This is a genomic window from Kitasatospora sp. CM 4170, from assembly GCF_032110285.1.
Taxonomy (GTDB): Bacteria; Actinomycetota; Actinomycetes; order Streptomycetales; family Streptomycetaceae; genus Kitasatospora; species Kitasatospora aburaviensis.
This window is the reverse complement of record NZ_CP134877.1, coordinates 5,025,498-5,138,667: the sequence shown is the minus strand read 5'-3', so window position 1 is coordinate 5,138,667 and position 113,170 is coordinate 5,025,498. Positions and strand designations below refer to the sequence as shown.

101 protein-coding genes, 3 tRNA genes, 3 rRNA genes, 1 pseudogene and 1 riboswitch (2 of these 109 only partly in view) are annotated in these 113,170 nt (G+C 73.2%); of the genes and pseudogenes, 43 read left to right on the top strand and 65 right to left on the bottom strand.

Translation table 11 applies throughout. The features are described from left to right. Both RMN57_RS21970 and RMN57_RS21965 read right to left on the bottom strand, forming a co-directional pair. Positions 1-369, bottom strand: the start of a protein-coding gene (locus RMN57_RS21970; protein ID WP_313765053.1) for an asparaginase. It extends 591 nt beyond the left edge of the window; the window shows 369 of its 960 coding nt (coding positions 1-369); its start codon is at positions 367-369; the stop codon falls past the left edge of the window. Positions 370-444: 75 nt separating this feature from the next. Then, a complete protein-coding gene (locus RMN57_RS21965) occupies positions 445-1,146 on the bottom strand; it encodes an AmfC protein (protein ID WP_313765052.1) in 702 nt (233 codons plus the stop codon). Positions 1,147-1,772: 626 nt separating this feature from the next. Between RMN57_RS21965 and dtd the strand changes: the two genes are divergently transcribed. After that, complete coding sequence (dtd, locus tag RMN57_RS21960; protein ID WP_313765051.1) at positions 1,773-2,213, top strand: D-aminoacyl-tRNA deacylase; 441 nt, start codon at positions 1,773-1,775, stop codon at positions 2,211-2,213. 80 nt (positions 2,214-2,293) lie between these two features. On the opposite strand, the gene RMN57_RS21955 is transcribed toward dtd, so the two are convergent. The 3 genes from RMN57_RS21955 to RMN57_RS21945 form a co-directional block, all read right to left on the bottom strand. After that, positions 2,294-3,256 (bottom strand): glycine cleavage T C-terminal barrel domain-containing protein, encoded by a 963-nt coding sequence (locus RMN57_RS21955; protein WP_313765050.1) that lies wholly within the window; start codon positions 3,254-3,256, stop codon positions 2,294-2,296. Positions 3,257-3,266: 10 nt separating this feature from the next. Further along, a complete protein-coding gene (locus tag RMN57_RS21950; protein WP_238861151.1) occupies positions 3,267-3,731 on the bottom strand; it encodes a Fur family transcriptional regulator in 465 nt (154 codons plus the stop codon). A 104-nt stretch (positions 3,732-3,835) separates the two neighbouring features. Further along, the gene (locus tag RMN57_RS21945; RefSeq protein ID WP_313765049.1) at positions 3,836-4,438 is read right to left on the bottom strand and encodes an FABP family protein; all 603 of its coding nucleotides are present in this window, start codon (positions 4,436-4,438) and stop codon (positions 3,836-3,838) included. 296 nt (positions 4,439-4,734) lie between these two features. On the opposite strand from RMN57_RS21945, the gene RMN57_RS21940 reads away from it, so the two are divergent. Further along, a complete protein-coding gene (locus tag RMN57_RS21940) occupies positions 4,735-5,103 on the top strand; it encodes a DsrE family protein (RefSeq protein WP_313765048.1) in 369 nt (122 codons plus the stop codon). A 98-nt stretch (positions 5,104-5,201) separates the two neighbouring features. Here the strand turns inward: RMN57_RS21940 and RMN57_RS21935 are convergent, their stop codons facing one another. The 7 genes from RMN57_RS21935 to RMN57_RS21910 form a co-directional block, all read right to left on the bottom strand. After that, positions 5,202-5,477 (bottom strand): DUF3099 domain-containing protein, encoded by a 276-nt coding sequence (locus RMN57_RS21935; RefSeq protein WP_238861145.1) that lies wholly within the window; start codon positions 5,475-5,477, stop codon positions 5,202-5,204. Positions 5,478-5,551: 74 nt separating this feature from the next. Further along, positions 5,552-5,842 (bottom strand): DUF1416 domain-containing protein, encoded by a 291-nt coding sequence (locus tag RMN57_RS21930; protein ID WP_093861460.1) that lies wholly within the window; start codon positions 5,840-5,842, stop codon positions 5,552-5,554. Between the two features lie 40 nt (positions 5,843-5,882). Beyond that, positions 5,883-6,716 carry a sulfurtransferase gene (locus tag RMN57_RS21925; protein ID WP_313765047.1) on the bottom strand — a complete coding sequence of 278 codons (834 nt, stop codon included), beginning with the start codon at positions 6,714-6,716 and terminating at the stop codon, positions 5,883-5,885. Between the two features lie 257 nt (positions 6,717-6,973). Beyond that, positions 6,974-7,054: an Ms5788A family Cys-rich leader peptide gene (locus RMN57_RS37090; RefSeq protein ID WP_350517234.1), complete on the bottom strand. Its 81-nt coding sequence runs from the start codon at positions 7,052-7,054 to the stop codon at positions 6,974-6,976. A 271-nt stretch (positions 7,055-7,325) separates the two neighbouring features. After that, complete coding sequence (locus RMN57_RS21920; RefSeq protein WP_313765046.1) at positions 7,326-8,042, bottom strand: DUF2993 domain-containing protein; 717 nt, start codon at positions 8,040-8,042, stop codon at positions 7,326-7,328. 232 nt (positions 8,043-8,274) lie between these two features. Next, the gene (locus tag RMN57_RS21915; protein WP_313765045.1) at positions 8,275-9,582 is read right to left on the bottom strand and encodes a hypothetical protein; all 1,308 of its coding nucleotides are present in this window, start codon (positions 9,580-9,582) and stop codon (positions 8,275-8,277) included. A gap of 5 nt (positions 9,583-9,587) precedes the next feature. Further along, on the bottom strand, positions 9,588-9,881 hold the full coding sequence (locus RMN57_RS21910) for a MoaD/ThiS family protein (RefSeq protein WP_238861137.1): 294 nt from the start codon (positions 9,879-9,881) through the stop codon (positions 9,588-9,590). 677 nt (positions 9,882-10,558) lie between these two features. On the opposite strand from RMN57_RS21910, the gene RMN57_RS21905 reads away from it, so the two are divergent. From RMN57_RS21905 to RMN57_RS21885, 5 genes are all read left to right on the top strand, one after another. Then, positions 10,559-11,293: a response regulator transcription factor gene (locus tag RMN57_RS21905; RefSeq protein ID WP_313765044.1), complete on the top strand. Its 735-nt coding sequence runs from the start codon at positions 10,559-10,561 to the stop codon at positions 11,291-11,293. 143 nt (positions 11,294-11,436) lie between these two features. Continuing rightward, the gene (locus tag RMN57_RS21900; protein ID WP_313765043.1) at positions 11,437-12,489 is read left to right on the top strand and encodes a LacI family DNA-binding transcriptional regulator; all 1,053 of its coding nucleotides are present in this window, start codon (positions 11,437-11,439) and stop codon (positions 12,487-12,489) included. Positions 12,490-12,578: 89 nt separating this feature from the next. Beyond that, on the top strand, positions 12,579-13,859 hold the full coding sequence (locus RMN57_RS21895) for a trypsin-like peptidase domain-containing protein (protein WP_313765042.1): 1,281 nt from the start codon (positions 12,579-12,581) through the stop codon (positions 13,857-13,859). A 98-nt stretch (positions 13,860-13,957) separates the two neighbouring features. Next, entirely contained in the window at positions 13,958-14,731 is a 774-nt protein-coding gene (locus RMN57_RS21890) for a response regulator transcription factor (protein WP_313765041.1), read from the top strand. Next, the gene (locus RMN57_RS21885; protein ID WP_313765040.1) at positions 14,728-16,224 is read left to right on the top strand and encodes a HAMP domain-containing sensor histidine kinase; all 1,497 of its coding nucleotides are present in this window, start codon (positions 14,728-14,730) and stop codon (positions 16,222-16,224) included. The genes RMN57_RS21890 and RMN57_RS21885 overlap by 4 nt, the downstream gene beginning before the upstream one ends. A gap of 85 nt (positions 16,225-16,309) precedes the next feature. Here RMN57_RS21885 and RMN57_RS21880 read toward each other — a convergent pair whose 3' ends face one another. The 6 genes from RMN57_RS21880 to RMN57_RS21855 all read right to left on the bottom strand — a co-directional run bounded on the left by RMN57_RS21880 (position 16,310) and on the right by RMN57_RS21855 (position 23,876). Continuing rightward, entirely contained in the window at positions 16,310-18,103 is a 1,794-nt protein-coding gene (locus RMN57_RS21880; protein ID WP_313765039.1) for a bifunctional metallophosphatase/5'-nucleotidase, read from the bottom strand. Positions 18,104-18,341: 238 nt separating this feature from the next. Continuing rightward, complete coding sequence (locus RMN57_RS21875) at positions 18,342-19,691, bottom strand: ATP-binding protein (RefSeq protein WP_313765038.1); 1,350 nt, start codon at positions 19,689-19,691, stop codon at positions 18,342-18,344. An 18-nt stretch (positions 19,692-19,709) separates the two neighbouring features. Beyond that, complete coding sequence (locus tag RMN57_RS21870) at positions 19,710-21,284, bottom strand: SCO6880 family protein (RefSeq protein ID WP_313765037.1); 1,575 nt, start codon at positions 21,282-21,284, stop codon at positions 19,710-19,712. A 7-nt stretch (positions 21,285-21,291) separates the two neighbouring features. Further along, the gene (locus RMN57_RS21865) at positions 21,292-22,578 is read right to left on the bottom strand and encodes a hypothetical protein (RefSeq protein WP_313765036.1); all 1,287 of its coding nucleotides are present in this window, start codon (positions 22,576-22,578) and stop codon (positions 21,292-21,294) included. Then, positions 22,568-23,389 (bottom strand): hypothetical protein, encoded by an 822-nt coding sequence (locus tag RMN57_RS21860; RefSeq protein WP_313765035.1) that lies wholly within the window; start codon positions 23,387-23,389, stop codon positions 22,568-22,570. Before RMN57_RS21860 ends, RMN57_RS21865 begins: the two co-directional genes overlap by 11 nt. A gap of 136 nt (positions 23,390-23,525) precedes the next feature. After that, the gene (locus tag RMN57_RS21855) at positions 23,526-23,876 is read right to left on the bottom strand and encodes a hypothetical protein (RefSeq protein ID WP_238861116.1); all 351 of its coding nucleotides are present in this window, start codon (positions 23,874-23,876) and stop codon (positions 23,526-23,528) included. Between the two features lie 248 nt (positions 23,877-24,124). On the opposite strand from RMN57_RS21855, the gene RMN57_RS21850 reads away from it, so the two are divergent. Together RMN57_RS21850 and RMN57_RS21845 are read left to right on the top strand one after the other, a co-directional pair. Beyond that, positions 24,125-25,294, top strand: coding sequence for a bifunctional lytic transglycosylase/C40 family peptidase (locus RMN57_RS21850; RefSeq protein WP_313767908.1), 1,170 nt, complete (start codon positions 24,125-24,127; stop codon positions 25,292-25,294). 194 nt (positions 25,295-25,488) lie between these two features. Next, complete coding sequence (locus RMN57_RS21845) at positions 25,489-26,202, top strand: phosphatase PAP2 family protein (RefSeq protein ID WP_313765034.1); 714 nt, start codon at positions 25,489-25,491, stop codon at positions 26,200-26,202. A gap of 161 nt (positions 26,203-26,363) precedes the next feature. Here RMN57_RS21845 and RMN57_RS21840 read toward each other — a convergent pair whose 3' ends face one another. Beyond that, a complete protein-coding gene (locus RMN57_RS21840; RefSeq protein ID WP_313765033.1) occupies positions 26,364-26,552 on the bottom strand; it encodes a hypothetical protein in 189 nt (62 codons plus the stop codon). Positions 26,553-26,716: 164 nt separating this feature from the next. On the opposite strand from RMN57_RS21840, the gene RMN57_RS21835 reads away from it, so the two are divergent. Continuing rightward, entirely contained in the window at positions 26,717-27,619 is a 903-nt protein-coding gene (locus RMN57_RS21835) for a hypothetical protein (RefSeq protein WP_313765032.1), read from the top strand. A 172-nt stretch (positions 27,620-27,791) separates the two neighbouring features. Beyond that, on the top strand, positions 27,792-27,989 hold the full coding sequence (locus RMN57_RS21830; RefSeq protein WP_313765031.1) for a hypothetical protein: 198 nt from the start codon (positions 27,792-27,794) through the stop codon (positions 27,987-27,989). 3 nt (positions 27,990-27,992) lie between these two features. On the opposite strand, the gene RMN57_RS21825 is transcribed toward RMN57_RS21830, so the two are convergent. Then, positions 27,993-28,364, bottom strand: a complete 372-nt coding sequence (locus RMN57_RS21825) for a metal-sensitive transcriptional regulator (protein ID WP_313765030.1) — start codon at positions 28,362-28,364, stop codon at positions 27,993-27,995. A 306-nt stretch (positions 28,365-28,670) separates the two neighbouring features. On the opposite strand from RMN57_RS21825, the gene RMN57_RS21820 reads away from it, so the two are divergent. Next, complete coding sequence (locus RMN57_RS21820; RefSeq protein WP_313765029.1) at positions 28,671-29,291, top strand: DUF47 family protein; 621 nt, start codon at positions 28,671-28,673, stop codon at positions 29,289-29,291. Between the two features lie 5 nt (positions 29,292-29,296). Next, complete coding sequence (locus RMN57_RS21815) at positions 29,297-30,292, top strand: inorganic phosphate transporter (protein ID WP_313765028.1); 996 nt, start codon at positions 29,297-29,299, stop codon at positions 30,290-30,292. A gap of 264 nt (positions 30,293-30,556) precedes the next feature. Here RMN57_RS21815 and pstB read toward each other — a convergent pair whose 3' ends face one another. The 13 genes and pseudogenes from pstB to RMN57_RS21750 all read right to left on the bottom strand — a co-directional run bounded on the left by pstB (position 30,557) and on the right by RMN57_RS21750 (position 49,206). Then, a complete protein-coding gene (gene pstB / locus RMN57_RS21810; RefSeq protein WP_313765027.1) occupies positions 30,557-31,333 on the bottom strand; it encodes a phosphate ABC transporter ATP-binding protein PstB in 777 nt (258 codons plus the stop codon). Between the two features lie 42 nt (positions 31,334-31,375). After that, entirely contained in the window at positions 31,376-32,452 is a 1,077-nt protein-coding gene (gene pstA / locus RMN57_RS21805) for a phosphate ABC transporter permease PstA (RefSeq protein WP_313765026.1), read from the bottom strand. Continuing rightward, positions 32,449-33,429 (bottom strand): phosphate ABC transporter permease subunit PstC, encoded by a 981-nt coding sequence (pstC, locus tag RMN57_RS21800; protein WP_313765025.1) that lies wholly within the window; start codon positions 33,427-33,429, stop codon positions 32,449-32,451. Before pstC ends, pstA begins: the two co-directional genes overlap by 4 nt. A gap of 148 nt (positions 33,430-33,577) precedes the next feature. Then, on the bottom strand, positions 33,578-34,711 hold the full coding sequence (gene pstS, locus RMN57_RS21795; protein WP_313765024.1) for a phosphate ABC transporter substrate-binding protein PstS: 1,134 nt from the start codon (positions 34,709-34,711) through the stop codon (positions 33,578-33,580). Positions 34,712-35,169: 458 nt separating this feature from the next. Beyond that, positions 35,170-35,595, bottom strand: coding sequence for an NUDIX hydrolase (locus RMN57_RS21790; protein WP_380237734.1), 426 nt, complete (start codon positions 35,593-35,595; stop codon positions 35,170-35,172). A gap of 97 nt (positions 35,596-35,692) precedes the next feature. Continuing rightward, positions 35,693-36,778 (bottom strand): CHAD domain-containing protein, encoded by a 1,086-nt coding sequence (locus RMN57_RS21785; protein WP_313765023.1) that lies wholly within the window; start codon positions 36,776-36,778, stop codon positions 35,693-35,695. Between the two features lie 160 nt (positions 36,779-36,938). Further along, a complete protein-coding gene (locus RMN57_RS21780) occupies positions 36,939-39,116 on the bottom strand; it encodes an RNA degradosome polyphosphate kinase (RefSeq protein ID WP_313765022.1) in 2,178 nt (725 codons plus the stop codon). Between the two features lie 417 nt (positions 39,117-39,533). After that, positions 39,534-40,532, bottom strand: a complete 999-nt coding sequence (gene mshD / locus RMN57_RS21775) for a mycothiol synthase (RefSeq protein ID WP_313765021.1) — start codon at positions 40,530-40,532, stop codon at positions 39,534-39,536. A gap of 74 nt (positions 40,533-40,606) precedes the next feature. Then, positions 40,607-40,723 (bottom strand): 5S ribosomal RNA (gene rrf / locus RMN57_RS21770). 80 nt (positions 40,724-40,803) lie between these two features. Next, positions 40,804-43,922, bottom strand: a 23S ribosomal RNA gene (locus RMN57_RS21765). Between the two features lie 270 nt (positions 43,923-44,192). Beyond that, positions 44,193-45,716, bottom strand: a 16S ribosomal RNA gene (locus RMN57_RS21760). Together the 16S, 23S and 5S rRNA genes form the textbook arrangement of a ribosomal RNA operon. 618 nt (positions 45,717-46,334) lie before the next feature. Next, positions 46,335-47,648 (bottom strand): annotated as a pseudogene (locus tag RMN57_RS21755) (PP2C family protein-serine/threonine phosphatase); the annotation flags it as partial. 172 nt (positions 47,649-47,820) lie between these two features. Next, a complete protein-coding gene (locus RMN57_RS21750; protein WP_380237481.1) occupies positions 47,821-49,206 on the bottom strand; it encodes an NAD(P)/FAD-dependent oxidoreductase in 1,386 nt (461 codons plus the stop codon). A 612-nt stretch (positions 49,207-49,818) separates the two neighbouring features. Between RMN57_RS21750 and RMN57_RS21745 the strand changes: the two genes are divergently transcribed. Next, positions 49,819-50,760: a helix-turn-helix domain-containing protein gene (locus tag RMN57_RS21745; protein WP_313765020.1), complete on the top strand. Its 942-nt coding sequence runs from the start codon at positions 49,819-49,821 to the stop codon at positions 50,758-50,760. A 350-nt stretch (positions 50,761-51,110) separates the two neighbouring features. Continuing rightward, entirely contained in the window at positions 51,111-53,363 is a 2,253-nt protein-coding gene (locus tag RMN57_RS21740) for a sigma-70 family RNA polymerase sigma factor (protein WP_313765019.1), read from the top strand. 75 nt (positions 53,364-53,438) lie between these two features. On the opposite strand, the gene RMN57_RS21735 is transcribed toward RMN57_RS21740, so the two are convergent. The 3 genes from RMN57_RS21735 to RMN57_RS21725 form a co-directional block, all read right to left on the bottom strand. Continuing rightward, on the bottom strand, positions 53,439-54,203 hold the full coding sequence (locus tag RMN57_RS21735; RefSeq protein ID WP_313765018.1) for a DsbA family oxidoreductase: 765 nt from the start codon (positions 54,201-54,203) through the stop codon (positions 53,439-53,441). Between the two features lie 76 nt (positions 54,204-54,279). Further along, positions 54,280-54,816: a universal stress protein gene (locus RMN57_RS21730; RefSeq protein WP_313765017.1), complete on the bottom strand. Its 537-nt coding sequence runs from the start codon at positions 54,814-54,816 to the stop codon at positions 54,280-54,282. 134 nt (positions 54,817-54,950) lie between these two features. Further along, positions 54,951-57,134, bottom strand: coding sequence for an asparagine synthase-related protein (locus tag RMN57_RS21725; protein WP_313765016.1), 2,184 nt, complete (start codon positions 57,132-57,134; stop codon positions 54,951-54,953). An 839-nt stretch (positions 57,135-57,973) separates the two neighbouring features. On the opposite strand from RMN57_RS21725, the gene RMN57_RS21720 reads away from it, so the two are divergent. From RMN57_RS21720 to RMN57_RS21685, 8 genes are all read left to right on the top strand, one after another. Then, positions 57,974-59,398, top strand: coding sequence for an MFS transporter (locus tag RMN57_RS21720; protein WP_313765015.1), 1,425 nt, complete (start codon positions 57,974-57,976; stop codon positions 59,396-59,398). 610 nt (positions 59,399-60,008) lie between these two features. Continuing rightward, a complete protein-coding gene (locus tag RMN57_RS21715) occupies positions 60,009-61,601 on the top strand; it encodes a TROVE domain-containing protein (RefSeq protein WP_313765014.1) in 1,593 nt (530 codons plus the stop codon). Between the two features lie 157 nt (positions 61,602-61,758). Further along, complete coding sequence (gene lhgO / locus RMN57_RS21710) at positions 61,759-62,994, top strand: L-2-hydroxyglutarate oxidase (RefSeq protein ID WP_313765013.1); 1,236 nt, start codon at positions 61,759-61,761, stop codon at positions 62,992-62,994. Between the two features lie 157 nt (positions 62,995-63,151). Continuing rightward, complete coding sequence (gene trmB / locus RMN57_RS21705) at positions 63,152-63,982, top strand: tRNA (guanosine(46)-N7)-methyltransferase TrmB (RefSeq protein WP_313765012.1); 831 nt, start codon at positions 63,152-63,154, stop codon at positions 63,980-63,982. 126 nt (positions 63,983-64,108) lie between these two features. Next, complete coding sequence (locus RMN57_RS21700) at positions 64,109-65,539, top strand: PrsW family intramembrane metalloprotease (protein ID WP_313765011.1); 1,431 nt, start codon at positions 64,109-64,111, stop codon at positions 65,537-65,539. 87 nt (positions 65,540-65,626) lie between these two features. Further along, positions 65,627-65,700, top strand: a tRNA-Met gene (locus RMN57_RS21695). Positions 65,701-65,900: 200 nt separating this feature from the next. Further along, the gene (locus RMN57_RS21690) at positions 65,901-66,674 is read left to right on the top strand and encodes a hypothetical protein (protein WP_313765010.1); all 774 of its coding nucleotides are present in this window, start codon (positions 65,901-65,903) and stop codon (positions 66,672-66,674) included. 511 nt (positions 66,675-67,185) lie between these two features. Beyond that, positions 67,186-68,367 (top strand): hypothetical protein, encoded by a 1,182-nt coding sequence (locus RMN57_RS21685; protein WP_313765009.1) that lies wholly within the window; start codon positions 67,186-67,188, stop codon positions 68,365-68,367. A 3-nt stretch (positions 68,368-68,370) separates the two neighbouring features. Here RMN57_RS21685 and RMN57_RS21680 read toward each other — a convergent pair whose 3' ends face one another. From RMN57_RS21680 to RMN57_RS21670, 3 genes are all read right to left on the bottom strand, one after another. Continuing rightward, entirely contained in the window at positions 68,371-69,171 is an 801-nt protein-coding gene (locus RMN57_RS21680) for a class I SAM-dependent methyltransferase (protein WP_313765008.1), read from the bottom strand. Between the two features lie 140 nt (positions 69,172-69,311). Continuing rightward, positions 69,312-70,025, bottom strand: coding sequence for a sensor domain-containing protein (locus RMN57_RS21675; RefSeq protein ID WP_313765007.1), 714 nt, complete (start codon positions 70,023-70,025; stop codon positions 69,312-69,314). A gap of 109 nt (positions 70,026-70,134) precedes the next feature. Continuing rightward, entirely contained in the window at positions 70,135-70,725 is a 591-nt protein-coding gene (locus RMN57_RS21670; RefSeq protein WP_313765006.1) for a GNAT family protein, read from the bottom strand. 42 nt (positions 70,726-70,767) lie between these two features. Between RMN57_RS21670 and RMN57_RS21665 the strand changes: the two genes are divergently transcribed. Next, on the top strand, positions 70,768-71,700 hold the full coding sequence (locus tag RMN57_RS21665; protein ID WP_313765005.1) for a hypothetical protein: 933 nt from the start codon (positions 70,768-70,770) through the stop codon (positions 71,698-71,700). 89 nt (positions 71,701-71,789) lie between these two features. Here the strand turns inward: RMN57_RS21665 and RMN57_RS21660 are convergent, their stop codons facing one another. Next, positions 71,790-72,650 carry a M23 family metallopeptidase gene (locus tag RMN57_RS21660; protein WP_313765004.1) on the bottom strand — a complete coding sequence of 287 codons (861 nt, stop codon included), beginning with the start codon at positions 72,648-72,650 and terminating at the stop codon, positions 71,790-71,792. 12 nt (positions 72,651-72,662) lie between these two features. Next, positions 72,663-72,821, bottom strand: a riboswitch (cyclic di-AMP (ydaO/yuaA leader). Positions 72,822-73,066: 245 nt separating this feature from the next. On the opposite strand from RMN57_RS21660, the gene RMN57_RS21655 reads away from it, so the two are divergent. From RMN57_RS21655 to RMN57_RS21645, 3 genes are all read left to right on the top strand, one after another. Next, the gene (locus RMN57_RS21655; protein WP_313765003.1) at positions 73,067-73,357 is read left to right on the top strand and encodes a YiaA/YiaB family inner membrane protein; all 291 of its coding nucleotides are present in this window, start codon (positions 73,067-73,069) and stop codon (positions 73,355-73,357) included. Positions 73,358-73,503: 146 nt separating this feature from the next. Further along, a complete protein-coding gene (locus RMN57_RS21650) occupies positions 73,504-74,331 on the top strand; it encodes an alpha/beta hydrolase (RefSeq protein ID WP_313765002.1) in 828 nt (275 codons plus the stop codon). Between the two features lie 153 nt (positions 74,332-74,484). Continuing rightward, positions 74,485-75,054: a TetR-like C-terminal domain-containing protein gene (locus RMN57_RS21645; protein ID WP_313765001.1), complete on the top strand. Its 570-nt coding sequence runs from the start codon at positions 74,485-74,487 to the stop codon at positions 75,052-75,054. 103 nt (positions 75,055-75,157) lie between these two features. On the opposite strand, the gene RMN57_RS21640 is transcribed toward RMN57_RS21645, so the two are convergent. Next, positions 75,158-75,234: transfer RNA gene (locus RMN57_RS21640), tRNA-Ile, on the bottom strand. Positions 75,235-75,411: 177 nt separating this feature from the next. On the opposite strand from RMN57_RS21640, the gene RMN57_RS21635 reads away from it, so the two are divergent. From RMN57_RS21635 to RMN57_RS21600, 8 genes are all read left to right on the top strand, one after another. Next, complete coding sequence (locus RMN57_RS21635) at positions 75,412-77,703, top strand: SpoIIE family protein phosphatase (protein ID WP_313765000.1); 2,292 nt, start codon at positions 75,412-75,414, stop codon at positions 77,701-77,703. Positions 77,704-77,852: 149 nt separating this feature from the next. Further along, the gene (locus RMN57_RS21630; RefSeq protein WP_313767905.1) at positions 77,853-79,181 is read left to right on the top strand and encodes a sensor histidine kinase; all 1,329 of its coding nucleotides are present in this window, start codon (positions 77,853-77,855) and stop codon (positions 79,179-79,181) included. After that, a complete protein-coding gene (locus RMN57_RS21625; protein ID WP_313764999.1) occupies positions 79,165-79,578 on the top strand; it encodes a roadblock/LC7 domain-containing protein in 414 nt (137 codons plus the stop codon). The genes RMN57_RS21630 and RMN57_RS21625 overlap by 17 nt, the downstream gene beginning before the upstream one ends. Beyond that, positions 79,575-79,922 carry a DUF742 domain-containing protein gene (locus tag RMN57_RS21620; protein ID WP_313764998.1) on the top strand — a complete coding sequence of 116 codons (348 nt, stop codon included), beginning with the start codon at positions 79,575-79,577 and terminating at the stop codon, positions 79,920-79,922. The genes RMN57_RS21625 and RMN57_RS21620 overlap by 4 nt, the downstream gene beginning before the upstream one ends. Further along, complete coding sequence (locus RMN57_RS21615; protein WP_313764997.1) at positions 79,900-80,526, top strand: ATP/GTP-binding protein; 627 nt, start codon at positions 79,900-79,902, stop codon at positions 80,524-80,526. The genes RMN57_RS21620 and RMN57_RS21615 overlap by 23 nt, the downstream gene beginning before the upstream one ends. After that, positions 80,523-82,028, top strand: coding sequence for a cytochrome P450 (locus tag RMN57_RS21610; protein WP_313764996.1), 1,506 nt, complete (start codon positions 80,523-80,525; stop codon positions 82,026-82,028). Before RMN57_RS21615 ends, RMN57_RS21610 begins: the two co-directional genes overlap by 4 nt. Next, positions 81,992-83,110: a cytochrome P450 gene (locus tag RMN57_RS21605; RefSeq protein WP_313764995.1), complete on the top strand. Its 1,119-nt coding sequence runs from the start codon at positions 81,992-81,994 to the stop codon at positions 83,108-83,110. Before RMN57_RS21610 ends, RMN57_RS21605 begins: the two co-directional genes overlap by 37 nt. A 30-nt stretch (positions 83,111-83,140) precedes the next feature. Then, complete coding sequence (locus RMN57_RS21600; RefSeq protein WP_313764994.1) at positions 83,141-83,401, top strand: hypothetical protein; 261 nt, start codon at positions 83,141-83,143, stop codon at positions 83,399-83,401. Positions 83,402-83,582: 181 nt separating this feature from the next. Here the strand turns inward: RMN57_RS21600 and RMN57_RS21595 are convergent, their stop codons facing one another. The 7 genes from RMN57_RS21595 to RMN57_RS21565 all read right to left on the bottom strand — a co-directional run bounded on the left by RMN57_RS21595 (position 83,583) and on the right by RMN57_RS21565 (position 89,510). Beyond that, complete coding sequence (locus RMN57_RS21595) at positions 83,583-84,395, bottom strand: isocitrate lyase/phosphoenolpyruvate mutase family protein (RefSeq protein ID WP_313764993.1); 813 nt, start codon at positions 84,393-84,395, stop codon at positions 83,583-83,585. Between the two features lie 10 nt (positions 84,396-84,405). Continuing rightward, positions 84,406-84,882, bottom strand: a complete 477-nt coding sequence (locus RMN57_RS21590; protein ID WP_313764992.1) for a carboxymuconolactone decarboxylase family protein — start codon at positions 84,880-84,882, stop codon at positions 84,406-84,408. A 196-nt stretch (positions 84,883-85,078) separates the two neighbouring features. After that, positions 85,079-85,969, bottom strand: a complete 891-nt coding sequence (locus tag RMN57_RS21585; RefSeq protein WP_313764991.1) for a GNAT family N-acetyltransferase — start codon at positions 85,967-85,969, stop codon at positions 85,079-85,081. A gap of 292 nt (positions 85,970-86,261) precedes the next feature. After that, positions 86,262-87,836, bottom strand: a complete 1,575-nt coding sequence (locus RMN57_RS21580; protein WP_313767715.1) for an IS1182 family transposase — start codon at positions 87,834-87,836, stop codon at positions 86,262-86,264. Between the two features lie 69 nt (positions 87,837-87,905). After that, entirely contained in the window at positions 87,906-88,550 is a 645-nt protein-coding gene (locus RMN57_RS21575; protein WP_313764990.1) for a glyoxalase, read from the bottom strand. Next, positions 88,550-89,071 (bottom strand): helix-turn-helix transcriptional regulator, encoded by a 522-nt coding sequence (locus RMN57_RS21570; RefSeq protein WP_313764989.1) that lies wholly within the window; start codon positions 89,069-89,071, stop codon positions 88,550-88,552. Before RMN57_RS21570 ends, RMN57_RS21575 begins: the two co-directional genes overlap by 1 nt. Before the next feature lie 28 nt (positions 89,072-89,099). Beyond that, positions 89,100-89,510 (bottom strand): VOC family protein, encoded by a 411-nt coding sequence (locus tag RMN57_RS21565; RefSeq protein ID WP_313764988.1) that lies wholly within the window; start codon positions 89,508-89,510, stop codon positions 89,100-89,102. A gap of 229 nt (positions 89,511-89,739) precedes the next feature. Here RMN57_RS21565 and RMN57_RS21560 point away from each other — a divergent pair, with 229 nt between their 5' ends. Both RMN57_RS21560 and RMN57_RS21555 read left to right on the top strand, forming a co-directional pair. Then, positions 89,740-90,528 (top strand): NRDE family protein, encoded by a 789-nt coding sequence (locus RMN57_RS21560; RefSeq protein WP_313764987.1) that lies wholly within the window; start codon positions 89,740-89,742, stop codon positions 90,526-90,528. Between the two features lie 56 nt (positions 90,529-90,584). Beyond that, the gene (locus tag RMN57_RS21555) at positions 90,585-91,370 is read left to right on the top strand and encodes an alpha/beta hydrolase (protein WP_313764986.1); all 786 of its coding nucleotides are present in this window, start codon (positions 90,585-90,587) and stop codon (positions 91,368-91,370) included. Positions 91,371-91,431: 61 nt separating this feature from the next. Here RMN57_RS21555 and RMN57_RS21550 read toward each other — a convergent pair whose 3' ends face one another. Further along, on the bottom strand, positions 91,432-92,079 hold the full coding sequence (locus RMN57_RS21550) for a class I SAM-dependent methyltransferase (RefSeq protein ID WP_313764985.1): 648 nt from the start codon (positions 92,077-92,079) through the stop codon (positions 91,432-91,434). 150 nt (positions 92,080-92,229) lie between these two features. Between RMN57_RS21550 and RMN57_RS21545 the strand changes: the two genes are divergently transcribed. Further along, a complete protein-coding gene (locus RMN57_RS21545; protein ID WP_313764984.1) occupies positions 92,230-92,841 on the top strand; it encodes a dihydrofolate reductase family protein in 612 nt (203 codons plus the stop codon). 213 nt (positions 92,842-93,054) lie between these two features. Here RMN57_RS21545 and RMN57_RS21540 read toward each other — a convergent pair whose 3' ends face one another. Both RMN57_RS21540 and RMN57_RS21535 read right to left on the bottom strand, forming a co-directional pair. Beyond that, positions 93,055-93,261, bottom strand: coding sequence for a hypothetical protein (locus RMN57_RS21540; protein WP_313764983.1), 207 nt, complete (start codon positions 93,259-93,261; stop codon positions 93,055-93,057). Between the two features lie 32 nt (positions 93,262-93,293). Further along, positions 93,294-93,662, bottom strand: coding sequence for a hypothetical protein (locus RMN57_RS21535; protein WP_313764982.1), 369 nt, complete (start codon positions 93,660-93,662; stop codon positions 93,294-93,296). 116 nt (positions 93,663-93,778) lie between these two features. On the opposite strand from RMN57_RS21535, the gene RMN57_RS21530 reads away from it, so the two are divergent. Next, on the top strand, positions 93,779-94,654 hold the full coding sequence (locus RMN57_RS21530) for a helix-turn-helix transcriptional regulator (RefSeq protein WP_313764981.1): 876 nt from the start codon (positions 93,779-93,781) through the stop codon (positions 94,652-94,654). A 34-nt stretch (positions 94,655-94,688) separates the two neighbouring features. Then, positions 94,689-94,811 carry a DUF397 domain-containing protein gene (locus tag RMN57_RS21525; protein ID WP_313764980.1) on the top strand — a complete coding sequence of 41 codons (123 nt, stop codon included), beginning with the start codon at positions 94,689-94,691 and terminating at the stop codon, positions 94,809-94,811. A 6-nt stretch (positions 94,812-94,817) separates the two neighbouring features. On the opposite strand, the gene RMN57_RS21520 is transcribed toward RMN57_RS21525, so the two are convergent. The 4 genes from RMN57_RS21520 to RMN57_RS21505 form a co-directional block, all read right to left on the bottom strand. Further along, positions 94,818-95,606: an alpha/beta hydrolase gene (locus RMN57_RS21520; protein WP_313764979.1), complete on the bottom strand. Its 789-nt coding sequence runs from the start codon at positions 95,604-95,606 to the stop codon at positions 94,818-94,820. Then, positions 95,603-96,841, bottom strand: coding sequence for a DUF6596 domain-containing protein (locus tag RMN57_RS21515; protein ID WP_313767904.1), 1,239 nt, complete (start codon positions 96,839-96,841; stop codon positions 95,603-95,605). Before RMN57_RS21515 ends, RMN57_RS21520 begins: the two co-directional genes overlap by 4 nt. Before the next feature lie 5 nt (positions 96,842-96,846). Next, positions 96,847-97,209, bottom strand: a complete 363-nt coding sequence (locus RMN57_RS21510) for a YciI family protein (RefSeq protein WP_313764978.1) — start codon at positions 97,207-97,209, stop codon at positions 96,847-96,849. Positions 97,210-97,464: 255 nt separating this feature from the next. Next, complete coding sequence (locus RMN57_RS21505; RefSeq protein ID WP_313764977.1) at positions 97,465-98,361, bottom strand: sigma-70 family RNA polymerase sigma factor; 897 nt, start codon at positions 98,359-98,361, stop codon at positions 97,465-97,467. Between the two features lie 296 nt (positions 98,362-98,657). Between RMN57_RS21505 and RMN57_RS21500 the strand changes: the two genes are divergently transcribed. Beyond that, positions 98,658-100,148, top strand: coding sequence for a PLP-dependent aminotransferase family protein (locus RMN57_RS21500; protein WP_313764976.1), 1,491 nt, complete (start codon positions 98,658-98,660; stop codon positions 100,146-100,148). Positions 100,149-100,185: 37 nt separating this feature from the next. Here RMN57_RS21500 and RMN57_RS21495 read toward each other — a convergent pair whose 3' ends face one another. The 10 genes from RMN57_RS21495 to RMN57_RS21450 all read right to left on the bottom strand — a co-directional run bounded on the left by RMN57_RS21495 (position 100,186) and on the right by RMN57_RS21450 (position 110,942). Further along, positions 100,186-100,389, bottom strand: a complete 204-nt coding sequence (locus RMN57_RS21495) for a DUF6126 family protein (protein ID WP_313764975.1) — start codon at positions 100,387-100,389, stop codon at positions 100,186-100,188. 33 nt (positions 100,390-100,422) lie between these two features. Continuing rightward, on the bottom strand, positions 100,423-101,103 hold the full coding sequence (locus RMN57_RS21490) for an XRE family transcriptional regulator (protein ID WP_313764974.1): 681 nt from the start codon (positions 101,101-101,103) through the stop codon (positions 100,423-100,425). 128 nt (positions 101,104-101,231) lie between these two features. Continuing rightward, on the bottom strand, positions 101,232-102,944 hold the full coding sequence (locus tag RMN57_RS21485; protein WP_380235303.1) for a pyruvate dehydrogenase: 1,713 nt from the start codon (positions 102,942-102,944) through the stop codon (positions 101,232-101,234). Positions 102,945-103,034: 90 nt separating this feature from the next. Further along, entirely contained in the window at positions 103,035-105,443 is a 2,409-nt protein-coding gene (locus RMN57_RS21480; RefSeq protein ID WP_313764972.1) for a glycosyl hydrolase family 65 protein, read from the bottom strand. After that, complete coding sequence (locus RMN57_RS21475) at positions 105,440-106,189, bottom strand: beta-phosphoglucomutase family hydrolase (protein ID WP_313764971.1); 750 nt, start codon at positions 106,187-106,189, stop codon at positions 105,440-105,442. Before RMN57_RS21475 ends, RMN57_RS21480 begins: the two co-directional genes overlap by 4 nt. 99 nt (positions 106,190-106,288) lie before the next feature. After that, complete coding sequence (locus tag RMN57_RS21470; protein ID WP_313764970.1) at positions 106,289-107,086, bottom strand: VOC family protein; 798 nt, start codon at positions 107,084-107,086, stop codon at positions 106,289-106,291. A 191-nt stretch (positions 107,087-107,277) separates the two neighbouring features. Continuing rightward, entirely contained in the window at positions 107,278-107,727 is a 450-nt protein-coding gene (locus RMN57_RS21465) for an SRPBCC domain-containing protein (protein ID WP_313764969.1), read from the bottom strand. Positions 107,728-107,871: 144 nt separating this feature from the next. Further along, complete coding sequence (locus RMN57_RS21460) at positions 107,872-109,674, bottom strand: LCP family protein (protein WP_313764968.1); 1,803 nt, start codon at positions 109,672-109,674, stop codon at positions 107,872-107,874. 355 nt (positions 109,675-110,029) lie between these two features. After that, positions 110,030-110,102, bottom strand: a tRNA-Lys gene (locus tag RMN57_RS21455). A gap of 87 nt (positions 110,103-110,189) precedes the next feature. Further along, positions 110,190-110,942 carry a DNA polymerase beta superfamily protein gene (locus RMN57_RS21450; RefSeq protein WP_313764967.1) on the bottom strand — a complete coding sequence of 251 codons (753 nt, stop codon included), beginning with the start codon at positions 110,940-110,942 and terminating at the stop codon, positions 110,190-110,192. A 209-nt stretch (positions 110,943-111,151) separates the two neighbouring features. On the opposite strand from RMN57_RS21450, the gene RMN57_RS21445 reads away from it, so the two are divergent. Together RMN57_RS21445 and RMN57_RS21440 are read left to right on the top strand one after the other, a co-directional pair. Further along, positions 111,152-112,468 carry a DNA glycosylase AlkZ-like family protein gene (locus RMN57_RS21445; RefSeq protein WP_313764966.1) on the top strand — a complete coding sequence of 439 codons (1,317 nt, stop codon included), beginning with the start codon at positions 111,152-111,154 and terminating at the stop codon, positions 112,466-112,468. An 80-nt stretch (positions 112,469-112,548) separates the two neighbouring features. Beyond that, positions 112,549-113,170 carry the 5' portion of an SDR family oxidoreductase gene (locus RMN57_RS21440; protein ID WP_313764965.1) on the top strand. The gene runs 149 nt beyond the window's last position, so only the first 622 of its 771 coding nucleotides appear in the window; its start codon is at positions 112,549-112,551; its stop codon lies off the right edge, out of view.

The window sequence follows — 113,170 nt, the reverse complement described above, 5'->3', positions numbered from 1 at the left end:
GGAGCGCAGGTGCCGCTCGGCCTCGGCCTCGTCCAGCGGAAGGTCGGCCGGGGTCCGCAGGGCGGACTCGTCCAGCCCGGCGGCGGCCAGGATCCGCCGGACGCCGTCCTGGTGGAACGTTTCCGCAGAGTGGCTGGAGGCCGCCAGTGCCAGCAGCTCGCCCTCGATCTGCAGCCCCGCCCGCAGGGTGGCCACCGCCTGGAACGGCTTCGCGCACGAGCGCGGGAAGACCGGCGCGTCCGGCGAACCGAGCGCGAACTCCACCGAGCCGTCGGCGGCGAGCAGCACCAGCGAACCGTGGTGCCGGCCCTCGGTGAAGCCCGACCGTATGACCTCGGCGAGGACGGGCAGGGCGGCGGGGTCGGTCATGGCGGAGGCCTTCCGGGGTGAGGGTGGACCGGGGGCGAGCCGAGCCCGCCCCCGCCCCCAGGGTGCCTCACCCGGTCAGAGCGGGCCGCCTGCGAGCAGGTCGTCGACCCGTGCTTCCCCATCACGGTACCTGCGGGTGATTTCCGCACTGCAGCCGTCCGCCGTGCGCAGCAGCAGCTGCCGCCGGCCGGACACCTCGCGCTCGTGCGCCCGGAGCCGGTCCAGCGCCGCGAGCAGCTCCTCCGCCGGGTGCGCGGCCAGGTCGGCCAGCTGGACGTCGCCCATCAGCGCGTCCGCCTCCACCTGCGACTGGAGGCCGCGCGGCGGCCCCAGGGTGACGTGCCGGGCGGAGCGCCGAACGGTGGAGGGGGCGTCGGTGAGGATGGCCGGCAGCCGGTCCAGCAGCGCCCCGGCGGCGCCCTCGGCCCCCGCCGGCACCAGGACCGAGGCGCCGGGACGGCGGTCCAGCTCGGCCCGGAGGATGTCCATCCGCCCGTGCAGCAGGCGCCGCAGGTAGGAGAGGTCGGCCTCCTGCTCCAGGGTCTCCCGGCGCAGGGTCCGCAGCTGGTCCAGGCCGAGCCCCCCCAGATCGGGCTCCCCCGCACGCTCCGCCGCCGGGCCGTCCGCCACGGGGTCCGTCGGTGTCCGGCCTGGTGTCCGGCCGACGGGCGGGCCGGGGACGCCTCCCGGCCGGACCGGGGCGCAGGGGCCCGCCGCCGGCTCCGCGCCCTCGGGGGCCCGCCCGTCCCGGTCCTGTGCCGCGCTGCTCGCGTCCATCAACCAACCACCTGCCGTCGTCCGATCCCGCCCGCTCGCGGCACCTCGTCGCCTGCCGCCGGTCCGGCCCGTTCCCGGGCGGCCGTCGCGCGCCCGTCGCGGCCGCCCGTCGATGGACGGGTCGTCCGATGGCACGCCCGGGCGCCCCCGATGGTTCCCGCCCCCGGCCGGTGCCACCCGCCGGGGCGACACCGCCCGAACACCCGATCCACCGACTCGGCCGCCCGGCCGAACCGGGCCCGGCGCGGCGGACCTTGACGCCCCGGACCCCTGGTACGGCCCCAGGGTGCCACCCCGCCGGGCGCCCGTGCACCGCCCGTGCACCCGAACGGCCCCCTGGCGAACGAGGGTGGCTGATATGACCGGGGCATTCCGCAGCGGGACCGGCGCCAGGCCGAGCGCGGGCGCACACCGTCCGGCGCACGCCTCACCGTTGCGCGCCCCCTGGGGAGCACTCACGGTGCCGGGCGGGAAGCGCGGCGGACGGCCGCACGCGGCTGCCACACAACCGCCGGCGGCCGCGCGGCAGCGGGCCGGGGGCCGCATGGCGGGCGGGCCGGGGGGCTGCGTGGCGGGCGGGCCGGGGGGCTGCGTGGCGGGGATGCCGGCTCCGGCACAATGGCCGCATGCGAGCAGTGGTGCAGCGAGTGACCGAGGCCCGGGTGACGGTGGCCGGCGAGACCGTCGGTGCGATCGAGGGGCCCGGGCTCTGCGTCCTGGTCGGCGTCACGCACGAGGACACGCCCGCCAAGGCGGCCCAGCTGGCCCGCAAGCTCTGGACCCTGCGGCTGCTGGAGGCCGACGAGAACGGCGTCGAGCAGTCCTGCTCCGACCTGGCCGCGCCGTTGCTGGTGATCAGCCAGTTCACGCTCTACGGCGACGCCCGCAAGGGCCGCCGCCCCACCTGGAACGCCGCCGCCCCCGGCCCGGTCGCCGAACCGCTGGTCGACGAGGTCGTCGCCCAGCTGCGCGCGCTCGGCGCCAAGGTGGAGACCGGCCGGTTCGGCGCGGACATGCAGGTGGCCCTGGTGAACGACGGCCCGTTCACCGTGCTCGTCGAGGTCTGAGGCCCCGTCGGCCGGGGCTCCGGGGTGCCCGGTCGACCGTCCACGGTCGGCCGCGGACGGTCGGCCGGGGGCCGGGCCGGCTACTGCGGGACGATCACGTCCTGCGTCCCCGGCACGGTGCCAGCCAGCAGCACCGCGTCCACCGGCACGTTCCGCTTGACGATCGCCAGCGCGATCGGCCCCAGCTCGTGGTGGCGCGCCGAGGACGTCACGAAGCCCAGCGACCGGCCCTCCGGGTCCGAGGCGAGCCGCACCTCCGTCCCGTGCGGGGGCAGCACCTCCTCGGTGCCGTCCAGGTGCAGGAAGACCAGCCGGCGCGGCGGGCGGCCCAGGTTGTGCACCCGGGCGACCGTCTCCTGGCCCCGGTAGCAGCCCTTCTGCAGGTGAACGGCGGTCGTCAGCCAGTCCACCTCGTGCGGAATCGTCCGGTGGTCGGTCTCGAAGCCCAGCCGCGGCCGGTGGCCCTCGATCCGCAGCGCCTCGTACGCCCAGACCCCGGCCGCCGGGCCGTAGCCCGCGGTCAGCTCCTCCAGCTCGGCGCGCGGCAGGAAGAAGTCCCGCCCGTACGGCAGCTCGCGCACCGCCGCCGCGCCGTCCGCCGGGGCGGTGGAGCCGGCCGGCAGGTGCACCACCGCGTAGTCGGCGGTCGCGTCCGCGACCTCGACCCGGTAGAAGAACTTCATGCTCTCCAGGTAGCCGACCAGGGCCTGCTCGGTGCCCGGCTCGACGTGCGCCCAGGTGGTGGTGCCGTCGTCGACGAGGTACAGCGCGTGCTCGACGTGCCCGTTCGGGGAGAGCACCAGCGCCTCGGTGGCCTGCTGCGGGGGCAGCGCGCTGACGTGCTGGGTGACCAGCAGGTGCAGCCAGCTCAGCCGGTCCTCGCCGGTGACGGTGACGACGCCGCGGTGCGAGAGGTCCACGAAGCCCGCGCCCTGCGCGAGGTTGCGCTGCTCGCGGAAGATGTCGCCGTAGTGGGCGGCCACGCCCTCGTCGGTTCCCTCGGCGGGGACGGCACCGGGCAGCGCAAGCAGCGGGCTCTTCATACCGGCCAGCTTACGACCCGCCCTCCGCGCGCTTGGCGGTGCAGTCGGCACAGCGGCCGAAGATGGCGAAATGCTTCAGGTCGGTGTCGAAGCCGTGCTGCTCGCGCAGACTGTCGATCAGCGGCCGGGCGATCTCGGTACCGGTCTCGGTGACCTTCTCGCAGTCCCGGCAGACCAGGTGCAGGTGGTGGTGGCGGCCGGCCAGGTGGTACGTCGGGGCGCCGTGGCCGAGGTGGGCGTGCGAGACCAGGCCGAGCTCCTCCAGCAGCTCCAGCGTCCGGTAGACGGTGGAGATGTTGATGCCGCTGGCGGTCTTGCGGACGTGGCCGAGGATGTCGTCCGGGGTCGCGTGGTCGAGCACGTCGACCGCCTCCAGGACGAGCTGGCGCTGGGGCGTGAGGCGGTAGCCGCGCTCGCGCAGATCCGCCTTCCAGTCGCCGGAGAGCTGCCAGTCGGTGGTGCCGGTGTCCGCCACGGTGCTGTCCCTGCCAAGGTCGGGGGTCCTGAGGCAAGTGTAGGGACCGGCCGGCGGCCGGTCCCTACCTCCTGCGCGCTTCGCGGGCTCCGGGCGGAGCCGGCTCAGCGGAAGAACGCGATGCCGTCGTCCGGCAGGTCGTTGATGTCCTTGATCAGCTGCGCCGGGCTGAGCACCTTCTTCAGCTGCGCGGACATGTACGGGCGCAGCTCCACCTCGGGCGCCGACTTCTCGCCGACCCAGAGCAGCTCCTCGTTGACGAAGCCGTACAGGCGCTTGCCGCCGGAGTACGGCGCCGAGCCCTCGATCCGGGCCACGGCGTCGGTGGCGACCTCGACCTGCGGCTTGCCGTCGGCCAGCTCGCCGTACCAGACCTCGACGGTGCCGTCGTCGCGGACGGAGGAGATCTCGATCCCCCGGGCGCCGCTGGTGCCGTGGGCGTTGCTGGTGATGCGCCAGAAGGCGTGCTCGTTCTCCAGCGGGCGGACCTTCTCGCCCTCCTCGTTCAGCACCCAGGTGCGGGAGCGGAACTCGAGGAAGGGGCGACCGTCGTGCCGGAAGACGACCTCCTGGCCGAAGTTGCACTTCTCCGCACCCAGGCCCTCTTCACCGGGCAGCGGGGCGTAGACGCCCGCGCCCTCCCAGGTGCCGAGGAGGAAGGCGAGCGGGACGACGTCCTTGTGGAGGTCAGAGGGGATCTCGATCATGTTCCTGGTCGCTGTCGTCGGTGTGGGACTGCTTCAACCGTACGGCAGCGGGTCAGCGCTGGCCCTGGTACAGCTTCATCACGGAGAAGATGGCGAACCAGGTGATCAGCACGGCCATGAGGGCCAGCAGACCGTCGAAGAACATTTCCAGACCGGACACGGGGTGCTCCCAGGCGGCGACAGTGTGGTGGATTTTGCTGGCGCTCACTCTATCCGCCGGGTGTCGGCGGGTCGCGGTGAGCCCCACCACGTCGCGCGCCCGGCAAGATCCGAACGAGAGGCCCTAGGGTGACGTCATGTCGTCGAAGAAGCTTGTAGTCAAGGTCACGGCCGGGGCCGACGCGCCGGAGCGCTGCTCCCAGGCCTTCACGGTGGCGGCGGTCGCCGCGGCCAGTGGGGTCGAGGTCTCGCTCTGGCTGACCGGGGAGTCCTCCTGGTTCGCCCTCCCGGGCCGCGCGGCGGAGTTCGAGCTGCCGCACGCGGCGCCGCTGCCGGACCTGATCGAGTCGATCCTGGCGGGGGGCGGCGGCATCACGCTCTGCACCCAGTGCGCCGCCCGGCGCGGGATCGAGGAGAAGGACACCGTCGAGGGCGTCCGGATCGCGGGCGCGCAGGTCTTCGTCAGCGAGATCATGGCCGACGGCGTGCAGGCGCTCGTCTACTAGTACTGCCGCTACTGCTGGTACGGCCGGTGCTGCGCAGTGCCGCCGGTGCTGCGCAGTGCCGCCGGTGCTGCACCGGTGCGGGTCCGCCCGGCCGGGCGTCACCGGTCGCGCGGTTCGTGGTCGGGCCGGTTCCGGTCGTGGCCGGGATCGTCCCACTTCGGATCGTCCCAGCGCGGGTCGTTCCACCAGTCGTCCTCCGGGTCCCGCCGGTTGGCGAAGACCGCGGCGGCGGGCGGGATGACCATCGCGACCAGGCACATGCCGATCGCGGCCGGTACGGACCAGAACCGCACCACGCCCCAGGCCAGGACGAACAGCCCGAGGCAGACGCCCATCATGGCGAAGTAGTAGCGGTGTCGCCGGCGTGCCTGCACCCCTCCACGGTATGCCTGAGGGCCCCTGCTCGGCAGGGGCCCTCAGTGCGTGTCCGTGGGCGGACCGGCGGTCGTCAGACCGCGATCGCGACCTCGGTCAGGTTGCCCTGGGAGGCGACCACCTGGCGGTCCACGGTCTGGCCCGGCACCAGCGCGCGCAGGGTCCACTTGCCCGGGCGGGCGAAGAACCGGAACTGGCCGGTCGCCGAGGTGGGCACCTCGGCCGTGAACTCGCCGCCCTCGTCGAGCAGCCGGACGTAGCCGTTGACCGGCTCGCCGTCTCGGGTCACGGAACCCTGGATGATCGTCTCGTTCGCCACGTCAACTCCTGCCAGGTCCGGGCCACCGGCCTTCGCACCGCACATGTCTTGTCTTCCCTTCTGACTTACGCGTGGAGCCGGCGGCTCAGTTGCCGAGCTCGATCGGCACGCCGACGAGGCTGCCGTACTCGGTCCACGAGCCGTCGTAGTTCTTCACGTTCTGCTGGCCGAGCAGCTCGTGCAGCACGAACCAGGTGAGCGCGGAGCGCTCGCCGATGCGGCAGTAGGCGATGGTGTCCTTCGCCAGGTCGATGCCCTCGGCCTCGTACAGCGCCGTGAGCTCCGCGTCGCTCTTGAAGGTGCCGTCGTCGTTGGCGTTCTTGGCCCACGGGATGTTCCGGGCGCTCGGCACGTGGCCGGGGCGCTGCGACTGCTCCTGCGGCAGGTGGGCCGGGGCGAGCAGCTTGCCGGAGAACTCGTCGGGCGAGCGGACGTCGACCAGGTTCAGGGTGCCGATGGCGGCGACCACGTCGTCGCGGAAGGCGCGGATCGAGGAGTCGGCGGCCTGCGCCTTGTACTCGGTCGCGGCGCGCTGCGGCACCTCGGAGACCAGGTCGCGGGAGTCGAGCTCCCACTTCTTGCGGCCGCCGTCCAGCAGGCGGACGTCGCCGTGGCCGTACAGCTTGAAGTACCAGTAGGCGTACGAGGCGAACCAGTTGTTGTTGCCGCCGTAGAGCACGACGGTGTCGTCGTTGGCGATGCCCTTGGCACTGAGCAGCGCCTCGAAGCCGGCCTGGTCGATGAAGTCGCGGCGCACCGGGTCCTGGAGGTCCTTCTTCCAGTCGATCCGGACGGCGTTGCGGATGTGGTTCTTGTCGTAGGCGGAGGTGTCCTCGTCGACCTCGACGATGACGACCTTCGGGTCGTCCAGGTGGGCCTGGACCCAGTCGGCGTCGACCAGGACGTCGCTGCGGCTCATGGTGGTGTCTCCATCCGGGGGCGGTTGGCGGAAGGTGGTGCTGCTACGGGGGTCCCCCGGCCGGGGGCCGAGGAGGTCGTGCGGGTCGCCCGGTGGCGGCCGGTCCGAATCCCTGTCCGAATACTGGGACGACGGAGGGTGCGCGGTACGGCCGGGCGGTGCTCTGCGGGGTACAGCCGGGACGGGCGGCCGGGACGCCGGCCCTGGTCACCGGGGAATTCGGCGGCGGGCGGCAACTGCCCTGCCATTACGCCGAGTTAGCGCATTCGACACAGACAGGCGGCCACGCGGCACAGGTCTACCGCCCGCCGCTTCGTGAGGTCCGTCTGTCGCTTCATGCCGACGATGCTAGGGACACCGGACGCCCGCTGTCATCAGCGTATCGAATAGCGAGACCAGAACATTCGCATGTTGGGATTTGGCCATTCTGCGGGCGGCGGGCACCGGCCGGGGGCCGCCCCGAGGGCCGTACGGAGGTGGGAACGACACCGCTCCGCGGCCGGCGCTGGACAGCGCGTCTCGCGGAGCGGAACGGTCGGGTGGGCTGGGCCACGCCGGCCCGGGGGCCCGGGGGCCCGGGGGCCCGGGGACGGCGTCATCGGCCCGCGGTCAGCCGATGAGCTTGACGCCCTTGCCGTCGAAGCTCAGCCGGAGACCGTCCTCCTGCGGCGACACCCCGGCCAGGTTGAGCCCGGCCGGCAGCGCGGAGAGCGTGAAGCTGATCGGCTCGATCTGCTGGTTGGACAGGCCCGCCAGCATCCCGGCCATCCCGCTGAGCTTGAAACCGTCCGCCGTGACGGTGTTGCCCTGGCTGTGCAGCACGCCCTCGCCCACCGGGAGCGGGCCGAGCGAGGCCTTGATCTTGCCTGGGCCGCCGTAGGAGAGGCTCAACCGGGTGCTGCCCCCGATCGGGAGCTTGCCCGCGCTCGGCACCAGCTGGGACGCCGGCGGCAGCAGCTGGGACAGGTCCGCGTACGTGATCAGGCCGGTGCCGCTGCCGTGGTCCACGGTGGCGCTCGTCATGCTGCCGCTCACCTCGACCCCGGACAGCTCGGCCTTGAAGGAGTGCAGGGCCACCTGGCGGCTGCCGTCGCCCACGGTGAGCCCGTCCGCCGAGATCCGGACGTCGTCCAGCTTCATCGACAGGGCCTGGGTGAGGAACGGGAAGCCCTCGATCGACACGTCGGGGCGCTTGCTCATCCGGCCGCTCTTCAGCAGCTGGTCGGCGGCCTCGTCCTCGGCCACGCCGACGGCGATCCGATCGGCGCCCGCCAGCAGACCGCAGAGCACCCCCACCACGATCGTCGCTTTCAGCCAACCGCGCATCGCTCTCCCCCGTCGTCGCCCGTCGTCGTCCTGAAGGTGTCGTCCTGCCGTGCTGTCGTGCCGGTCGTCGCCCCCGCCCGGTCGCGGCCATCCGGTACGGCCGCTTCCGCACGACCGTACGACGTCCCGCCCCGGAGCATGGTTCCGGGGCGGGACGTCGTACGGGTGCGGCGCCGCGGGCGGGCACCGGGCCGGGCCGGTGCCCGTGCCCGTGCCCGGTGTGGCGCCGGGGTCAGCCGGCCAGCAGGCGGGTCGCGATCCAGACCAGCGGCGCGGCCACCGCCAGCGGCAGCGCCACGCCCGCCGTCATGTGCACGAAGCGGGACGGGAAGTCGTACCCGGCCACCCGGCGGCCGACCAGCGCACCGAGGCCCGCGAGGGCGCCCAGCGCCGGCGGCGCGCCCACGGCCAGACCGAGCACCACCGCCGCGACCAGGCCGAGCACCGGCCCCAACTGCTTCGGGCCGGGCAGCGGCGCCGCGGCCAGCACGGTGGCCAGCGCGACCGCGCCGACCGCCGCCGGCACCCAGTCGGCCAGCAGCAGCGCGGTGCAGAGCACCGTCACCACGGTGGCCGAACCGAGCACGGTCAGCGCGTAGAACCGCTCCTTCGGGTCCGCCGGCCGGAACGTCTGCAGCACCATCACCAGCAGGAAGAACCCGCCGAGGGTGCCGACCACGGCCGCCGCGCCGCCGTTCGCGTCGGCCAGCAGCACCGCCGCGTCGGCGGTCAGACCGGCCAGCGCGGCGAGCGCGATGCCCTGGCGGGCCGGCCACATTCCGTTCAGCCGGAACCAGCCGGCCGCCGTCAGTGCCTGGAGCGGCGCCAGGGCCAGTGCGAGCCCGACCTGCCCGAGCGCGGCACCGCCGGCGAGCAGGGCGGCGGCGCCGGCGGTGATCAGGGCCGGCTGCAGCCCCGGGTCGATGATCGGCGAGCCGGTCCGGGCCGCCGGTGCGGGCGAGGCGACCGGGCCGGGCTGCGCCGGGACGGCGCCGGGCGGCGGCACGGCCGGGTACGGCGCGGCCGGGGCCTGCGGCGCGTGGCCGCCCGCGGGCACCGGGCGCTTGAGCGTCATGGTCGGCGGGTCGAAGGCCTGGGCCGGGGCCTGGCCGGGGGCGGGCGCCGGGGCGCCGCCGGGCGCCGGGCCCGACACCACGACCGGCGGCAGCAGCGTGGTGGCCCCGGCGTCGTCCATCGCCGGGACCGGCGGCAGCAGCGTGGTCGCCGCGGCGTCGTCGACCGGCGGAAGCGGCTGCTGGCCGTACGGGGCCGGCGCGTGGCCCGGCCCGGGGGCGTACGGGTGCGCCGCGTGCCCCTGCAGTGCTTCCGGCTCCGGCGCGTACGCCTGCTGGGGGTCGTACGCCTGCTGCGCCTGGTACGGGTGCCGGGCGTCGTACGACTGCGGCTGCGGGGTCTGCGGGTACTCGGCCTGCGGCTGCGGGGTCTGCGGGTAATGGGCCACCTGCGGCGGCGGGGTCTGCGGGTACTGCGGCTGCGGCCAGCCGCCCTGGGCGCCGTGCACCTGGTTCGGATCGGTCACGCCGCTCACCCTCCCGCGAACGGCGGGAGGACCTCGACCGTCCCGCCCTCGGTGAGGGCCACGGTCGCGTGGTCGCGGCCGCCGACCGGCGAGCCGTCCACCAGGTACGAGCAGTGTCCGAGCAGCCGGACGAGCTTCGGCCGGTCCGCGTGCCGTTCCTTGGCCCCGGCCAGCGCCTCCGCCAGGGTCGCCGCCTCGTACGGCTCCTCGGCCAGCCCGGCCTCCGACTTCGCCGCCGCCCAGTAGCGGATCGTCCCGCTCACCCGGGCGGCTTCCGCCGGCTCCGTGGTCGCGCCCATGGCAACCCCTTCTCGTCGTCCTCGCCCGCGACCGGTGCCCGGTCGGGCCGCCATCGGAGCGGCCGAACACCACCCGAAAGGGGTACGCACGCGGTGCCGCCGATGTGCGTCCCATGATGGCGTGTCCGTCACCGCGACCGGCAATCGCCCCGGTCCGGAGGCCGCCCGCGGACCGCCGGGGCTGTGGTCAGGCTCACCCCGGATGCGCCTGGTTCGCCCGATGCGCCGCTTTCGGGACCTCCCGGTGCGGGAGCCGGTCGGCTATTCTCGTGCCCTGAGGGATCCGGGCAGAGTCGCCCCCGGGTCCTTTTGTGCTTTCAGGACGCCAGTACGGACGTTCTTGCGATTCGTCGGCCCACCCCCGGCGCACCGCAGGAACCGCCCCGCCATTCGCGGCACAACGACGTGCCCGGGCCCGGCAGGGGTGTTCGGACACCCGGCGCCGGGCCGCCGCCCGGTACCGGAACAGACCGGAAGGTTCGCGGGATGAGCAGGGCAGGAGCGGTGCCCCAGGGGTTGCGGGACCCCCGGCGCGCGGGCCGTCCCGCCGTGCACGCCGGCGAATCCTCCGGAGGAGACCAGGCGCCCTCTCTCCCCCTCACCTCAGCACGAGCGCCATCCGGCTGTGGCGGCAGCCGCAACGCGACCGCGACGACCCGGAAAGGGGACTACCGGGTATGAGTTCTCTGCTCCTCCTCACCAACGCACTGCAGCCCTCCGCGGAGGTCCTGCCGGCCCTGGGCCTGCTGCTGCACAACGTCCGGGTGGCCCCGGCCGAGGGATCGGCCCTGGTCGACACCCCCAGCGCCGACGTCATCCTGGTCGACGGCCGGCGGGACCTGCCGCAGATCCGCAGCCTCTGCCAGCTGCTGCGCTCGACCGGGATCGGCTGCCCGCTGATCCTGGTGGTCACCGAGGGCGGCCTGGCGGCGGTCACCGCCGAGTGGGGCGTCGACGACGTCCTGCTGGACACCGCAGGCCCCGCCGAGGTCGAGGCCCGGCTCCGGCTCGCCCTGGGACGGCGGCTGCAGGAGGCCGTCGACGACAGCCCGATGGAGATCCGCAACGGCGACCTCTCGGTCGACGAGGCCACCTACTCCGCCAAGCTCAAGGGCCGCGTGCTCGACCTCACCTTCAAGGAGTTCGAGCTGCTCAAGTACCTCGCCCAGCACCCCGGCCGGGTCTTCACCCGGGCGCAGCTGCTGCAGGAGGTCTGGGGCTACGACTACTTCGGCGGCACCCGGACCGTCGACGTCCACGTCCGGCGGCTGCGCGCCAAGCTCGGCGTCGAGCACGAGGGGCTGATCGGCACGGTGCGCAACGTCGGCTACCGCTTCGTCGTCCCGGACAAGGCCGAGAAGGGCGAGCGCGCGGAGCCCGCCCAGCGCGCGTCGGCCCCGGTGGAGGCCTGACGAGGCCTGACGAGGCCTGACCGCAGGCCGGGCGGGCCCACCCGCCCGGCCTGTCCGGATTCGCCCCGGGCTGTCCAGGGCGATTCCGGCGGCCGGCCGAGCTCCCACTGCCCCGGCGGACGCCACACGCGTAGACTCCCCCCGTGGCCAAAGTGACGCGCGACGATGTAGCCCGACTGGCTGGTACCTCGACCGCGGTCGTCAGCTACGTCATCAACAACGGGCCGCGCCCGGTCGCGCCCGCCACCAAGGAGAAGGTGCTCGCGGCGATCGAGCAGCTCGGCTACCGGCCGAACAGCGTCGCCCAGGCGATGGCCTCCCGCCGCACCAACCTCATCGGCATGGTCGTCCCCGACGCCCGCCAGCCGTTCTTCGCCGAGATGGCGCACGCCGTCGAACGGGCCGCCTCCGAGCGCGGCAAGCTCGTGCTGATCGGCAACTCCGACTACGTGGACGACCGCGAGGTGCACTACGTCCGCGCCTTCCTCGGCATGCGGGTCTCCGGCCTGATCCTGGTCAGCCAGGGCCCCTCCCAGCGGGCCGCCGAGGAGTTCGCCGCGATGGAGGGGGCCAAGGTGGTGCTGCTGCACCGCCGGCCCGAGGCGATCGACGACGTCGCGGTGGTCACCGACGACGTGGGCGGCGCCGAGGCCGTCGTCCGCCACCTGCTGGAGGAGCACGGGCACCCGTACGTGGCCTGCTTCGGCGGCCCGGTCGACTCCCCCGCCCCCGGCGACCCGGTCATCGACCACGTCGAGGGCTGGCAGCGCGCCATGGACGCGCACGGCCTGCCCACCGAGCCGCACCTGATCGACGCGCCCTTCCACCGCTACGGCGCCTACGAGGTCGCGCTCGGCGTGCTGCGCTCGGCGGACCGCCCGTCGGCGATCTTCTGCTCCACCGACGACCAGGCGATCGGCGTCCTGCGGGCGGCCCGCGAGGTCGGCCTGCGGGTGCCGGAGGACCTCGCGGTGGCCGGCTTCGACGACGTGCCCGAGGCCGCCCTCGCCGACCCGCCGCTGACCACCGTCGCCTCCGACCGCGACGCGATGGCCCGGGCCGCGGTGGACCTGGTGCTGGACGACTCGCTGATGGTGCCCGGCTCGGACACCGAACGGGTCCGGAAGTTCCCGTCGCGCCTGGTCGTGCGGCGTTCCTGCGGCTGCCACCCGGACCGGGTGCCGACCCCGGTCTGACCAGGCTTTATGAGAAGTCAACGGGCTTCTCTGGGCCTTCTGAGCGGACTCTCACCGGATTCTCATCCGGCGGGCGGACGTTGGTCGTCATGAGCGATCACGAGCAGCACCGCAGCACGCACGGCGAGCAGTACGACGTCGGCCACCCGTACGGGTACGGCCATGGGTACGCGGGCGGCCACGGGTACGGCGGCCACGGGCAGGCCGGGTACGGGCAGGCCGGTCACGCCGAGCAGTTCGGGCAGGCCCAGGACGCCGCCCGTCCGGAGCCGGACCCGCACGGCGCCGCGGGCCGGGTCGTCCCCGGAACGGTCCTCGGCAGCACCACCGGCGGGTACCCGGCCCCCGGCAGCGCGCCGGTCGGTCCGCCGCCCCCGCCGCCCGCCATGCCGCCCGCGCCGCCGACACCGCCCGAGGCCGGCGGCCCGGCCGCCCCCGGCGGCGCCGGCGGCCACGGCGGCCACGGCGGCCCGGCGCGGCGGGGCTTCCTGCGCGGCCGGGTCGCGCTGGTCACCGCCGTCGCCGCGGTCGCCGCCGTCCTCGGCGGGGTCACCGGCGGGGTGGTCGCCGCCGACCAGCACGCCTCCGGCAGCCGCACCGGCACCGTCGCCAGCCCGGTCGCGGCCCGCTCGGACGGCAGCGCCGACGTCGCGGCCATCGCCTCCGCCGTCTCGCCCAGCGTCGTCCAGATCACCGTGCAGACCGCGAACGGCACGGCCACCGGCACCGGGGTCGTGCTCGACAAGGACGGCCGGATCCTCACCAACTACCACGTCGTCGCCGGCGCGGCCGAGGGCGGCCCGATGACCGTCACCTTCAAGGACGGCTCCACCGCCCGGGCCACCGTCACCGGCACCGACAAGGGCCTCGACGTCGCCGTGATCACCGCGAGCGGCGCAAAGAACCTCACCCCCGCCACCCTCGGCGACTCCGGCGCCGTCTCGGTCGGCGACCCGGTCGTCGCCATCGGCAACCCGGAGGGCCTGACCGGCACCGTCACCTCGGGCATCATCAGCGCCGAGAACCGCGACGTCACCGTCCAGGTCGACGAGGGCACCACCAGCGGCAACGGCGGCTTCGGCTTCCCCAACCTGCCCGGCCTGCGCGGCAGCACCCCGCAGAGCGGCGGCGAGACCACCACGTACAAGGCTTTCCAGACCGACGCCGCACTCAACCCCGGCAACTCCGGCGGCCCGCTGATCAACGCGAACGGGCAGGTCATCGGCATCAACTCGGCCATGTACTCGCCGAGCGGCGTGGGCGCCACGGCCGGCGGCAGCAGCGCCGGCAGCGTCGGTCTCGGCTTCGCCATCCCGATCAACGACATCAAGCAGGTGCTGCCGCAGCTGCAGTCCGGCCAGAACGTCTAGACGGACAATTACTCCGAGCAGGTCCCCGCGCCGGGCGCCTCCAACGGCCCGGCACACCCCCCAGCAGGCCCACCGACGACGAGAAAGGGCATCCGCCCATGACCCCGTCCGCCGACGACCGCACCCCCTTCGAGCCCGGGCAGGCCACTGCCCGGCTCCTCGTGGTCGACGACGAACCCGCCCTCCGGGACGCCCTGGAGAGCAGCCTCGCCTTCGAGGGCTACGAGGTCGCGACCGCCACCGACGGCTACGAGGCCCTGGAGGCCGTCGAACGCGACAAGCCCGACCTCGTCCTGCTGGACATCATGATGCCCCGGATGGACGGCCTCACCACCGTCCGCCGGATGCGCTCGCGCGGCGACACCGTCCCGGTGCTGATGCTCACCGCACGCGACGCCGTCGGCGACCGGGTCACCGGCCTGGACGTCGGCGCGGACGACTACCTCGCCAAGCCCTTCGAGCTGGACGAACTGCTCGCCCGGGTCCGCGCCCTGCTGCGGCGCAACGCGCTCGCCACCGAGGCCGCCGCCCGCGCCGCGGCCGCCGAGGACGACACCGAGGTGCTGGCCTTCGCCGACCTGCGGATGAACACCGCCACCCGCGAGGTCACCCGCGCCGGGCGGCCGGTCGAGCTGACCCGCACCGAGTTCATGCTGCTGGAGATGTTCCTCTCCCACCCGCGCCAGGTCCTCACCCGCGAACAGATCCTCAAGGCGGTCTGGGGCTTCGACTTCGAGCCCTCCTCCAACTCCCTGGACGTGTACGTGATGTACCTGCGCCGCAAGACCGAGCAGGGCGGCATGCCCCGGCTCATCCAGACCGTACGCGGCGTCGGCTACGCCCTCCGCCCGGCTCCCGGCACCCCGGCGTGAGCGACACCGTCCCCCCGCCCCCGCTGGTCCCGCCCACCGTGCCCCGCCGCCGGCGCCTCCTCTCCTGGTACCGCGCCCGCTCCCTGCGCAGCCGGCTCACCTTCCTCACGGCGGCGGCGGTCGCGGTGGCGATCGCCCTGTCGGCGCTGGCGTGCTGGTTCATCGTGGAGAAGCAGCTCTACGGCCAGGTGCGGAACGACCTGGCCAACACCCAGTTGCAACGGGTACGGCTCCCCCCGGTCTGTCCGACCACACTGGAGGACGCCCTGAAGCAGGCCCAGCGCGACACCCTGGGGCCGGAGCAGTCCGGCTCCGCGGTCCGGGACACCCAGTTCGTGGTGACCGACCCGCCCGGGGTCTGCCTGCCGCCCGGCACCACCCGGGCCGTCGTGATCGAGGCGGATGACGCCAAGGTCTTCCAGCTCCCGCCGAACCACTCGGTGTTCCGCAGCGGCCAGTACACCAACGGCGCGTCCGCCATGGTCCGGGTCTTCTGGACGCACGCCAACTCGCCCACCGGGCCGCCCGTCCTCGTGATGGTGGCCACTCCCACCGAGCCGGTGGAGAGCGCCCTCCAGAACCTCGCCCTCATCCTCGGCGGTGTGGCGCTCGGCGGCGTCGTCCTCGCGGGGATGGCGGGCCGGTTCGTGGCCCGCTCGGCGCTCAAGCCCGTCGACCAGCTCACCGACGTGGTCGAGCACATCGCCCGCACCGAGGAGGTCGGCACCACCATCCCGGTGCAGGGCAGCGACGAGATCGCCCGGCTCGCCACCTCGTTCAACTCCATGTCCACCGCACTGGCCAACTCCCGCGACCGGCAGACCCGGCTGATCGCCGACGCCGGGCACGAGCTGCGCACCCCGCTCACCTCCCTGCGCACCAACGTCGACCTGCTGATCCGCAGCGACGACACCGGCCGCCCGCTGCCCCCGGCCACCCGGACCAAGCTGCTCGGCAACATGAAGGCGCAGATGCAGGAGCTCACCGGCCTGATCGGCGACCTGCTGCAGCTCTCCCGGCCGGACTCCCCCCGGCCGGCCCGCACCCTGGCCGTCGTCGCCCTGCACGAGATCGCCGACCGCGCCGTCGCCCGGGCGAAGCTGCGCGGTCCGGGGCTGGTCTTCGAGACCGCCGTCGAGCCCTGGTACGTGCACGGCGACGCCGCCGCCCTGGAGCGGGCGGTGATCAACCTGCTGGACAACGCGGTGAAGTACAGCCCGCCGGGCGGCACCATCGACGTCCGCCTCGACCAGGGGGTGCTGACGGTGCGCGACCGCGGCCCCGGCATCCCGCCGGACGAGCTGCAGTACGTCTTCGACCGGTTCTGGCGCTCCCCGTCGTCGCGTCAGCTCCCGGGCTCCGGCCTCGGCCTGTCGATCGTCGCGCAGAGCGTCCGGGAGGCCGGCGGCGAGGTCTCGCTGGGCCCGGCCGCGGACGGCGGCCCGGGTGCGCTCGCCACCGTCCGGCTGCCCGGCGGGCCGGCCCCCGCCTGAGCGGGAGCGGGGGCGGGGCGGGGCGGAAAGACGGACGGGCGGGGCGCCCCGACAGCGCCCCGCCCGCCTCATGTCCGGCACACGGTCAGTCGATGTCGCTGCCCGGGCCGATGACCTTGATCCGGTCCTGCGCCGGGGCCTGCAGCGGCGCGGCCGCCGAGCTGTGGGCACCGAGGTAGGCCGTGAAGACGTCCAGGTCCGAGGCGCCGACCAGCTTGTCGGTGCCGGCCGCGAAGGCCGGGAAGCCGTCGCCGCCGCCGGCCAGGAACTCGTTGGCCGCGACCCGGTACTTGCCGGCCGGGTCGATCGGAGCGCCGTTCAGGCGGATCGAGTCCACCAGCACGCGGGCCGCGCCGGTCTTGCGCATGTCCAGCGTGTAGGCCAGGTTCTTGGAGCCCTGCAGGATCTTCGGCGCCGCGTCGTTCGGGCCGCTCACCTGCTGCTGGAGCAGCTGGACCAGCTGGGCGCCGGTCAGCGTCTTGACCTGCATCATGTTGGTGAACGGCTGGACGGTGAACGCCTCGCCGTAGGTCACCACGCCGTCGCCCTCGGCGCCGCCGGCCTTGTACACCAGGTCGGAGCGGATGCCGCCGGGGTTCATGAACGCGACCTGGGCGCCGCCCTTGTCGGCGGGGGCCAGGCCCTCCAGCTGCGCATCGGCGATCACGTCACCGAGCGGCTTCTCCAGGTCGCTGCTGCCGCGGCCGTTGATGTCCGAACCGACGTAGCCCACCGGACGGTTGGCGATCGGGGCGGCCAGCTTGGAGTAGTGCGCGATCAGCTCCGTCATGTCCGGGGCCTTCTCGACCGTCCGGCGCACGACGTGGTTCTCGGCCTTGACCGACGGGCGGACGATGCTGCCGGTGGTCTTGTCGAGCTTCAGGTTGATCTCGGTGAAGAGCCGGCCGAAGGAGGCGGCGCTGGTCACCGAGCGCGGCACGCCCTGCGGGTCCGGGATGGTGCAGGCGTACGCGTTGTGGGTGTGGCCGGTGACGATGGCGCCGATCGCCGGGTCCAGGTTCTTGGCGATGTCGACGATCGGGCCGGAGATGCCCTGGCCGGCGGTTCCGCAGTCGTAGTTGTACGTGCTGCCGGCCGGGTAACCGCCCTCGTGGACGAGCGCGACGATCGAGTTGACGCCCTGCTTCTTCAGCTCCGCGGCGTACTTGTTGATCGTGGCGACCTCGTTGCCGAACTTCAGGCCCTTGACGCCCTCGGCGGTCACGATGTTCGGCGTGCCCTCCAGGGTGGCGCCGATGAAGCCGACCTTCACGCCCTGCGACTTGGTCACCCAGTACGGGGCCAGGATCGGCTTGCCGGTCTTCTCGTTGGTGACGTTGGCGGCCAGGTAGTTGAAGTTGGCGCCCTTGAACTTGCGCCCGTCCTCGTAGCAGCCGTCGACCGGGTGGCAGCCACCCTCCTGGAGCCGGATCAGCTCCTTGGCGCCCTCGTCGAACTCGTGGTTGCCGACCGCGGTGACGTCCAGGCCGAGCTTGTCCATCGCCTCGATGGTGGGCTCGTCGTGGAAGAGCGCCGAGGTCAGCGGGGAGGCGCCGACGATGTCACCGGCCGCGACGGTGATCGAGTCGTCGGCCGGGATCCGGGCCTGGCGCAGCGCGGTGGCCAGGTACTCGATGCCGCCGGCCGGGGTGGAGACGACCTGACCGGTCGTCGGGTCGATCTCCTTGATGGTGCCGGACGAGCCGGCCGGGGGCTCCAGGTTGCCGTGGAAGTCGTTGATCGCCAGCAGCTGGAGGTTGACGGTCTTGTTTCGCTTGGCGTCCGCGGCCTGGGCGGCGGTCGGTACGACCACCGCGCCGAGCAGACCGGCGGAGGCGACGACGGCGAGCGCCGCACGTCGGGATCTGGCGGTGAGCATGAAGGTCCCCTGCACCTCGAAGAGCGCCCAGTTGTGGGAAGGTCCGGGCGTCGGCCATGAATTGCGCGAGTGCAGCCTAGAGTCAACGCGCGTAGCTGTCAGGACCCCGAACGTAACGACCGGGTTACCTACTGACGAATCGTCTTCGCCCGGCACCACCCGGACCACCCCGGGACCGGCCCCCGCCGACCCCCGGAGGCCCCGGCCGGATCCGCCCGACGAGCGGCGCGCGACGGGGTCAGACGCCCGGTTCGGCCGCCAACTGCCGCTCTGCGCGGGCCCGCTCGGCCACCGCGTCCTCCGTCATGGCACGGTCGGTATAGACCAATGGCCGCTCGGTCTCGGTGATGATGTGCTTCACCACCTGGACGTTGCCGTTCACGTCCCAGACCGCGATGCCCGGCGAAAGTGTGGGAATGATCTCCACCGCCCAGCGCGGCAGACCCAGCACCCGGCCGGTGGATCTCGCCTCCTCGGCCTTCTGCATGTAGATGGTCCGGGTGGAGGCCATCTTGAGGATCGCCGACGCCTCCTTGGCCGCCGCGCCGTCCACCACGTCCGACAGGTGGTGCACCACGGCGACGAAGGAGAGCCCGAGCCGGCGGCCGAACTTCAGCAGCCGCTGGAAGAGCTGGGCCACGAAAGGGCTGTTGATGATGTGCCAGGCCTCCTCGACCAGGAAGATCCGCTTCTTCCGGTCCGGCCTGATCCAGGTGTGCTCCAGCCAGACGCCGACGATCGCCATCAGGATCGGCATCGCGATGGAGTTGCGGTCGATGTGCGAGAGGTCGAAGACGATCAGCGGCGCGTCCAGGTCGATGCCGTCCGTGGTCGGCCCGTCGAACATGCCGCGCAGGTCGCCGTCGACCAGCCGGTCCAGCACCAGCGCCACGTCCAGGCCCCAGGACTGCACCTCGTCGACCGCGACGCCGAGCGACTCCACCGAGGACAGCTCGGGGTTGCGCAGCGTGTCGATGATGTCGTCCAGCACCGGCTGGCGGTCGGTCACCGTCGCCACCACGTGGGCGTGCGCGGCCTTCAGCGCGAAGCCGGCCCGCTCCTCCAGGCCGCGCCCCATCGCCACCTCGATGATGGTGCGCAGCAGCGAGAGCTGGCCGGTCTGGGTGATCGCCGGGTCCAGCGGGTTGAGCTTCACCCCGCCGTCCCTGGCCGCCATCGGGTCGAGCCGGATCGACTTTATGCCCAGTGCATCGGCGATCAGGTTCCACTCGCCGACGCCGTCCTCGCCCTGGGCGTCCAGCACCACCACCTGCCGGTCGCGGAAGCGCAGTTGGCGCAGCACGTAGGTCTTCTCCAGCGCCGACTTGCCGTTGCCGGACTCGCCGAGCACCAGCCAGTGCGGGGCCGGGAGCTGCTGGCCGTACAGCTGGAACGGGTCGTACACGTACCCCTTGCCGCTGTACACCTCACGCCCGATGATCACGCCCGAGTCGCCCAGCCCCGGGGCGGCGGTGGGCAGGTAGACCGCCTGCGCCTGACCGGTGGAGGTGCGCACCGGCAGCCGGGTGGTCTCCACCTTGCCGAACATCAGGCTGGTGAACGCGTCGGTGAGGTTGCCGAGCGCCATGCGGGGCCTCCAGGAGGATCAGCGGCGGATGCCGGTGGCGAACGGCAGGGTGTTGACGAACGCCCGGTGGTGCTCGCGGTCGCACCATTCGAGCTTGAGGTAGCTCTTGCCCGCCGAGGCGCGGATGGTCCGCTTGTCGCGGGCCAGCGCGTCGGGGTTGCGCGAGGAGACCGTGATGTAGCCGACCAGGTTGACCCCGGCCGCGCCGGAGGCCAGGTCGTCGCCGCGCTGGTCGACCCGGCCGGTGTGGGCCAGGTCGCGCGGGTCGACCGTGCGGTTCATCTTGGCCGCGCGGCTGGCCTCCGCCTCGTCGTTGGTCTTCTCGGTCAGCATCCGCTCGATCGCGACGTCGGTCGGCTCCAGGTCCATCGTCACCGCGACCGTGCGGATCACGTCCGGGGTGTGCACCAGGAGCGGCGCCAGGAAGTTGACGCCGACCGGGGTCAGCGGCCACTCCTTGATCCAGGCGGTGGCGTGGCACCAGGGCTCGCGGGTCACCGACTCACGGGTCTTCGCCTGCAGGAACTGCGGGTGGGTCGCGTCCAGCTCGGCCGGCCAGGCGTTGCGCCGGGACATCGCCTGGATGTGGTCGATCGGGTGGTCCGGGTCGTACATCGAGTGCAGCAGCGAGGAGAGCCGCGCCTGGCCGAGCGGCTGGCGCACCCGGATGTCCGCCTCCGCCAGCCGCGCGCAGATGTCCGTCAGCTCCCGTGCCATCACCGCGGCCAGGCCCTCGTCGTCCCGGGCCCGCCGGCCGGTGGCCGTCCGCCCCATCGCGTGCGCCTCGGCCGCCAGGTCGCGGGTGTAGTGCATGCAGGCCACCAGGTACGCCCGGTGCTGCTCGGACGAGGTCGACACCATCGACTGCAGCTGGTCGTACGAGTCCTGCAGCCAGCGCGGCGCGTCCACGTCGCCGCGCCGCTCCACGTCCTTGGCGTGCGCGTCCGGGTCGGCGGGCAGCGTCCGGGCCAGGATCTGCAGCCGGGTCACGAAGCCGTCCCCGTTGGCGACGTGCTTCAGCAGCGTGCCGAACCGGTCGACCAGCGCCTCCTGGTCCTCCGAGTCGCGCAGCCCGACGCCCGGGCCCTCGATCTCGATCGCGGCCGTGACCGTCCGCCGCTCCAGGTGCATCAGCACCCCGACCTCGTCCGGCCCGAACGGCGCCGCCAGCCAGCGCAGCCGCCCGACCCCGGGCGGCGGCCCGACCTCGACCTCGCGCCCGTCCAGCCGGGTGCCGGCGTCCATCGCGTCCGACCGCCACACCGCCCGGCCGCTGCGGACCGTCCGGCGGTAGGTGCGGTTGATCTCCACCCACTTGTAGAACGTCCGCCGCCGGTACGGCACGTAGACCGCCGCGATGGCCAGCACGGGCAGGCCGACCAGGCCCGCGATACGCAGCGGCAGGATCGGCATCATCAGGCCCCAGACCATGCCCAGGAAGGCCCCGAAGATGATCAGGACGATCTCGCCGGACTCCCGGTTGCGGCCGATCGGCGCGTTCGGGCGGGCCTTGCCGATCAGGTAGGTGCGGCGCTGGTGCACGTACGGCTGGGCGTACTGGGCACCGTACTGGCCGAGCGGTTCGCTGCTCACTTACCCGTCACCCTCCCTTCGCTGGATTGCTGTCGCGGATCGGAACCGAAGCCTGCGGCGCGGCGGCCTGCGGCGGCGGGGCGGGGGCGCGCGTGGCGTGGGCCGCGATGCCCGGCGCGACCGAGCCGCCGCCGGAGCCCGGGCTCCCGCCGCCGACGCCCTGCGGGCCGCGGTCGCCGTGCGTGCTGATGCCCTGCTTCACCAGGTTCGCGGTGCCGTTGATCATCGCCGATCCGGCGGAGACCGCGCTCGCCCGGGCGTGCCGCATGCTCATGATCTCGTCGCCGAAGCCCGGCACGAAGCGGTAGACGGAGGCGCTCGCGAAGATCGACAGGAACAGGATCGCCAGGCCCGAGAGCACCCGGGCGAAGTCGTCGCTCGCCCCGGCGCCGGTCGCCACCGCACCGGCCAGCCCGAGGATGATCACGATGATCGGCTTCGCCAGGTCCACCGCCAGCATCACCCCCGCCCAACGGCGCACGTGCTTCCACAACTGCTTGTCCACCAGCCCCGCGTACACCGCGGTCCCCAGCAGCGCGCCCACGTACAGCATCGCCGCCCGGATCAGCAGCTCGATCCAGAGCACCGCCGCGGCCAGCACGGCCACCAGCGACACGATGATCAGGATCAGCGGGCCACCGCCCATGCCGCCCTTCTCCAACGTGTCCGCGAACCCGCCCAGGTACGTCCCGGTGTCCGACTTCGTCCCCACCGCGACCGCTTTGGTCAGCCCGTCCGTCGCGCTCACCACGGTGTACAGGATCAGCGGCGTGAACGCCGAGGCCACCACGGTCAGCCAGAGGAAGCCGATCGCCTCCGAGATCGCCGTCGTCAGCGGCGCGCCGCGCACGGCCCGCTTCGTCACCGCCAGCAGCCAGAGCACCAGCGTGATGATCGTCGACGCGGCGAACACCACGGCGTACTGCTGCAGGAACGACGCATTGGTGAAGTCCACCTGCGTCGTCCCGTCGATCGCCCCCGACAGGTTCCGCACCACCCACGCCGCCGCCTGCGCACACCCCTTCGCCAACGACCCCAACGGATCGGTGACACTCCCGACGGTGCCACCGCCGGGAACGGATCCGCCTCCAGGCTTCGAAGCGCAGTAGACGCCGCTGCCGGGCAGGGGGAGGACATCACAGTCGTTGCCGGTGGGCGACGCACTTGGGCTGGGACTGGGCTCGGCAGCCGCCTCGGAAGCCAATGCCAGAACGACGATCTGAAGCACGAGCACTGCCCCGGCTACACCACCGACGCGGGCCGTCTTCCAGACGGCTGGACCATCACCGCGCATAGCGGAAACCCCCGAACTGCTGGACGGCGCCGGTGATCTCGTCGGCGGTGGCGGCCTGTTGGTCGCCCGGCATCGGGGCCGGGCCCTGCCGGCTTGCGTAGTCGGTGAGCTTCCAGTCGCTGCCCGTCCAGCGGAGGGCCAGGGTGAGCGTGTACCAGTTCGCCGTGACGGGCTGGACGGAGCGCTCGCCGGCGAGGCCGGTGAGGCCGGTGCACCAGACCTCGACCTTGGTCTCGCTGTCGCCGTAGCCGACCGACTTGGCGCCCACCGGGACGGTCCGGCTGACGAAGGTGAGGCCCTTGGGCGCGCGGCCCTGGGCGTCGAGGCCGTAGCGGGTGGCGGTGTCGCCGCCGAACCCCTGGTCCAGGCGGGTCTGGAGGGCCTGGGCGGCGGACGGGTCGGCGATGGTGGCGATGATGGTGTGGCGGCTGTCGGTGCGGAACATCTCGGCGGAGCCGATGGCCACGGCGTAGTTGGCGGCGGCCGACTGCGCGCCCTGCTCAGTGTGCGGGAAGCCGGCGGCGATGCCGTTGGCGGTGGTGGAGACGGGCTGGTCGCCGCTGGGGGCCGGGCCGGCGCCGGAGGGGGCGGTGGGGGTGGCGGCCGCCCCGTCCGCGGAGCGGCCGGCGGGGGCCGGGTCGGGCTTGCCGCGGTTGGCGATGGAGATCGCGACGACCAGCAGTGCGACGACCACGAGGACGGTCACCAGAGTGCGCAGCGGACGTGACTGACGGCCGTTCGGCTGGGAGGAGGGCTGTTCACCGACCGGCAGCCGCGTACGGGTGTGCGGCTGGTCGTCGGACAACGGCACGGCGGCCCTCCTGGTGCGGGGAGCCTGGGCGGCTCCGGGGCCCCTCCGCCCGTGGACGGGGGCGGAGGGCGGGTGGTGGATGGATTCCCGACGGGGTCGGCCACGTCCTCACGGGGACGTCACGGCTGTCCGATCGTCAGATCGCCATGCCGTAGACAATGGTGAACAGAGTGCCGAGTGATCCAATGATGAACACGCCGGTCAGACCGGCGATGATCAGTCCCTTGCCCTGCTCGGCGCCGAAGCTGTCGCGCATCGCGGTGGCGCCGATGCGCTGCTTGGCCGCGCCCCAGACGGCGATGCCGAGGCAGGCCAGGATGGCCACGGCCATCACGACCTCGACCATCACCCGGGCCTCGGAGCCGAGGCTCGCGAACGGGCCCCAGTCCGGGGCGATCCCGCCGATGATGGTGTCGATATTCGGCTTCTTAGGAGGCTCCTCGGCCAGGTGGCCGATCGCGATGCTGTCCACGCTGCTCAGGTTCATTTCCATCTCACCGCCCGATCAGGCAAATTCAAGGGCCACGACCCCGTCCGCGCGAAGGGTCCGAACCTATTCTTGGCCAGATCTGATGTCGACTTGGCTACTTCTCGCGGATTGGTCGTGAGGCATCGGACACGTACGCGAGGATGTCCACCGTACGAAGGATAGCGCTCACTCTTTGTATCTCTGATGATTGCGGTGAGCAACGCCTTCCGGGACACTTCGACTGACGATTCGTCGGGATGGTGCTGATGGTACTCCGGAAGGCCGGTACGGCCGCCGCCGCTGCGGGAGTTGTCGCGATCGGCTTCGTCGGTCTGGTGACGGTCGGGACGTATGCGGCCAGCGGTACGCCGCAGCAGTCGGCCAATCGCGCCGCCCTCTCCCGGGGAACCGTTCCGGCGGCCTACCAGGGGCCGATCGAGCAGTGGGGCTCGCTCTGTCCGGAGATCTCCCCGCCGATGCTCGCGGCACAGCTCTACCAGGAAAGCGGTTTCGACCCGGGCGCCCGATCGCCCGTGGGCGCACAGGGAATGGCGCAGTTCATGCCGGCGACCTGGGCGACATACGGCACCGACGGCAACAATGACGGCCGCAGGGACGTCTGGGACCCGTTCGACGCCATCGCCTCGGCGGCGACGTTCGACTGCGCGCTCGCCAAGGACGTCGCCGGTGTGCCGGGCGACCGCCAGGCCAACGTCCTGGCCGCGTACAACGCCGGTCCGTACGCGGTGACGAAGTACAACGGGATCCCGCCGTACCGGGAGACCCAGGGTTACGTGCGGAACATCCAGGCCATGGCCCGCAGTTTCACCGCGCCGACCGCGCCGGTGGAGGTCTCCCAGCAGTCCGCCGGCGCCATCTACTTCGCGCAGACGAAGCTCGGCACGCCGTACCTGTGGGGCGGCGAGGGGCTGCCCTCGCAGAACGGGCGGTTCGACTGCTCGGGGCTCACCCAGGCCGCGTACGCCAGCGTGGGCATCACGCTGCCCCGGGTGGCCAACGACCAGTGGTACGCCGGCCCGCACCCCTCGCGGGACCAGCTGCGCCCGGGGGACCTGGTGTTCTGGGCGACCGACCTGAGCGACCCGCGCAGCATCCACCACGTCGGCATCTACGTCGGCGGCGGCTACATGATCGACGCTCCGCACACCGGCGCGGTGATCCGCTACGACAAGATCGACACCAAGGAGTACATCGGCGCCACCCGGGTCACCACGGACGGCGCCCAGGCGCTGCCGGGCCGCAACGCGGACGGCAGCATCACCGCACCGAGCCGCCCCGGCGAGCCCGCCCCCGCCACCCCCGCCACCCCCGCCCCGGCCGCACCGGCGCCGGCCGCCCTGACCACCCCCGACCCCTCCTCCGCGGCGGCCCGACCCGCCCCGACAGGTCCAGGTCAAAACAGCGCAAAGAGCTGACCCGTCCCGGACCTCCGGGTGTGAGTGCGCTGTGGACGCTGAGTCAAGTTTCCATAACCGCCAGTTTCCGTGGAACGCTGTGCACCGGTTATGACGTTGTGTCCGGTGGTCCGCCGTCACCCGCCTGAACAGGGCGGGGCGCAGCGGACCACGGCCGGAACGACCAGGTGCAGCGGACCAGAAGGAGGTGCGGCGTGTCGACGCCGCTTGCCGACACGACCAACCCCGACCTCGGCCTGCTCTACGCCGTCAACGGCCTGGCCAAGCGCTCCCCGGAGTGGCTGGACCACCTGGTCTCCTGGATCGGCGAGTACGGCATCCTGATCGGCCTGGCCCTGCTGGGCCTGGTCGGCTGGCTGCAGGCGAGACGCCGGCCGGACGCACCGGTGGCCGTCGCCGGGCTGCTCTGGGCCCCGCTGGCCACCGCCGTCGCCGAGTTGGCCAACCTGCCGATCGCCGCCATCGTCGACCGCCCGCGCCCCTTCGTCGACCACACCGGGCTGGACGTCCTGGTCGAGGGCAAGGCGGGCACGCACTCCTTCGTCAGCGACCACTCGACCATGTCGATGGGCATCGCGGTGGGACTGTTCCTGGTCAACCGGAAGCTCGGCTGGATCGCCGGCGGCCTCGCCCTGCTGCAGGGCTTCTGCCGGATGTACATGGGCGTCCACTACCCCACCGACGTGATCGGCGGCTTCGCCCTCGCCACCGCGGTCGTGCTGCTGCTGGCGCCGATCGCGATGGCCGTGCTGGTGCCGCTCTGCCACGCGCTGAGCCGCACCGCCGTCGCCCCGCTGATCCGGGCCCCCCAGGGCGGGCCGCGACCGCGCGGTGGACGCAAGCGCGGCGGCGGGCGCGGCGCCGTCCGGGCCGACGAGCAGCCGCCGGAGTCCGACCTCGCGGCCTGAGCCACCGCGCCCGGCCCGGGCCTCCCGGCGGCTTCGCCGGAGGCCGGGCACGAAGGGGCCGGGCACGAACCGGCCCGGGCGGACCGGCCCTGACACGAACCGGCCCGGGCAGAACAGTCCCGGGCAGCACGAGCCCGGCCGCGAAGGCCGGAGCAGGGACGCTACGCCGGGTCGTGGTTCTCGGCCAGGTGGTCGGCGGCCTCGCGTCTGGCCAGGTCCCGGGAGCGGCGGGCCGGTGAGAACCAGCCGCAGACGCAGCTCGCGTGGCAGAAGGAACCGCGCTCGCTGATCGCGACACGGTGCTCGGGCATCGGGGTGGTGCCGGGTACCGCCGGCAGCTCACTGTGCACGTACCTCACCGTAACGCGCTCCGGACCCGGCGCGCGACGCCCCGGTGCGCGCCGGGTACCGCGTAACCCCCGACACCCCAACTCGTTTGCCCGGAAAGAGCTCTGCCCACCCGGTGGTGGTCGGCGGAGCAGTCGGGCCCGAGGGGGTTGTGGCGAGGATGAATGTGACCGACGAGCAGCGCGACGGCCGGCGGCCGGGCCGCCCGCTGCACCAGCTGCGCTCGGCGGCCGGAGCCGTCGTACTCGCCGCCGCATTGGCCGGGCTGGCCGGCTGCTCGGGCGGTGCCACCGGCTCCGCCGGTTCGGCCGACCGGAAGACGGGCGCCCCCGACCAGCTCTCGGCGGACCCGCTGACGGCCGTCCGCAGCGCCGCCGACATCACCGGCCGGACCGGCTCCGCCCACGCGGCCACCGAGCTGGTCACCGAGTCCGCCGAGAAGAAGGCCGTCTTCACCGGTACCGGCGGGTACGACTACGTGAAGCGGATCGGGCGGCTGGAGGTGGCGGTGCCGCCCGGCGCGGCGACCACCGGGAATATCGTCGAGGTGGTTCTGCCGGGCACCGTCTACCTGCAGAACAGCGGCGCCAAGGTGCCCGAGGGCAAGTGGGTCAAGCTGGACGTGCGCCAGCTTCCGGACGGCAACCTCGTGAGCAGCGGCGCCACCGACCCGGCCTCCGCCGCCGGGGCGCTGCGCGGGGCGCAGAAGGCCGAGCTGGTCGGCCCCGAGACGGTCGGCGGCGTGCCGCTGAAGCACTACCGGGGCACCCTGGACCTCGCCAAGGCCGCCGAGGCGACCGGCGGCCGGGGCGGGGACGGCCTGCGGATGGGGGCTCAGACCTTCACCGTACGGGACGTCCCGTACGACGTCTGGCTGGACGAGCAGGGGCGGCTGCACAAGGTGGTCGAGGTCTACACCTTCGCCGGCGTGCCCGGCTCGAAGGAGGCGAAGGACCAGGTGAAGGTGACGTCGACGACCTCGCTGGCCGACTTCGGCAAGCCGGTGGAGGCGGCCGAGCCCGCGGCTGCGGACATCTACGCGATGAAGCCCACGGAGAGCCCGAAGTAACCGGACGCAGGGGCGCCGCCGGCGCCGGTGGGTCACCCGGGATCGCCCGGCCCACCCGTTTCGGCGGCCCCGAGATGGCCCGTCCGTGCCATGTGGGCGGGCTCCGAAGTGCCTAGGCTGGAGGGCGGGTGGCTGCCGCCCGGGCTGGCGAGGCACTGAAGGGGTGGTGCAGGTGGTGTCGTCCACGGGCGGCCGCAGCGGCGGCCACGACGACGCGGCCCTCGACGAGATCGACCTGGCCGGCGAGCTGATGATCGCCGCCACGGCCAGCACCGGCGACCGGCTGCCGACCGAGCGGATCGACGAGGTGCTGCTGGACCGGCCCGACGGCGGGGCGTCCGCCGACGGGCCGTCGGAACCGGGGAGCTGAGGGTCAGCTGCGCAGCAGCCGGCCGATCGCGGCGGTGGCCTCCGCCACCTTGGCGTCCAGTTCGGCGCCGCCCTCCTCGGCGGCCGCGGCGACGCAGTGCCGCAGGTGCTCCTCCAGCAGCGAGAGCGCGAAGGACTGCAGGGCCTTGGTGCCGGCCGAGACCTGGGTCAGCACGTCGATGCAGTAGACGTCCTCGTCGACCATCCGCTGGAGCCCGCGGATCTGGCCCTCGATCCGGCGCAGCCGCTTCAGGTGGGCGTCCTTCTGGGCGCTGTAGCCGTGCTGGCCGTGCCCCTGGCCGTGCCCGCCGTGGTGGGCGTGCGGCTCGGCCCCGGGCGTGTGGTCCGGCTCGGTGCGCGCTTCCGTCGTGGTCATCGGCCCGCCTTCGTATCAGTGCCTGGTGGCTGCGTCGACCTCCAGTGTCCAACACCGGGACCCCTCGTGGTGTTCCCCCGTAAGGGCTGACACCGCGGGGTTCCGTTCGCAGGACGGGGGCAATCGGAGCGAGGTTCCGTCAGACTGGGGGCTCGCGTCTGCACCCGTAAGTGCGGGCCGGATCCACCGCTGCGGCGGCCAATCGGAAGGGGAGGTTCCGGCTCCTCCTCCACCACCCCGTTTGCGTGATCGTGCTCGGTTGCACCTAGCATCGTTCAGTCCGAACCCCGCACATCGGAGATTTCCGTGCGTTTTAGCCTGACCCCGAAGGAGACGAGCTTCTACGACATGTTCGCCGCAGCCGCGGAGAACCTCGTCGTCGGATCGAAGCTCCTGCTGGAACTGCTGGGATCAGACGTGTCGACCCGCGCGGAGATCGTCGAGCGCATGCGCGCCGCCGAGCACGCCGGGGACGACACCACCCATGCCGTCTTCCACCAGCTGAACTCCTCCTTCATCACGCCCTTCGACCGCGAGGACATCTACAGCCTCGCCTCGTCGCTGGACGACATCATGGACTTCATGGAGGAGGCCGTCGACCTGGTCGTCCTCTACGACATCCAGACCCTGCCGAAGGGCATCGAGCAGCAGATCGAGGTGCTGGCGCGCGCCGCCGAGCTCACCGCCGAGGCGATGCCCAACCTGCGCAGCATGTCGAACCTCACCGAGTACTGGATCGAGGTCAACCGACTGGAGAACCAGGCGGACCAGATCCACCGCAAGCTGCTCGCCCACCTGTTCTCCGGCCAGTACGACGCCATCGAGGTGCTCAAGCTCAAGCAGGTCGTGGACGTCCTTGAGGAGGCGGCGGACGCGTTCGAGCACGTCGCCAACACGGTGGAGACCATCGCCGTCAAGGAGTCCTGACCCCCGTGGACACGGCAGCACTCATCGCCGTCATCGGCGTTGCGTTCTTCTTCACCTATACCAACGGCTTCCACGACTCGGCGAACGCCATCGCCACCTCGGTCTCCACCCGGGCGCTGACCCCGAAGGCCGCGCTCGCGATGGCCGCGGTGATGAACCTGGCCGGCGCCTTCCTCGGCAGCGGCGTGGCGCACACCGTCTCCAGCGGCATCATCGAGACGCCCAGCGGCAACCAGGGCCTGACGATCCTCTTCGCCGCGCTGATCGGGGCGATCGCCTGGAACCTGGTCACCTGGTACTTCGGCCTCCCGTCCTCCTCCTCGCACGCCCTCTTCGGCGGCATGGTGGGCGCGGCGCTGGCCGGCGGCACCGAGGTGATCTGGAGCGGTGTGATCGACAAGATCATCATCCCGATGATCGTCTCCCCGGTGGTCGGCCTGGTCGGCGGCTACCTGGTGATGCTGGCGATCCTCTGGATCTTCCGCCGGGCCAACCCGCACCGCGCCAAGCGCAACTTCCGCGTCGCCCAGACCGCCTCGGCCGCCGCCATGGCGCTCGCGCACGGCCTGCAGGACGCCCAGAAGACCATGGGCATCGTGGTGATGGCCCTGGTCATCTCCGGCAACCAGGCCACCTACGACATCCCGGTCTGGGTGAAGATCTCCTGCGCCACGATGCTCTCGCTGGGCACCTACGCGGGCGGCTGGCGGATCATGCGGACGCTCGGTCGCAAGATCATCGAGCTGGACCCGCCGCAGGGCTTCGCCGCCGAGACCACCGCCTCGATCGTCATGTACATCACCTCGTTCGTCTACAAGGCGCCCATCTCCACCACCCACGTGATCACCTCGGCGATCATGGGTGTCGGGGCCACCAAGCGGATCCGCGCGGTCCGCTGGGGCGTCGCGAAGAACATCGTGCTCGGCTGGTTCATCACGATGCCGGCGGCCGCCGTGGTCGCAGCGCTGATCTACTGGTTCGTCCACCTGTTCTGGGGCTGAGTCCCGGGGGCCGTGCTCCGGGGCCACGCCCCGGACCGCGGCCCCGGGCCGGCGGAACGGAACGCCCGGCCGGCGGACGGCCCGGGAAAGAACAGGGCCCGCCCCCACATCTCGGGGGCGGGCCCTTCTTCATACTTCGCGGCGGCACCGCCATGCAGCACCGCGAAGCAGCCTGTGGCGCGAGGCGTACTCCTCAGTCGGATCGGCCCGGCCGGAACGGCTCAACCGAAGCGGCTCGGCCGGAACGGCTCAACCGGATTCGGCTTAGCCGAAGCGGCCGGAGATGTAGTCCTCGGTGGCCTGGACCGACGGGTTGGAGAAGATCCGCTGGGTGTCGTCCAGCTCGATCAGCTTGCCCGGCTGGCCGACACCGGCCAGGTTGAAGAAGGCGGTGCGGTCGCTGACGCGGGCCGCCTGCTGCATGTTGTGCGTCACGATGACGATCGTGAACTGCTCCTTCAGCTCGCCGATCAGGTCCTCGATGGCGAGGGTGGAGATCGGGTCGAGGGCGGAGCAGGGCTCGTCCATCAGCAGGACCTGCGGCTCGACCGCGATGGCGCGGGCGATGCAGAGGCGCTGCTGCTGACCGCCGGAGAGGCCGGCGCCCGGCTTGTTCAGCCGGTCCTTGACCTCGTTCCAGAGGTTGGCGCCCTTGAGGGACTTCTCCACCACGCCGTCCAGGACGGACTTCTTGCGCACACCCGCGAGCTTCAGCCCGGCGACCACGTTGTCGTAGATCGACATGGTCGGGAACGGGTTCGGGCGCTGGAAGACCATGCCGACCGAGCGGCGGACGGCCACCGGGTCGACGTTCGAGGCGTACAGGTTCTCGTCGTCCAGGAGGACCTTGCCCTCGACGCGGGCGCCGGGGATCACCTCGTGCATGCGGTTGAGGGTCCGCAGGAAGGTGGACTTGCCGCAGCCGGAGGGGCCGATGAAGGCCGTCACGGAGCGGGGTTCGATGCTCATCGAGATGTCCTCGATGGCCTTGGTGTTGCCGTAGAAGGCCGACAGTCCGCTGACGTCGATGCGCTTGGCCATGATCCTTCGTCTTCTCTCAGTACTCGTACGTCAGTCGATCGGTCAGTGTCCGGCCTTGGGCGAGCGCCAGCGTGCGATGCCCCGGGCGATGAGGTTGAGCCCCATCACGAAGGCGATCAGCACCAGCGCGGCACCCCAGGCACGGGCGTAGCCGTAGTCGTTGTTCACCATCGCGTACTGCTGCCAGATGTACATCGGCAGCGACTGCTGCGGGCCGTCGAACGGGTTGTTGTTGATGTAGTCGGCACCGAACACCAGCATCAGCACCGGCGCGGTCTCACCCGTGATGCGGGCGACCGCCAGCATCACACCGGTGGTGATACCGCCGATGGCGGTGGGGATGACGATCCGCAGGATGGTCTTCCACTTCGGCACACCGAGCGCGTACGACGCCTCGCGCAGCTCGTTCGGGACGAGCTTCAGCATCTCCTCGGTGGAGCGGACCACCACCGGCATCATCAGGATCGCCAGCGCGAGGCTGCCCGAGAAGCCGGAGTAGTTGAAGCCGAGCGCGAGGTTCCAGAGGGAGAGGATGAACAGACCGGCGACGATCGACGGGACACCCGTCATGACGTCGACGAAGAAGGTGACCGCCTTGGCGAGCCGGCCGCGACCGTACTCCACCAGGTAGACGGCGGTCAGCAGACCGATCGGGGCGGCGATCAGGGAGGCCAGGAGGACCTGCTCCAGGGTGCCGATCAGCGCGTGGTAGATGCCACCGCCGGGGCCCGAGTTGAGCACGCCCTTCATGGAGTGGGTCAGGAAGTTCCCGTTCACCACCTCGGCGCCCTGCTGGATCGTGTAGATCGTCAGCGCGAGCAGCGGGATGACGGCCAGGATGAAGGCGACCCAGACCATCGAGGTGGCGAGCCGGTCCTTGGCCTGACGGCGGCCCTCGACCCGGGCGGCGAGCAGGTAGCTGATCGCCAGGAAGAGGACGGCGGAGATCAGGCCCCACTGGATGTGGCTCTCCAGGCCGCCGAGCACGCCGATGCCGCAGCCGAGGGCGATCGAGCCTGCGGCCACCGCGGCCGGCGCCCACTTCGGGAGCCGGTTGGCGGTCAGCGGGCGGCCGAGCGGGCGCGCGTCAGCCGGAACGCTAGTGGTCGCGGCGCTCATGCGTTGGCCCCCGAGTACTCCTTGCGGCGGGCGACGATCAGCCGCGCGGCACCGTTCACCAGCAGGGTGATCACGAACAGGACGAGGCCGGAGGCCATCAGCGCGTCCCGGCCGAAGGGCTGGGCCTCGCTGAACTTCAGCGCGATGTTCTGCGCGAAGGTGCCGCCGCCCGGGTCGAGCAGGTGCAGCGAGAGGACGCTGTTGGAGGAGAGCACCACCGCGACCGCGATGGTCTCGCCGAGCGCGCGGCCGAGGCCGAGCATCGAGGCCGAGATGATGCCCGGGCGGCCGAACGGCAGCACCGCGGTGCGGATCATCTCCCAGCGGGTCGCGCCGAGGGCGAGCGCCGCCTCCTCGTGCATCCGCGGGACCTGCCGGAAGACCTCACGACAGACCGCGGTGATGATCGGCAGGACCATGATCGCCAGCAGGATCCCGACGGTGAACAGGTTGCGCGGCGTGGTGCCGACCCGGGACTGGTCGAAGATGTACGTCCAGCCGAGGTACTGGTCCAGCCAGCTGGTCAGCCCGTCCAGGTGCGGGACGAGGAAGAGCGCGCCCCAGAGGCCGTAGATGATGCTGGGGACGGCCGCGAGCAGGTCCACCAGGTAGGCGAACGGCTGGGCGATCCGGCGCGGCGCGTAGTGCGAGATGAACAGCGCGATGCCGATGGCCACCGGAACGGCGATCGCCATCGCGATCACCGCGCTGACGATGGTGCCGAAGGCGAGGACGGCGATGCCGAAGACCGGCTTCACGCCGTCCGGCGTCCACTCGAAGGTGGTGAGGAAGTTGCCCTCGTTCTTGCTCAGGGCGATGCCCGAGCGCCAGGTCAGGAAGCCCGCGATGGCGGCCATGACGACCAGCAGCAGGATGCCCGACCCGCGGGACAGGTTCATGAAGATCTTGTCGCCGACGCGGCTGTCGCGCTTGCGGCGTTCCCTGCCTCGCGGGGGGGCAGGGGTGGATGAAGTCATTGGTCTACTCCGGTCTGGTGGTGCTGCCCCGAGGGGGCGGCACCCTGGCGGCGGTGCCCCGGACGTGTTGCAGGGTGTCGTGCTGTCCGGTGGAGCGGCCCCGGCCCCCCTCGTTCACGGGGCCGCTCCACCGGAGGTGCTGCGTGGATCAGGCCAGCGTCGGGATGACGGCGTTGACCTTGTCCGTCAGCTCCTTCGGCAGCGGGACGTAGCCCTTCTCGCCGATGGCCTTCTGACCGGCATCGCTCGCGCCGTAGGTCAGGAACGCCTTCAGGGTGTCGAGGGTGTCGGCCTTGTTGCCCTTGTCGCAGACGACCTCGTAGGTGACCAGGACGATCGGGTACGAGCCCTCGTCCTTGGTCGCGTAGTCGAGGGTCAGCGCCAGGTCGCTGCCGGTGCCGGCGATCTTGGCCTTGGCGAAGGTGTTGGCGGCGTTCGCGGCGGTGGCCTCGACCGGCTTGGCCGCACCGGTGGCGATCGCGGCGCTCTTCAGGTTGTTGGTCTGGGCGAACGACAGCTCGGCGTAGCTGATCGAGTTCTTGACCTGCTTCACCTGGGCCGAGACGCCGGCGGAGCCGTTGGCCGACTGGCCGCCCTTGCCCGCCCAGGTCTTGCTGGCCGGGTAGGACCAGGCGCCACCGGAGGTCTTGGCGAAGTACTTGGTCAGGTTGTCGGTGGTGCCGGAGTCGTCCGAGCGGTGGAAGGCCTGGATGTCGGCGTCCGGCAGCTTGGCGCCCGGGTTCAGGGCGGCGATCGCCGGGTCGTTCCACTTGGTGATCTGCGAGTCGAAGATCTTGGCGGTGGTCGGGCCGTCCAGGACCAGGTTGTCGACGCCCTCGACGTTGTAGACGATCGAGATCAGACCCGCGACGAGCGGCAGGTTGATGCCCTGGCCGCCGGTGCAGGCCGCCTTGCTGGCGTCGACCTCGGCCGGCTTCAGCGCCGAGTCGGAGCCCGCGAACTGGACCTTGCCCTGGGTGAACTGCTGGACACCGGCGCCGGAGCCGCCACCACCGTAGTTGATGGTCGCGCCGGAGCAGGCCGCGCCGAAGTTGGTCTTCCAGACGTCGATCGCGTTGCCCTGGGCGGTCGAACCCGCGGCGACCAGCGCGCTGGGCTTGCTGCCACAGTTGATCGCGGCGGCCGGGGCGGCCGATCCGCTGCCGGAAGCGGTCGTGTTGTTGTTCTCGTCCGAACCGCAGGCGGCGAGCGACAGCGAGCTGACGAGCGCCATGGCACCGATGGCGAGGGCCTTGGAGCGGCCGTTCCGCTGGAGCTTCACAGGGGTGTCCCTTTCTGTGGCATTGCCCGGCACGCGGGCCGCGTGAACGCGGCGGAGCGCGGGTTTTGCTGTGGTCCGGGGCCCGTTCGGCCCTCCGGTGTACCCGAAGTTAGGCCGGGCAAGTGACACGTCAGCCGGTCCGAAGTGAACGGAGAGTGAACCTCGAACGGATGGCAGGAAACTACGTCAGGTAGTAACGGTTGCGTCACGGCAAGGGCGCGGGGAGATCACTACCATGATTCCTCCACAGGCCTGACCTCGTCCGACCCACCGGCCACCCGGGCCCCGTCCCGGCCGTCACCGCGGTCCCGGCACACGCAACGGCACCGGGACACCGCACCCGTCGCACCGGACACCCACCGCAACGGTGGCACAGCGCAACGACGGCACGGCGCGGCGGTGGCACGGCCGAACGACGGCACGGCCCAAGGACGGAACTGCGCAACGGCCGCACGGCGCTACCGCACCGGGCGGGCGCCCAACAGCTCCAGCAGCGCGTCCACCAGCACCCGGTCCCGCTCGTGCGTCAGCCGGGCCCGGGCCTTGCCTGCCGGCAGCCACTCCAGCCGGTCCACCTCCCGGCTCGGCCGGAACGCCCCCGCCCCCGGCACCGCCGCCCAGTACCGGACCTCCTTCGGCCGCCCCTGCGCCAGGTAGTGCTGGGTCGGCAGCTCCGCCCCCAGCACGCAGGAGAAGCCGGTCTCCTCCCACACCTCGCGCAGCGCCGCCTCGACCACGCCCTCCCCCGGGTCGAGCTTGCCCTTCGGCAGGCTCCAGTCGTCGTACTTGGGCCGGTGGATCACCGCGATCCGCGGCCGACCCAGCCGACCGCTCTTCTTCGGCCGCCCCGGCAACCAGAGCACCGCACCCGCCGCGAGGATCACCGGCGCCCGACCGGCGGACGCCGGGGTGTCCCGCGAAGCGGTGGAACGGGTCCGGGCGGGACCCTCGGCCTGCTCGGTGCTCAGGCGGTTGCGCAACTCATGCCATCCGGGGTGCGGGGGTGTGCCCCCAGCCCTCGGCCGGGGGGATCTCCAGCCAGCCGTCCAGGCCTGGCGGGAGCTCGGGCCACTGGCGGCCGAAGGCGTACCGGGCCGCCTCCACCTCCAGTCGTTGATCAGCATGCACCACCCCGAGCACGTACGCGGTCGCGGGTGTGATCCTGGGCGTCCGTGCCGCGGTGGCCGCGGTGACCGCCGCGTCCGAGGCGTCCTGGTGCCGCGCCAGCACCTCGTCCAGCTCGTCCAGCTCGGCGGCCGGCCGGCTGCACACCTCCAGCGCGTACCGGGCCCGCTTCACCAGGATCCGCACCCGGTGCCACGGGGCGTCGTCCGCCGCCAGCGCCGTGTCCGCGTCCATCGAGCCGCGGGCCGTCGGCACCGAACCGAGCCGGCGCAGCCCGTCCCCGCCGTACGGCGTGGCGGCGCGCTGCAGCGGCAGCTGCTGGGTGCTGGCGGTCAGCGCGGTGAACGCCGCCGCGGCCTGCGGCAGCAGCACCGCCCCGGCCCGGCCGGCCGCCGCGTCCAGCAGCGGCGCCTCCGCCACCAGCAGGGTCATCCGGTCCGCCAGCGCGTGCAGCCGCGCGGAGCGGAGCTCCTGCAGGACGGTCGAGTGGGCCCTGGTCCGGGCCAGGGTCAGCTGGCGGTCGAGCAGCGCCCGCGCCTTCGGCGCCCCCGCGTGCCCGGCCAGCATCCCCGGCCCGTCCGCCTCCGTGCCGGCGAGCGCGTCCAGCGCCCCCAGCAGCCGGGCCGACCGGCGGACGTACCCCGGCTCCAGCGCCAGCAGGTTCAGCAGCCAGCGCAGCTCGGTGCGCGACTCCTGCGCCCAGGACTGCTCGAACGTCGCACCGAAGGTGTGCAGCAGCCCGCCGATCCGCCGCACCGCCCGCAGCAGGTCGGCCGTCCCGGCGGACGGCACGGCCGCCGTCCCCGGTCTCGCGCCGACCTCGCCCACCGCCGTCGGCAGGGCGCGGAGGAACGCGCCCGCCTGCGCGGTGAGATGGCTGGAGAGGATGTCCCCGGCGGTCGCGGTGGAGGCCGCCTGGGCCGTCATCGGCGCATCGGTCATGGCTAGGTAGATCCCCGTTCCCCCGGGGCCGTCCCCCGGGGCTGGTGGCCGACCGCTGTGGCGGGTCCCGACCGCTCAGCGGCTCGCATCGGTGGCTCGCGTCGGCATCAGTGGCTCACGTCGGTGGGTCGCGTCCGTGCGTCGTGGCGGCGACGCACGGTCACCGGGCGGCGGCCGCCCGGCGGCGCTGGCGCGAGTCGATGAGCAGGTCCTGGACGTGCCGCAGCGGCTTGCCCTCGGTGTCCTGGGCATGACGGGTCCAGGTGCCGTCCGGCCCCAGGTGCCAGGACTCGGTCTCGTCCGACACCCCGAGGTCGATCAGCCCGGACAGCTCCGCCCGGTGTGCCTGGTCGGTGATCCGCAGCAGCGCCTCGATCCGGCGGTCCAGGTTCCGGTGCATCATGTCCGCGCTGCCGATCCAGACCTCCGGATCGCCGTTGTTGCCGAACACGAAGATCCGCGAGTGCTCCAGGAACCGCCCCAGGATGCTGCGGACCCGGACGTTCTCGCTGAGCCCCGGCACGCCCGGGCGGATCGCGCAGATCCCGCGCACCCAGACGTCCACCGGCACCCCCGCCTGGGAGGCCCGGTAGAGCGCGTCGATGACCGCCTCGTCGACGATGGAGTTGACCTTGAGCTTCACGAAGGCCGGGCGGCCCTCCTTGTGGTGGGCGATCTCGTTGTGGATCCGCGAGATCAGCCCGTCCCGCAGGCCGCGCGGCGCGGTCAGCAGGCGGCGGTAGGACTCGCGGCGCGAGTAGCCGGAGAGCCGGTTGAAGAGGTCCGAGAGGTCGGCCCCGACCTGCGGGTCCGTGGTCAGCAGGCCGAGGTCCTCGTAGAGCCGGGCCGTCTTCGGGTGGTAGTTGCCGGTGCCCACGTGCGAGTAGCGGCGCAGGGTGTCGCCCTCCTGGCGCACCACCAGCGACAGCTTGCAGTGCGTCTTCAGGCCCACCAGGCCGTAGACCACGTGGCAGCCGGCCTCCTCCAGCTTGCGGGCCCACTTGATGTTCGCCTGCTCGTCGAAGCGCGCCTTGATCTCGACCAGGACGAGCACCTGCTTGCCGGACTCCGCCGCGTCGATCAGCGCGTCCACGATCGGCGAGTCACCGGAGGTCCGGTACAGCGTCTGCTTGATCGCCAGCACGTCAGGGTCGGCCGCGGCCTGCTCCAGGAAGGCCTGCACCGAGGTGGAGAAGCTGTCGTACGGGTGGTGCAGCAGCACGTCCCGCTCGCGCATCGCGGCGAAGATGTCCGGCTGCGAGGCCGACTCGACGTCGGTCAGGCCGCGGGCCGTCCCCGCCACGAACTTCGGGTACTTCAGCTCCGGCCGGTCCAGGTCGGCGATGCCGAACAGACCGGTGAGGTCGAGCGGACCGGGCAGCGGGAAGACCTCCGCCTCGGTGATGTTCAGCTCCCGCACCAGCAGGTCCAGGATGTAGGGGTCGATCGACTCCTCGACCTCCAGGCGGACCGGCGGGCCGAAGCGCCGCCGCATCAGCTCCTTCTCCAGCGCCTTGAGGATGTTCTCGGTGTCGTCCTCCTCGACCTCCAGGTCCTCGTTGCGGGTCACCCGGAAGGCGTGGTGGGCGAGCACCTCCATCCCCGGGAACAGCTCCTCCAGGTGCGCGCCCATGACGTCCTCCAGCGGCACGTACCGCTGCGGGGAGGCCTCCAGGAAGCGCGCGAGGGACTGCGGGACCTTCACGCGGGCGAAGTGCTTGTGCCCGGACACCGGGTTGCGCACGACGACCGCGAGGTTGAGGGAGAGTCCCGATATGTACGGGAAGGGGTGGGCCGGGTCCACCGCGAGCGGGGTGAGCACCGGGAAGATCTTCTGCCGGAAGAGCGTGTGCAGGCGGGCCTGCTCCTTCTCCGCGAGCTCGGCCCAGCGGGCCACCTCGATGCCCTCGGCGGCGAGGTCCGGCAGGACCTCCTGCTGGAAGGCGGCGGCGTGCCGCGCCATCAGCTCGCGGGACCTCGTCCAGATCAGGTCGAGCACCTCGCGCGGCTGCAGGCCCGAGGCACTGCGCTGGGCCACGCCGGTGGCGATCCGGCGCTTCAGGCCGGCCACCCGGACCATGAAGAACTCGTCCAGGTTGCTGGCGAAGATCGCCAGGAACTTGGCCCGCTCCAGCAGCGGGATGGACGGGTCCTCGGCCAGCTCCAGGACGCGCTCGTTGAAGGCGAGCCAGCTGCGCTCGCGGTCCAGGAAGCGGCCCTGGGGCAGCTCCTCGAAGTCCTTGCCGTCGGCGGCCGGCAGCTCCGGCGGTATCCCCAGCGCACTCGACATCCGGGCCGGCGGGGACAGCGGGGCAGGGACGGGGCGGGGGATGCTCATGGGCTCCAGCTCCTCCAGCGGGACGGCGTCCGGTCGCGAAAGACTCAACGGGCCGTCGCCCTCGCCCGGTACCAGCGCCCACCCACCCGGCGCGGTCGCTACAGCACCGGCCGGTGAATGTCGGCCGGTGCTGCACGAGCGAGACACTACGGACTTCATCCTGTGATCTTCGCGGCAGCAATTGAATCCACGGTAAACACCGCATGGCCAGGAGGAAAGCTGAGTCGGTCGGGGCCGGGGCCGTACGACCCACCAATTGCCCGGGACCCGTTCCTCCGCTATGGCCCCGGGCGCCCGCCCGGCTGTCTCCCGGGCTGTCACCCGGGTCCTGGCACGGCCTCGGCGCGGGCTCGGACCCGGCCCCGGCCCGTGGCGGCTCTGTGGCCGGCTCGTGGCCGGCTCGTGGCCCGGTCAGGCCTACCGACCGCCTCGGTACGCGGCGCGGTACATGAGGTCCACCTCGTGGATGGCGAACCCCAGTCGTTCATATACCCGCACGGCTGCCGCATTGTCGGCGTCGACGTACAGAAGTACGGTCGCCAGACCGCGCTCGCCCGGGTCGCCGCCGGTCAGGTGACGCAGACCCGCCGCGGTGAGCGCACGGCCGAGGCCACTGCCCTGCTCCGCCGGGTCCACACCGACGACGTACACCTCGCCGAGGGCGGGCTCGGTGGCGGTCGCCGGATGCATCTTCGTCCAGTGGAAGCCGACCACCTTGTCGTCACGGGTGGCGAGGAAGAAGCCCGCCGGGTCGAACCACGGCTCGGCCAGCCGGTCGGCGAGGTCCCGCTCGGTCCAGGCCCCCTGCTCGGGGTGGTGGGCGAAGGCCAGGGCGTTCAGCCGCAGCCACTCGGCGTCGTCCTCACCGGGCCGGAAGGTCCGCAGCTCGACGCCGTCCGGCAGGGAGACCTCCTCGGTCTGCGGTCCGGTCCGCCGCATCTGCCGCAGTTCGCGGACCAGCTCGGCGCCGTACTGCTCGGCCAGGTGCCGGGCCGCGGGATGACCGCCGTGCACCCAGAAGTCCACGTGGTCGCGGCCCGCCCGGTGCGCCTCGGCCAGCACCGCGTCGACCAGGGGACGGCCGTGGCCGCGGCCGCGTGCCCCCGGAGCCACCACCAGTTCGGCGGCGGGGTTCCCCGCGGCGGCGCCCTGCGGCACCTCCAGCTGGCCGTAGCCGACATCGGCCCGCGGGCCCTGCACGAAGTGCACCACGCCGGGCCGGCCGTCCTCGGCCGAACGCAGCCTGAGCCGTCCCTGCTCGGAGACCGCCGCCCGGCCGTCCGTCTCCTGGGCGTGGGCCAGCACGCGCAGCGCACCGTCACGCTGTTCGGGCCGCAGCACCTCGTTCGCGACCACGGCCCCCTCGTCGGTCGCCGGCGTGCCGTTGTAGAACCGCTGCTCCTGCTGTTCGTCCATGTCCTGACGATACGTCACCGGAAACGCAAAGAACCCCCGATCCATGAATGGATCGGGGGTTCTTCAGAAGAATTGTTCGGCGGCGTCCTACTCTCCCACAGGGTCCCCCCTGCAGTACCATCGGCGCTGTGAGGCTTAGCTTCCGGGTTCGGAATGTAACCGGGCGTTTCCCTCACGCTATGACCACCGAAACACTATGAAACTATCTGCCGCCCACCCGCAGAGCGGTGGGGGTCGTTGTTTCAGAACAACACAGTGGACGCGAGCAACTGAGGACAAGCCCTCGGCCTATTAGTACCGGTCAACTCCACCCCTCACAGGGCTTCCATATCCGGCCTATCAACCCAGTCGTCTACTGGGAGCCTTACCCTCTCAAGGAGGTGGGAGTGCTCATCTCGAAGCAGGCTTCCCGCTTAGATGCTTTCAGCGGTTATCCCTCCCGAACGTAGCCAACCAGCCATGCCCTTGGCAGAACAACTGGCACACCAGAGGTTCGTCCGTCCCGGTCCTCTCGTACTAGGGACAGCCCTTCTCAACACTCCTACGCGCACAGCGGATAGGGACCGAACTGTCTCACGACGTTCTAAACCCAGCTCGCGTACCGCTTTAATGGGCGAACAGCCCAACCCTTGGGACCTACTCCAGCCCCAGGATGCGACGAGCCGACATCGAGGTGCCAAACCATCCCGTCGATATGGACTCTTGGGGAAGATCAGCCTGTTATCCCCGGGGTACCTTTTATCCGTTGAGCGACGGCGCTTCCACAAGCCACCGCCGGATCACTAGTCCCTACTTTCGTACCTGCTCGACCCGTCAGTCTCACAGTCAAGCTCCCTTGTGCACTTACACTCAACACCTGATTGCCAACCAGGCTGAGGGAACCTTTGGGCGCCTCCGTTACCCTTTAGGAGGCAACCGCCCCAGTTAAACTACCCACCAGACACTGTCCCTGATCCGGATCACGGACCCAGGTTAGACATCCAGCACGACCAGAGTGGTATTTCAACGACGACTCCACAACAACTGGCGTTGCTGCTTCAAAGTCTCCCACCTATCCTACACAAGCCGAACCGAACACCAATATCAAGCTATAGTAAAGGTCCCGGGGTCTTTCCGTCCTGCTGCGCGAAACGAGCATCTTTACTCGTAATGCAATTTCACCGGGCCTATGGTTGAGACAGTCGAGAAGTCGTTACGCCATTCGTGCAGGTCGGAACTTACCCGACAAGGAATTTCGCTACCTTAGGATGGTTATAGTTACCACCGCCGTTTACTGGCGCTTAAGTTCTCAGCTTCGCCCCACCGAAATGGAGCTAACCGGTCCCCTTAACGTTCCAGCACCGGGCAGGCGTCAGTCCGTATACATCGCCTTACGGCTTCGCACGGACCTGTGTTTTTAGTAAACAGTCGCTTCTCGCTGGTCTCTGCGGCCACCCCCAGCTCGGAGTGCAAGACTCGTCACCAGGAATGGCCCCCTTCTCCCGAAGTTACGGGGGCATTTTGCCGAGTTCCTTAACCATAGTTCACCCGAACGCCTCGGTATTCTCTACCTGACCACCTGAGTCGGTTTGGGGTACGGGCCGCCATGAAACTCGCTAGAGGCTTTTCTCGACAGCATAGGATCATCCACTTCACCACAATCGGCTCGGCATCAGGTCTCAGCCTTAATGTGAGGCGGATTTGCCTACCTCACGGCCTACACCCTTACCCCGGGACAACCACCGCCCGGGCTGGACTACCTTCCTGCGTCACCCCATCGCTCACCTACTACCCCGTTGGGTCACCGGCTCCACCACGTCCCTTTGTCCGAAGACTCCGGGCCGGCTTCACGGGCTTAGCATCAAGAGGTTCAGCGTTGGCGCTTCAAAGCGGGTACGGGAATATCAACCCGTTGTCCATCGACTACGCCTGTCGGCCTCGCCTTAGGTCCCGACTTACCCTGGGCAGATCAGCTTGACCCAGGAACCCTTGGTCAATCGGCGCAAGAGTTTCCCACTCTTGTATCGCTACTCATGCCTGCATTCTCACTCGTATACCGTCCACGACTGGTTTCCACCGCCGCTTCACCCGGCACACGACGCTCCCCTACCCATCACAGCAGGCGTTGGCCCTTCATGCTGCAATGACACGACTTCGGTGGTGTGCTTGAGCCCCGCTACATTGTCGGCGCGGAATCACTTGACCAGTGAGCTATTACGCACTCTTTCAAGGGTGGCTGCTTCTAAGCCAACCTCCTGGTTGTCTCTGCGACTCCACATCCTTTCCCACTTAGCACACGCTTAGGGACCTTAGTCGGTGTTCTGGGCTGTTTCCCTCTCGACCATGGAGCTTATCCCCCACAGTCTCACTGCCACGCTCTCACTTACCGGCATTCGGAGTTTGGCTAAGGTCAGTAACCCGGTGAGGCCCATCGCCTATCCAGTGCTCTACCTCCGGCAAGAAACACGTGACGCTGCACCTAAATGCATTTCGGGGAGAACCAGCTATCACGGAGTTTGATTGGCCTTTCACCCCTAACCACAGGTCATCCCCCAGGTTTTCAACCCTGGTGGGTTCGGTCCTCCACACGGTCTTACCCGCGCTTCAACCTGCCCATGGCTAGATCACTCCGCTTCGGGTCTTGGGCATGCAACTCAAACGCCCTATTCGGACTCGCTTTCGCTACGGCTACCCCACACGGGTTAACCTCGCTACACACCGCAAACTCGCAGGCTCATTCTTCAAAAGGCACGCAGTCACGGCCAGCAGGCAAGCCCACTGACGACGCTCCCACGGCTTGTAGGCACACGGTTTCAGGTACTATTTCACTCCGCTCCCGCGGTACTTTTCACCATTCCCTCACGGTACTATCCGCTATCGGTCACCAGGGAATATTTAGGCTTAGCGGGTGGTCCCGCCAGATTCACACGGGATTTCTCGGGCCCCGTGCTACTTGGGAGATGAGCAAGCAAGCCGTACAGATTTCGCCTACGGGGTCTTACCCTCTACGCCGGACCTTTCGCATGTCCTTCGACTATCCATACGGTTTCTGACTCGCCCAGCCGCCGGCAGACGACTGAAGCTCATTCCCACAACCCCCAAGCGGCAACCCCTGCCGGGTCTCACACCACTTGGGTTTAGCCTCATCCGGTTTCGCTCGCCACTACTCCCGGAATCACGGTTGTTTTCTCTTCCTGCGGGTACTGAGATGTTTCACTTCCCCGCGTTCCCTCCACACTGCCTATGTGTTCAGCAGCGGGTGACAGCCCATGACGACTGCCGGGTTTCCCCATTCGGACACCCCCGGATCAAAGCTCGGTTGACAGCTCCCCGGGGCCTATCGTGGCCTCCCACGTCCTTCATCGGTTCCTGGTGCCAAGGCATCCACCGTGCGCCCTTAAAAACTTGGCCACAGATGCTCGCGTCCACTGTGCAGTTCTCAAACAACGACCAGTCACCCACCTCCAAGACACCCGAAGGCACCTCTTCAGTGAGACCGGCATCCATGAGGCAACTTCCGTTCCCTCAGGACCCAACAACGTGCCCGACACACCAGACGGTGCTCTGTGTTCCACGCCGAAGCAGTACTAACAGGCCCTACCTGATGTGCCGAATAGTCAACGTTCCACCCATGAGCGAGCACTCCGGGACGTTCGCCCGAAGCTGCTATGTGCTCCTTAGAAAGGAGGTGATCCAGCCGCACCTTCCGGTACGGCTACCTTGTTACGACTTCGTCCCAATCGCTGGTCCCACCTTCGACGGCTCCTCCCCTTACGGGTTAGGCCACCGGCTTCGGGTGTTACCGACTTTCGTGACGTGACGGGCGGTGTGTACAAGGCCCGGGAACGTATTCACCGCAGCATGCTGATCTGCGATTACTAGCAACTCCAACTTCATGGGGTCGAGTTGCAGACCCCAATCCGAACTGAGGCCGGCTTTTTGGGATTCGCTCCGCCTCGCGGCATCGCAGCCCTTTGTACCGACCATTGTAGCACGTGTGCAGCCCAAGACATAAGGGGCATGATGATTTGACGTCGTCCCCACCTTCCTCCGAGTTGACCCCGGCAGTCTCCTGTGAGTCCCCATCACCCCGAAAGGCATGCTGGCAACACAGAACAAGGGTTGCGCTCGTTGCGGGACTTAACCCAACATCTCACGACACGAGCTGACGACAACCATGCACCACCTGTATACCGACCACAAGGGGGCGCCTATCTCTAGACGTTTCCGGCATATGTCAAGCCTTGGTAAGGTTCTTCGCGTTGCGTCGAATTAAGCCACATGCTCCGCTGCTTGTGCGGGCCCCCGTCAATTCCTTTGAGTTTTAGCCTTGCGGCCGTACTCCCCAGGCGGGGAACTTAATGCGTTAGCTGCGGCACCGACGACGTGGAATGTCGCCAACACCTAGTTCCCAACGTTTACGGCGTGGACTACCAGGGTATCTAATCCTGTTCGCTCCCCACGCTTTCGCTCCTCAGCGTCAGTAATGGCCCAGAGATCCGCCTTCGCCACCGGTGTTCCTCCTGATATCTGCGCATTTCACCGCTACACCAGGAATTCCGATCTCCCCTACCACACTCTAGCCTGCCCGTATCGAATGCAGACCCGGGGTTAAGCCCCGGGCTTTCACATCCGACGCGACAGGCCGCCTACGAGCTCTTTACGCCCAATAATTCCGGACAACGCTCGCACCCTACGTATTACCGCGGCTGCTGGCACGTAGTTAGCCGGTGCTTCTTCTGCAGGTACCGTCACTTGCGCTTCTTCCCTGCTGAAAGAGGTTTACAACCCGAAGGCCGTCATCCCTCACGCGGCGTCGCTGCATCAGGCTTTCGCCCATTGTGCAATATTCCCCACTGCTGCCTCCCGTAGGAGTCTGGGCCGTGTCTCAGTCCCAGTGTGGCCGGTCGCCCTCTCAGGCCGGCTACCCGTCGTCGCCTTGGTAGGCCATTACCCCACCAACAAGCTGATAGGCCGCGGGCTCATCCTGCACCGCCGGAGCTTTCCACCAACCCCCATGCGGAGGAAGGTCATATCCGGTATTAGACCCCGTTTCCAGGGCTTGTCCCAGAGTGCAGGGCAGATTGCCCACGTGTTACTCACCCGTTCGCCACTGATCCACCCCGAAGGGCTTCACCGTTCGACTTGCATGTGTTAAGCACGCCGCCAGCGTTCGTCCTGAGCCAGGATCAAACTCTCCGTGAATGCTTGCCCGTAATCGGGCGGCACACTCGCGTTGAGCGGCACGGCAACCACCGGAATAGGGCGGCCCCGCGCACTGCGTCCTCGCTGTGTTATTTCAAAAGGAATCTCCAACCCCAGAGAATCTGAGGCCGGGGATGTCAACATATCTGGCGTTGACTTTTGGCACGCTGTTGAGTTCTCAAGGAACGGACGCTTCCTTCAGGCGGCTTTCACACCGGCCCTCCGGGCGCTTCGTTCTTTCGTGTTTCCAGCTTATCAGATGTTTTCCGCTCCGTTTCCGGGGCTTCGTTCATCCAACTCGCCGGTGTCTTCTGGGGCTTGACGCCCTGTCCGACGTTTCAAACTCTAGCCGATCCCCGCCCCGAAAGGCGAATCCGGCCGCAACCCGATAAACGCACACACCGAATAGACCCCGACCCGAACAGGAACGCGACAAAGCGCAATCCAGCCCGAAGGGGAAGGAGTGGTGTTTCAAGGGATTGGCCGCCCCGGGACCGTCCGCGCAGATGCGTGTCCGGTGCTCCCTGTCAGGCAACTCGAAGAACACTAGACCTCTCGGGAGGGCGAGTCAACCCCCGGCCGTGGCTCGTCGGCCGGCTCCTGAGCCGGGTGTCCCTGCTCCGGGTCGGCGGCCTGCTCCCCCGGCAGCTGGAACGCGAGCACGGCGACGTCGTCGTCGTGCTCCGCGGTGACGCCCATGGCCCGCAGCAGCCGGGCGCAGACCACCTCGGGGGCGCCGACCGCTCCGGTGAGGGTGCGGGCGAGCAGGTCGAGGCCCTGGTCGATGTCCTCGTCCCGCCGCTCCACCAGGCCGTCCGTATAGAGGACGCCGGTGGTTCCGGGGAGCAGGCGCAGGGTGTGCGAGACGTGGACGCCGCCGCCGGTGCCCAGCGGCGGCCCGTTCTGCTCCTCACTGCGCAGAACGGTGCCGTCCGGGCAGCGCAGCAGCATCGGGAGGTGGCCGGCCGAGGCGTACGTGAGGGTGCGGCGCTTCGGGTCCCAGACGGCGTAGCTGCAGGTGGCGATCTGGTTGGCGTCGATCTCCATGGCGAGGCCGTCGAGCAAGCGCATCACCTCGTGCGGAGGGAGATCGAGTCGGGCGTAGGCGCGGACGGCGGTGCGGAGCTGCCCCATGACCGCGGCGGCGCGCAGTCCACGTCCCATGACGTCGCCGATGACCAGGGCGGTCCGGCCGCCGTCGATGGCGATGACGTCGTACCAGTCGCCGCCGACGGCGGCCTCGGCGCCACCGGGCTGGTAGGTGGCGGCGACCCGGAGGTCCGCGGGCTGGTCGAGCTTCTGCGGGAGCAGGCTGCGCTGCAGGGTGACGGCGGCCTCGCGCTGGCGGCGTTCGGCCTCGCGCAGGCGGGTGGCGGCGAGGACCTGGTCGGTGACCTCGGCGGCGAAGATGAGGACGCCGGCCGGGGGTGCGTCCTTGTGGTCGCCGGTGTCGTCCGGCTCGGCGCGGTGGTCGTGTCGGCTGAGCGGGACGCAGGAGACGTTGTAGTAGCGGTTCCCGGTGAGGCCGAGGATGCAGCGGGCCTTGACGCTGCGCGGACGGCCGCCGCGGATGACCTGGTCCATCAGCGGCAGCACGCCCATGGTGCCGAGCTCGGGCAGGGCGTCGCAGGCGGGCAGGCCGGCCTGGCGCTCGCCGAAGAGTTCGCGGTAGGCGCGGTTGGCGTAGCCGAGCTGGTGGAGCGGGCCGTAGGTGACGGCGACCGGGGCGGGGATGCGGTTGAGCACCTCGCGCAGCTCCTGGGGGCGCTGCGGGTCGAGCAGCTCGGTCGGGCCTGCCGGGGTGGCGGGGTCGCGGGGGCCGGGGACCACGACGTCGCCGGAGGGCACGCCCTGGTCGGTGCCGCTCCCGCCGGACGGGGCGGCACGCCAAGGGACTCCGGTGAGCCGGGCGCTCCAGCGCATGAGGTTCAAACGACGGCCGCTTCCTCGGGTTCCATGCATATCATCACTTTTTGTGTGCGCACTGACACACGGGGTAATGATTCGGTTGGGCAGATCCTGTCAGGCGAAGGCCCGATTCCGGAAGTCGCGCGCGCACGGCGCGGCCGTCGGGTGGGTCACGGTGGGGCGCCCGGGGGCGCCCTCAGGTCGGACGGTCGTCCGCGGCCCCCCGGCCGGAGCCCGCCTCCGGCCCGGCACCGCGGCCGCTCCTCGGGGACGGCCCGGTCCCGAACCCCGCTTCGAACTCCGCCCGAGGGTGCTCCAGCGTCCCGAGCGAGACCACCTCGCGGGAGAACACCCCGCCGAGCAGCCAGTCCATCAGCACCCGCACCTTCCGGTCCCCGCTCGGCAACCGGCGCAGGTGCCGGGCCCGGTGCAGCCACCAGGCGCGCCGGCCGGTGAGCCGCCCGCCGCGCCGGGTGTGGGCGACCGCGCGGCCCAGGCCGAGCGAGGTGGAGCAGGCGGCGCGCCCGGGCCGGTACTCGGCGATGCCGGCCGCCCGGGGGCCGCCGTCCAGGGAGACGAGCAGGTTGGCCGCGAGCAGCTCGGCCTGGTCGAAGGCGTGCTGCGCGTTGGGCGTGCAGGGTGCGCCGCCCGCGTGCGGGTCGGGCACGGCGGCGCCGTCCCCCGCGGCCCAGACCCCGGGCAGCGGCCGGCCGTCCGGGCCGACGGCCTGGAGGGTGGGCAGGCAGCGGATCCGGCCGAGCGTGTCCAGCGGCAGGTCGGTGTCGCGCAGGAGCGGGGACGGGCGCACCCCGGCCGTCCAGACCAGCGTGCGGGCGGCGAACCGGCTGCCGTCGGAGAGCGCCACCACCCGGCCGGCGGCCGACTCAAGGGTGGTGCGCAGTCGGACGTCGACGCTGCGTTCGCGCAGTTGGGCCAGGGTGTGCGCGGCCAGCTCGGGGGACTCCTCGGCGAGGATCCGGTCGGTGGCCTCGACCAGCACCCAGCGCAGGTCGTCCTGGCCGACGTTGTGGTAGCCGCGGACCGCGTGGCGGGCCATGTCCTCCAGCTCGGCGAGCGCGCCGACCCCCGCGTAGCCGGCGCCGACGAAGACGAAGGTCAGCGCGGCCTGGCGGAGGGCGGGGTCGCGGGTGGCGGAGGCGAGGTCGAGCTGTTCCAGGACGTGGTTGCGCAGGCCGACCGCCTCGGCGACGGTGGAGAAGCCGAGGCCGTGCTCGGCGAGGCCGGGCACGGGGTCCGTCCGGGAGACCGAGCCGGGGGCGACCACCAGGACGTCGTAGTCGAGCTCGACGGGGGCCGGCGGTTCGCCGCGCCCGGCGGCGTCGGCCCAGGCCCGGCGGGTGGCGTGCTCGATCCGGGTGATCCTGGCGGTGAGGACCCGGCAGTGCGGGAGGGCCCGGCGCAGCGGGACGACCACGTGGCGGGGGTCGATCGAGCCGGCCGCGACCTCGGCGAGCAGCGGGTGGTACGTCAGGTAGGGCTGCGGCTCGACCACGGTGATCTCCGCGTCCCCGCTGCGGATCCGCTCCCGCAGTCCGCGCTGGAGGTGCAGCGCGGCGGACATCCCGGCGCAGCCGCCCCCGACGATCAGGATCCTGATGACGCACCTCCTGCCGATGTTGGCCGTCCGCCGGCCATCGGCCGCCGGCGCACCGCCGTCGTCTAGCCCTCAATGAAGGACCGCCGGGGGCCCTCTTGTCCACAGTCCGTGCCGGGGCGGATGGGGCCGGAGTGGACGGATGGGACCGAATGTGCTTGCGGGGACGGTTTCTGACGCACTTTCGGCCTCGAACCGAGGTGAACTATGGTCGGATTGTGTTTCGGCGCGGCCACCGCCATGTCAATCGGCGGCGACGCACCGTGGAGCTGCCATTACGGCCAGTTCCAGCGTTGGCGGGAGAACCCGACTGCGGGACCGTGTTCCGGGGAAGGGTAGTCCCGGACGAGGCCCGGTCGGACGGTCCTCGTGCGTATGCGGTCAGCCGGGTCCGGTCGGACGCGGTAGGCCGGGCACGGACGGCCGGGCGTCTCCCGGGCAGGGCGAGCCGGCGGGCACGGCGCAACCGGCGCGAGTGATGGGTCATCGGGTCATTTCTGACAGGCGGAGCTGCACCGGGGGGTGCAGGGGCGGGCGACGACAGGGCCCGGGAACGGGCGCCTGCGGGGGAGAGTTGGGATGATGGAGCAGGATCGACTGTTGGGGCGGGCGGACGCTCCGCGCGCCGTCCAGGGCGTGGTTCCGGAGCAGCGCGGCCCGGCGGAGCCGTCGGCGCAGTCCGGCGTCGCGTACGCCGGGGTACCGTACCGGGCCGAGGGGTCGCAGGTCGGAGGTGCGGCGGTGCCGGGTTCCCGGTTGCGGGTGGACGCCCGGCGGAACCTGGAGAGCGTGCTGCGGGCGGCCCGCGAGGTGTTCGGCGAGTTCGGCTACGGCGCGCCGATGGAGGAGGTCGCGCGCCGGGCCGGGGTCGGGGTCGGCACGGTGTACCGGCGCTTCCCGAGCAAGGAGGTGCTGGTCCAGCGGATCGCCGCCGAGGAGGTGGCCTGGCTGACGGCGCAGGCGCGCGAGTCGCTGTACGGCGGCGACGGCGCCTGGGAGGCGCTGGCCGGGTACCTGGCGCGGGCGGTGTCGACCGGTGCCGGGCGGCTGCTGCCGCCGGAGGCGTTCCGGTACGCGGAGGAGCTGGGCCGGGTGCCCGAGCAGCGGTCGGGCGATCCGGCCGGAGCAGGTGGCATCCCGGGCGGACTCCCCGGTGCGCTCCCGGCCGGTCGGATCGAGCCACGCAGCGGTGGGCCGCAGGACGACGACCCGGCGGCGGCGGACGCGGACCCGCGGCTGCTGCTGCAGCTGCTGGCGGCGCTGGTGGCCCGCGCGGGTGCCGCCGGTGAGCTGCGGACCGGGGTGACGGTGTCGGACGTGGTGCTGGTGCTGACGGCCTCGGTGCCGGTGCACGCCGGACGGACCGCACCCGAACCGGCCGCGGCGGGTGCGACGGCCGGGGCGGGTGCGACGGGTGGCCGACTCGGTTCGGTGGGCGCGCGGCAGACGGACGGTCAACCCGTCGAGTCGCCGGCCGACCGGCTGCTGCGGATCCTGTTGGACGGGCTCCGGGCGCGCTGACTCCGGCGCGCCGTGCTCCCGTCGGCCGCTCCCTCCGGCCGCTGCCGGCGGGCGAGTTGGGCGCCTCGTCGGCATGCGCCCTTTCGGTCGTGCGTCCGGCGCGGGGCTGCGCGCCACCGGGGCGCCGGTCGGGCCGAACACATCCCCGACGGCCCCTCGGAAGAGTGGGTGACGGCGGTCCGGCTACCGCCCCACTCTGCGCTATGCCATCCTTTGCCCGTGGTTGGAGCCAATGTCCCGTTGCGCGCCGTTCGCGCGCAGTCGGCGCCGCACCGCCGGGAATCGTGCGCCTACGCACTCCCGCGCGCCCTGCCACACTACGGGGGCTGTCGTGGAATCTGGGGTCCGTTGTGAGCGCCGAGGAACAGAACGACTACGGCTACGGCCTCGACTTCGGCCGCTCCGGGCAGGGCGGGCCGGACGGCGGGCCGCAGGGTCCGGGCGCCGGTTCACCGGGCCTCGTGCCCGGCGGGCTGCCCACCCCGTCGACGCCCCCGGGGCCCACCGGGCAGGTGCCGGACCAGGCCGGGATGCCCGGGCGCGAGACCCTCTCGGCCTCCGCCGCCGCGCTCCCGCAGGGCCGCGTCCCCGGCCAGGCGCCGGCCGGCCGGGGCGGCGTCACCCCCGAGGCCTTCGTCGGCGGCCGCCGGCCCGCCCGACCCACCGTGCCCGCCCCCGCCGACCCGGTGGACGGTGAGCGCCCGCCCTCCGACGCCGAGTTGACGGCGCTGGTCCGGGCCGGCGACGACACCGCGTACGAGGAGGTCTACCGCCGGCACGCCGACTCGGTGCGCCGCTACGCGCGGACCTGCTGCCGGGACAGCTTCACCGCCGAGGACCTGGCGGGCGAGGTCTTCGCCCGTACCCTGCAGGCGCTGAAGGCCGGCAAGGGGCCGGAGTTCGCCGTCCGCGCCTACCTGCTGACCGCCGTGCGCAACGTCGCCGCGGCCTGGACCCGCAGCGAGCGGCGCGAACAACTCGTCGACGACTTCGGCTCGTTCGCACAGACCTCGGCGGCCACCGTCGACCTCGATCTGGCCGACCCGGGCGCGGACGCCTGGGCCATGGCGATGGCCGACCAGCGCATGGTGATGCAGGCCTACGCCGAACTCCCGGAGGACGACCGGGTGGTGCTCTGGCACACCGAGGTCGAGCGGGAGTCCCCCAAGACCGTCGCGGTGATGCTCGGCAAGACCGCCAACGCCACCGCCGTGCAGGCGCACCGGGCGCGCGACCGGCTGGCCGCCGGCTTCCTCCAGGCGCACGTCTCGGGCAGCCAGGAGCGGACCTGCGAGGGGTACGCCAACCGGCTCGGTGCGTACGCGCGCGGCTCGCTGCGCAAGCGGGCGTCGGCGGAGGTCGGGCGCCATCTGAAGGAGTGCGACCGGTGCACGGCCGCCTGCCTGGAGCTGTCCGAGATCAACCACGGGCTGCGGGCGCTGCTGCCCGGCGGCGTGCTGGTCTGGGTCGGCGTGGGCGGCTCCGGCGCCGCCGCGGCCGCCGTCGGCGGGGCCGCGGCGGTCGGCGGTGCGGCGGTCGGTACGGCGGCGGCCACCGCGGCCGGCGGTGCGGCGGGCTCCGCGGGCGGTGGCGGGGCCGGCGCCGCGGCGCTGGCCGGCGAAGGCCTCGGCGTGGCGGCCAAGGCCGGGATCGCCGCCGCCGTCGCGGTGGCCACGGCGGCCGTCGCCGCCTACGCGCTGACCGGCTCGCCCGACCCGAAGCCGGCGCTGGCCGCTCCCCCGGCCTCCGCCCCGGCCGTCCCGGCCCCGCCGCCGGCGGCCGTCCCGGCCCCGGTGCCGCCGAGCCCCGCGCCGAGCAGCCCCCGGCCGGAGCCCGCCGAGGAGCCCCCGCCGGGTCCGTCCCCCTCGCCGAAGCCACCGGCACCGCCGGCACCGGCAGCGGTGCCGGCAGCGGCGAGCCCGAGGGCCGAGCCGCCGAGGCCCGCGCCGAGCAGCCCGCGGCCGGCCCCGCCGGCCCCGACGCCGGCTGCCACCACCCCGCCGCCGAAGCCGGCGCCCGCACCGACGCCGACCCCGGTGCCGGTCCCGGTGGTACCGACGCCCACCGTGCCCGCGGTGCCCACCCCGGAGCCGCCGGTCGTACCGACGCCGACGGCGCCCCCGGTGCCGACGCCGACCGTGCCGCCCGCGCCGACCGACTTCTGGGCCGACGACCTGCCGGTGGTCAAGCCCGGCAGGAACCGGGTGCCACCGCCGGGTCCGAGCATCCGGCAGAAGGACAGCGACTGGTTCTGGCAGCGCGACAGCGTCCGGATCGGCGGCACCCGGTACGCCCACGGCATCACCGTGCACGCACCGGCCGCCACCGTGGTCGACCTCAACCGCGCGTGCACGTCGTTCGACGCGGTCGCCGGGGTGGACGACATCACCGCCTGGCCCGGTGGCGTGGTCTTCGCCGTGCAGGCCGCCGACGGCCGCACGCTCTGGAAGTCGCCCGTCCTGGCCGCGGGGGACGACGCGGTGCCGGTGCACGTCCCGCTGAACGGGCAGAAGTCGGTGCGGCTGGTGGTCGTCCCGGCGCACGGCGGCTGGTCGGCGCCGAACATCGCGGACTGGGCCGGGGCCCGCTTCAGGTGCGTCTGAAGCGGGCCCCGGGGGCTTCCCGAACGCCCGTCGGGGCCGTCGGGGCCGTCGGGAGGCCCCGCGGCGGGTGCGGCCTCAGATCGCGCAGGCGCCGTCCGCGCAGGCCTCGCCGGCCGGGGCGACCGGCACCGGCGCGGGGCGGCGCTCGCCGATCTCGGCGGCGACCTGCTCCAGCACCCTGCGGAAGGTCTCGGCCTCCTGGCCGCCCTGCACGGCCCACTTGCCCTCGAAGACGAAGGTCGGCACCGCGGTGATGCCCAGCTCCCGGGCCTCGGCCAGCTGCGCCCGCACCTCGGCGGTGCCCTCGTCGCCCGCCAGGTAGGCGGCCACCCGGTCGCGGTCCAGGCCGGCGGAGACGGCGACGTCGGTGAGCGCCGCGCGGTCGCCGACGTCCACACCGTCGGTGAAGTGCGCCTTGAGCAGCGCCTCCTTCAGCCGGCCCTGGGCGGCGGCGCCGTACTCGGTCTCGGCGAGGTGGAGCAGCCGGTGGCCGAGGAAGGTGTTGGCGTGCAGCGCGGCGTCGAAGTCGTAGGTGATCCCCTCGGCGCGGCCCAGCTCGGCCACCCGGGCGTCCATCGCGACGGACTGCGGGCCGTACCGCTCGGCCAGCCACGCGCGGTGCGGGCTCGCCGTGGCCGGCGCGTCCGGCACCAGCTGGTACGGCCGGTAGACCACCTCGACGCCCTCCTTGCCCGCGAAGCCGTCCAGCGCCTCCTCGAAGCGGCGCTTGCCGATGTAGCACCAGGGACAGGCGATGTCCGAGTAGATCTCGACCTTCATGGCGGGGGTTTCTCCAGGGGTGGGGCGGACGGTGTTCCGGATGGGTGAACGGTCAACCATCTCGGGACATTCCCGGCAGCCGACCGCGCGGCGTCCGGACCCCGGCCGGCGTGCGCCGGCTCAGGGGCGCGCCGCCTCAGGAAGCCACCGGCTGGGGCAAGGGCGGCGCGGGGACGACCAGGACCGGGCAGGCCGCGTGGTGGACCGCCGCCGAGCTGACCGAGCCCAGCAGCAGCCGGTCGAAGCCGCCGTTGCCCCGGGTACCGACCACCAGGGTGTGCTGCCGGGCCGAGGCGGCCAGCAGCACCTCGATCACGTTGCCGAGCACCACGTGCAGCGAGAGCGCCCCCTCGTACGGGCCGCTCCGGGCCCGCTGCACCGCGGCCACCGCCCGGCGCAGGCCGTCGGCCATGCTCTCGACCAGCGTCTCGACGCTCTCCTGGACCAGCTCCGCCATCCCCGGCGGGTAGCCGGCCGGGGCCGGGTTGACCACCGCGAGCACGTACAGCGGCAGTCCGAACCGCTCGGCCTCGGTCATCGCCCGGTCCAGCGCCCAGAGCGAGCCGTCCGAGCCGTCGCAGCCGGCCAGCACGCCCGGCGGGCGCCCCGTCGGCGGCCGGCCGAGCACCGACAGGACGACGGGGACGGACGGATCCGGGCTGGCGCTGGTCACCAAGGCCTCCACGCGGGCGGAGCGGACGGGTTGGCGCCATGATTGCCCGTCGGAACCGCCGGGGCGGCCGAGCCGCGCCGGGGCGTCGCAGCGCTCGGGCCGGGCCGGGGTGGCGCCCGGACCGCGCCGCAGCCTCAGGCGAAGCGGGCCGGGGCCAGCGCGGGGCGGTGAGCCGGCGGCAGGCCGGTCCAGCAGGCGCCGTGGCGGCGGGCCCGGACGCGGCGCAGCCAGAGCTCGGTGGCGGCCAGTTCGGCGAGGCCCGCCAGGGTGCCGGGCGGCAGCGGGGCGCCCGGGTCCGCGGAGCGGGCGAGCCCGGCCCGGACGGCGGGCAGGTCGATCAGGCCGGCCTCGGCGAGCAGCGGGGCGTCGAACAGCTCGGCGAGACCGTCGGCGGCGAGCCGCAGGCCGGCCCGGGCGGGGGCGGTGCGGTCGGGGCGCGGGCCGCGGCCCCAGTCGGGCGGGAGGTCGGTGCGGCCGGCGCCGGTGAGCACCGCGCGCAGCAGCGCGTGCCGGGCGCCGGGCTGGAGCCGGACGTCGTCGGGGAACAGCCGCGCCGCGCGGACCACCTGGTTGTCCAGGAACGGTGCGTGCAGCCGCTGGCCGGGCTGTTCGGCGGCGTGCACCAGCGTGCGGAAGCCGCGCGCGTGCCGGTACAGGGCGTACCGGGCCCGGCGCGCGCCGGGCGGCTCGACGGGCGCCGGTTCGCGCGCGGCCAGCCGCAGCCGCAGCGCGACCGCGGAGAGCGCCTCGTCGGAGAGCCAGCGGGCGGCCGGTCCGGGGACGCACCAGGCCAGGTCGTCCGCCGAGCGTGCGCCCGCCGTGCCGCCGCCGTCCGGGCCGTGGCGCAGGGTCAGGCGCACGGCTGCGTCGTCGAGCGCGTCGGCGTAGCGGATCCGGGAGAGCCGGTGGGCGGCGCGGACGACGGTGAGCGGGGTGCGCAGCGCGCCCGCGAGGACTCCGGCCGTCGCCCGGTCGGCGCCGGCCAGGGCGGCGACCGGTGGCAGCAGTTCGCGCGGGCGGCCGGCCCGGACCAGGTCGGCGAGCCGGGCGGGGTGCCCGTCGAGGACCTGGCGGGCGCCGTAGCCGGTGAGGTGGTCGGTGCCGCCGGCGCCGAAGCGGGCCTCGGCGCGGGCGGCGGCGACCAGTTCGGGGCCGGGCTCGTCGGTGAGCGGGCCGTCCTGCGGGTCGGCGCGCAGGTCCGCGTACGGGAGGGTGGCCGGGTCGGGGGCGAGCACGGTGTGCCGCAGGCGGGGGATGTCGGGGGCGAGCGTCGCGGGGGCCTCGGTCTCGCCGAGGGTGACGGCGGCCAGCTGCTCCGGTCCGGCCCGGTCGGGGGCGGCGGCGCGGGCCCAGGAGCCCTTGACCGCGCCGCTCCTGGCCGCGGTCCCGGCCGGGCCGGGGCCGGGTGCGGCGTCCCCGTCGGCCGCGGCCCGGTCGCGGACGGCCCGCGCCGGCCCGGGCGCCGGGGCGAGCGGCACGGCGGCGGCCAGCAGGGCCACGGTGGCGGAGGCGGTGCCGTACGAGAGGTCGACGCCGAGCCGGGCCCGCTCGCCGCCGGCGGGGCCCGGGGCCGGGGTGCGGACCCGGGAGCGGACCGACTCCAGCAGCGCGCGGGTGAGTTCGCGGACGGCCGGGGCCTCGCCGCGCCGCTGCCGCGCGTCGCCGGTGTCGTCGTAGGCGGCGAGGTAGGGGCGCCCGCCGCGGATCGCCAGCGCGTGGCCGGGCGGCACCTGCTGCACGCCGAGGTACGGGGTGCCGGTGCCGAGGGCCTCGGGCGACTCCGGGCAGGCGAGCCGGGCGGCCAGGTGGCCGGTGTCGATCGGCGCGCCGATCAGGTCGGCGAGCGGGAGGGCGGCGGTGGCGTACGCGGTGCCGCCGGCCCAGGGGGTGTGGAAGACCGGCCGGGCGCCGGCCAGGTCGGTGAGCAGCACGGTGGAGCGGGTGCCGGTGCGCAGCACCACGGTGTAGCTGCCGGGCCAGGCGGTGAGGTGGCGGACGGCGCCGCCGCGGGCGGCGGCGAGGCCTGCGGCCAGTTCGGCGTCGGAGGCGCCGCAGTGGCCGAGGACGGCGAGCCGGACGGTGGCGGGGGTGTCCTCGACCGGGTCGGGCGCGGCCGGGCCGGTGGTGACGGCGGCGGGGGCACCGGGGCGCAGGGTGGCCAGGCGGATCTCCTCGGGGCGCCAGTCGCCCACGGCCCAGAGCGGGTTCGGTCCGGTCCAGAGGGCGCGGGCGGCGATCGGCGCCACGGCTCCGGGCGTCTCCTGCGCCGGTGCGCCCGCCCGGGGCGCGCCCGTGCTCCAGCCCGTCAGCCACCGCATCGCGCCTCCACCGGACGAGGACCTGCCGCCGCGCGGCGCGTCCGTCGCCGGGCAGCCCCGGCCGGCCCATGGCGCACCGCGGCGGCCGCCCACGTGATCCGGCGCACCGTCAGGAGACATCGTGCCACCGGTCGGCCGTCCCGGGACCGGAGTTGTCGTTTCCGCTCGGCGGCCCGCCCCGCCCGCGGTCGGCGTCGGGGCGGTCCGGCGCGGCTCGGCAGCGGTCCGGCGCGGCTCGGCGGCGGTCCCGGCGCGGCCCGCTGCGGGCTCCGGCGCGCTGCCCTGCGGGGCCCCGGCGCACTGCCCGGCCGGCCCCGCGCGCTCCCCGGCCGGGGCGGGCCGGGCCTCCCCCTCCTCGGCCCGGACCGCCCCGGGACCGCCGCCTTGACATGGCCATCGCGAGATGGCCGAAAGGCGTCGTCCGGCCCGGGAGGGCATCCGCATGCCCTCCCGGACTCCGCCGCCGTCCGCGGGGATTGAGACGGCGGCATCCCCGGCCCGCCGGGTCCTCGACGGCGGGCCGACCCACGACCACCAGCGAATCGCCGACCGGCCGGTCGGGCCAGGGGGCACGGCCGGGCGCACATCGACACGGGACCGGAGCACGACGCTCCGGCGCGCGGCCGCCCGGCCCGACCCCGGCCGGTTCCGAGTGGTCCGGACCAACCCGCCGAGCCGCCCCGCGGACCGCCGGCGGCCCGGCGCCGGGTGCGCGATCCCGCCATCCGGAATGCGGCCTCTTAACCCTCGGAACGCGTCCGACTACTCTAGGTACAGCAGCTACGGCCCGGTGCCGCCCGGGCCCCGCGCACAAGGCCGCAGGAGGTGTCGCCGCCACCATGACCGTCAGCCCACGTGGACCGAACGAACGGCTCGGCACGCTCCTGACCCTCGCGCAGATCAGCAACGCCGGCCTGGCCCGCCGGGTCAACGACCTCGGCGCCCAGCGCGGGCTGACGCTGCGCTACGACAAGACCTCGGTGGCCCGCTGGGTCAGCAAGGGTATGGTCCCGCAGGGACCGGTCCCGCACCTGATCGCCACCGCCATCGGCGGCAAGCTCGGCCGGCCGGTGCCGCTGGAGGAGATCGGCCTCGGCGACACCGACCCCGCGCCCGAACTCGGCCTGGCCTTCCCGCGCGAGGTCTCCGAGGCGGTCCGCTCGGCCACCGACCTCTGGCGGGTCGACCTCGACCTGCGCCGCGGCTCCGGCGGCGGCCGCTGGAGCGACAGCCTGGCCGGGACGTTCTCGGTCGCGGCGTACGCGACCCCGGTCTCCCGCTGGCTGATCACCCCGGCGGACGGCTCGGTGGCCCGCGAGGCCCGGACGCCGGCCGACGCCGGCTCCTACCGGGTCGGCCACTCGGACGCCGCCAAGCTCCGCGAGGCCGCCCAGGAGGCCCGCCGCTGGGACTCCAAGTACGGCGGCGGGGACTGGCGTTCGTCGATGGTGCCGGAGTGCCTGCGGGTGGAGGCGGCGCCGCTGCTGCTGGCCTCGTACAGCGACGCGGTGGGCCGGGCGCTGTTCGGCGCCACCGCCGAACTGACCCGGCTGGCCGGGTGGATGGCCTTCGACACCGGCCAGCACGAGGCCGCCCAGCGCTACTACATCCAGGCGCTCCGGCTGGCCCGCGCCGCCGCCGACGTGCCGCTCGGCGGGTACGTCCTGGCCTCGATGAGCCTGCAGGCGGGCTACCGGGGCTTCGCCGAGGAGGCGGTCGACCTCGCCCAGGCCGCACTGGAGCGCAACCGGGGGCTGGCCACCGCCCGCACCATGAGCTTCTTCCACCTGGTCGAGGCACGGGCCCAGGCCAAGGCCCGCAATGCCGCGGCGTGCGCGACGGCGCTCGGCGCGGCGGAGAGCGCACTCGAACGGGCGCGCGCCGGGGATCCCGATCCGGCGTGGATCGACTTCTACGCCTACGACCGGCTCGCCGCCGACGCCGCCGAGTGCTTCCGGGACCTCGGGGTCCCCTCCAAGGTCCGGCAGTTCACCCGCGAGGCGCTGGCCCGGCCGACCGAGGGCTTCGTCCGCTCGCACGGGCTCCGGCTGGTCGTCTCCGCGATGGCCGAGGCCGAGGCCGGGAACCTGGACGCGGCCGTCGCCGCCGGCGAACGCGCCGTCGAGGTGGCCGGGCGGATCTCCTCCCAGCGCAGCCGCGAGTACGTGGTCGAGATGCTCCGCCGGCTCGAACCGTTCCAGGGCGAGCGCAGGGTCCGGGAGTTGACCGAGCGGGCCCGCGCGGTGATCGTCGCGCCGGCGTAGCGGGCCCGGCCCCGCACGGCTCTCCCCGGCGCAGCGGGCCCGGCTCCGCACGGCTGCCGGAAGTCGGCGGAGGGCGGCCGGATATTCGGGTGCACGGGCGGGAGGGGCCTGGCTATCGTCTCTCTCGTCCAGGTGCGCAGGCAGAGGTTACTTCCACTGTCAATGGGCGGGTCGCGGGTTCGAGTCCCGCCACCGGCTTTCGAGCCGGTGTAGCTCAGTCGGTAGAGCAGCTTGTCACCTCAGCCGCTTCAGAACTCTGGACACCCATTCCTGAATAGAATTCCGCACCTCCCGGTGCGACGGCAGCGGTTACTTCGTGGAGTGCCCCCAGCGGGGTGCGGTGAATCGGACAACAGCACCGCCGCCACCTTGATCTCGGGAGGCAGAGCGCCGGGGGTGCCCGGTGCGCAGGCGGGGGTTACTTCTCTCGAGGTTCCGGGTTCGAGTCCCGGTCGGTCCGTACGCGAGTGCGGCCGGTAGCTCAATCCGGTAGAGCACTAGGCACACCAACCTCCACCGATGCCGGCCGCCGGGCCGGCACGATCTCGGGCACCCCTTGCTCCGCCATGCCTTCCTGCACGTTCCGTTCGCTCAGCAGGGGGATTCCAGCATGTCGCGTTTCAACGTCCGCAAGGCCAAGCCGAGTCCGAGCTCGCCCGTGACCACCACCGGGCAGCGCACGGCCAACCACAACGGCGGCACCGGCCACCTCCGGGACGGGAAGTCCGAGCTGTTCCTGCTGGCCGTCGCCAACCTCGTCGGCCAGGACACCTTCTACGAGACCGGCGGCGCCCGCGACGACCGCTACACCGCACTGGTGCGCCGACTCGCCGTCACCGACCCGGAGTGGACCCTCGGCCTGCTCCGCTGGCTGCGGTCCGGCGCCCACATGCGCACGGCCGCGCTGGTCGGCGCCGCCGAGTTCACCCGGGCCCGGCTGGACGCCGGGGCGCCCGGCTTCTCCCGGCAGGCCGTCGACGCGGTGCTGCAGCGCCCGGACGAGCCCGGTGAGCTGCTCGCCTACTGGACCTCGCGCTACGGCCGCGCGCTGCCGAAGCCGGTCAAGCGCGGCGTCGCGGACGCCGTCCGCCGGCTCTACAACGGGCGCTCGCTGCTGAAGTACGACACGGCGTCCAAGGGCTACCGCTTCGGCGACGTCCTGGAGCTGACCCACCCCGCGCCCGACCCGGCCAAGCCGTGGCAGGGCGAGCTCTTCCGCTACGCGCTGGACCGCCGGCACCGGCCGGAGGAGGCCGTCCCGCCGGCCTCGGACGCGCTGCTCACCGCCAACCGCGAGCTGCTCGCGCTGCCGGTCGAGGACCGTCGGGCGGCCGTGACGGCCGAGGGCGGCGCCGAGCGGCTGGCCGCCGCCGGGCTGACCTGGGAGGCGCTCGCCGGCTGGCTGCAGGGCCCGCTGGACGCGGCCGTCTGGGCGGCGGTCATCCCCTCGATGGGGTCGATGGCGCTGGTGCGCAACCTGCGCAACTTCGACCAGGCCGGCGTCCCGGACGAGGTCGCGGCCGAGGTCGCGCGGCGGATCGCCGACCGGGGCGAGGTCCACCGCTCGCGGCAGTTCCCGTTCCGCTACCTCGCCGCGCACCGGCACGCGCCGTCGCTGCGCTGGGGGCACGCGCTGGAGACCGCGCTCTCCCACTCGCTCGCCAACGTGCCCGCGCTGCCGGGCCGGACGCTCGTCCTGGTGGACCGCTCGGGCTCGATGTTCGACCGCCCGAGCTTCCAGACCCTGCTCAACCGGGCCGACTCGGCCGCGATCTTCGGCACCGCGCTGAAGATCCGGGCCGCCGACGCCGACCTGGTCGAGTTCGGCAGCACCAGCCGGGTCGTCACGGTGGCGAAGGGCGAGCCGGTGCTGCGCGTGCTGGAGCGCTTCACCGACCTCGGCGGCACCAACACCGCCGAGGCCGTCCGCGCCCACTACCGCGGCCACGACCGGGTGGTCATCGTCACCGACGAGCAGACCGGCCCCGGTTCCTGGGGCGGCGACCCGCTGGCCGCCGTCCCGGCCGACGTGCCCGTCTACACCTGGAACCTCGCCGGCTACCGGACCGGCCACGGGCCCGCCGGCGCGGCGAACCGGCACACCTTCGGCGGCCTGAGCGACGCGGCCTTCCAGCTGATCCCGCTGCTGGAGTCGGGCCGGGACGCCCGCTGGCCGTGGGAGCAGCAGGACGGACGGCGCTGACGGCGGAGCGCCCGAGCGGGCTCCGAGGGGGTCTCCGGACGGGTCCGGAGGCCCCCTCGACCGCCACCGCGCGCCGTGGCAGCATCGGCGGGTCGGGACCCTCCCGCCCGGCGGCGGGCGCGGAGGGAGGACCGGGCGGACGCGTGGGGAGCGAGCGGTGACGTACGACTACGACGTCGTGGTGGTGGGCGGGGGCATCGTCGGGCTCTCCACGGCGTACGCGCTGACCAGGGAGCGGCCCGGACTGCGGCTGGCGGTGCTGGAGAAGGAGCCCGGCCTCGCCGCCCACCAGACCGGGCGCAACAGCGGGGTCATCCACAGCGGCGTCTACTACCGGCCGGGCTCGCTCAAGGCCCGGTACGCCGTCGCGGGCGCCGCCGAGATGGTGGAGTTCTGCCGCACCCACGACGTCCCGTACGAGGTGACCGGCAAGCTGATCGTGGCCACCGACCCGGCCGAGCTCCCGCGGCTGCACGCGCTCGCCGAGCGCGGCCGGGAGAACGGCATCCCCGTCGCCGAGCTGGACCGGGCGGGCATCGCCGAGCACGAGCCGGAGGTCACCGGCATCGCCGGGCTGCACATCGGCACCACCGGCATCTGCGACTTCCCGGCCGTCGCCGGCACCTACGCCCGGCTGGCCCGGGAGGCCGGCGCCGAGCTGCGCACCGGCACCGAGCTGCGGGCCGTGGCCCGGCGGGCCGACGGGGTGACCGTCCAGACCTCCGCCGGGGAGCTGCGCTGCCAGGTGCTGGTGAACTGCGCCGGCCTGCACAGCGACCGGATCGCCCGGCTGGCCGGCGACGACCCCGGCGTGCGGATCGTGCCCTTCCGCGGCGAGTACTACGAACTGACCAAGGAGCGCCGGGAGCTGGTCCGCGGCCTGGTCTACCCGGTGCCCGACCCGGCCTTCCCCTTCCTCGGCGTGCACCTGACCCGGGGCATCCACGGCGACGTGCACGTCGGCCCGAACGCGGTGCCCGCGCTGGCCCGCGAGGGCTACGACTGGCGCACCGTCCGCCCGCGCGACCTGGCCGACACGATCACCTTCCCCGGCACCTGGCAGATCGCCCGCCGGCACTGGCGGTACGAGATCGGCGAGCTGCACCGCTCGCTCTCCAAGCGGGCGTTCACCACCGCCGTCCAACGGCTGCTGCCGGCCGTGACCGCGGCCGACCTCGTCCCGGCCGCCGCCGGGGTGCGGGCCCAGGCGGTGGCCCGGGACGGCGCGCTGCTGGACGACTTCGCCTTCGCCGGCTTCGACCCGGCCGACCCGCGCTCCACCCGGCGCCTGGTGCACGTGCTGAACGCGCCCTCCCCGGCCGCCACCGCCTCGCTGCCGATCGGCCGCGAGGTGGCCCGCCGGGCGCTCGCCGCCCGGGAGGCCGGCGGCTGAGCAGAGGGGTGCGTGACCCGGGCTCACGCGGCGGGGCGGCGCGCAGGAAGTCGGCCCGGTCGACTTCCGGTGCTCCCGCCGCGCCCGCGTCGCGTGCGTCACAGGGCCTCGCCGGGCCTGCGGTACGCGCCGGGCGGCCCCGTAGACTCGGTTGATTGTGACTGCCACCGCCCCGATCCCCCAGCAATCGCCCTCCGCCCGGCTCTCCGCGGCGCCCGCCGCGTACCCCGCGCCGATGTACCCGCACAAGGCCACCGAGGCCCAGCACAGCGAGCGGCGCATCCGCAGCTTCCAGCCGCGCCGGGGCCGGATGACCAACGCCCAGGCGGGCGCGCTGGACCGGGGCTGGGAGAAGTACGGCATCGCGATCGACGGCACCCCGCTCGACCTGCGCGACTTCTTCGGCGACCGGCCGGTCACCCTGGAGATCGGCTTCGGCATGGGCGAGACCACCGCCGCGATGGCCGCCGCCGACCCGGCGACGGGCATCCTGGCCGCCGACGTCCACACCCCCGGCCACGGCAACCTGCTCGGCATGCTGGAGCGCGACGGCTCGGAGAACGTCCGGCTGGCCGCCGGCGACGCCGTCATCCTGCTCCGCGACATGCTGCCCGACGCCTCGCTGGCCGGCCTGCGGGTCTACTTCGCCGACCCGTGGCCCAAGCCCAAGCACCACAAGCGCCGCCTGGTCCAGGCGACCTTCCTGGACCTCGTGCTGCCCCGGCTCGCCCCGGGCGCCCTGGTGCACTGCGCCACCGACTGGGAGCCGTACGCGGAGCAGATGCTGGAGGTGCTCTCCGCCTCGCCCGAGCTGGAGAACCTGCACCCGGAGGGCGACGGCACCGGCTGGCTGGAGCCCGCCGACCACCCGGACGGCAGCATCCCCGGCTACGCGCCGCGGCCGGACTGGCGGCCGGTCACCAAGTTCGAACGGGCCGGGATCGCCAAGGGCCACGTGGTCCACGACCTGCTGTTCCGCCGCCGCTGAGCCGCCGCCGGGTGTTCGACCCGGCGGCCCCGCACCGGCCGACCGGCCCCGATCCGGCCGATCCGGCCGGGGAGATTCGTCCCGAGTCCTCCCGACGGGCCGGTGCCTTGGCCTACCCTGTGCCGGGTGAGCAGCCCGTCCGGTGGCGGGAACCGGGCCACCGCCCGCGCCGCCGACGACCGAGTGATGCCCACGCGCACCGCCGGCACCCGGACCATCCCGGGGCCCCGGGGGCGCCGGGCGCACCGGTTCGTGCCCTGGCCGGCCGCCCTCGCACCGCGGCCCGCGCCACGCCCCGGGCAGCCGCCCGCACCGCCCGCCGTTCCGCAGCCGAGCAGCCCGCCCGACGACCCGTCGGGCGGCGCACCGCGCACCCCGCCGGCCGACGCGGCCCCGAGCGCACCGCCCGCCGCGCCACCGGGCCCGGCCGCCGGGGCCGGCCCCCGGCGCCCGCGCGCCGGCCGCTCGCTGGCCATCTCCTCCGTCACCGCGGGCGCCGCCCTGGCCCTGGCCGGCTGCGGCGTGCTGATCATGCACCTGGTGCACCGCCAGACCGGCACCACCGGGCTGCTGGTCGGCCTCGGCCTGGCGACCGTCCCGCTGCCCTTCGTGCTCGGCGGCCTCGCCTGGCTCAACCAGACCGCCCGGGTGCCGCTGTGGCACACGGTGTTCTGCCTCGGCTGGGGCGCCTTCGCGGCCACCACGGTCGCGATCCTCGCCAACGGCTGGACCGCCGACTACCTGACCGCCCACCAGGGCAGCCTGGGCGAGGCGCTCGGCGCCGACCTGGTCACCCCGGTGATCGAGGAGAGCGCCAAGGGGGCGGCGCTGCTCCTCCTGCTGGTCCCGATCGGCCGGCAGCTGCCGTGCCGCGGCCACCGCACCACCGACCGCCCCTGCGCGAGCGTGCTGCGCCCGCTGCCCGGCGCCGGCCGCCCCCGCCCGTACGCCCGCCGGGCCGCCGGGCCCAACGCCCGCGGCCGGCTGCGCCCCTACCTGCGGCCGCTGCCCTACCTGCGCCCGTACCCGCTGACCCACGACCGCCCGCGGGCCCGGGCCCGCCCCCGCACCCTGGCCGCCGGCGTCGTCCTCGGCGGGGTCACCGCCTGCGGCTTCGCCTTCACCGAGAACGCGCTCTACCTGGGCCGGGCCTTCAGCGACGACGAGCAGCAACGGCTGGACAGCATCGGCCTCGGGGCGACCCCGAGCCTGCGCGACTTCGACAGCACCGTGCAGACCTTCGTCCTGCGCGGCCTGCTCTCCCCCTTCGCCCACCCGCTGTTCACCGCGCTGACCGGGCTGGGCCTGGCCGTCACCCTGACCACGGGCCGGCGCTGGCTGGCCCGGCTGGCCGCGCCGACCGGGCTGGTGCTGTCGATGGCCCTGCACGGCACCTGGAACGCCGCGGCCGACCTCGGCACCCACGGCTTCCTGGTCGTCTACGCGGTGCTGATGGTGCCCTGCTTCGCCGCGCTGGTCGGCTTCGCCGCCTGGGCCCGGGCCCGGACCGCCCGGCACTCCGCGCGCCGTCCGCGCGCCCCGGCCCCGGCCGTCTGAAACCACTCGCCCGGGACCGGCCGCAGGGGGCCTCCGGGGAACCGATTTCCCATCCGCGCGACTTCCCCGTATTGTTGTGTTCACCGACGCGGGGTGGAGCAGCTCGGTAGCTCGCTGGGCTCATAACCCAGAGGTCGCAGGTTCAAATCCTGTCCCCGCTACTCAGTAGCCGAAAGGCCCGGAGGATCCGTCCTCCGGGCCTTTCGCCGTTCCCGGAGGGGCGGCGGCGACGGCACGATTGCGTCAGGAACTGGTAACGGGACCCGGACCGAAAGATCCGGTAAAGGAACCGTCAAGCATACTGAGGGCCCACCTGTCACCCGTTCGGACGCGACCGCTCGCGTCGAGTAAGGAAGCCCTGATGCTGTCGAAGCGCCTTGTCAGTACCGCCGCGATCTGCCTGCTGCTGGCGGCGGGCACGGCCGCGTGCGGCGACTCCAAGGACAACAAGGCCTCGGCCGCGGCCGCGGTGCCGAAGCTGGACACCGACAAGCTGAGCGCCGACGAGATCCAGAAGCAGGCGAAGGACGCCCTGGCCACCGCCTCCTCGGTGAAGATCAGCGGCGAGATGAACGACGCCGACGGCAAGATGACCATGGACCTGGCGCTCGACACCAAGGGCCAGTGCACCGGCACCATGAGCATGCCCGGCACCGGCAAGTTCGAGATCATCAGCGACGGCAAGCAGTCGTTCCTGAAGCCGGACAAGGACATGTGGACCGCCGTCGGCGGCCCGAACGGCGCCAAGGCCGCCGAGCTCTTCAAGGGCCGCTACCTCACCGGCTTCGAGAGCGACGACGACTTCAAGAGCCTCTCCTCGGTCTGCAACCTCACCGTGCTGAGCAAGCAGCTCGTCGAGGACGACGACGAGAAGAGCACCTTCACCAAGGGCTCGGCCGGCACCATCAACGGCGCGAAGACCTTCAGCCTCAAGGCGAAGGACACCAAGGGCGAGGAGTCGACCATCCACGTCCTGGTCGAGGGCAAGCCCTACCCGGTGCGGATCGAGAAGGCCGGCGGCAAGGAGAGCGGCCAGCTCAACTTCGGCGACTTCGACAAGCCGCTCACCGTCCAGGCCCCGCCGGCCGACAGCGTGATCGACTTCAAGAAGTTCAAGGAGCTCCAGGGCGCCTGATCCGAGCCCCGGGCAGCGGCCGCGAATAATCCGTTGCCCTCCTCCGGGTGGGCTGCCTATGGTGGCGGCACACTGAAAGGAGGTGATCCTGAATTGAGTTCCATCAGGATGCGTGAGGTGGCTGCTCGCTAGAGCGCCCCTGCCTGCGCAGGGTGAGGCCCAGGCCTCCGGCAGGCGAAATTCCAAGCAGTCACCCGGCCCGTGGGCTCACCGGTACATCCCCGGTGCCTCGGCGCCCGGCCCCTCGCAGGGCCCGGCGCGGAGGAGCAGCCCACGGGCCGTCTGCATTCCCGGGCCCGATGGTTAACGGTTCCCCGGTGCCCCGCGGTTTCCGGGGGCCGGCGATTTCCCGGTGCCCCGCGGTTTCCGGGGGCCGGCCGTTTCCGGCGCCCCGTACCGGGCATCCGAGCTGCGGCGGGCCCGGCCGCGGCCGGGCGGCGGGCATCCGGGCACCGGCCCGCCGACTAGAGTCGGCGCGGATCCGGAGCGGGACGGGTACAGGGGGTACGCGATGGCGGGGAAGGTCCGGCGGGCGGGGAGCGCGGCTGCGGCGGTGCACGCGGCGCAGCGGGTGGCGGCCGCGGTGCTGCCCGGGGTCGGTGTGCTCGGGCTGCTGTTGTTCTCGCTCGGCAGGGAGCACGCCTGGCAGGCGCTGGGCGGCGGGCTGGTGGTGGCCGGGGCGTCGACGGTGCTCGGCGGGGCGCTGGGCTTCCTGTTCGGGGTGCCCCGGGTGCGCGGTGGAAGCGGTCCGGGCGGGGAGGCGCACGGCTCGTACGCGCCGAACACCAATCTGGAGCAGGTGTCGGACTGGCTGACCAAGGTGCTGCTGGGCGTCGGGCTCACGCAGCTCGGCTCGCTCGGCGAGCGGATGCACCAGCTCGGGTCCGCGCTGGCGCCCGCGCTGGGCGGGGCCGAGGGCGCCGTCCCGTTCGCGGCGGCGCTGGTGCTCTACTTCCTGGTCCTCGGCTTCCTGGCCGGCTGGCTGGTGACCCGGCTGGCCCTGCCCCAGGTGCTCTCCGACGCGGACGAGGCGCTGGACCTCTTCCTGGCGGGCCAGGACCGCGACCGCCGGGGCGACAAGGTGGGCGCGGACGACCTGCGGGTGCGGGCGATGCAGCAGCTGGGCCTGCTGGGCGGCGCCGCGGACCGGGCCGAGGAGCCGGCCCGCCGTCCGTCGGCGGGCGCGGTGCCCGGGCCGGCGACCGTGATGGCGGAGGTCCGCTCGGCGGCCCGGCGCTCGGCGCTCACCGCGGACCAGGTGCGCGAGCTGTTCGCGGACGGCGATGAGGGCCGCCGGCTCCAGGCGCTGGCCCTGATGCAGGGCGATCCGGCGCTGGCCGACCTGCCCGGCGTACTGGACGCGATCGAGCACCCGCGCTCCGGCTTCGAGCAGTACAACGCGCTGCTGGCGGCCCGCGGGCTGCTCAACGTCCTGCCGGCCGCCGAGGCGCAGCGGTTGCGCGACGCGCTGGCCGGGCAGCTGGTGGCGGCGGACGGCATCCCGTACGGCTCGGACCGGAGCTGGCTGGCGGAGAAGATCCTCTCCCGCCTGGAGGCGCCCGCCCTGCCGCCGCAGCAGCAGATCAGCCTCCCGCAGCAGGCCGGCCCGGCCGGGGAGGCGCCGGCGCAGGCTCAGGCAGGGCCGGAGCCGTCACAGGCTCAGGCGGAGCCGTCGCAGGCGCCTCGGCCGTAGGTCCTACCCGGAGCCGCCGGCCCGGCGGCGGTGGTCGGCGGCCCGCAGGACGAGGACGCGCCGGGACCGGCCGTCCTCCGCCCGGGCGAACACCTCGACCTCGCTGGCGATCCGGCGCTCGCCGAGGGCGTGCCGCACCCCGGCCAGGTGCGGGCAGCGCCGCCCGGAGGCGTCGTGCAGCGGGTGGACCCGGACCTCGCCGTCCGGGCGGGTGACCCGGACCAGTTCGGCCAGGGCGGCCACCTGGCGGTCGGGGTCGAACAGCTCGGGGTAGGCGAAGACCAGGTACCCGCTGAGCGTCAGCGCGAAGGTCCCGTCGGCGAACGGGAGCCGGGGCAGCGCGGCGGCCACGTACTGCTCCGGGTGGTGCTCGGTGTCGGCGGTGAAGAGCCGCCGGGCCCGGTCCCAGCTGCGCAGGTAGCGGTCGTACGGGCGGTGCTGCGGCAGCGGGTAGAGCGCCGGGCGGGCCGCCATCGCGGCGGCCATCGCGGTGCGGGCGGCCAGCGCGCGGGCCGCCACCTCGGGGACCGGCAGGGCGTAGGCCGGATCGGTGGCGATCACGTGGCAGCCCAGGGCGCGCGCCTCGGCGGCCAGGCCGGCCGCGCCGGCGGGGCAGTCGAGCACCGGCCCGGGCACGGCGGCGAGCGCGGCGCGGCTCAGGCCGAAGAGGCCGCAGTACTCGTCCAGCGGGCGGGAGGTGACCAGGACACCGGCGAGGTCCGGGGCGGGAGGGGCTGCGGGGGCGGCGGATTCTGCGAGGGCGGAAAGGGCTGCAGGAGCGGGAGGGGCTGCGGGGGCGGCCATGCGGGCATCCGAACACGGGCCGGCCCCGCCCGCATCCGCAGGCGCGGGGCGCGGGCGCGGGCGCGGGCGCGGGCGCGGGCGCGGGCGCGGGCGCGGGGGCGGGGCCTCGACCGCCCCGCCCGTTCGGGCCCGGAGCCGGCTCAGCGGCCGAGCAGTCCCCGGACGGCGAGCCGGTTGACGTTGGTCAGCCCGCGGACCAGCTGCGGGGTGAGGAAGACGATGAGCAGCCCGAGCAGCGAGACACCGGCGATCTGCAGCGGCGACTCGATGTAGTAGACGTGCCGGGTGTGGTCGCCGTCGTAGAAGTCGAACAGCTGCAATCCCGGCCAGCCGACGTACGTCGGGTAGACCCAGTGGTACAGCGGGTACGCCGCCATCACCCAGCCGACCAGCAGGAACGTCAGCGACACGGTGAAGCTGACGATCGCCCACGGGAACATCAGCACCTGGTAGAGCACGGCCTTCCAGCCGGCCGCGTCCGCCATCCGCGCGGTGATCAGGCCCCAGCTGCCGGGGCGGACGGCCTTCACCGGCTCCGGGCCGGGCACGTCGAGCGCCAGCATGCTGCGGGTCCGGGCCCGCTCCAGCCGGCCGAAGCTGCGGGAGCCGGCGGTCAGCGCGGCCAGGACCGGCAGGCCCAGGACGGTGACCAGGGTGCCGAGGCCGAGGCTGAACAGCGTGATGGCGAACGAGAAGCCCGCGACGGCCACCGGGAGGCCGGTGAGGCTGAAGCCGAGCTCGCGGTAGAAGTAGGAGGAGAAGGGCGCGCGCCAGGCGTACGGCGGCTCCTCGGTAAGGCGGGCGCCCTCGACGGGGAGGTCGTACCCGGTGCGCTGGATGCTCTGGCTGCTCATGGCCGGCCTCGGTCCTCGGTTCTCTGCTGCGGGCGTTCGGGGGATGGCTCCACCCTCCCAGGGCCCGGACGCGGCGGACATCCGGCTCCCCGGCGAACCGGGGGTGGGGTTAACCCCCCGTCGGTCCCCGCCCGCCGGGCCGCGGCCACTCGTCGGCGAGCAGCGAGTACTGCAGGGAGTCGTGCCAGGTGCCGCGCAGCCTGACGTCGTGCCGGATCCGGCCCTCCAGCTGGAAGCCGGCCCGGGTGAGCACCCTGGCGGAGGCCAGGTTGGCCGGGTCGACCCGGGCGGCCAGCCGGTGCAGGCCGAGCGGGCCGAAGGCGAAGTCGCAGAGCAGGGCGGTGATCTCGCCGGCGTAGCCGTTGCCCCAGGTGTCCCGGCGCAGCGCGTAGCCGAGGTCGGCGGAGTGGTGGTCGCCGAGGGTGAGGGCGGCGTTGCCGATCGGCGTGGCGTCGGCCGGGTCGTCGGCGTCCGCGCGCCGGGTGACGGCCAGTCGGTAGACGGTCCGCTGGTCCCGCAGGGCCTCCTCCAGGTACTGCTCGATCTGGTCGGCGCAGTCCACCAGGTCACGCGGCTCGAACGGGAGGTAGCGGGTGGCCTCCGGATCGCCGAAGACGGCGTGCAGCGCGTCGACGTCGCCGGGGGTGTGGTGGAACTCGCGGAGGGCGAGACGGGGGCCGGCGAGTCGGACGGGGACCATGGAGGCAGACCCTACCCGCGCTTTCCGGTTACCGTAAGTGACATGGAAGACGATGACCTGCGGCTCGCCCCGCACACCAGGGCCGCCGAGCTGCTCGCCTGGGCGGAGGCCGAGGGCCGCGCGCCGGTGGCCGAGGCCGCGCTGCGGGCGGTGCTGGCGCTGCTGGAGCTGGGCGAGGGCAGGATGCGCGACGGCTGGCCGGAGCTGACCTCGGACGCCGTGGAGCACCTGCTCCACGAGCGGCTCCACCTCTACGTCCAGCCCGCCCCGGAGGAGGACCCGCTGGCGTACGGCGAGGCGGTGCGGCTGCTGATCGACCACCAGCGGGCGGCGAAGCGGCTGAACGCCAAGCGGCAGGAGCGGCTGCACGCGGAGGCCGAGTGGCAGGGCGAGGTGGCGGCCGGCCTGCTCCGCCGGGCCGATCTGGTGACCTGGCCGCGGCTGTACGCGCTGCTGCTGCACGCGTACGGGGTGGACGTCGCCGACGAGGCCGCGGTGTTCGACTGGCTGGCGGGCTTCCGGGAGCTGGCCGAGGAGGACCGGCGGGCCGCGTTCGAGGCGCTCGCGGCGGCCGGCTGGCTGGACGAGGCGGACCCCGGGGGCTGGGGTCCGGGCCGGGTGCTGTCGGTCGGGATGGCCACCGACGGCGCCCGGCGGCTGCTGGAGCACGGGCTGATGCGGCGCAGCTACCGCAACCTGGCGGAGCTGACGGCGCTGGGCCGGCCGATGCCGGACGAGCTGGCCGGGGACTTCGGGGCGTTCGAGGAGGCGGCGGAGGCCGCCGCGCTGGACCTGCTCGGCTCGTGGACGGTGCCGGGGCTGCCGCGACTGCTGGTGGCGGAGTTCCCGGAGCTGGCCCCGGAACCGGGCCAGGAGGAGATCGACGCCTACCTGGCCGGACTGCCGACGGCGCAGGAGCCGTCCGAACAGGAACCGTCCGAACAGGAGCCGGCGGCGCAGGACCCCACCGAGTAGCGGCGGGGGCGCACGGAAACGGGAAGGCGCCCCGGCCGGTACGGGTGTACCGGCCGGGGCGCCTTCGTCGTGCCGTCAGGTGCGAACCGTCAGGGGGTGATGCCGCGCTGCTCGAACCAGCTCTCCGGGTCGACCGGGGCACCGCCGTTGGGGCGCACCTCCAGGTGCAGGTGCGGGCCGGTGACGTTGCCGGTGGCGCCGACCTTGCCGAGCTGCTGGCCGGGGACGACCTTGCCGGAGCCCTTGATGATCGAGGAGAGGTGGCAGTACCAGATCTCGGTGCCGTCGGGCAGCGTCTCGACGATCCGGTAGCCGTACGAGCCGGCCCAACCGGCCGAGGTGATGGTGCCCTGGCCGACCGCGTACACCGGGGTGCCGGTGTCGGCGGCGAAGTCCAGGCCGGTGTGCAGGTGGGCCCAGTAGGAGGCGCTCTGGCCGTAGTGGGCGGAGAGGCGGTAGTCGCGCACCGGCAGGTTGATCGCGGCGAGCTTGGCCTTCTCGGCGGCCTCGGCGGCGCGCTTGGCCTCCTGCTGCTGGACGGCGCGCTTGGCCTCGGCCTCCTTCGCGGCCTGCAGGCGGGCGGTCTCCTCGGCGGCGGTGCGCTGGCTGTCGGCCTGCTGCTGGATCCGGGCGGCGAGCGCGAGGCCCGGGTCCGCGGAGAGCGCGACCGGGGCCTCGTCCGGCGCCTCGACGGCGGGCGCGGCGGCCGGGGTGGCGGAGGCGAAGCCGGTGGCGCCCAGGGTGGCGGCGACGGCGGTGACGCCGAGCAGCGGGGCGGTCCCGCGGGTCTGACGCGGCATCCGGTGGCGGTTGGTCTCGGCGGGCTGCGGGGCGGCCTCGTCGTCGGCCCCGCCGTACTCGCCCAGGTGGGCGGGCGGCCACGGGTGGTCGAGCAGCTGAGTGCCGGCGGAGGAGCCGGGCAGGTGTGCCGGAGAGTGCGTCGACGCCACGGAGGCGCGCTCCTTTCCTTCCTTCGCGCCTACCGGGTTAGCTGACGGGTTCGGAGCAGGAAGGTCTCCTACGGCTGGGCCTGGGCCCGGCCGATTCACCCCAAGGAACGTGGTTCCCCGGCTCCCTGGCCTGCCCGGAGGCCGGCCGGCGGGATTAGGCGACGGCGCGCGGTGCCGTCTGGGTACGGCGTTGCGGACCGCGCTGCGTTATCAAACGTTAATCCTAGGAGCCCCCGATTCCAAGCCGTCCGCATGGGACGACAGGACACAGCTCGGACACTACGCGATCCGGTGGGCGATTTGGGGCGTTTGACGACAACTGACACTACCGAACGTGATAGGACGTCAACGAACGACCCCTTGTTTGAGTACTCCTACTCATGTGGACCTCGTTCGACGGCGCGCATCCTGGCGCCATGAACGCACCGATGCAGTCCCGCACCACGGCCGCGTACTACATCCAGGCCGTGCTCTCCTTCGCCCTCTCCGCCGGCGCCCTCGCGATCGGCATCACCTACCTCCCGGTGGGCGCCTGGACCCGCGCCTTCCTCGGGGTCGGCCTGCTCTACACCGTCACCTCCTCGTTCACCCTGGCCAAGGTCGTCCGGGACCGGCAGGAGACCAACGAGATCGTCACCCGGGTCGACCAGGCCCGGCTGGAGAAGCTGCTGGCCGAGCACGACCCGTTCAAGGTGGAGGGAGTCTGAGCCGGCGGCCCGGAGAGCGCGGGGCCCGGCGCGGATGCGCGCATCGGGCTGACGCCGATAGCTTGACGGCTAAGGCTATTAGCCTTAGCTTTGTGGGTGTCGGCAGCACCGCCGACACCCCGTCCAGGCGGACCGCGGAGGCCCCGATGACCGGCACCAGCACCCCCACCACGCTGTTCCTCGACGTCCCCGGCGGCCGGCTGGCCTACGACGACACCGTGCGGGGTGACGGCCTCCCCGTCGTCCTGCTCCCCGGGATGCTCGACAGCCGGGCCGCCTACCGACACCTGCGCCCGCTGCTCACCGCGGCCGGCCGCCGGGTGATCACCATGGACCTGCGCGGCTTCGGCGAGTCCTCGATCGCCTGGGACGACTACTCCCCGGCCGCCATCGCCACCGACGTGCTCGCCCTGCTCGACCACCTCGGCATCGAGCGGGCCGTGCTGGCCGGCAACTCCTACACCGGAGCCACCGTGGTCAAGGCCGCCGGGGACGCGCCCGAGCGGGTCGGCGGCATCGTCCTGCTGGACGCCTTCGTGGAGAACCTGCCGCCGACCGCCCTGCAGCGCGCGGTGTTCGGCGTGATGGGCGCGCTGCTGGTGCACTCGCCCGCGTTCTGGGGCCTCTACCACCGGAGGATGGCCTACCCGGGCCCCCGGCCGGCCGACCTCGACGGCTACGTGGACGGCCTGGTCGCCGCGATGCGCACGCCGGGCCGCAAGGCCGCGACCCGCGGCTACGTCCGCGGTGAGTCCGCGCCCGCCGGCTGGACCGCCGCCGTGACCTGCCCGGCGCTGGTCGTCATGGGCAGCAAGGACCCCGACTTCCCGAAGCCGGAGCTGGTCGCCGACCGGCAGGCCGCCGCGCTGAAGGCCCGCAAGGTGATGATCGAGGGGTCGGGCCACTACCCGATGGCCGACCGGCCGCAGGCCACCGCCGACGCGCTGCTGCCCTTCCTCGCCGAGCTCGGCTGACCCCGCCGCGCAGGCCCGGCCCACCCGGTCCGGGCCCCCGGCGCGCCGCGCCGACCGGGCGCCCGCGTCCGCATCCGCGTCCACCGAAGCGCCCACGCCCGCCGAAGCGCCCGCGCGCCGAACCTCACCCCGGAACCACGGAGGCCGTCCCCCATGCCCCGAGTAGGACTCACCCCCGAGCAGGTCGTCGACCACGCCCTCGCCCTCATCGACGAGCAGGGCGCCGAGGCCCTCACCCTGGCCGCGGTCGCCGCCCGCGCCAAGGTGGCCACGCCCTCGCTGTACAAGCACGTCAGCGGCGGGCTGGCCGAGCTGCGGCGGCTGGTCGCCGTCCGGGTCACCGAGGAGCTGGCCGACCGGCTCGCCGAGGCGGCCGTCGGCCGGGGCGGGGACGACGCCGTCGCGGCGGTCCTGCGCGCCTACCACGGGTACGCCACCGAGTACCCGCACCGCTACCACGCGCTCCCGCAGGCCCCGCAGCCCGACGACGACCTCGCCCGGGCGGCGGCCCGGCTGGTCGGCGTGATCGTCGCGGTGCTCCGCGGGTACGGGCTGGAGGGCTCCGAGGCGATCCACGCGGCCCGGACCGTCCGCTCGGTGGCGCACGGCTTCGCCTCGCTCTCCATCGGCGGCGGCTTCCAGCTCGCCGAGGACCTCGCCGTCACCGAGGACCGCCTGATCGCCGTCCTCACCGGGGGCCTGCGCGCCTGGCCCGCACCCTGACCCGGGCCGCACCCTGACCCGGGCCCCGGCCCGCCGAAGCGACGGGGCGTCCCGGAAACGCCGGAGGGCCCGGAGCGTGATCGCTCCGGGCCCTCGGGCGTGGTGGTGGGCCTAACAGGACTTGAACCTGTGGCCTCTTCCTTATCAGGGAAGCGCTCTAACCGTCTGAGCTATAGGCCCTCGCCGAACCGCCATCCTACTCGACCGCGACGGGTGCCCCGGCACCCGGCCGTCGGACGGCGGTCGGAACCGATCGGGACCAATCGGGCAAGACGGGATAGATTGGCCGGCAACAAGGTATGAGGAATCGAGAGCCCGATCCGGCAGAGCCCGACAGGGCGGCGGAAAGGCCATCCCATGGACCTGACCTCGCCGTGGCTTCCCCCCTCCGAGGACGAGAACCGGACGCCGCGGAGCAGCCCGACCGCGCGCAGCGCCATGCGCTGCGTCCGGTTACTGCTCGGCTGCACCAGCGCCACCGAGCTGCTCGGCACGGTCCTCGCCGAGGGCCCGGGCTGGATCACCGGCGAGGGCTCCGCGCTCTACCTGCTGGACTCCGCCGGAATGCTCCGGCTCACCGCCTCCCACGGCCTGCCCGACTGGGCCCACGAGCGCTACAGCGCGGTCGACCCGGCGAGCGACCTGCCCGCGGCGATGGCGCTGCGGCTGCGCCGCCCCTATCTGGTCAGCCCCGAGCGCACCGGCGCCGACTACCCGAACCGGAACACCGGCATGGGCACCGGCATGGTCGCCATCATCACCCTGCCGATGATCGTCGACGAGCAGCCGATCGGCGTCCTGGGCCTGGCCCTGGCCCACCGGGGCACCGTCCCGCGGCGCGATCTGGACGTCCTGGAGACCCTGGCCGACGCCTGCGGCCACCGCCTCGCCCACCTGCTCGACCACGCGCACGCCGAGGGCCGCGCGCCCGCGAGCGGCGTCCGGCCCGGCCCCGCGGCCACCGGGGGCGACGCCGACCGGGCCACCGGGCCGGCCCAGCCGATGCTGTCGCTGGCCGTCCGCTCCTCCGGGCACGGCGCCTTCGAGCGGGACCTGGTCACCGGCGAGACCTACTGGGACGACCAGGTCTACCGGGTGACGGGCCGGCCGCCGCCCGCCGAGGGCGCCCCGGCCACCGCCCCCGACCTGGACCGGATCGTCCACCCCGAGGACCTGCCGGACGTCCAGGCCGCGCTCGCCGAGGCGCTGGCCACCGGCGGCCCGTACCGGATCACGTACCGGGTGGTGCGCCGGGGCGGCGGCGTGGTGCGGATCGAGGAGACCGGCGAGGTGATGCTGGACGTGCACCGGCGGCCGGTCCGGATCGCCGGTCTGCTGGCCGACCGGGACCGCACCCGCGCCGCCGAGCCGCCGGGACCCGAACCGCCGGAGGGCGGCGCGGCGGCGGCCGCCGCCCGCTCGGCGCTGCTGCTGGCGCTCACCCGGGCGCTGTCCCGGGCGGTCACCGTCCGGGACGTCACCACCGCGGTGACCGACGTCGCCCGGCCCGCGTTCGGCGCCGCCAGCATCGTGCTGGACCTGGTGGACGAAGGCCGGCTGCTGCCCGTCTCGCACACCGTCTACGGCGGCCCGCGCCGCACCGAGCTGAACCGGCTGGCCGACCTCTCCGAGGGCGTGATGCAGCACGCGCTGGCCCGCTCCGCCCCGCTGTTCAGCGAGCCCGGGCGGACCGGGCGGGCGCCGGAGAACAGCGGCGGGCCGCTCACCCCGGCCGCCTGGGCGGTGCTGCCGCTGATCGCCTCGGGCCGGCAGGTCGGCTCCTGCCTGATCACCTTCGCCACCGAGCGGGTCTTCGGCCGCGAGGACCGCACCCTCTACTCCGCGTTCGCCGGCGTCCTGGCGCAGTCGCTGGAGCGCGCCCGTCTCTACGACACCCACCACCACCGGGCCACCGAGCTCCAGCGGGCGATGCTGCCGCGCACCCTGCCCCGGCTGCCCGGGATCGCCAGCGCCGCCCGCTACCTGCCCAGCACCGAGGGCATGCAGATCGGCGGCGACTGGTACGACCTGATGCGGCTGCCGGACGGGCGGATCGGCCTGGTGATCGGCGACGTCCAGGGCCACAACGCCGAGGCCACCGCGGTGATGGGCCAGCTGCGCAGCGCCCTGCGGGCCTACGCCACCGACGGGCACGATCCGGCCGCCACGCTGGCCCGGACCAGTCGGCTGCTCTCCGGGCTCGACACCGGCCTCTTCGCCACCTGCCTCTACCTCACCCTCGACCCGGCGGACGGCACCCTGCAGGCGGCCCGCGCCGGGCACCCCGCCCCGGTCCGGATCACCGCTGACGCCCGGGCGGTGGAGCTGGACCTGCCGGGCGGCCCGCCGCTGGGTGTGGACCCGGGGGCGCCGTACCCGCCGTCGGCCGGCCACCTGGCGCCGGGCGAGACCCTGCTGGTGTACACGGACGGCCTGGTCGAGGACCGTGAGGAGGACTACGACGAGTCGGTCCAGCGGATGCTCGGCGGCCTGGAGCTGTGGGCCCGGCAGGCCGGCCCGGTCCTGATCGGTCCGACGCCGGCCCTGGAGCGGCTGGCCGACCTGCTCACCCTCAACGTGACCGAGCGCCGCTCCCGCCCGGACGACGTCGCGCTGCTCCTGCTGCACCGGGTGGCGCCAGCCCGGTAGGGCGTGTCTTCCGGATCACGTCGGGACCGGTCGGGCCCGAAGGACGTCTGATTGCCGCCGTATTGACGGGATGTTGACGAGATCCGGTCACATGGCGAGATCCGTTCACACCTTCGTAGGATCATCACCCTAGAATTCGCCGCGTGACGATGACTCAGTGGTGCGTGACGGCAGCCGGCGTTCTCGCCGCCCTCGCCCTCGTGGCCGCCGCCCGCTACCGCGCGGTCTCCGCCACCCAACGCAGCCGGGCCGACCGGCAGCAGCACGAGATCGCCCTCCTGCGGGAGCAGCTGAACGCCGAACTGGCCCGCCGCGGCACCGAACTGGCCGCCGTCCAGCAGGAGCAGGAGCTCAACGCCTCCACCCAGCGGGCCTTCCTCAGCGTGGCCCGCCGGATCCTCGTCATGGCGCACGACCAGCAGGCCCTGCTCGACGAGATGGAACGCACCCACGACGACCCGGCGCTGCTGGAGGGCCTGCTCAAGGCCGACCACGCCGCCGCCCAACAGGCCCGCCTCGCCCAGACCCTGGCCGTCCTCTGCGGCGCCCGGGCCGGACGGCACTGGCCCGAGCCGGTCTCGCTGGAGGACGTGGTCCGCGGCGCCCAGTCGCGCATCCTGCCCTTCCAGCGGGTGGTGGTCCGCAGCCGGATCGAGACCGCCGTGGTCGGGGCCGCCGCCGAGGCGCTGATCCACGCGGTGGCCGAGCTGCTCGACAACGCCACCCGCTATTCCCCGCCCAGCACCCAGGTGTTCGTCACCCTGATGCCGGTGCACAACGGCGCCGTCATCGAGATCGACGACGGTGGCGTCGGCATGCCCGAGCAGGCCGTCGCCAAGGCCGCCTCCGCCCTGGCCGGCGGCTCCACGCTGGAGGTCTCCCGCCTCGGCGAGGTGCCGCAACTGGGCCTCGCCGCGGTCGGCCGGCTCTCCGAGCAGTACGGGTTCCGGGTCACCCTCAGCTCCGCGCCCTCGCCGTACGGCGGCGTCCGGGTCGTGGTGCTGCTGCCGAACGCGCTGCTCACCGAGCCGCTGCCGCCGACCGTCCCGGGCCTCGGCCACGAGGACCGGGCGTTCTCCCCCGGGCCGCTCCGCGCACCCGCACCCCCGTACCAGGGCTCCGCCGACCACACCCGGGCGGCGGGGCAGCACCCGCCCGGCGGCCACCCGCTGCTGGAGACCCCGCCCACCGACCGGCCCCCCGCGGCGGGCCCCGCCACTCCGCCACCGCTGCCCCGCCGGAGCCACCGGCGCGACCGCGCCAGCCGTCACGCCGCGCCGGCCACCCCGACCCCGGCCCAGGCGCCCGCCCCGCCGTACCGCTCGGCGCGGGACGCCCAGACGTTCATGGCGATGTTCCAGGCCGGTACCGCCAGCGGCCGTTCGGCCGCCCGGGCCCGGGCCGCCACCGAAGCTTCTCCTCCCCCTTCCCCCCAGCTTCCCCAGCGCTCCGGAGAGTTCCATGACCACCACCCCTGACCTCGGCTGGCTGCTCGCCGACATCGTCTCCGTCCCCGAGGTCCAGCACGCCGTCGTCGTGTCCAACGACGGCCTGGAGATCGGCCGCAGCGCGGGCATCCTGCGCGAGGACGCCGAGCGGCTCGCCGCCGCCTGCTCGGGCCTGCAGTCGCTGGCCCGCGGCGTCGCCCAGGGCTTCGGCGGCCACGGCAGCGCCACCCGCCAGATCATCATCGAGTACGGCGGCGGCTACCTCTTCATCGTCGCCGCCGGGGCCGGCGCGCACCTGGCCGTGGTAACCAACGAGGCCGTCGACGCCGGCCTGGTCGCCTACCAGATGCAGGTGCTGGTCGAGCGGATCGGAACCCACCTCACCAGCCCGCCCCGCGTGGACCACGCGGTGGGGGGCCAGCGGTGAACGGGCCGGTCCGGCCCTACGTGATCACCGGCGGGCGCAGCCGGCCCACCCGCGCCGCGCTCGCCGTCGAAAGCCTGGTCAGCGCCTTACCCGACCGGCCCGAACTGCCCGAGGACGCGCTGCTCAACCGCGAGCACCAGCGCATTCTGGACCTCTGCCGCAGCCTGCTGTCGATCGCCGAGGTGGCCGCCCACCTGGGGCTGCCGCTCGGCGTCGTCAAGGTGCTGGTCGGCGATCTCTGGGACCTCGGCGCCGTCCAGGTGCTCCCGCCCGTCCCGCAGGCCGAACGCCTGCCCACAACCCTCCTGGAAGAGGTGCTCGTTGGCCTCCGCCAACTCCGCTGAAGCCCCCGCCGGCGCGCCGGCCGAGCCGCAGTACCTGCCGGCCTCCGTCCAGGGTGCGGTGAAGATCCTGGTCACCGGCCCGTTCGGAGTCGGCAAGACCACGCTGGTCGGCTCGCTCAGCGAGATCACCCCGCTGCGCACCGAGGAGACCATGACCGCCGCCAGCAGCGGCGTCGACGACCTCACCGGGCGCGCCGGCAAGACCACCACCACGGTCGCGCTGGACTTCGGCCGGATCACGCTCAACCCGCGGCTCGCGCTCTACCTCTTCGGCACCCCGGGCCAGCAGCGGTTCTGGCCGCTCTGGGACGACCTCTCGCGCGGTGCGCTCGGCGCCATCGCCATGGTCGACCTGCGCCGCCCGGACGAGAGCTTCGACGTGCTCGGCCGGCTGGAGGAGCAGCAGATCCCGTTCGCGGTGGCCGTCAACACCTTCCCGGACACCCCGAGCTACCCGGAGGAGGAGCTGCGCTCGGCCCTCGACCTCCTGCCCGACGTGCCCATCCTGTACTGCGACGCGCGGGACCGGCGGGCCGCCTACGACCTGCTGATCGACTTCGTCAGCCACCTGCACGCCACCTCCGTTCTGGAGCTCCAGCGATGACCGCCCACGAACCCGGAACGACCGGGCCGCACCCGGCCGTCCCCCCGCCCGGCTGCCCCGCGCACGCGGGCGGCGTCCCGGCCGGCGCCGGCATGCCCACCGGTGTGCCGCTGCCGGCCCTGTACGGCTCCGCCGTCGCCGACGACCCGCACGGCCTCTACGCCGACCTGCGCGCCCAGTACGGCCCGGTCGCCCCGATCGAGCTGGAGCCCGGGGTCGAGGCCTGGCTGGTGCTCGGCTACCCGGAGCTGCTCGAACTCACCCGCAACGAGGCGCTGTTCTCCAAGGACTCGCGCCGCTGGCGGGTGCCCGCCGAGGGCCGGCTCGCCACCGACTCACGGCTGCTGCCGATGACCTCCTGGCGGCCCACCCTGCTCAACCTGGACGGCGCCGAGCACCAGCGGCTGCGCGCCGCCGTCACCGACACGCTGGCGCAGATCGACCACCGCCGGCTGCGCGGGACGACCGAGGCCGCCGCCCACTCGCTGATCGACAGCTGGGGTCCGGACGGCACCGCCGACCTGATCGCCCAGTTCGCGCGCCAGCTGCCGCTGCTGGTCTTCACCCAGCTGCTCGGCCTGCCCGCCGAGGCCGGCCCCCGGCTGGTCGAGCTGATCAACCACTTCGTCGACAGCAGCAAGTACTCGGTCAAGGCCAACGCGGAGTTCCAGGCGATCCTGGTCGACCTGGTCAGGAGCCGCCGCGCGACGCCCGGAGCCGACCTGACCTCCTGGCTGCTGGCCCACCCGGCCGGGCTGACCGACGAGGAGGCGGTGCACCACGTCGTGGTGATGATGGTCGCCGGCAACGAGACCAGCATCAACTGGATCGGCAACACGCTGCGGCTGCTGCTCACCGACCGCCGCTTCCGGGCCACCCTGACCGGCGGCCGGCTGACCGTCACCGACGCGCTGGAGGAGGTGCTCTGGCGCGACCCGCCGACGCAGAACTTCCCCGGCCGGTGGGCCACCGGTGACACCGTGCTCGGCGGCCAGTACATCAGCGCCGGCGACATGCTCGTGCTCGGCCTGGCCGCGGCCAACGCCGACCCCGCGGCCCAGGGCGCCTCGGCCGCCGCGCAGGGCACCCTCGGCGGCAACCGGGCGCACCTGGCCTGGGGCGCCGGCAAGCACGTCTGCCCGGCCCAGCACCCGGCCCGGATCATCGCCGAGACCGCGGTCGAGACCCTGCTGCACCGGCTGCCCGACCTCCAGCTCGCCGTTCCGGCCCACGACCTGGCCTGGCGGCCGTCGCCCTGGTCGCGCGCCCTGGTCAGCCTGCCGGTGCTCTACAGCGCCTTCACCCCGCCCCGCCCGCCAGCCCCCGAGAGGCCCGCATGGACACCGCCGCCCCTGGAACCGAACAGCCCGGTCGCCGGCCCGTCGAGCCCGTTCGGCTCGACCCCTTCGGGCGTGACCAGCACGGCGAGAACGCCCGACTCCGGGACGCCGGCCCGGCGGTCCTGGTGGAGCTCCCTGGCGGGGTGGTGGTCTGGGCGATAACCCACCACGACACCCTCCAGGCGTTGCTCGCCGATCCGCGCGTCGGCAAGAACCCGCAGCTGTGGACGACCTTCACCGAGGGCCGGCTGCCCAAGGGCTGGCCGCTGCTGAACTTCGTCACCGTGCCCGGCATGGTCACCGCCGACGGCGAGGACCACCGGCGGCTGCGCGGGCTGGTCACCCAGGCCTTCACCCCGCGCCGGATCGCCGAGCTGCAGCCCGCGATCGAGGCCCGGACCGCCGCCCTGCTGGACCGGGTCGAGCTGCTGGAGGGCGAGTTCGACCTGCGCCGGCACTTCGCCTACCCGCTGCCGATGCAGGTGATCGGCGAGCTGCTGGGCCTGCCGCCGAAGCAGCAGGACGAGCTGCACGAGCTCTCCGACGTCATGGTCTCCAGCTCGGCCACCCCCGAGGCGGCCGTCGCCGCCCAGCAGGGCCTGTTCGCGCTGCTCGCCTCGGTGATCGCGGCCAAGCGCGCCGAACCCGGCGACGACCTCACCACCGACCTGATCGCCGCCCGCGAGTCCGAGGACCGGCTCAGCGAGCAGGAGCTGGTCGGCACCCTGCTGCTGATGCTGGTGGCCGGCCACGAGACCACGCTCAACCTGATCACCAACGCGGTGCGCGCGCTGCTCGCCCACCCCGACCAGCTCCGGCTGGTGCTGGACGGCGCGGTGGAGTGGTCCGCGGTGGTCGAGGAGACGCTCCGCTACGACTCGCCGGTCGGGCAGTTCCCGATGCGGTACGCGATCGAGGACATCGAGGTGGGCGACGTCGTCATCCGCCGCGGCGAGGCGCTGCTCGCCTCGTACGCCGCCGCCGGCCGGGACTCCGGGCACCACCCGGACGCCGACCGGTTCGACGTCACCCGGCAGCCGAACCGGCACCTCTCGCTCGGCCACGGCCCGCACTTCTGCCTCGGCTCCGGGCTCGCCCGGCTGGAGGCGGAGACGGCGCTGCGGTCGCTGTTCGAACGGTTCCCGCGGCTGGCCCTGGCGGAGGAGCCGGGGGCGGAGCCGATCGGCTCGTTCGTCAGCAACAGCGTGCGGACGCTGCGGGTGACGGTCGGACCGCGCGGGTGACCTGAGGGCGGCCGGGTCGTTTGGCGTGTCATGACGAAACTCGCCACCCTGGCCGCCCTCACCATGGCGGGCCTCGCCCTGGCCGCCCCCACCGCGTCCGCCGCGACCTCGGTCGCCTCCCAGCCGGACGCCCTGGACGGGCTCTCCAGCGGGCTCAACCTCTCCCCCACCGACCTGGCGCTGCACGAGGCCGGCAAGCTGCCGCTGATCGGCCACGCCGCCCAGCAGGTGGAGGCCGTCGGCACGGGTCAGATGGAGCACCCGGGGATCAGCGGGCAGGTCCTGAACTGACCCGGGCCCGCGCCGGGGTCCCGCCCGCGCGCTGAGCTCCGGTCCGGTGCGGGCGCTCCCCCGAGCGTGCCCGCACCGGACCGGCGCGCCTTCCGGCCTCGGCCCCTCCTGGGCCCGGGCCTGGGCCGGGTCTAGGTCTGGGTCTGGGTCTGGGTCTGGGTGTGGACTTGGGCCGAAGCCGTCAGCCCTGGGCGAGGGCGTTCAGCTCCTGGTAGGTCAGTCCGCCGTCGAGGGCGGTGTAGGTGCCCGCGCCGTAGACCTCCTCGGCGGCCCGGCGCACCGCCGCGTACGCCGCCTTGGCCAGGCCCGGCCCGAGGCTCACCCGGGCCACGCCCAGCTTCGCCAGCTCCGGCACCGACGGCGAGCCCGGGCCCGCCAGCACGTTCAGCGGCGCCGGAACGGCCGCGACCAGGGCCGCGATCGTCTCCGGATCGGCGACGCCCGGCACGAACACGCCGTCCGCGCCCGCCTCGACGTAGGCGCGCAGGCGGGCGACGGCCTCGTCCAGCCGGTCGGCCGGCTCCCCGATCCCGTGCAGGAAGACGTCGGTGCGCCCGTTGACGAACAGGTCGACCCCGGCGTTCGAACCGGCCGCCCGGGCCGCGGCGATCCGCTCGGCCGCCTCGGCCGGGGACCGGTGGGCGTCCTCCAGGTTCACCCCGACCGCACCGGTGGCGAGCAGCCCCGCCACCGTCTCGCCGACCTCGGCGGCGGTGGCGCCGAAGCCGCTCTCCAGGTCGGCCGTCACCGGCAGCTCCACCGCGCGCACGACCAGCGCGGTCTGCGCGAGCACCTCGTCGCGGTCGGCCGCGTCCCCGTCCGCGCTCCCGAGGCTCCAGGAGACGCTGGCGCTTGCCGTGGCGACGGCCCGCGCCCCGGCGGCGGCGACCAGCCGGGCGCCGACCGCGTCCCAGACGTTGGCGAGCACCAACGGCTCGCCCGGGCGGTGGAGTTCGCGGAGGGCGCGGGCCTTCTGCTGCTGAGTGGGCGTCATGGCCGCGACCCTACTTCGCGGCCGGGCTGAGCCGGGAGGTGACGCCGATCCGGTTCCAGGAGTTGATGGTGATGATCAGCGTGATCAGCTGCGCCAGCTCGGCCTGCTCGAAGTGCTCGGCGGCCTCCCGGTAGACGGCGTCCGGGACGTGCCCCTGGGTCAGCAGGGTGATCGACTCGGTCAGCGCCAGGGCGGCCCGCTCCCTGGCGGTGAACCACGTGGTCTCGCGCCAGGCCGGCAGGGAGAGCAGGCGGTGGTTCTGCTCGCCGTTCTTCAGCGCGTCGGTGGAGTGCATGTCGATGCAGAACGCGCAGCCGTTGATCATCGAGGCGTGCACCTTGACCAGCTCGGCGAGCGTCGGGTCGACGCCCTTCCGGGCGGCCCGGTCCAGGGCGATCATCGCCTGGTAGAACTCGGGGGCGAGGTCGGGGAGGGAGATCCGCTGCTCGGGGGCGGACACGGTGGCGGTCTCGTTGGTCGTCGTCATACCGGCCAGCCTAGGCGGGCAGTGGACCGCCTGCTTGGCACAATCGGGGCCGGGGATCATGGGCCACTTCGGGCGTCGCCACGGGCGCCGGGCGCCGGCTCCCCGCGGCCCGACCGCCTCGGCCCCGCAGTCTTCGAACTCCCGTCGCCCACCCGGAGGACGGGAGTTCGAAGACGGAGCCTAGACCGGGAAGGGCCTAGCCCGCCGGGAGGAAGTTGATGCGTTCACGGATGGCGGGGAAGCCCGCCTTGGCGAAGTTCGCGGCCATGGGGAAGTTGGCCCGGTCCGTCGCTCCCGTGATGAACTCCGCGCCCTGCTCGACGAGGAAGTGGGTGCACTCCGCGAGGAGGTCGTAGGCGTAGCCGCGACCGCGGTGTTCCGGCACGACTCCGATGAAGCCGATGGTCGGGCCGGAGGGGTTGTGGGCCGGGATGTGGATGCCGGCCAGGTCGCCCTCCGGCGTGTGCGCGACCTGCCACCACTCCCGCGGGGACGGGCACCAGTGGAAGAAGTCGAGTTCCTCCCGGGCGGCCTGGTCGAGGCCGCCCTCCTCGATGGCCCTGAGCGCATGGGCGTCCAGTGTGGTGGAGTGGATGCGGCGCAACGCGTCGAAGAACACGGCGTCGTCGGGTTCTGCGCTGAAGCGCAGGCGTCCGGGCCGCTCGGGCAGGCCCCGCTCCGGGGTCCAGCGGTACAGGAAGCGTTCCACCAGGAGTTCGTACCCCGCGGCTCGGGCGGCGGCGAAGCGGGCCTCCGCGGCGGCGCGCAGGTCGGTCACCTCCCGCCAGTCACCGGGCGGGTTGATCTCGAGTTCGACCTTCCAGGGAGCGGAGCGCAGGAGTTCGGCCCCGGCCTCCTCCTCGCCCTCGGCCACGTCGAACCAGTTGATGTTGACCGGCTCCGAGTCGTCGGGGCCGCCCCACCACGCGCCGCGGGCGACGACCTCGCCGTCGCGCAGGGCGACGCGCTTCCAGTCGGGGCGGAACCGGGTACGCCGATGGCCTTCACGGGCGCCCAGGGGGTCGGGGAGTGCGTCGAAGAGATGAGCGTCGCTCGCGGAGAGCGTGCGGATGACCAGCTCGGTCATGGATTCCTCCGGGAAACAGGCTGTTTGGAGCGCTCCCGGTCAGAACTGACGAACCACGCCGGGACAGCGGAAGAGGGAGCGCTGGAAAGGTGTGAACTGCACGGCACTCGCCTCCTTCCAGCCGTCTCAGGGCGTGGTGCCCAACGCTACGTGATCTTCCGCCGGTCCGTCCACGGATCTCCGTGCCCCTCGAACCCCCGGTCGGTCACCTCGCACCGTCGCCGGGTGCTAGAAGCCTGATGAAGATCTTGCTGTTGGAGGGGTTGTCCTGTCTGGGACAGCCCCTCCAGCGCTATGTGGTTGCGGGGGCGATGGTCCAGGTGTGGCCGGTGCGGGTGAGTCCGAGGTTGATGAGGCGGCGGAGGTTGAGGGCGGCGGCGCGGTTGTGGAGCCAGGTGTTGTTCTTCAGGACGCCTCGGTAGGGGACGCGGCGGTTGCCCCGGGCGGTGAGCCATGCGATGGCGCGTTCCACCGGTGGCCGCCAGCGGCGGTATTCGGCCTGCCAGGTGGGGTCGGAGGCTTGGTCGCGGGCGGCTTTCAAACGGTCGTAGTGGGCGTGGACCTGGAGGGCGCGGCCGGTCTTGGAACGGGTGCACCGCTCGCGCAGGGGGCAGTGGGTGCAGAGCTTCTTGAACTGGGCGGTGCGGGCGCCGGCCGCGTCAGGGCGGCCGAGGGCCTTGGTGTGGCCGGCCGGGCAGGTGACGGTGGCGGCCCGGGTGTCGACGTGGAAGTCGTCACTGGTGAAGCCGCCGGGGACGGCGGGCCGCTGCGGCGGTGGCTTGACGACCGGGGTGTGGCCGTCGGTTTCGAGGGCTTCGCGCAGGTCGCCGGTGCCGTAGGCGGTGTCGCCGAGGATGGTCAGCGTCTCGCTCTCGTCGGCGAGCAGGTCCTGGGCGACGGCGGCCTCGTGGTTCTGCGCTCCGGTGCCGGCGGTGAGCTCGACTTCGGTGAGCAGGCCGGTCTCGGGCTCGAACGCGGCGTGGGCGCGGAAGCCCTCCTGGTGGCGGGTGCGGGTCTTGTGGATGTGCCGGGCCTCGGGGTCGACGGTGGACACGATGCGGTCGTGAGCGGTGCCACGGGCGATCCGCCAACGGCCGTCGCGACCGTCGGAGCCGTCGGCGACCTCCACGTCCTGACCGGCGACCAGGGCCAGCAGCCCGACCGCGTTGGCGGCCTTCTCGTCCAGCTGGCGTTCGGGCAGGCGGCCGAGCAGGTTGAGGGCATCGGTGACCAGGGCGTCGACCAGGTCGGCGCGGGCCCGCTCGTCGTTCCAGGCGATGCGGGGCTTGCCCGGGTCGGTGTAATCGTGGGCGGTGCACCAGGTGGCGGCGGTCCGCCCGGCGTCGGGGACGTCCCGGATCACCCGGCGGATCGCGGCGATCAGCTGGGTGACGGTGTCCTGGGTGGCCACCGCGTCGTCCAGCACGGTGGAGTCCAGCGCCCGCCGCTGCCTGCCCTTGAGGACGCCGGTCGCCGCCACTACCTGCCTGACCCTGGTGAACAACCGGTTCGGATCCGGCGAGCGCTGCAGCCGGCGGCGGAAGTAGGCCAGCAGCGACGGGTCGAACGCGGTGTCGTACAGGCCGAGCCCGCACGCGGCCTTCCACCGCAGGTCACACCGCAGCTGTTGGACCGTCTCGAAGTCCGACAACCCGTGCAGGCTCTGCAGGACCACGGTCGCCGCCAGGACCTGCGGCGGCATGCTCGGCCGTCCGTTCCGAGACGGGTACATGTCCGCGAACATCGAACCCGGGAACAGCGCCTCCCGGTGCTCGGCCAGGAACGCGAAGACACTCCCCGCCGGGATCAACTCCCGGCAGGTCTCCCACACATCCGGCCCGACCAGCTCCCCGGCCCATTCCCCCATCGCCACAGAGACGAGTCTGGCCCCACCACACGGACGGTGGGGCCAGAACCCAACATCTTCATCAGACTTCTAGGCGGCGGCTTCCCAGGCGAATCCGTCCAGGTCGGTGAAGGTGTCGGCGGCGCCGCCGAGGGCGATGCGGTGCGAGCCGGTGCCCTCGACGGGGACGCCGAGGTCCTTGGCCAGGGCGCGGCGCTTGTACAGCGCCAGCTTGACGCGGCCGGAGGCGCCGGGGGCGAACTCGGTGTACTTGCCGCCGAAGCTCTTGGCCACGGTCAGGCCCCGGCCGACGTAGAACTGCTTGGTCGCCTTCACGTCCTCGACGCCGAGCAGGAGGACGAGCTCGTCGATCTCGCGGGTGGCGGGGCCGGTGTCCTTCTTGGCCGAGGTCGCGATCTTCCAGATCGTCCCGTCCGGGGCCTGGACGACGCCGCTGTAGCCCCACAGCGACTTCGCGGCGGGCTTCAGCACCGTGGCGCCGGCGTCCACGGCGGCCGCGACGAAGCCGTCGACGGTGGCCGGCCCGGACACCGTCAGCGCCAGGGTGAAGCCGCGGAATCCGGTGGAGTGGGCCTCGGACGCCCGCAGGCGTACGTAGTTGTCCACGCCGAAGGCGGTGTAGAAGCGGCGGGCGGCCTCGGGGTCGGCCACCTCAAGGGTGACGGACGCGAGGGACGTGTGGGCTGCGGTGGAAGTGGTGATTGCCATGACCATCACGCTAGGGGCCGGACGGCGTCCGGGGCTTCTCGATTCCTGACCGGTCTCGCGACCTGCTTCGCCACGCACGCCGGCATCCCCTCCACCGTGACCGCCGGGCCCCCGTCACGGGCCGCACCCGTGGCACCGGGACCGACGTCCGCCGCAGCGGCCGCCTGGCGCCGGAAGGCCCCGGGCGACATGCCGACCAGCTCGGTGAAGCGGGTGGTGAACGTGCCCAGCGACGCGCAGCCGACCGTGAAGCAGACCTCGGTGACGCTGAGATCGCCCCGCCGCAGCAGCGCCGCCGCGCGCTCGATGCGACGCGTCATCAGATACGCGTACGGCGACTCACCGTAGGCTGCCCGGAACTGCCGGCTCAGGTGCCCGGCCGACATGTGCACCTCGCGGGCGAGCGCCTCCACGTTCAGCGGCTGCGCGTACTCCCTGTCGATCCGGTCGCGGACGCGGCGCAGCTGCGCGAGATCGTCCAGGCGCTGAGCCTGGGCACGGGCACGCTGCCATTCAGTCCTTGCCATGAGAACCCTCCCCCTTCGCCCGCAGGGCTCAGCGCAGTTCCTGGATGCGGACCAGGTTGCCCGCGGGGTCGCGGAAGGCGCAGTCACGGACGCCGTACGGCTGCTCGGTCGGCTCCTGGACGACCTCGGTGTCACCGGCCTGCACCTTCTCGAACGTGGCGTCGAGGTCCGGGGTGGCCAGCAGGATCCAGCCGTACGTGCCCTTGGCCATCATCTCGGTGATCATGCGCCGCTCGTCCTCGGTGATGCCGGGATCAGCCGCAGGCGGCGCCAGGAGGATCGACGTGCCGGGCTGACCGGCCGGGCCGACCGTGATCCAACGCATCCGGCCCTGCCCCACATCGCTGCGGACCTCGAAGCCGAGGACGTCGCGGTAGAAGGCGAGCGACGCGTCCGGGTCGTCGTGCGGGAGAGCAGTCGTGTGAATGGTGATGTCCATGGTCGGCAGGCTAGACGCGACTCCGGGGCTGCGCTTCTCGATTCCTGCTCGATCCGGACACGTCGGAACGTTCGCAGCCGTGTCACCCGGAGCACGGCCCGGCACGGCGGTGGCGGGGCGGCCCGGGGTCGGGCCCCTGCCGGCTGTTCCGATCGGCGAACGTGCGTGCGAGGATCGGCGGCGGGGCGGTGTCCGGCCGCCCCGCCGGGAAGACCAGGGGGCCAGGCTCGTGTGTACCGCGTTCGTCAGCATCGAGCCGTCGTCGGCGGTGCCGGTGCTGCTGCTGTCGGTACGGGACGAGTACGCGGGGCGGCAGTGGCTGCCGCCGGACCACCACTGGCCGGGGCGGCCCTCGGTCCTCGGCGGGCTCGACCTCGCCGCGGGCGGGACGTGGCTGGCGGTCGAGCCGGGCGGCCCGGGGGCCGATCCGGTCGCGGCCTGCCTGCTGAACGGCTTCGGCACGATGGCCCCCGCGCAGGCGCGGCTCTCGCGCGGCGAGCTGCCGCTGACCGCCGTCCGCGACGGCGGCATCGGCCACCTCGACCTGGAGCGCTACGACCCCTTCCACCTGGTCGTCGTCCGGCCGGACGGCGCCCGGGTGCTGAGCTGGGGCGGCGGCAGCCCCGAGGAGCGCGAACTGCCGACCGGGCTGAGCGTGGTGCTGAACGACGGGCTGGAGGGCCTGGCCGCCACCCGGACCACCTCTCAGCTGGTCCGCACGCTGATGGCCGCCCGCGCCGCGCACTTCCGCGCCCGCTTCGAGGCCGCCGTCCGGCCCGAACCGGCGGCCGGACCCGCCGAGGAGGCATGGGGCGCCTGGCTGCCGATCGTCGCCGGCGACGGCCTGCCGCTGGACGCCCCCGAGGCGCTGATCCAGCGCCGGGAGTTCGGCGACGGCCGGATCTGGGGCTCCTCCTCGATATCCCTGCTGGCCTTCGGTCCTGACGGACTTCGCTACGACTTCGGCCGCGCCCCGGTGACCGGCCCGGCCGACGACCGGTGGCGCCGGATCGTCTAGGTCCTGTGGAGCAGGCCCACTGGCGGGTGTCGATGGCGCCCGCCCAGACTGGAGCCATGGAAACCATGGTGCCCGTCCGCGGTGGTGAGGTCTGGGCCGAGGACTCGGGCGGCGACGGACTGCCGCTGGTCCTGATCCACCCGGGCGTCGGCGACTCGACGATCTGGGACCCGGTGCTCGCGGCGCTCGACGGACGGCACCGGGTGGTCCGCTACGACGCCCGCGGCTACGGACGCTCGCCCGCCCCCGCCGTCGCGTACACCCCGGCCGAAGACCTCGCCGCGGTGCTCGACCACTTCGGGCTCGACCGGGTGGTGCTGGTCGGCAACAGCATGGGCGGGGCCGCCTCGGTCAACCTGACCCTCGACGCCCCGGAGCGGGTGGCCGGGCTGGCGCTGATCGTCCCCACCATCACCGGGTACGACGGGTTCGACGAGTCCGACCTCTTCCGGGAGGTGGGGCGGCTGGCCGAGGCCGGCGACATGGAGGGCATCGTCCGGCTCGGGCTCGGGCTGTGGGGACTGGCGGGCGGCGGCACCCCCGAGGCCGATCCGGTCGCAGCCGCGCAGTTCAGGGCCGTCCTGCCCGCGTGGTTCGGCAACATCGGGTACCAGGAGACCGATCCGCCCGCCTTCGACCGGCTCGGCGAGATCGCCGTGCCTGCCCTGCTGGCACTGGGCGAGCTGGACCGGCCGGGGATCGTGCGGCTGAACGAGGAGGTCGCGGCCCGGATCCCGGACTGCCGCCTGGCCCGGCTGGCCCGGTCCGACCACTACCCGACGCTGCGCGAGCCGGAGGCCGTCGCGCGGCTGATCGAGGAGCTGTACGCCGAGGCGCGCTGAGCACGCGGACGGTCGCTGCCCAGGAAGTCGGCCCGTCCGACTTCCTGCGCAGGGGTGAGGGTCAGACGGCCCGGGCGAGCAGGCAGACGTAGGAGCGGCCGGGGCGGCCCTCGGCCGGCTGCTCCACCCGTGCGGTCACGGCGAACCCGGCCCCGGCCAGCAGTTCGGCCTGCCGGTCGGCAGGAATGAGGTACGACTCGTAGGTCACCGGGTGGCCGTAGCCCTGCGTGGGCCTCAGGTGGGCGGCCTCGCCCGCGTGGCCGCCCAGCAGCAGGCGGCCACCGGGAGCGAGGGAGCGGCGGAACTCCGCAAAGACGAGGGGGAGTTGCCCCGGCGGCGTGTGGTGGGTCGAGTACCAGGCCAGCAGACCGCCGAGCCCGGCGTCGCGGAGCGGCAGGCCGGTCATCGAGCCGACCGCGTAGTCGACCGCGGGGTGGGCCCGGCGGGCCAGCTCGATCATCCGCGCCGACAGGTCGATGCCGAAGGCGGTCACGCCCAGGCCGGCGAGGTACGCCGTCACCCGGCCCGGCCCGCAGCCCACGTCCGCGACCGAGCCGAGGCCGTCCGCCCGCACCAGCTCGGCGAAGGCGGCGAGCATCCCGCGGGACACCGGGTCCATGGCGTCCGGCGTGACCACGCGCCGGACGTAGTCCTCGGCGACGGTGTCGTACGACGCGCGGACGGCGGCCAGGTACGCGGGCTCGGTCATGGCGCCGAGCGTAGGGCCTCCATGTGCACGATTCCGGGCCTGTGCTGACTTTCTCTCAGCACACCCTTGCAACCACTACATGTGAAGTACTATAAATGGAGTGGTTCGAACGACGGACCGAGATCCAGCACCACGACACCAAGGACACGTATGCGCAAGCTCAGCTACTTCATCGGCAGCACCATCGACGGCTTCATCGCCACGCCCGACGGCGGCTTCGAGTTCTTCTTCCCGTACGTCACGGGCGAGTACGCCTCCTACCTGACCGCCGAGTACGCGGACACCGTCTTCACCCCGGCACGGGTCGCCGCGGGCATCGACGACGCGCCCAACAAGCACTACGACACCGTGGTGATGGGCCGCAACACCTACGAGCCGGGGCTGGCCGTCGGCGTGACCAGCCCGTACGCCCACCTGCGGCAGATCGTCTTCTCCAACTCCATCGCCGAGAGCCTGGACCCGGCCGTCGAGGTCACCGCCGAGGACCCGCTGTCGGTGGTCCGCCGCCTCAAGCAGGAGGACGGGCTCGACATCTGGCTCTGCGGCGGCGGTTCGCTGGCCGGGCAGCTCCTGCCCGAGATCGACGAACTGATCGTCAAGCTCTACCCGATCGTGGCCGGCTCCGGCATCCCGCTGTTCTCGGCCGGCTTCGCGGCTCGCAACTTCGAGCTCGCCGAGAGCCGGACCTTCGACCAGGGCAGCGTGCTCCTCACGTACCGGAAGCCCGCGACGGCGGCGGACGCCGAGCCGGAGCAGGCGTAGCCGACGGCGCCGAGCGACCGGCCCGGCGCTGAACGGCGGCGCCCAGCAACAGGTTCACGAGGACGGTGCCGGTGCAGAGCACCGTGACGAAGAGGAAGCCGGCGGCACGCGGGGCGGCGTGCCGGATCGGACAGACGGCGAGCGCCGCGAGGGCGGCGCCGGCCGCCACGGAGGCGGCCGAGGCGGCGAGGAGCAGGGCACGGGTCGGGCGGCTCACGACAGCGGCCGGGCCTGGGCGGATTGCGGCGGCGGCGCGGTGACGTGCTCGGGTCGGACGGTCCACTCGACGCCACCCCCGACGGGGCGGAGGTAGACGCGGCCACCGATGGTGTCCATGTAGACGCCGGTGCGGCGGGTCCGGCGGTCATGGAGGAGTTCGCCGGGGGTGTGGGGCGCGCGGGGGTTCACGGGATGGTTCACGGGATGGTCCTTCGGAGGGCTGCAGGGCGGGGTCAGCGGTGTCCGTCGAGGCGGATCGTCACCAACCTCCGGGTCGCGACCACCACTTCGGCGGCGAGCGGGGCGCCGTCGGCGGCGTTGAGGGTGACGGCCTGGCCGGCCCTGGGGTACCAGGCCACCTGAGGCGGCTCGCGACGGGCGCGGACGCCGTCGCGGATGACGTCGGTCAGTTTGGTGACGACGGAGACGGGGGCGGAACCGAGGTCGATGAGGATCACCCCGGTGACGGAGGCGCAGTTCCAGTCGATGCCGGTGGAGGGGAGTTCGGTGCCGGCGGTGGCGAGGGCGACCTTGAAGTCGTCCAGCACGGAAGCGGCCTCGCGGCGGTCGTCGGCGGTGATTCTGCGGAGGATGGAGGACATTGGCGGTCGACCCCTTCGGTCAGTTCCGGAATTCCGCCTCCAAGGATCACGCCTCGCATATACGGTGTGAAGTCGAACGATCACAGCGAGTTGCATGTAGGAGATCGGGGTCCGCTATGCCCAATCCCAGGAACCTCCCCAGCGGCAAGACACCTCGCGAGTACTACGGCTCGGAGCTGCGCAGACTGCGCGAGGCCGCATGCCCCCGGATGTCCCAGGAGAAGCTGGGTCAGTTGACGTTCGTATCCGGGGGCTACATCGGGCAGTTGGAGCAGGCAGTACGGGTGCCGCAGCTCGACCTGTCGATCCGGATCGACAAGGCACTTGCTACAGGCGGAGTGCTGGAGCGGCTGCACGAGCTGCTGGAATTCTCGCGGTTCCCGGACTTCTTCAAGCATGCGGCGGAACACGAGGCCCAGGCACTGACCATCAGCGAGTTTGGCGCGCTCATCGTTCCTGGACTGCTCCAAACGCCCGAGTACGCAAGGGCATTGTTCCTGAGCGGGCAACCACTTCTCACTGATGCCGAACTCAACGAGTTCGTGGCGACGCGGATGGAGCGCAGCAGTCGTCTCGTGGTCGATCCGGGCGGGCCCGAGCTCTGGTACATCCTGGATGAAGCTGTCATCCGTCGTGTCATCGGCAGCCGCCTGATCATGGCGGAACAGCTTCGCCACATCGCAGGCCTGATCACTCGACGCCGCACAATCGTCCAGGTCGCAACCTTCGAAGCCGGAGGGCATGCCCTTATCGACGGTTTCCTGTCTCTGATGACATTCGCGGATGCGCCGCCGCTCGCGTATCTGGAAGGCCCTCACGCAGGCCAGCTTGTTGACGAGATGCGGGTGGTCGAGAGATGTCGGCGGTCCTACGATCTAGTGCGGGCCGCTGCGTTGTCGCCGGAGGCGTCCCTGGCCCTGATTCTGTCGGCGGCAGAGGAGCATGAGAGTGCGCAAGCTCTATCAAACGCCCGCAAGTTGGCGAAAGAGTAGCTACAGCAACACTGACGGCGGCTCCTGCGTCGAGGTGGACGACGCCTCCCCCGGGCGGGTCCGGGACTCCAAGGACCCGGACGGCCCCGCCCTCGCCTTCACCCCTGCCGCCTGGCAGTCCTTCGTCACCGCCGTCCGCGCGGGCGACTTCGACTGATCCTTCCTACCGGACGAACTCGCCGATCAGCCGCGCCAGTTCCTCCGGCTGCTCCAGGTGCAGGTCGTGGCCGGTGCCGGGCACGCTGACCGCCACCGTTTCCGGTCGCGTGCCCAGCATCCGGTCGAACTGCTCCGCGTCGATGATCCCGGACTGCCCGACCACGGCCAGGACCGGACACCCGACGCGCTCCCACTCCTCCCACCACGACCGGTGGGAGTTCTCCGTCAGGCTCTCGACCATCACCCTGCTGTCGAACCGCGGCCACCAGCCGCCGTCGCGTTCCTCCAGCCCCGCCGCCCAGCCCTCCCCCACCGCGCCGCCGCCGAAGAACCCCACGGCCGCCTCGAACGACGGGAACGGCACCGGCCAGGAGTCGAACCAGCCGGCGATCCCCGCCTGGGTCTCCTGGTCCGAACCCGCCGGCCCCGCCTCGACCACGACCAACCCGCCCACCGCCTCGGGGTGCGCCGCAGCGGTGAGCATCGCAGCATGCCCGCCGTAGGACTGGCCGACCAGGACCGGACGCTCCAGCCCGAGCTGCTCGACCACCGCCAGCACGTCCGCCACGTACGCGGCCCGCGAGACGTCCTGCGGACGCCGCTCGCTGGCGCCACTGCCGCGCTGGTCCACGGCCACCACCCGGAACCGGCCGCCCAGGGCCGCCACCACGGCGTCCCACTCCCCCGCGTGCCCCGCCAGCCCGTGCAGCAGCACGACGGCTGTTCCCTGCCCTCCCGAGTCGCGACAGGCCAGCCGGACCCCGTCCCTCTCGACGTACCCCACCGCGGTCATACCGCCCCCTCCAACCGTCGTGCGCGTTCCGTCAGATGGCGCCGCTCGGGCGCGCTCGTCGTGCGGCGGGCCGCCTCCCGGTAGGCCTCCACCGCACCGGCCCGCTCGCCGAGCAGCTCCAGCAGGTGGGCCCGGGTCGCGGGCAGCCGGTGGCTCCGGGCCAGGCCCTTCTCCCCCTCCAGCGTGCCCAGCAGCTCCAGCCCGGCCGCCGGGCCGTGCACCATGGCCACCGCGACCGCGCGGTTGAGCGTGACCACCGGGTTCGGCCCGAACCGCTCCAGCAGCTCGTACAGGGCGAGGATCTGCGGCCAGTCCGTGGCCTCCGCCGACTCCGCCTCGTCGTGCACCGCCGCGACGGCGGCCTGCAGTTGGTACGGGCCGGCCTGCCCGCGCGGCAGGAACCGCTCCAGCAGCGCCACGCCCTCCGCGACCAGCCGCCCGTCCCAGCGGCCGCGGTCCTGCTCGGCTAGCGGCACCAGCTCCCCGCCGGCGCCGGTGCGGGCCGGCCGCCGGGCCTCGGTGAGCAGCATCAGGGCGAGCAGGCCCGCCGTCTCGGCGTCCTCGGGCACCAGCCCGTGCAGCAGCCGGGTGAGCCGGATCGCCTCGACGGCCAGCGCGGGCGCGGTCAGCTCGGCACCGTCGCTGGCGGTGTAGCCCTCGTTGAAGACCAGGTAGAGCACCTGCCGGACGTCCGCCAGGCGCTCGGCGTGCTGCGCGCCCTCGGGCACGGCCAGGCCGACGCCCTTCACGGTCTGCTTGGCGCGGCTGATCCGCTGGGCCGTCGTCGCCTCGGGCACCAGGAAGGCGGCGGCGATCTGCGCCGTGGTCAGGCCGCCGACCGCGCGCAGGGTCAGTGCGATCCGGCTGGGCGCGGAGAGCGCCGGGTGACAGCAGAGGAAGAGCAGTGCCAGCGAGTCGTCCCGGTCGCTCTCCGGCGTGCCGTCCGCGGCGTGGCCGATCAGCGCGGACTGCGGGGTGGCCAGGGCGAGGGCGTCCTCGCGGCGGCGCCGGGCGGTCTCGCTGCGCACCTGGTCGACCAGGCGGCGGGAGGCGACGGTGAGCAGCCAGCCGCGCGGGTTCTCCGGCGTCCCGGCCTCGGGCCACTGCCGGGCTGCCGCGATCAGCGCCTCCTGCACGGCGTCCTCGCACGCGTCGAAGGCGCCGTAGCGGCGGACGAGCGCGCCGAGGACCTGCGGCGCCAGCTCGCGCAGCAGGTCCTCGGCCGGGTGGGGCAGGGCGGTCACACGTCCGCCGCGGCGTCGTGCAGGACCGGCCAGAGTTCGACCGGCTCGACGTCGGCGAACGGCATGTCGGCGGCGATCTCCTGGGCCCGCTCCAGGCTCTCGCAGTCCAGCAGGTAGAAGCTGGCGAGGTACTCCTTGGTCTCCAGGTACGGGCCGTCGGTGACCACCGGGAGGCCTTCCCGGCGGCGCACCAGCTGGGCGGCGGCCGCGTCGGCCAGGCCGTAGGCGCCGATCAGCTCGCCGCTCTCGCGGTACTTCTTGTTGAACGCGTCCTGCTTGGCGATCGCCTCGGGCCAGGCCTCGGCCGGGAACGCGTCCCACTTGGCCTGGTTGCCGTAGATCATCGCGACGTACTTCATCTCGGGTGTCCTCCCGTCGTACGCGCCCCTCCGGCGCGCTCCCACCCTCCAGTCGGAGCGGGTCCGGGGTCCTCGACATCGTCCGGCGACATTTCCCGGATCTTTTTCGCGGGCCCGTGGAACGGCCCGGAAGGCGCTCCCCGGCGACATGATCAACATATCGGGACGGACCAGCCGCTGTCAGCGGTGACGCCCGAACCCGCCGCCCGAACCCGCGAAGGGCCGGACGGCGGGGCGACCGTGACGACGGACCGGTCAGTCGTCCAGGTCCAGGCCCGCGAGCAGCCCGGCCAGGCGCTCCGGGTCGGTGAGGATGTCCAGGGCGGTGATCCGGCCGCCCCGGACGGTGAAGGCCATCAGCGACAGCGGCTCGCCGTCCGCGAACGAGAGCACCGCGGGCCCGCCGTTGACCAGCACGTGGCGGGCCCTCGCCGCGAACCGGGCGAAGGTGATCGCCTGCGAGGCGACCTCGGCCGCGCCGCGGCGCAGCAGGCTCGGCCGCAGGGCGCCGCCGTCGGAGCGCGCCACCACGTCGGGGTCGAGTACGGAGAGCAGGGCGTCGAACTCGCCGCCGCGCGCGGCGGCGAGGAAGGCGTCCACGACCTGGCGCTGACGGGCCAGGTCGGTGTCGGGGGCCGGGGCGGCGTCCTGGACCCGGCGGCGGGCGCGGCTGGCGAGCTGCCGGGTGGAGGCGGAGGTGCGGCCGAGGACCGGGGCGATCTCGTCGAAGGGCACGTCGAACATGTCGTGCAGGACGAAGGCGAGCCGTTCCGCCGGGGAGAGCGTCTCCAGGACGATCATCAGCGCGATGCCGACCGAGTCGGCGACGAGGATCTCCTGCTCGGGGTCGAGCGCCTGGGCGCGGCCGACCACCGGGTCGGGCATTCGGACCCGGTCCTCCTGCTCCGGCATCGCGTCCTCCCGGCGGGCGGTGCGCGAGCGCAGCATGTCCAGGCAGATCCGGCCGACCACGGTGGTCAGCCAGGCACCGAGGTTCCGCACCTCGGTCACGTCGCTGCGGTGCAGTTTGAACCAGGCCTCCTGGACGGCGTCCTCGGCCTCGGCCAGTGAGCCGAGCATCCGGTAGGCGACCGCCCGCAGCTGGGGGCGCTCCTCCTCGAAGCGCCGGGCCAGCAGTTCTTCCCCGCTCATCTGTCACATCCTCGCGTCCGGATCCGTCGGTCCACTGACGGACGCTAACCGACGGGACGGGGCCGCGCCGCGGCATCCGCCCTGACCTGCGGAAGCCCGGAGGCGGCTCGCACCGCCGGCAGCGGGCGCCCCGGACTGTCCTCCGGGAGCGCTGCCGTGACGATCCGTCATGCCTATCGGCGCGGCGGTGGAGTCCGGTGCGCCGCGACCGCTCCGGGTGGTGCGATCCCGGTCCGGCGGCGGATGGGGCGATAATCCCCCGTACCGATCCGTCCACGCCCGCAGGGAACGGCCCCATGACCAGCTCCCGGACCTCCCGAGCCGCCTCCCGGAGCCCCCGTGCCGTCGCCGGAGCCGCCGGGGCGGCCTCCTGGACCGCTTTCGGCGGCGACCTGCACCTCGACCTCACCGGACGGCGGGCGGCCGGCGCCGGGGTCCGGACCGCCCTGGAGGACGCGCTGCGGGAGGCGGTCCAGGACGGCCGGCTGGCGCCCGGCACCCGGCTGCCGTCCTCCCGGGCGCTCGGCGAGGACCTCGGGATCGCCCGGAACACGGTGGTGGAGGCGTACGGGCAGCTCACCGCCGAGGGCTGGCTCAGCTCCCGGCAGGGCTCGGGCACCACGGTCGCCGAGCGGGCCACCCCCCGCCCGGCCCGGCGGGCCGCCCACCCGCCGCCGGACCGCCGCACCGCCCGGTACGACCTGGCGCCGGGGCGGCCGGACGTCTCGCTCTTCCCGCGGACCGCCTGGCTGTCCGCCGCCCGGCGGGCGCTGGCCACCGCCCCGCACGAGGCCTTCGACTACGGCAGCCCGCTCGGGCGGATCGAGCTGCGGCAGGCGCTCACCGACTACCTGGCCCGGGTCCGCGGCGTCCGGACCGACCCCGACCACCTGCTGGTCTGCGCCGGGTTCACCCAGGGGCTCGGCCTGCTCTGCGCCGCCCTGCGCGGCCGGCGGGCCCGCTCGCTGGCCGTGGAGGAGTACGGGCTGCCGCCGCAGCACGAGGTGGTCCGGGCCGCCGGGCTGACCACGGCGCCGCTGCCGCTGGACTGCTCCGGGGCGCGCACCGAGCTGCTGGCCGGGCGGCGGGACGCAGCGGTCCTGCTCACCCCCGCCCACCAGTTCCCGACCGGCGCCGCGCTCTCCGCCGAGCGCCGGGCCGCCGCCGTGGCCTGGGCCCGCGCGCACGACGGGTACGTGATCGAGGACGACTACGACGGCGAGTTCCGCTACGACCGGCAGCCGCTCGGCGCGATGCAGGCGCTCGACCCGGAGCGGGTGGTGTACGCGGGCACGGCCGCCAAGAGCCTCGCCCCCGGCCTGCGGCTCGGCTGGCTCGCGCTGCCGGACGCGCTGGTGGAGCCGGTGGCCCGGCTCAAGCAGCGGGCGGACGGGATGTCCCCGGTGATCGACCAGCTCACCCTCGCGGAGCTGATCACCTCCGGCACCTACGACCGCCACGTGCGGCGCTCCCGGCTGCACTACCGGCGCCGCCGCGACCACCTGGTCGCGGCGCTGGCCGAGCGGGCCCCGCGCGTCCGGGTGACCGGGATCGCCGCCGGCCTGCACGCCGTCCTGCAACTGCCGCCCGGCGCACCGTCGGAGGCCGAGCTGCTGGCCCGGGCCGAGGCCGCCGGCCTGGTGTTCGGCGTGCTCGGCTGGCACCTGGCCGCGCCCCCGCCGGGCCCGGACGCCGCGCCCGCCCTGGTGGTCGGCTACGCGACGCCGCCCGACCGTCTCTTCCCCGCCGCCGTGGACGCGCTCTGCGAGCTGCTGCGCGGGGTGTGAGGGCCGGGCGCGCCGGGCCGGTCCGACCGGACGGGCCCTACTTGTTCCGGTTGCCCAGCTCGAAGAGCAGCAGGATGAAGCCGGCGAAGGCGTGCGTCGCGACCGTGTAGATCACCAGCCGGATGCCGACGCGGCGGTTGGCCCACTTGCCGGCGTCGACGGTCTTCGCGACCGGCGCGGCGGGGGCCGTCGCGGGGGAGGCCGCGGCCGTGGCGGCGGTGGCGGTGGTGGGATCAGCCATGGGAGATCTCCTCCGGGAGGTCTGACGGGTGGGTCAGTGGGGAGCGGCAGGGCCGCCGCCGAGGCAGAGTTCGCCGCCGGGGCTCTGCAGCAGGGTGTGGACGAAGAGCAGCTCGACCCCGCCGGACGACTCCGCGGCGATGCAGTGCGGGGTGAGCGAGTCGAAGTGTGCGGAGTCGCCCTCGTCGAGCTGGTGGACGCGGTCGCCGAGGGTCAGCTTCAGCCGGCCCTGGAGGACGTAGAGCCACTCCTCGCCCGGGTGGACCCGCACGACGGCGTCCTGGACGCCCAGCGGGACGTGCACGCGCAGCGCCTGCATCGCCCGGCCGGGCGCACCGGCCCGCCGGTAGCCCCAGCCGCCCGCGCGGCCGGGCTCGATCGCGCCGCCGCGCACCACCGGGTCCGGCTCGACCATGGCCTCGCCGAGGAGGCCGGAGACGGACGTGCCGTAGGCGCGGGCGAGGCCCAGCAGGACGGGCAGCGAAGGCTGTCGGCGGCCGGTCTCCAGCCGGGACAGATAGGCTGGGGAGAGGCCGACCCGGGCGGCGGCGACCTCCAGGGTGAGGCGGCTGCCGAGCCGGTGCTCGCGCAGTCGCGCGGCGAGGCCGGCGACCTCCTGGTCGTCGAGCTGGTCACCGGCGGAACCGGTGGAGCCGGCGGAACCGGTGGAGCCGGCGGAACCGGCGGTGGCGGGGCCGGATGGGCTGGTGCTCATGTGACCAGTGGACACCCGGCGTGCCGCACGGGCAAGAAATTTGCCTCAGAGGCAAACCGCCGTAACCTCGCGCCGACCGGCCGTGCAGCAGGGCGCCGGATCCCTGCCCGCGGCGGCGCCCGACCGGGCTACGGCCGGGGGATGTTCCGCAGGTTGCTGCGGGCCAGGTCGATCATGCGCCCCACCCCGCCGGAGAGCACCGTCCGCCCGGCCGCCAGCGCGAAACCCTTCAGCTGGGCCGCGGTGATGTGCGGCGGGACGGCGAGCGCGTTGGGGTCGGTGACCACGTCCACCAGCGCCGGGCCCGGCCGCTCCAGGGCCTCCGCCAGCACCTCCCGCACCCGCACCGGCTCGGTGACCCGCTTGGCCGGGATGCCCATCGCCCGGGCGATCCCCGCGTAGTCCACGTCCCCGTTGTCGGTCTCCGCCTCGGGGTAGCCGGAGACCAGCATCTCCAGCTTGATCATGCCGAGCGCGCCGTTGTTGAACACCACCGTCTTCACCGGCAGCCGGTGCCGGGCCACGGTGAGCAGCTCGCCGAGCAGCATCGAGAGCCCGCCGTCGCCGGCCATCGCGACCACCTGCCGCCCAGGGCAGGCCAGCTGGGCGCCGATCGCGTGCGGCAGGGCGTTGGCCATCGAGCCGTGCAGGAACGAACCGATCACCCGGCGGCGGCCGTTGGGCTGCAGGTAGCGGGCGGCCCAGACGTTGTTCATGCCGGTGTCCACGGTGAACACCGCGTCGTCCGCGGCGACCTCGTCCAGCACCGAGGCCACGTACTCCGGGTGGATCGGCAGGTGCTTGTCGATGTCCCGGGTGTAGACGCCGACCACGTCCTCCAGGGCCCGGCAGTGCTTGCGCAGCATCTCGTCCAGGAAGGCCCGGTCGGCCTTCGGCTCCAGCAGCGGCAGGACGGCGCGCAGGGTGGCCGAGACGTCGCCGTGGACGGCCAGCTCCAGCGGCGTGCGGCGGCCGAGCCGGGTGGCGTCGTGGTCCACCTGGATCGTCCGGGCCCGCGGGAGGAAGGAGTCGTAGGGGAAGTCGGTGCCGAGCAGCAGCACCAGGTCGGCCGTGTGCAGCGCCTCGTGGCAGGCGCCGTAGCCGAGCAGCCCGCTCATGCCGACGTCGTACGGGTTGTCGAACTGGATCCACTCCTTGCCGCGCAGGGAGTGCCCGACCGGCGCGCTCAGTACCCGGGCGGCCTCCATCACCTCGCCGTGCGCCCCGCGCACGCCCGCACCGCAGAACAGCGCGACCGTGCGGGCCTCGTTGAGCGCCCGGGCCAGCGCCTGCACCTGGGACCAGGGCGGCGCGGCCACCGCCTGCTCGGTGAGGAAGTGGCTGCCGCCCGTCGGCCCGGCGGCCGGCAGCGCGGCGACGTCGCCGGGGAAGGCCAGGACGGAGACCCCGGGGGCGCCCAGCGCGTGCTGGACCGCGATCCGCAGCAGGCGCGGCAGCTGCGCCGGCGTGGAGACCGTCTCGCACCAGCTGCTGCAGTCGGTGAACACCCGCTCGGGGTGGGTCTCCTGGAAGAAGCCGGTGCCGATCTGGCCGGACGGGATGTGCGAGGCGAGCGCCAGCACCGGCAGGCCGCTGCGCTGGGCGTCGTAGAGGCCCTGGATCAGGTGGGTGTTGCCGGGGCCGCAGGAGCCGGCGCAGACCGCCAGGCTCCCGCTCAGCTCGGCCTCGGCGGCGGCCGCGAAGGCGCCGGCCTCCTCGTTGCGGACGGGCACCCAGCCGATGCCCTCGGCCCGGCGGACGGCGTCCACCACCGGGTTGAGGCTGTCGCCGACCACCCCGTAGACGCGTTCCACCCCGGCCTGCCGGAGCACCTCCACCATCTGCTCGGCCACGCTCACCACGGGGGCTCTCCTCTCGCCGGTCGGTCGTCGCCCCTTGGCCCCTCCGCCGGGCCCCTGCCGCTTCTCCCGCTACTCCGCCGCCAGGTGGTCCGGCCCGGGGCCGAGCGTCCCCGCGGCCACCCCGGCCTGCGGCTGGCGGCGGGACGGCTCGCGGCCGGGCGGCTGGGCGCAGCGCTCCTGGGCGGGCGGCACCGTGGTGGGCAGGGTGACCGGCGTGCCCGCCTTCACCTGCACCCCCTCGCCGTCGTGCCGCAGGTGGATCACCTCGCCCCGGCGCAGCGTGTACGTCGTCCCCTCGTGGGTGATCCGCACCCCGAGCAGCTGGCCGCGCACCAGCAGCGAGAAGCTCAGCTTCATCAGCCCGTTCGGCAGCCGGGGCCGGAAGGACAGCACCTCGCTGTGGTCGCGCAGGCCGCCGAAGCCGGCCACCAGGGCGATGCAGGCCCCGGCGAGCGAGGCCATGTGCAGGCCGTCGCGGGTGTTGCCGCCGAGGTCGTGCAGATCCATCAGGGCGGCCTCGGCGGTGTAGTCGTACGCGAGGTCCATCTGGCCCACCTCGGCGGCGATCACCGCCTGGGTGCAGGCCGAGAGCGAGGAGTCGCGGACGGTCAGCCGCTCGTAGTAGGCGAAGTTGCGGGCCTTCTGCTCGTCGGTGAAGGCGTCGCCGCGCACCTGCATGGCGAGCACCAGGTCGGCCTGCTTGACCACCTGCTTCCGGTACAGGTCGAAGTACGGGTAGTGGAGCAGCAGCGGGTAGTTCTCCGGCGGGGTGTGCTCGAAGTCCCAGACCTGGTGGTCGGTGAAGCCGTCGGCCTGCGGGTGGACGCCGAGGTTCTCGTCGTACGGGACGAACATCGCCGCGGCGGCGTCCCGCCAGGCGGCGGTCTCCTCGGTGTCCACGCCGAGCGCGGCGGCCTCCCGCGGGTGCCGGGCGGCGGCCTCGGCGGCGACCCGCAGGTTGGTCTGCGCCATCAGGTTGGTGAAGACGTTGTTGTCGGCGACCGCGCTGTACTCGTCCGGCCCGGTGACGCCCTCGATGCGGAACTTGCCGACGGCGTCGTGGTGGCCGAGCGAGCGCCACATCCGGGCCGTCTCGACCAGCAGCTCCAGCCCGTACTCGCGCTCGAACTCGACGTCCCCGGTGGCCCGGACGTACCGGGCGGCGGAGACCGCGATGTCCGCGCCGATGTGGAAGGCCGCGGTACCGGCCGGCCAGTACCCGGAGCACTCCTCGCCGCGGATCGTCCGCCACGGGAACACCGCGCCGGAGAGCCCGAGTTGGACGGCGCGCTCGCGGGCCATCGGCAGCGTGGTGTGCCGCCAGCGCAGTGCCTGGTTGACGGCGCCCGGCAGGCAGTAGGTGAGCACCGGCAGGACGAAGGTCTCGGTGTCCCAGAAGCTGTGGCCGTCGTAGCCGGGGCCGGTCAGCCCCTTGGCCGGGATGGCCCGCTCCTCGCTCCGGGCGCCCGCCTGCAGCACGTGGAACACGGCGAACCGGACGGCCTGCTGGAGCTCGACGTCGCCCTCGATCTCGACGTCGCTGGTCTCCCAGAACTCGCTGAGGAACTTGGCCTGTTCGGCCACCAGGCCGTCCCAGCCGGTGTACCGGGCGGCGGTCAGCGCGGCCTCCACCTGGTCCCGCACGGCGGGCAGCGAGCGGGTCGCGGACCAGCCGTAGGACATGAACTTCACCAGGCGCAGCTTCTGGCCCGGTTCGAGCACGGTGGTCACGCTGATCCGGCAGTGGTCGGCCTCGGACTCGGCCACGGTGTCCAGCCGCTCCGGGCCCTCGATGACGTGGTCCATCCCGGCGGCGACCCGGATGCCGCTGTAGCGGGTGCGGTGCACCAGGACGGCCTTGGTGCCGCCGGCGTGGCTGGCCTCCGCGAGCAGCGGCGCCTCCAGCACGGCGGCCGCCCGGGGGTCGCCCTCGGGGCCGCCGGGCAGCTGCTCGTTGGCGACCAGCTCCGACTGGAGGACGATCCGCACCGGCCCGTCCACCGCCTCGACGGTGTACTCGACGGCGGCGACGGCCCGCTGGGTGAGCGAGACCAGCCGGGTGGAGTGCACCCGGATCGTCCGGCCGGCCGGGGAGGCCCACTCCGCCTCGCGCCGCAGCAGCCCCTCGCGGAAGTCCAACCACCTCCGGTGGCTCAGTAGTTCGCCGTAGCGCAGGTCGAAGGGTTCGTCGTCCACCAGCAGTCGGATGATCTTGCCGTTGGTGATGTTGATGACGCTCTGGCTGGACTCCGGGTAGCCGTAGCCGCCCTCGCCGTACGGCAGCGGGCGCAGCTCGAAGACGCCGTTCAGGTAGGTGCCGGGCAGGCCGTGCGGCTCGCCCTCGTCCAGGTTGCCGCGCAGGCCGATGTGGCCGTTGGAGAGGGCGAAGAGCGACTCGGCGCGGGCCATCGACGCCAGGTCGAGGCCCGGCTCGACGATCTGCCACGGGTCGACCGAGAAGTTGTCCAGGCCGGTCATGCCGAGCCTCCTTCGAGCAGATCGGCGAGGTCGGTGACGACCACGGTGGCGCCGTCGCGGCGCAGCTCGGCGGCCTGGCCGACGCGGTCCACGCCGACCACCGCGCCGAAGCCTCCGGCCCGGCCGGAGGCGACGCCGGCGAGCGCGTCCTCGAAGACGGCGGCCCGCGCCGGCTCGACGCCCAGGGCCCGGGCGGCGGCCAGGTAGGTGTCCGGGGCCGGCTTGCCGGGCAGCCCCTCGCGCTTGGCGACCAGGCCGTCCACGATGACGTCGAACAGGTCCTCGATCCCGGCGGCGCGCAGCACGTCCCGGCAGTTCGCGCTGGACGAGACCACCGCGCTGGGCAGTCCGAGCTCCCGCAGCCGGTGCACGTACGCGACCGAGCCCTCGTAGGGCTGGACGCCCTGCTCGCGGATCATCCGCAGCACGGTGTCGTTCTTGGCCAGGCTGATGCCGTGCACGGTGCGGGTGCCGGCCGGGTCGGCGTCGGTGCCCTCGGGGAGCGCGATGCCGCGGCTCTCCAGGAAGGCGCGGGTGCCGTCGAGTCTCGGGCGGCCGTCGACGTACGTGTCGTAGTCGGCGATCGCGTCGAAGGGGACGAACTCCCCGCCGGTGCGGGCCGCTTCGGCGCGCAGGAAGGCGTCGAAGGTGTCCTTCCAGGCCGCGGCGTGCACCTTGGCGGTCTGGGTGAGCACCCCGTCGAGGTCGAAGAGGAAAGCACGGATGTCGTCCGGAAGCCCCAGCATGGGTGCAGTCTTACCCGCGAACGCGGGGAAGCCGCCCATTCCCGGCGGCGCGTCGCGGGAAGGGCGGCCTCCGGTGGCTCCCGGACCGTGCGGCGGCGCTCAGGAGTCGGGCATCTGGGACTCGGGCGCCGCCGCCAGCGCGAAGACCGCGCCCTGCGGGTCCTGCACGACGGCCATCCGGCCGGACTGCATGTCGAACGGGGGCTGGATCACCGAGCCGCCCGCCTTCACCAGGGCGTCCACCGTGGAGTCGGTGTCGTCCACCGAGAAGTACGTCATCCAGTGCGGGGGCGTGCCCTCCGCCAGGTACCCGGCGACCGGCTGCATGCCGCCCACCGTGCGCTCGCCGACGTTGAGGGAGTAGTAGCCCTCCATGCCCTGGATGGTCGCCGGGCGCAGGCCGAGCGCCTGGTGGTAGAACCGCCCGGCCGCATCGGTGTCGCTGGTGTTGAGCTCGTTCCAGACCAGCGCGCCGGGCTCGTTGACCACGCCCGCGCCGATGAAGTCCAGCTTCTGCCAGACGCCGAACACCGCGCCGGTCGGGTCGGCGGCGACCAGCATCCGGCCGACCGTGCCGACGTCCATCACGGGGTAGAGGATGGTGCCGCCGCTGTCGGCGATGGCCCGGCCGGTGGCGTCGGCGTCGTCCGAGGCCAGGTACGTCGTCCAGGCGACCGGTGGGACGGGCTGGCCCTCGGGGGCCATCTGCGCCATGATCCCGGCGACCGGCTTGCCGTTCAGCGAGCACACGGCGTAGCCGCCGAACTCGGGCGGGCCGACCTCGCCCTGCCAGCCGAACAGATCGCGGTAGAAGTCGAGCGCGGCCTGCTGGTCGCTCGCCATCAGGTCGACCCAGCACGGGGTGCCGGGCTTGTACGGAGCGGTGACTACGGGCATTGCTGGGCCTCCAAGAGCGATGGTCCTCCGCCGGGCCCGCCGGTCCGGCACTCCGGGCGGGAGCCGTCGGGGCCGGCGCGGCGCTCCCGCGCCGGGCGGACGACCGGACGGCGGTACACCGCCCACCTTCGCCGCGCCACCGCGATCGCGCCACCGGACGGCGCCCGGCGGGGGACACCCCCACCGGGCCGTCACGCAGTGTGCTCCGGGGCCTTCACGAAGTACGGCTGCACCTTGCCGCTCTGCGCGTAGTCCTTGAGCCGGACGATCAGCTCCGCCCAGGTGCCGGCCACCATCGGGACGCCCTCCTCGGTGCCGGGCTGCCAGCCGCCGTGCCGGAACAGCAGCCGGGTGCGGCCGGGGTCGGCGGGCTGGTCCGCGAGCTCCCAGCTGATCCAGGTGCCGGCCCAGTGCGGCGGGAAGGTGCCGACGTTCGTCCACACCACCCGGTCCCGGTCGGCGCGCTCGCGGCGCAGCCGGAACGGCTCGGGGACGCCCGGGAAGTCGAAGAGCAGCACCTCGTCCTCGTCCCGGTCGACCTCGGTGGTCCACCAGCCGGTGAGGCCGTCGTGGGTGTTGAGCGCGGCGAGCACGACGTCGCGGGGTGCGGCGATGTCGAACTGCATGGCGATCTCGGCCATGGGGTCCGCCTTTCGGTCCTGCGGCCCCCCTCGTTCCACGGTCCCGTTCCGTGGGCCCGTTCCGTGGTCCCCAACCGCCACCATGGCACGGGCCCGGGGTGCGCACACCCCGGGCCCGGCGGCGTCGCCGTGCGTCGCGGGCCGCTACCCGCCGCTGCCGTAGGTGGTGCCCGCGCAGATGTCGTCGTCCGCCGAGCGGGCCTCGTTGGTGACGCTGGTGGGCAGCGGGCCCGGGGTGGTCGGGGCGGCCGAGGGGCCGGAGCTGCCGGAACCGCCGGCGGCGGCCGCGCCGCCGTTGGCCGCCACGAAGTCCTTGCCCACGATCACGGTGACGCCCGGCGAGCTGCCGGCCTCGACGGTCGCCCCCGGGAACAGCGCGGCGACCTTCTCGGCGTTGGCCTTCTGGCCGGAGCCGTACTCGACCATCGTGGTCGCGTACTTGGTGCTGGCCGCCGTGCCCGCCTTGGTGACGGTGAACTTGGCCGCCTTGAGCTGCTCGCTCGCCTTGTCCGCCATGCCCTTGGCGGTGGTGCCGTTGTAGACCGCCACCTTGATCGCCGCGTTGCCCGCGTCGGAGGCCGCCGCCGGGGTGGCGGTGGCCGTGGCGGGGGCGCTCGGCCCGGCCGGGGCGGAGGGCGAGGCGGGCGCGTCCGGCTGCTCACCGGTGGCGTTCTGGCCGTCGAGGGTCCGGTCGGCCTTGATGGTCTCCCAGAGCTTCCCGGCGTCGGGCTGGACGATGTCGAGGTCGGCGTCCTGGGTGCGGTAGCGCCAGGGCACCGTGACGAACTTCAGGTCGTGCAGGTCGATGTTCTTCAGCGAGAGCCCGAAGGAGAGCAGCTTGTCCGCCGAGTTCAGCCCGGGGTCGACGACCAGCGACTTGGTCGCGGCGTCGGCGAGCGGCAGCAGGGTGGTCGGGTTGAGGCCCTGGCCCTTGATGTTCTTCGCCAGCGAGCTGAGGAAGGCCTGCTGGCGCTTCATCCGGCCGATGTCGGAGCCGTCGCCGAGGCCGTGCCGCAGCCGCACGTAGTCGAGCGCCTTCTGGCCCTCGACCTTCTGCGGGCCCTGCGGCAGGACGAGGTTCCCCTTCTTGGGGAGGAGCTTCTGGTTGATGTCGCTCTCGTAGATCGGCTTCGGCAGGCAGACGTCCACGCCGTTCACCGCCTTGGTCATGGCCGAGAAGCCCTGGAAGTCGACCACGATGGTGTGGTCGACCCGGATGCCGGTGAGCTTCTCCACGGTGTTCTGGGTGCAGGCCGGGTTGCCGTCGTCCGTCCCGCCGGTGGAGAAGGCCTCGTTGAACAGCGCGCCCGACCTCTCCTTGTTCCACTTGCCGTTCGGCAGCTTGCAGGACGGCAGGGTGACCTTGGCGTTGCGCGGGATCGAGATGCCGACGGCGTGCTTGTGGTCGGCGTAGACGTGCAGCAGGATCGTGGTGTCCGAGCGGGCGCCGCCGTCCTCGCCGCCGCCCAGGTCGGCGTTGTTCTTGCCACGGCTGTCCGAGCCGATCAGCAGGACGTTCACCGGCTTGTTGCCGTCCGCGTCCGCCTGCGCCTCGGGCGGCCGGTCGGTGGCGATGGCGTCCGCGTCGAAGGACTTGATGTTGGCGTTGAGCTTGAGGTAGATCGCCCCGCCGGCGCCGGCTATCAGCACCAGCACCCCGGCCGCCGACCAGGCGACGATCTTCTTCACGTTCTTCTTGGGCGGCTTGCGGCTGTTGCGGGCCGCCGCCCGCCCACCGGGAGCGGAGCCGGCCGGCCCGCCGCTCTCCGGTCCGCCCGTGCCCTGCTGGCCCTTGCCCTGCGGACCCTTCCCCTGTGCGGCTCGCCGGGCCTCGGCCCGGCCACCGGCCCGCGGTTGCGGCACCGCGCCGCCGTCGCCCGCCTCGGTCGTGAGCGCACCGGGCGCGTCGTCACCACGAGCCGGGCCCTCGCCCCACTGACCAGACATCCGTGTACCTTTCACCGGCGGACGCGGCACCCGTACATCCGGGCGCACTGCACACAGAGAGACGGCTGGAACCACCGCCGGGTTGCACATACGAAGGTCGTAATGACCTACGAACGCCCCCCGCGATCGTCCCCGCTGTCCCCCCTGTGGGCCCCCTGCAGCCACATCAGGCCCTCTCGGAGCATACAAGCCGGTCATATTTATCCGGCCGTGCTCTCGGTCACCCCGCCCTCGCCCCGCCGGTCCTCCGACCTTGTCCGCACGTACGGGTGACCGCCCGTCAACGCCGGTCCACCTCGCCCCACAACACAGCGGAGCCGGACCGGGACTCGCGTCCGGTCCGGCTCCGCAACCGTGGGCCGCCAGGGGCTCGAACCCTGAACCTACGGATTAAAAGTCCGCAGCTCTGCCAATTGAGCTAGCGGCCCGCGGCCCGTTCCCGTGCGGGGCGGGCCACGGCGATCCTACCCGGTGGGGCCCAGGGCTCCGCCAGTGGATTGCGGGGCGCGCCGGGCTCAGCGGGCCGGCGGGACCGGCGGCGTCCAGTGCGCGGCGCGCACCCGGCGCAGCCAGGCCTCGGCCGGGCGCGGGTCGGGCTCCGCGGGCAGCACACCGGCCCGGGAGAGGCGCTCGGCGGCGTCGGCGAGCAGTGGTTCGGCCAGAGCGGGGCGGTCCGCGATGCGCTCGCCGAGCTCGCGGACGCGCTCGGGCTCGGCGAGGCGGACGACGTTCTCGCCGGTCTCGTGCAGCCGCACGCCCTGCTCCACCAGCCGGACCAGGTGCCGGGCGTGCTTGGCCGCCCGGCGGCGGGCGGCCGGGTCGGCGGTGTCCCGGGTCAGCAGCTTGCGGAACTGCTGGTCGGCGTAGCCGAGGTAGGAGTTGCGGACGGCCTTCGCGCTCAGGAAGGAGGTGCGGATCGCGATCAGCTCCTCGCCGAGCGGGCTCCGCACCTCGTACAGGTCGTCGGGGAGCCAGGCCAGTTCGGAGGCGGTCGGGTTGCAGGTGAGCGCGAGGCGGCACCACTTGGCGGCCTCGTGGAGGGTGAGGTCGGGCTCGGTGGTGACGCGGGACTCGGCCGGGCGGTGCAGGCCGTGGAACTCCTCGGTGGGGGCGGCGAAGAGGCCGAGCCGGTCGGTGTCGGAGCCGGCGTGGGCGAAGCCGTACGCGGTCGAGCCGACGATGCCGGAGAGCAGGACGGTGCCGGGGAGGTCGGCGGCGGGGAGCCCGGTGGGGCCGGGGAGCAGGGCGGTGCCGGGTGCGGTGGGCATGGGTCTCCTCCGGTCTGGACGGTCTCGGTCGGGATCGCGCGGGGCGCGGTCGGTGCGCGGTGCGGTCGGTGCGCGGTGCGGTCGGTGCGCGGTGCGGTCGGTGCGCGGTGCGGTCGGTGCGCCGCGCGGTCAGAGGAGTGTGCCGTGCCCGGGCCGCGCCGGGCGAGCGAATTCCCACCCGGTGGCGGCCCTGGACCGATACTGGCCGCATGGCGAAGGCGAACGGCACCCCACGGAACCCCGAGGCCGCCTCCACGGCCCCGCCCGGCGTCACCCACGGCGCCGCACCCGGCGCGGCGCCCGGCACGGCGCCCGACGTCACCCCCGAGAAGCTGCGGGCCTGGTGGGCGCACCGGCAGTGGCTGGACGGCGCCCACCGCGGCGCCTCCGCGGCCGAGGTCCTGGCCGCCACCGGCTGGGCCCGCTCGGTGGGCGGCGCGGCACCCTACCTCGGGCTGTTCGCGCGGGCCGGACTGGACCGGCGGACGGTGGACGCGGCGATCGCCGGGCTGGCGGTGCACGAGCTGCCTGCCGCACGCGGCTGCACCTACGTGGTGCCGGCCACCGACTTCGCCCTCGCCCTGGCGGCCGGAGCGGCCGCCCCCGCAGGCGAGTTGGCCGGCGCCGAGAAGCACCTCGGGGTCGGCCGGGACGAGGTGGAGAAGCTCTGCCTGGCCGTCGGCCGCGCCCTCGCCGCAGCCCCGGACGCACCGCAGGACCCGGCCGCGCTCCGGGTGGCGGTCGGCGGCGCCGTCCGGTCGCTGGGCGAGGCCGGGAAGAAGCGCGGCCTCTCCACCACCCTGCCGCTGGCCCTCGGGCTGATGCAGTCGCGCGGCCAGATCCGCCGGGTGCCGGTCAACGGCCGCCTGGACCAACAGCGTTACGGCTACCTCGGGTGGGACCAGCCGGTCGCCGGCGACGCGGTCGACCTCGCCCGGCGTTACTTCACCTGGGCCGGCCCGGCGAACCTCGGGCACTTCCGCTGGTTCTCCGGCTTCACCGCGGCGACCGCCCGGCGGGCCGTCGCCGAGGCCGGGATCGTCCCGCTGCCGGGCGGGCCGGCCGGCGACGGGCTGCTGATCCTCCCCGAACTCGTCGAGGAGTTCGCCGAGTTCACCGTCCCGGCGGAGCCGTGCTACACGCTGCTGGCCGGCATCGACGGCATCCACCTGCTCCACCGCGACCTGCCCCGGCTGGTCGACCCGGCCGACGCGGTCCGGCAGCTGCCGTCCGGCAGGGCCGGGAAGGCCGGGCGCAGCTTCGGCAGCGAGGCCGATCCGCAGACCCACATCGTGCTGGACCGGGGCCGGATCGTCGGTTTCTGGGAGTACGACGTCGAGCGGGCCGAGATCGTCCACCAGTCCTTCGTGCCGCCCGACGCCGAACTGCGGGCGGCCGTGGCCCGGACCGAGGCCTTCGTCCGCGACCAGCTGGGGGACGCGCGCGGGTTCAGCCTGGACTCGCCGAGGAGTCGGGCGCCGAAGATCGCGGCCCTGCGGGCGGCGGCGACCACGTCCGGCGCGTGACGGCGGGGCCGGGCCGCAGGGCGGTGACGCCGGGCCGTGAGACGGGGCCTGGCCGGCGCGGACGGAGTACCGTGCGGGGCATGACCGACTCGACGGCCCCGGCCCGCACCGAAGTCCTCCTCGTCACCGGCGGCGGGCGCGGGATCGGCGCCGCCACCGCACTGCTCGCCGGGCGCCGCGGCTACCGGGTCTGCGTCAACTACCGCAGCGACGAGGCCTCGGCGGCCTCGGTGGTCGGCGCGATCCGGGCCGAGGGCGGCACCGCCGTGGCCGTCCGGGCCGACGTCACCCGCACCGCCGAGGTCGAGCGGCTGTTCACCGCCGTCGACACCGAACTCGGCCCGCTCACCGCCCTGGTGAACAACGCCGGAACGCTGGAGCGGCAGTGCCGGCTGGAGGAGGTCGACGAGGACCGGCTGAACCGGATCTGGGCCGCCAACATCACCGCCCCCTTCCTCTGCGCCGCCCAGGCCGTCCGCCGGATGTCCACCCGGTACGGCGGGGCCGGCGGCGTGATCGTCAACGTCTCCTCCGCCGCCGCCCGGCTCGGCTCGCCGAACGAGTACGTGGACTACGCGGCCGCCAAGGGCGCCGTCGACTCGATGACCCGCGGGCTGGCCCTGGAGGTCGCCGCCGAGGGCATCCGGGTCAACGCCGTCCGCCCGGGCCTGATCCACACCGACATCCACGCCCTGGGTGGCG

Bases quoted from the DNA above. Each gene is read 5' to 3' on its own strand.
- RMN57_RS21965 (WP_313765052.1), bottom strand. From the start codon at position 1,146: ATGGACGCGAGCAGCGCGGCACAGGACCGGGACGGGCGGGCCCCCGAG.
- dtd (WP_313765051.1), top strand. From the start codon at position 1,773: ATGCGAGCAGTGGTGCAGCGAGTGACCGAGGCCCGGGTGACGGTGGCC.
- RMN57_RS21955 (WP_313765050.1), bottom strand. From the start codon at position 3,256: ATGAAGAGCCCGCTGCTTGCGCTGCCCGGTGCCGTCCCCGCCGAGGGA.
- RMN57_RS21945 (WP_313765049.1), bottom strand. From the start codon at position 4,438: ATGATCGAGATCCCCTCTGACCTCCACAAGGACGTCGTCCCGCTCGCC.
- RMN57_RS21940 (WP_313765048.1), top strand. From the start codon at position 4,735: ATGTCGTCGAAGAAGCTTGTAGTCAAGGTCACGGCCGGGGCCGACGCG.
- RMN57_RS21930 (WP_093861460.1), bottom strand. From the start codon at position 5,842: ATGTGCGGTGCGAAGGCCGGTGGCCCGGACCTGGCAGGAGTTGACGTG.
- RMN57_RS21925 (WP_313765047.1), bottom strand. From the start codon at position 6,716: ATGAGCCGCAGCGACGTCCTGGTCGACGCCGACTGGGTCCAGGCCCAC.
- RMN57_RS37090 (WP_350517234.1), bottom strand. From the start codon at position 7,054: ATGAAGCGACAGACGGACCTCACGAAGCGGCGGGCGGTAGACCTGTGC.
- RMN57_RS21920 (WP_313765046.1), bottom strand. From the start codon at position 8,042: ATGCGCGGTTGGCTGAAAGCGACGATCGTGGTGGGGGTGCTCTGCGGT.
- RMN57_RS21910 (WP_238861137.1), bottom strand. From the start codon at position 9,881: ATGGGCGCGACCACGGAGCCGGCGGAAGCCGCCCGGGTGAGCGGGACG.
- RMN57_RS21905 (WP_313765044.1), top strand. From the start codon at position 10,559: ATGAGTTCTCTGCTCCTCCTCACCAACGCACTGCAGCCCTCCGCGGAG.
- RMN57_RS21895 (WP_313765042.1), top strand. From the start codon at position 12,579: ATGAGCGATCACGAGCAGCACCGCAGCACGCACGGCGAGCAGTACGAC.
- RMN57_RS21890 (WP_313765041.1), top strand. From the start codon at position 13,958: ATGACCCCGTCCGCCGACGACCGCACCCCCTTCGAGCCCGGGCAGGCC.
- RMN57_RS21880 (WP_313765039.1), bottom strand. From the start codon at position 18,103: ATGCTCACCGCCAGATCCCGACGTGCGGCGCTCGCCGTCGTCGCCTCC.
- RMN57_RS21875 (WP_313765038.1), bottom strand. From the start codon at position 19,691: ATGGCGCTCGGCAACCTCACCGACGCGTTCACCAGCCTGATGTTCGGC.
- RMN57_RS21865 (WP_313765036.1), bottom strand. From the start codon at position 22,578: ATGCGCGGTGATGGTCCAGCCGTCTGGAAGACGGCCCGCGTCGGTGGT.
- RMN57_RS21855 (WP_238861116.1), bottom strand. From the start codon at position 23,876: ATGAACCTGAGCAGCGTGGACAGCATCGCGATCGGCCACCTGGCCGAG.
- RMN57_RS21850 (WP_313767908.1), top strand. From the start codon at position 24,125: ATGGTACTCCGGAAGGCCGGTACGGCCGCCGCCGCTGCGGGAGTTGTC.
- RMN57_RS21825 (WP_313765030.1), bottom strand. From the start codon at position 28,364: ATGACCACGACGGAAGCGCGCACCGAGCCGGACCACACGCCCGGGGCC.
- pstB (WP_313765027.1), bottom strand. From the start codon at position 31,333: ATGGCCAAGCGCATCGACGTCAGCGGACTGTCGGCCTTCTACGGCAAC.
- pstA (WP_313765026.1), bottom strand. From the start codon at position 32,452: ATGAGCGCCGCGACCACTAGCGTTCCGGCTGACGCGCGCCCGCTCGGC.
- pstC (WP_313765025.1), bottom strand. From the start codon at position 33,429: ATGACTTCATCCACCCCTGCCCCCCCGCGAGGCAGGGAACGCCGCAAG.
- RMN57_RS21785 (WP_313765023.1), bottom strand. From the start codon at position 36,778: ATGACCGATGCGCCGATGACGGCCCAGGCGGCCTCCACCGCGACCGCC.
- RMN57_RS21780 (WP_313765022.1), bottom strand. From the start codon at position 39,116: ATGAGCATCCCCCGCCCCGTCCCTGCCCCGCTGTCCCCGCCGGCCCGG.
- mshD (WP_313765021.1), bottom strand. From the start codon at position 40,532: ATGGACGAACAGCAGGAGCAGCGGTTCTACAACGGCACGCCGGCGACC.
- RMN57_RS21750 (WP_380237481.1), bottom strand. From the start codon at position 49,206: ATGTCCGCCGCGCTGCACCTCCAGCGCGGACTGCGGGAGCGGATCCGC.
- RMN57_RS21745 (WP_313765020.1), top strand. From the start codon at position 49,819: ATGATGGAGCAGGATCGACTGTTGGGGCGGGCGGACGCTCCGCGCGCC.
- RMN57_RS21735 (WP_313765018.1), bottom strand. From the start codon at position 54,203: ATGGTTGACCGTTCACCCATCCGGAACACCGTCCGCCCCACCCCTGGA.
- RMN57_RS21725 (WP_313765016.1), bottom strand. From the start codon at position 57,134: ATGCGGTGGCTGACGGGCTGGAGCACGGGCGCGCCCCGGGCGGGCGCA.
- RMN57_RS21720 (WP_313765015.1), top strand. From the start codon at position 57,974: ATGACCGTCAGCCCACGTGGACCGAACGAACGGCTCGGCACGCTCCTG.
- RMN57_RS21715 (WP_313765014.1), top strand. From the start codon at position 60,009: ATGTCGCGTTTCAACGTCCGCAAGGCCAAGCCGAGTCCGAGCTCGCCC.
- RMN57_RS21690 (WP_313765010.1), top strand. From the start codon at position 65,901: ATGCTGTCGAAGCGCCTTGTCAGTACCGCCGCGATCTGCCTGCTGCTG.
- RMN57_RS21685 (WP_313765009.1), top strand. From the start codon at position 67,186: ATGGCGGGGAAGGTCCGGCGGGCGGGGAGCGCGGCTGCGGCGGTGCAC.
- RMN57_RS21680 (WP_313765008.1), bottom strand. From the start codon at position 69,171: ATGGCCGCCCCCGCAGCCCCTCCCGCTCCTGCAGCCCTTTCCGCCCTC.
- RMN57_RS21675 (WP_313765007.1), bottom strand. From the start codon at position 70,025: ATGAGCAGCCAGAGCATCCAGCGCACCGGGTACGACCTCCCCGTCGAG.
- RMN57_RS21670 (WP_313765006.1), bottom strand. From the start codon at position 70,725: ATGGTCCCCGTCCGACTCGCCGGCCCCCGTCTCGCCCTCCGCGAGTTC.
- RMN57_RS21665 (WP_313765005.1), top strand. From the start codon at position 70,768: ATGGAAGACGATGACCTGCGGCTCGCCCCGCACACCAGGGCCGCCGAG.
- RMN57_RS21655 (WP_313765003.1), top strand. From the start codon at position 73,067: ATGAACGCACCGATGCAGTCCCGCACCACGGCCGCGTACTACATCCAG.
- RMN57_RS21650 (WP_313765002.1), top strand. From the start codon at position 73,504: ATGACCGGCACCAGCACCCCCACCACGCTGTTCCTCGACGTCCCCGGC.
- RMN57_RS21645 (WP_313765001.1), top strand. From the start codon at position 74,485: ATGCCCCGAGTAGGACTCACCCCCGAGCAGGTCGTCGACCACGCCCTC.
- RMN57_RS21635 (WP_313765000.1), top strand. From the start codon at position 75,412: ATGGACCTGACCTCGCCGTGGCTTCCCCCCTCCGAGGACGAGAACCGG.
- RMN57_RS21630 (WP_313767905.1), top strand. From the start codon at position 77,853: ATGACTCAGTGGTGCGTGACGGCAGCCGGCGTTCTCGCCGCCCTCGCC.
- RMN57_RS21625 (WP_313764999.1), top strand. From the start codon at position 79,165: ATGACCACCACCCCTGACCTCGGCTGGCTGCTCGCCGACATCGTCTCC.
- RMN57_RS21610 (WP_313764996.1), top strand. From the start codon at position 80,523: ATGACCGCCCACGAACCCGGAACGACCGGGCCGCACCCGGCCGTCCCC.
- RMN57_RS21600 (WP_313764994.1), top strand. From the start codon at position 83,141: ATGACGAAACTCGCCACCCTGGCCGCCCTCACCATGGCGGGCCTCGCC.
- RMN57_RS21595 (WP_313764993.1), bottom strand. From the start codon at position 84,395: ATGACGCCCACTCAGCAGCAGAAGGCCCGCGCCCTCCGCGAACTCCAC.
- RMN57_RS21590 (WP_313764992.1), bottom strand. From the start codon at position 84,882: ATGACGACGACCAACGAGACCGCCACCGTGTCCGCCCCCGAGCAGCGG.
- RMN57_RS21585 (WP_313764991.1), bottom strand. From the start codon at position 85,969: ATGACCGAGCTGGTCATCCGCACGCTCTCCGCGAGCGACGCTCATCTC.
- RMN57_RS21580 (WP_313767715.1), bottom strand. From the start codon at position 87,836: ATGGGGGAATGGGCCGGGGAGCTGGTCGGGCCGGATGTGTGGGAGACC.
- RMN57_RS21575 (WP_313764990.1), bottom strand. From the start codon at position 88,550: ATGGTCATGGCAATCACCACTTCCACCGCAGCCCACACGTCCCTCGCG.
- RMN57_RS21570 (WP_313764989.1), bottom strand. From the start codon at position 89,071: ATGGCAAGGACTGAATGGCAGCGTGCCCGTGCCCAGGCTCAGCGCCTG.
- RMN57_RS21565 (WP_313764988.1), bottom strand. From the start codon at position 89,510: ATGGACATCACCATTCACACGACTGCTCTCCCGCACGACGACCCGGAC.
- RMN57_RS21555 (WP_313764986.1), top strand. From the start codon at position 90,585: ATGGAAACCATGGTGCCCGTCCGCGGTGGTGAGGTCTGGGCCGAGGAC.
- RMN57_RS21550 (WP_313764985.1), bottom strand. From the start codon at position 92,079: ATGACCGAGCCCGCGTACCTGGCCGCCGTCCGCGCGTCGTACGACACC.
- RMN57_RS21545 (WP_313764984.1), top strand. From the start codon at position 92,230: ATGCGCAAGCTCAGCTACTTCATCGGCAGCACCATCGACGGCTTCATC.
- RMN57_RS21535 (WP_313764982.1), bottom strand. From the start codon at position 93,662: ATGTCCTCCATCCTCCGCAGAATCACCGCCGACGACCGCCGCGAGGCC.
- RMN57_RS21530 (WP_313764981.1), top strand. From the start codon at position 93,779: ATGCCCAATCCCAGGAACCTCCCCAGCGGCAAGACACCTCGCGAGTAC.
- RMN57_RS21520 (WP_313764979.1), bottom strand. From the start codon at position 95,606: ATGACCGCGGTGGGGTACGTCGAGAGGGACGGGGTCCGGCTGGCCTGT.
- RMN57_RS21510 (WP_313764978.1), bottom strand. From the start codon at position 97,209: ATGAAGTACGTCGCGATGATCTACGGCAACCAGGCCAAGTGGGACGCG.
- RMN57_RS21505 (WP_313764977.1), bottom strand. From the start codon at position 98,361: ATGAGCGGGGAAGAACTGCTGGCCCGGCGCTTCGAGGAGGAGCGCCCC.
- RMN57_RS21500 (WP_313764976.1), top strand. From the start codon at position 98,658: ATGACCAGCTCCCGGACCTCCCGAGCCGCCTCCCGGAGCCCCCGTGCC.
- RMN57_RS21495 (WP_313764975.1), bottom strand. From the start codon at position 100,389: ATGGCTGATCCCACCACCGCCACCGCCGCCACGGCCGCGGCCTCCCCC.
- RMN57_RS21490 (WP_313764974.1), bottom strand. From the start codon at position 101,103: ATGAGCACCAGCCCATCCGGCCCCGCCACCGCCGGTTCCGCCGGCTCC.
- RMN57_RS21485 (WP_380235303.1), bottom strand. From the start codon at position 102,944: ATGGTGGAGGTGCTCCGGCAGGCCGGGGTGGAACGCGTCTACGGGGTG.
- RMN57_RS21480 (WP_313764972.1), bottom strand. From the start codon at position 105,443: ATGACCGGCCTGGACAACTTCTCGGTCGACCCGTGGCAGATCGTCGAG.
- RMN57_RS21475 (WP_313764971.1), bottom strand. From the start codon at position 106,189: ATGCTGGGGCTTCCGGACGACATCCGTGCTTTCCTCTTCGACCTCGAC.
- RMN57_RS21470 (WP_313764970.1), bottom strand. From the start codon at position 107,086: ATGCCCGTAGTCACCGCTCCGTACAAGCCCGGCACCCCGTGCTGGGTC.
- RMN57_RS21465 (WP_313764969.1), bottom strand. From the start codon at position 107,727: ATGGCCGAGATCGCCATGCAGTTCGACATCGCCGCACCCCGCGACGTC.
- RMN57_RS21460 (WP_313764968.1), bottom strand. From the start codon at position 109,674: ATGTCTGGTCAGTGGGGCGAGGGCCCGGCTCGTGGTGACGACGCGCCC.
- RMN57_RS21450 (WP_313764967.1), bottom strand. From the start codon at position 110,942: ATGCCCACCGCACCCGGCACCGCCCTGCTCCCCGGCCCCACCGGGCTC.
- RMN57_RS21445 (WP_313764966.1), top strand. From the start codon at position 111,152: ATGGCGAAGGCGAACGGCACCCCACGGAACCCCGAGGCCGCCTCCACG.